Here is a 114,263-nt window from a genome sequence, read left to right on the forward strand (position 1 = left end):
AACGCCCATGTGGGGTGCGTCACGTCCCCCCAGGGTCTGGAGAAAAAGTAGTTCCCGAGGTTGAGATGCCCCTAGGGGGTCCTCCGCGAGCGGGAGCCGGGTCTCGGGGTCGGCCCGTCACGGCCTGTTACCTCGGGTATCCACAGGCGGTGCACATGTCTTGACGCCGCCACGTCCTGTTGTCACATTCATCAGTGTCAAGTTACGGCGACGGATCACGCTCAGGGACGGGACGGTTGGCCATGCCCGCAGCAGTGAACGGACGGCAAGTCTCCGCTGACCTGCGGGGATTCAGAGAAGTGCAGCAGCTCAGCTACGCGTGCGCGGAGGCGGTGGCCGCGCAGCTCAGGCCGGGCGTGACGGAGCGCGAGGCGGCCGGAATGCAGCGCGAGTGGCTGCGGGAGCGCGGGGTGCGGGACTGGTTCCATCTGCCCTTCGCCTGGTTCGGGGACCGCACGGCGTTCACGGGATTCAAGGTCCCGCTCCAGTTCTTCCCGACGAACCGGAAACTGGAGCCTGGCATGCCCTTCATCCTGGACATGGCACCTATACACAAGGGCTATACGGCCGACATCGGTTATTCGGGCTGCCTCGGCCTCAACCCCGTCCACGACCGGCTGCTGTCCGATCTCGAGGCGCACCGCGAGCTGATACTGCGCCAGGTGCGCGAGCGCCGCCCGCTCCGCGCGATATACGAGGCGGTGGAGCGCCTGATGGTCAGGCAGGGCTTCGCCAACAGGCACCGCGCGTATCCCTTCGGCGTCATCGCGCACAAGGTGGACCGCGTCAGTGACCGCCGCTGGTCACCGACCCTGTTCGGCTTCGGCACCAACTCCCTGAAGGGCCTGGCCAAGGACGCGCTGCACGGGCACAGGGACGGCTGGTCCCCGCTGTGGTCGCCGTACAGGTTCTCCGACCACCCGCCGCAGCCGGGCCTGTGGGCCGTCGAACCGCACCTCGGATTCCGGGGCACGGGCGCCAAGTTCGAGGAGATCCTCGTCGTCACCGACTCCCGGGACCCGGAGGAGAGCGCGTTCTGGCTCGACGACGACCTGCCGCACGTCCGCCGCTGGAGGGAGGAGGCGAGGGCCGCGTGAAGGGGACGGACGGCGAGGGCCGAGGCGGGCCCGGCCGAGGACGCCAAGAACAAGATCACAAGGACGGGCATCGAACCCAGTACGGACACGGGCAGGACCACGGCCACGGAGAGAGCAGGGACCAGATGAGAAGCGGAGACAGCGGCGACAGGGGCAGGATCGCCCTCGCCGCGGCGCGCGAGCGCCGGGTGCGCACACGCGAGGGCGTCGAGCTGTGCGTGGCCGAGCTGGGCGATGCCACGCAGCCGACCATCGTCCTCGTGCACGGCTTCCCGGACAGCAAGGAGGTCTGGTCCGAGGTGGCGGCGCGCCTGGCGGACCGCTTCCATGTCGTGCTCTATGACGTGCGCGGCCACGGCTGTTCGACCGCGCCCAAGCCGCTGCGCGGAGGCTTCACGCTGGAGAAGCTGACCGACGATTTCCTGGCCGTGGCGGACGCGGTCTCCCCCGGCCGGCCCGTCCATCTGGTCGGTCACGACTGGGGCTCCGTGCAGGGCTGGGAGTTCGCCACGGTCAAGCGGACCGAGGGCCGCCTGGCCTCCTTCACCTCGATGTCAGGGCCCTCGCTCGACCACTTCGGGCACTGGATCAAGAAGCGCGTCTCCCGCCCCACTCCCCGCCGGATCGCGCAGGCCCTGGGCCAGGGCGTCCGGTCCTGGTACGTGTACGCGCTGCACACCCCCGTGCTGCCCGAACTGGCCTGGAAGGGCCCTCTCGCCACGCAGTGGCCGAAGATCCTGGAGCGGATGGAGAAGGTCCCGGCCAACGGCTATCCCACCGCCTCGCTGCCCACGGACGCCGCACACGGCGCCTGGCTCTACCGCGACAACGTGCGCTCCCGGCTGCGCCGCCCACGCAACGACTGCTACGCGCACACGCCCGTCCAGCTCATCACCCCGACGGGAGACCTGTTCCTGAGCGAGCGGCTCTACGACGAACTGGAGCTGTGGGCACCGAAGCTGACCCGTCGCACCCTGCCGGCGAAGCACTGGATACCCCGCACCAGGCCCGATCAACTGGCCACCTGGATACGCGACTTCGTGACCAGCAACGAGTCGGGCGTGCCCGTCGTCGAGCACCCGCCGAGCGGGCCGTACGCGGATCGCTTCGCCGGTCAGCTCGTGCTGATCACCGGCGCGGGCAGCGGCATCGGGCGGGCCACCGCGTTCTCCTTCGCCGAAGCGGGCGCGCGCATCGTAGCCGTGGACCTGGACGCGGAGAGCGCGGCGCGCACGGCGGACATGGCACGGCTCATCGGGGCGCCGGAGGCGTGGGCCGAGACGGTGGACGTCAGCGACGAGCAGGGCATGGAGAAGCTGGCGCTCAGGGTCGCCGCCGAGTACGGCACGGTGGACGTGCTGGTCAACAACGCGGGGATAGGCGTCTCCGGATCCTTCCTGGACACCAGCGTGGAGGACTGGAAGAAGACCCTGGACGTCAATCTGTGGGGCGTCATCCACGGCTGCCGTCTCTTCGGCAAGCAGATGGCCGAGCGCGGCCAGGGCGGCCACATCGTCAACACCGCGTCGGCCGCCGCGTTCCAGCCCTCCAAGGCGCTGCCCGCCTACAGCACCTCGAAGGCGGCGGTGCTGATGCTGAGCGAGTGCCTGCGCGCGGAGCTGGCGGGCACGGGGATCGGGGTCTCGGCGATATGTCCGGGCATCGTCAACACCAACATCACCAGGAGCGCGCGCTTCACGGGGGTGGACGAGAAGGAGCAGCGCAAGCGCCAGGAGCGCAGCTCGCGGCTGTACGGGCTGCGGAACTATCCGCCCGAGAAGGTCGCCGAGGCGATCGTGCGCGCGGTCGTCCGCGATCAGGCGGTCATCCCAGTGACCCCCGAGGCCAGGGGCGCACGCCTGCTGTACCGCCTCTTCCCGGGCGCGCTGCGCGCCGTCGCACGCGTCGAGCCGCCCATCTGAGCGCGGGGCGTGCGGGGCACTCGTCCAGCATGGTGCCGTTGAGCGGTGGGCGGCCGGGGCGGTGAGCCGGTCGGCCCATCGCCCGGCCGCCCGGCACCGTGCGGGAGAGGCCCGCGCGAGCCCGCGCAGGCGCGCAGGGGTCAGACAAGGGACGCACAGGGGAGGCGGAAAGCGCCGTCTCCGTGAGGGAGTTGGGGCGAATGGACCAGGCGGAGTACCGGATCGAGGATCTGGCCCACCACAGCGGCGCCACCGTCCGCACCATCCGGGCCTATCAGGACCGGGGCCTGCTCCCCAAACCCGAGCGGCGCGGCCGGGCGAACGTCTACGACGACACCCACCTGGCCCGGCTGCACCAGATAGCGGACCTCCTGGACCGCGGCTACACCCTGGCGTCGATCAAGGAGTTGCTCCAGGCGTGGGACGAGGGGCGGGGGCTGGGCGGTGTCCTCGGGCTCGTCGCGGAGGTGGACGGCCCCTGGACCGACGAGACCTCGGGCCGGATCACCCGCACCGAGCTGCACGCGCTGTTCGCGGGCCCCCACGCGGGGGACGGCGGGGAGGAGAGCGAGGCCGGGAACGCGGGGGACGAGGGGGGCGAGGGGAATGAGGAGGCGGTCGCCGAGGCGGTCGCGCTCGGCGTCCTGATCCCCGTGCCGGGGCACCCCGACGAGTTCCAGGTGCCCAGTCCGCAGGAACTGGAGGTCGCCGCCGAGCTGCACACAGCGGGGGTGCCGCTGCTGGCCATCATGGAGCACCTGCGGGAGCTGCGTTCCCAGGTCGAGCACATCGCGGCCCGCTTCCTGGACTTCACCAACGAACACGTCTTCATCCGCTATCTCGGCCACCGCCCCAGCGACGCCGACGCGACCGAGGCGGCGGATCTCGTGCGTCGGCTGCGTCCGCTCGCGCAGCAGACCGTGGACGCCGAACTCGCCCGCGCGATGCGACTGTTGGCCACCCGCAACCTCCGCGACCACCTGCGTACGGCAGCGGCGGCCCCGCCGCCGGGCGGCGAGGCCGAGCTGTCGACGGAGCCGGTACGGCTGCCGGTGGGGGTGCTGGCGGCGGTGCGGTCCCTCGTGGGCACGGAACGGGCGGCGGCCTTCATCGCCGCGGCGGCCGACCGCGAGGTACAGGCCCGCGCCATGGACCGGCTCGCGGCCGACAGAAACCGGGAGGAGTGACCCCGTAGCCACGCCGGGAATCCAGCGTCGGCACCGGCCCGAGACCCGAGCCGAACTGGAGCCCACGCCCGGAGGCCGTGCCGAAGCCCGGGCCCGGAGCCCGCGCCCCGAATCCGCGCAGGGCCCGCGCCCCGTCGCCGGGCCCGGCGACGGGGCGGTCAAGGGAACGCTCACTCCCGCCCATTGACGCGCGGGAGCGGGCACACCAGCGTAAGACCCCCGAAACAGACGGACGCACCCACAGGCCACAGGGGGTCATCATGCGAAGACGCGGCTTTGTCACCGGGATCGGTCTGACCGCGCTCGGCGCGGCCGGACTCGGACTCGGTCCGGCCTCCACCGCGTACGCGCTGCCCGGGCGGCATCGCGGAAGCCACCCCGCAGCGGGGACCGGTGCGCTGCTCCAGGGGGAGTGGCAGCAGGTCGGCGCGCCCGAGGGCACGCCGGCCGCGCTGCTGAACGACGTCGCCGCGTCGGGCCCCGGCTCTGCCTGGGCCGTCGGCGAGGACAACATCCCCGGCGGCCTCCCCCGCGGACGCCCCCTCGCGCTGCGCTGGGACGGCGCGGCCTGGGCGCGTACGGACGTCTCGCACCTGGGCATCGGCGGAGCGCTCGTCGCGGTGGCCGCCGGGCCGGACGGCCGGGCGTGGGCGCTCGCCGACGACGGCGCCGCCACCTCCCCCGTCACCCGCCTCCTCGCCTGGGACGGTTCCCGGGACGGCGGCACCTGGCGCGAGGCCCCCTACCCGGGCAGGGGCGAGGCGGGCACGGCGCTGAACGCGGTGGCGGTCGGGCCCGACGGACGCGTCTGGGTCGCCGGGAGCAAGGGCGGCCGGGCGGGGCTGATGTGCGGGGAGGGTCGACCGTCCGGGGACGGGTCAGCATGGCACTGGGTCAAGCCGGTTCCTGACGAGGCGTCGCCCGTTCCGTACGGGGTGCACATCGCCCCCTCGGGCGACATCTGGATCTCCGGCCCCGTCATCGCACGCTGGGACGGCCGCGACTGGACCGTCCTGCCGCCCGTCCAGGGCATCCGCCTCACCGTCACCGACCTGCTGCCCTCCGCGCCCGACGACGTGTGGGCCACGGGCGCCGCGTTCGGCGTCGGCGGCCCGCCCGACAAGCCCCCGGGCATCGTGCTGCGGCGCTGGAACGGCACCGAGTGGACGTCGTGGACGGACCGCACCCCGTTCACCGTCGGCGCGCTGACCTCGATCTGCGCCGACGCGCGGGGCCGCCCCGCGCTGATCTCGGGCTGGGACTTCTGGGACCAGAGCCGCTCCCACTACCTGCGCTGGGACGCGGCGGCCGAAGCCTGGACCAGCCAGCGCGGCCCGGCGACGCCGGAGATCAAGCCCCTGATGAACAACGTCACCGCCATCCCCGGGACGGACGGCTTCTGGTCGGTCGGCACGACGTCGCGCTACGCGTATCCACCGGCCCAACTGCACATCGAGCGCTACGCGTAGGCGAAGAACAGCCGACGCGTAGGCGGAGGACAGCCGGAGGAAAAAACGGCGTGCCGTGCGCCGTGGCGCGCGGCACGCTGGCCGGATGAACGAGAAACGCGACACGAGGATCTCGAAGTACCTCGCCCGCCATCTGCGCCACGACCCAGCCCGGATCGGCATCCGCCTCGACGAGCACGGCTGGGTGGACATCGACGAGCTGATCGGCGCAGCCGCAGCGCACGGCTTCCGCTTCAGCCGCGCCGAGTTGGCAGAGGTGGTCGCCACGAACGACAAGCGGCGCTACGTGATCGACGCGGACGGCGTCCGTATCCGCGCCCAGCAGGGGCACAGCGTCGAGGTGGACCTCGGGCTGCCGCCCGCCGAGCCGCCGGAGTGGCTCTACCACGGGACCGTCGGCCGGGTCGTGGGCGCGATCCGGGAGGAAGGGCTGCGGGCCATGGCGCGGCACGACGTCCACCTCTCGCCGGACCGCGAGACGGCGGTACGGGTCGGGGCGCGGCGCGGTCGGCCTGTGGTGCTCCCCGTCGCGGCGGGCGCCATGCACCGCGACGGACACGCGTTCCGCGTCACGGGGAACGGGGTCTGGCTGGTGGCCGCCGTGCCACCCGCCTATGTGAGCTTCCCGGGCTGAAACCCGGGCCCCCGCACGAGCCTCGAACCCCGGGCCCCGAACCCCACAGGAAAGAGTCCGCTCACAGGCCCGGCGCGCCCCAGACGGGGAACCAGCGCCCCAGGTCCTTCTCGACGGTCAGGTCATCGGCGAGCAGCCCGCTGGCCTGGATCTCCAGCGCGTTGTCCCGCTTCTCGCCCCCTCCGGGCACGGGCGCGAAGGGGTAGAAGGTGCCGCGCTTGTAGAGGTAGACCAGCGCGAGGGAGCGCCCCGCACCGCCCTCCTCCCTGAACCCGACGAGGGAGCACAGCAGTTGAGGCCCGAAGCCGCCCTCGGCCAGCAGGGTGTTGACCGCGTGCAGGTCGTTGACCAGTGAGGCCATGTCGTCCGGCGTGTGGCGTGCCAGGAGCCAGGTGTAGCCGTAGTCGTCCTGACTGAACTCGACGGGTACACCGCCGCGTTCCGTGTCCGCGTCCAGCAGCGCCCGCACGTCCTGGCGCAGCCGCGCGAACGCGCCGCCCTCCACCGTCGCGAAGCAGACCGAGCCCAGACCCGTCGGGACCAGCCCCGCACCGGCCTGGAGCGTGACGGCGGCCGAGGGGAGGGCGAAGAGCTGGTCGAGATCGGGCCGCACCGGCTTGCTGCGCCCGAGGATCGCGTCCAGAAAACCCACGTCGTCTCCCTGCTTCCCGTGTCCCGGTCCCCCGTTGTCCCTGTCCCCTGTGTCCCTGCCTCCCGTGTCCCCGCCCCCGCGTCCGTGTCATCCGCCGAGCTGGGTCGATATGCGCCGCAACTGGTCGAGCCGCTTCTCCAGCGGCGGGTGCGAGGACAGCAGCGCGGCCATGCTCTGGCCGGAGATGGCGGGGGCGAAGTAGAAGGCGTTGAACGCCTCCGCCTGCCGCAGGTCCTTCGTCGGGATGCGTGACATATCGCCGCTGATCTTGGTGAGTGCCGAGGCCAGGGCCGAGGGCCGCCCGGTGAGCAGCGCGCCCGCGCGGTCGGCCGACAACTCGCGATAGCGCGAGAGCAGCCGCGTCAGCAGAAAGCTGACGACATAGACCAGGGCGCTGACCAGCGGGATCAGCAGCACCAGCGGCGTGTTGTTGTTCTGCCGCCCGGCGGCGCGCCCCAAGCCGCCCCACAGCGCGATACGCGTGACCATCCCGGCGAGCACGCCCAGGAAGGAGGCGATGGTCATGACGGCCACGTCCCTGTGCGCGACGTGGGACAGCTCGTGCGACAGCACCCCCTCCAGCTCCTCGGGCTCCAGGCGCCGCAACAGGCCCGTCGTCGCGCAGACCAGGGAGTTGCGCTGGTTGCGGCCCGTCGCGAAGGCGTTCGGCACGTCCGTTTCCGCGATGGCCACCTTGGGCTTGGGCATGTCGGCCAGCGCGCACAGCCTGTCCACCGCGCCGTGCAGCTCGGGCGCCTGCTCGGGCGTGACCTCGCGGGCGCCCATGCTGAAGGCCGCGATGCGGTCGCTGAACCAGAACTGGGCCACGAACAGCCCGCCCGCGATCAGCACGACCAGGGGCCACGCCTTGCCGAGCAGCGCGATCAGCACGCCGACGAAGACGACGTACAGCAGCCCGATCAGGAACATCGTGACGACCATGCGGCTCGTGAGCCCACGGTCCGGCGCATAGCGCGTACGTCCTGCGGCCATGCTGCGTCCTCCTTGTCCTGCTCGTCCTGCTCGTCCTGCTCGCCGTGCTGAGCAGGGGCGGGCTGTTCGTGCTCGCCGCCCCGGCCCCTCGATTGTCCCTCTTCCTCCCTCAACGCGGCATAAGCACCCTGACCAGCCCTGACCAGGCCCGGCAGGCCCGGCCAGCCCCGGCCAGGAGCCGCCCAGGAGCCGCCCAGGCCCCCGCTCACCCCTGGTGGAACTCCGTGGCGATCTTCTCGAAGACCGCCGGGTCGGCCGCGAACTGCGAGTCCGGGATCGGCCAGTGCAGCACGATCTCGTCGAAGCCCAGCTCGGCGTGCCTGCCAGCGAAGTCGGCGAACGCGTCGACCGACTCCAGGTGACGGTCAGGCGTGAACCCCGTGAGCAGCACGCGGTCCACCTCGGACGCGTCCCTGCCCTCCTGCGCGCAGGCGGCGTCCAGCCGCTCCGCCTGCCGCGCGAGCGCCGCGCGCGACGCCTCGGGCGTGCCGCCCTCGACGTTCGTCGCGGAGTCGCCCGTGGTCACCCACGCCTGCCCGTAGCGCGCCGCCAGCCGCATCCCGCGCGGGCCCGTCGCCGCGACGGCGAAGGGGAGCCGGGGCCGCTGCACACAGCCGGGGATGTTGCGGACCTCGTGCGCGGAGTAGTACGTGCCCTCGTACGAGGTGACGTCCTGCGTCAGGAGCTGATCCAGAAGCGGTACGAATTCGCCAAAGTGGTCAGCGCGCTCGCGCGCCGTCCACGGGTGCTGGCCGAGCGCCGTCGCGTCGAAGCCGGAGCCGCCCGCGCCGATGCCCAGCGTGACCCGGCCGCCGGAGATGTCGTCCAGGGAGATCAGCTCCTTGGCGAGGGTGACCGGGTGCCGGAAATTGGGCGAGGTGACGAGGGTGCCGAGCCGTACGCGCTCGGTGGCCGCCGCAGCAGCCGTGAGGGTGGGGACGGCACCGAACCAGGGGCCGTCGCGGAAGGTCCGCCACGAGAGGTGGTCGTAGGTGTACGCGGTGTGGAAGCCGAGGTCCTCGGCGCGGCGCCACGTGTCGCGGCCCCCCTCGGACCAGCGGTGGATCGGCAGGATGACGGTACTGAGACGCATGGCGCCGACCCTATGCGAGCCGTTCCCCGGGACGCGCTGTCCGACGGCGCGGGCCCGCCCTCCCGCCGCACCGTCCGGCCGCCCTACCGTCCTGCCGCCCGACCGGCTTGGCGTGGCCGATTCGCACGGCTGAGCGCTCATCCGGGCGCCCCTTCGCACGCCTGTTCAGGCATATGCGGGAAGATGGTCATCGTGACCGCGACCGAGCCGCCCGCATCCCGCTCCCGCTCCCGCCGCCGACCCCGACTGATCGCGACGGACCTCGACGGAACCCTCCTGCACGACGACAAGTCCGTGTCCGACCGTACGGTCGCGGCCCTCGCCGCCGCCGAGGTCGCGGGCATCGAGGTCTTCTTCGTCACCGGGCGCCCCGCGCGCTGGATGGGGGTCGTCAGCGAACACGTACACGGCCACGGCCTCGCCATCTGCGCCAACGGCGCCGCGGTCGTCGACCTGCACCGCGGGCGGCGCGTCGTCAGGGTGCGGGAGCTGCCGCGACGGGACGCGCTGGAGGTCGTCCGCGCGCTGCGCGAGGCGGCGCCCGGGGTGTCGTTCGCCGTCGAGCGGACCGGCGGCATCCACTACGAGGCGGCCTACCCGCCCTTCTACCTCGACCCCGGAGCCGTCGTCGCACCGGCCGAGAAGCTGCTCTCGGACGACCTTGACGACATGGATGAGTCGGCCGACTTCGCCGCGCAGCCCGTGCTGAAGCTGCTCGCGCACCACCCCGAGATGGACCCCGACGCCTTCCTGCGGCTGGGGCGCGAGGTCGCGGGAACGCACGCGGAGTTCACCCGCTCCAGCCCGTCGGCCCTGCTGGAGATCAGCGGCCCGGGAGTCAGCAAGGCCAGCACGCTGGCCCGCTGCTGCGACGAGCGGGGCATCAGCGCCGACGAGGTCGTCGCCTTCGGCGACATGCCGAACGACCTGGAGATGCTGGGCTGGGCGGGCACCTCGTACGCGATGGCCAACGCGCACCCCGCCGTCCTCGCGTCCACCACGCACCGGACGTCCTCCAACGAGGACGACGGCGTCGCGGAGGTCGTCGAACGCCTCCTCGCCTCCTGACCGCCCCTCCCACCTCCACACACACCGCAGCACGCCACCGTCACAGCGGCGCCCCCCACACCACCGTCGTCCCCGCGCCCCCGGGGCCGATGCCGGGGCCCCAGCTCGCCGTGCCGCCGAGGTTCTCCGCGCGACGGGCCAGGTTCCGCATCCCGCTGCGGCGCCCGGCGTCCGGGGCACCGACGCCCACCCCGTCGTCGGCGACGGTGAGCAGCACCCCGTCCGACCCGTCGGGCAGGGCCGCCGTGACGTCGACGGTGACCTCGATACGGGAGGCGCGGGCGTGCCGGAACGCGTTCGACAGCGCTTCACGCAACGCCGCCACCAGCTCCTTCGTGGCCGCCTCCGGCAGCCGCACGTCCACCGGCCCTACGAAGGTCACCGAGGGGCGGAAGCCCAGCGGGACGGCGGCGAGGCCGGTCTCGCGCAGCACGCGCGTGCGCGGGCCCGCGACGGCCTCGTCCGGCTGCTGCTGGAGCGCGTAGATCGCGGTACGGATCTCCGCGATGGTCGCGTCCAGCTCGTCCACGGCCCGCCCGATCCCCTCGCTCACCTCCGGCTCCGGACCCGGCAGCGGCTCAGGTGCCGACCCCGACCCCGACCCCGGTTCCGATCCCGGTTCCGATCCCGGTTCCGATCCCGGTTCCGATCCCGTGCCCGGCAGCGGCTCCCGCGCCCTGCGCTGGGTGCTCTGGAGCATCAGGCCGGTCGCGAAGAGCCGCTGGATGACGAGGTCGTGCAGATCGCGCGCGATGCGGTCCCGGTCCTCGTACACCGCGAGCCGTTCGCGGTCGCGCTGCGCGTCCGCCAGGACCAGCGCCAGCGCGGCCTGCGCCGCGAACTGCGCGGCCAGCGTCTTCTCCACCTCCGTGAACGGCTCCCCGCCCCGCTCCCTCGGCAGGGCGAGCGTGCCGATGACCCGGCCGCCGCTCGTCAGCGGAAGCATCATGCTCGGCCCGAAGCGCTGGGACACGTGCGTCACCATGCGGGGGTCGGTGGCCGCGTCGTCGATGTAGACGGGCTCGCCGCCGCGCAACTGCTCCAGCACGGCGCTGCCGGGCGGGACGACGGTGCCGATCAGTCCCCTCGCGTCGTCGGCCGAGACGGCGACGATCTCCAGCCCACCCCCGCCCCCGCCCTCCCCGTGTCCGTTCTCCCCTGACGTGGGGAGCAGCACGATTCCGGCGGCCGAGTCCGCCAGCCAGCGGGCCTCCTCCGCGACGACGGCGAGCGCGTTGTCCACGTCGCCCGCGAGGAGGGAGGTGGTGAGGGCCGCGCTGCCGTCGATCCAGCGCTCGCGCTGACGGGCCGCCTCGTGGAGGCGCGCGTTGCCGATGGCGATGCCCGCCTGGGTGGCGAGGATCTTGATGAGGAGCACGTCGTTGTCGGTGAAGTCCCCGCCGCCGCGCTTCTCGGTGAGGTAGAGGTTGCCGAAGACCTCGCCGCCGACCCTGACGGGGAGCCCGAGGAAGCTGCGCATGGGCGGGTGCCCAGGCGGGAAACCGCAGGCGCGCGGGTCCGCGTTCAGATCGTGCAGCCGCAGCGGCTCCTCCTGCCCGAGCACGACGGCGAGCAGCCCGTGCTTGCCGTCGGGGAAGCGGCTGATCCGGGCGATCTGCTCGTCCGTCATGCCGCAGGTCACGAAGTCCTGGAGCCCGTCGCGGTGCTCGGCGAGCACACCGAGCGCCGCGTAACGGCAGTCGGCGACGCGCGCCGCCGTCTCCACGATCCGATCGAAGGTGCTGTGCAGCTCGGGCCCCGTGCCGATGGTGACCATCGCCTCCAGCAGCCGGGGCAGCCGCGCTGCCGAGTCCCCTGACAGTGCCTCCAGGTCGGTCGTCGCGAGCACGGCCGCCTGGTTGGCGGCCTCGGTCGCCGCAGGGCTGACGGGGCTGACGGGGCGGCCCGGTGAGGTCGGGGACATGGCGTCGAGCGTAATAAGTCACGCTTGACGGGGAAAGCGGGGAAAAGCAGAGAAAGTCCGTTTCCCCGCCCCGCCCCCCGTGTCGCGTCTATACGGGCACGGCGGCCCACGCGGAACCGTTCCCGGCCCCGGCCCCGGTCTCGGACCCGGCTCCCAGCAGCCCGTCCGTCGCCGCCTCCCGCTCCAGCATCCGGCGGAACGGCCCGTCGCCCCCGGCCAGCTCCGCGTACGGACCGCGCTCGACGGTACGGCCGCCGTCCAGCACGATCACCTCGTCCACCGCCTCCAGGCCGTGCAGCCGGTGCGTGATCAGCACCGTCGTACGGCCCTCGGTCACCGCGAGCAGATCGGCGGTGAGCGCGTCGGCCGTGGGCAGGTCCAGATGTTCGGCGGGCTCGTCCAGCACGAGTACGGGGAAGTCGGCCAGCAGCGCGCGGGCCAGCGCGAGCCGCTGCCGCTGGCCGCCGGAGAGCCGGGCGCCGTGCTCGCCGACGAGCGTGTCGAGCCCGTCGGGCAGCGTCGCCACCCAGCCGTCGAGCCGCGCCCGCGCGAGGGCGCCGCGCAGGTCGGCGTCGCTCGCGTCCGTACGGGCGAGCCTGAGGTTCTCGCGCAGAGTGCTGTCGAAGAGGTGCGCGTCCTGGGCGCACAGCCCGACGTGCCGGCGCACCTCGTCCGAGGGCAGCGCGGCGGCGGGGACCCCGGCCAGCGTGTACGAGCCGCTCTCCGGCTCCACGAAGCGCAGCAGCGCCTGCGCGAGCGTCGTCTTGCCCGAACCCGAGACCCCGACGACGGCAACGCGCCGCCCGGCGACCAGATCCAGATCGAACCCCTCCAGCGCCGGCCGCCCCTCCTGCCCGGGGTGACGCACACTCAGCGCCCTGACGCCGAGGGGGAACGGAGAGGCGGGCGCCGCGCTCGCCTCTCCGGCCCCCCGCCCGGGACCGGACTGACCCGCCGGGCCGCACTGCCCCGCCGCGTCGGGCTCGCGCACGGGGTCGGGCCCCCGCACACCCTCGGGCTCCCGCCCGGAGCCGAGCTCGCCTGCCGGGACGGGCTCGCGCCCGGGCTCGGGCACCCGCCTAGGACCGGGCTGGCCCACAGGCCCGGACGCCCGCCCGGGAAGGAACTCGTCCACGGCATCGGGGTGACCCACGGGGTCGGACGTGCCCACAGGTCCGGGCTCCCGCCCGGGAGCGGGCTGACCCAATAGGTCGGGCTCCCGCACGGGCTCGGCCACCCGCCCGGAGGCGGACCCCCGCACAGCGGCTGGCTCACCCACCGGGCCGGACTGCCCCGCCGCGTCGGGCTCGCGCACCGGCACGGGCTCGCGCACCGGCTCGGGGGCGTCCAAGACCTCGAAAACGCGCTCGGCCGAGCGCTTCGTACGCTGCCGGAACTGCACCGCCAGCGGCAGGCCGTTGACCGCCTCGAACGCCGCGAGCGGGGTGAGTACGACCACCGCGAGGCAGACCCCCGCGAGCCGCCCGTCGAAGACGGCCTGCGCGCCCGCCCAGGCGGCTGCCGTGACGGTCAGCCCGGCCGCGAGCGTGGTGAGGCCAGCGGCCAGCGCGGTCGCGGCGGCGGACCGCGTCGCGACCCGGGTCAGTGCCGCGTCGGCCTCCCGCACCTCGCGGGTACGGGACGGGAGCGCCCCCGCGACGGTCAGTTCGCCGGTCCCGGTCAGCAGGTCGACGGTCCGCGTCGACAGCTCGCCGCGCGCGGGCGCGAGCCTGCGCTCCGTACGCCGGGAGACGGCGCCGGTCAGCGCGGGCACGGCGAGCCCGGCGACGAGCAGCCCCGCCGCGAGTGCGGCACCGGCCTCGGGCAGCAGCCAGGCGGTGAAGCCGACGGCGCCCGCGCTGACGGTCACCGCGACGGCGGCGGGCAGCAGCCAGCGCAGGAAGGAGTCCTGGAGCGCGTCCACGTCGCCGACGAGCCGGGACAGGAGGTCGCCACGTCGCGTGCGGCGCAGTCCGGCGGGCGCGAGCCGTTCCAGGCGGCGGTAGACGGCGACGCGGAGGTCGGCGAGGACGCGCAGCACGGCGTCGTGGGAGACGAGGCGTTCGGCGTACCGGAAGACGGCGCGGCCGATGCCGAAGGCACGGGTCGCGGTGACGGCGACCATCAGATACAGCACCGGCGGCTGCTCGGAGGCCCGCGAGATCAGCCAGCCCGAGGTCGCCATGAGCCCGACGGCGCTGCCGAGCGCGAGGGCCCCGAGCAGCAGGGCGAGCGCGAAGCGGGCCCGCAGGGGCCGCGCGAACCGTCGCACCCGCGCGAGGGCACGGCCCTGAGCGGCACCGCCCGTCGCCACCTCGCCCCTGTCTCCGGGGCCGTGCGCGGCCTCCCCCTCCGGGACCCGTACCGGAACCGGAACCTGCGCCGGAACCGGAGCCGCCCCGCCCGCCTCACCGGAACCGCCAGAACCGCCGGAACCGGTCACGGGCGTGTCCCCGTGCGCCACCGCGGCCACCCAGCGGGGTTCGGGGCCTGGGCGTGGCACGGCCGCACCGGCCTCGGGCGGCGCGCCCAGCCGTACGACGCGGTCGGCGACGGCGAGCAACGCGGGCCGGTGCGCGACCAGCAGCACCGTCCGGTGCTCCGCGAGCCGCCGCACCGCGTCGACGACCGCCGCCTCGGTCTCGCCGTCGAGCGCGGCCGTCGGCTCGTCCAGCAGGAGCAGGGGCCGGTCGGCGAGGAACGCGCGGGCCAGCGCGACCCGTTGACGCTGCCCCGCGGACAGGCCACTGCCGCCCTCGCCGAGCACCGTGCCGGGGTCCAGTTCCGGGGCTGACGCGTCGCGCAGGGCGCGGCGTACCTCCTCGTCGCCCGCGTCCGGGCTGGCCAGCCGCACGTTGTCGGCGACCGTGCCGGCGAAGAGGTGCGGATGCTGGGGCACCCACGCGATCTGCTCGTGCCAGGTGGCCAGGTCCACCCCGGCCAGGTCCGTACCGTCGCCATCGCCGTCGCCATCCCCGTCACCGTCACCGTCACCGCCGAAGAGGACCCGTCCGGAGGCGAGCGGCGTGAAGCCCAGCAGGGCCATGAGCAGGGTGGACTTGCCCGCGCCGGAGGGCCCGACGAGCGCGACGGTCTCACCGGGCGCGAGCCGCAGGCTGGTCTCGGGCAGCGCGTCGTGCGTGCGCCCCTCGTACCGCACTCGCACCCGGTCCAGCGCGATGTCACGGGAGCGCACGTCGGGCGCGGGCACCCCACCGCGCGCCGGGGCCTCGGTCTCCAGGACGGCGAAGACCTCCTCGGCGGCCGAGAGCCCCTCGGCCGCCGCGTGGTACTGGGCGCCGACCTGACGCAGCGGCAGATACGCCTCCGGCGCGAGGATGAGGACGACGAGCCCGGTGTAGAGGTCGAGTTCGCCGTGCACGAGGCGCATGCCGATGGTGACGGCGACGAGCGCGACGGAGATCGTCGCGAGGAGTTCCAGCGCGAACGACGACAGGAACGCGATCCGCAGGGTGCGCAGCGTCGCGCGCCGGTAGTCGTCGGTGATGGCACGAATGTTCTCGGCCTGTGCCTTGGCCCGCCCGAAGACCTTGAGCGTGGGGAGCCCGGCGACGACGTCGAGGAAGTGCCCCGACAGCCGCGCGAGCAGCCGCCACTGGCGGTCCATGCGGGACTGGGTCGCCCAGCCGATCAGGATCATGAAGAGCGGGATCAGGGGGAGCGTGACCACGATGATGGCCGCGGAGATCCAGTCCTCGGTGACGACGCGGGCCAGCACGGCGACGGGGACGACGACGGCCAGCCCGAGCTGCGGCAGATAGCGGGCGAAGTAGTCGTCGAGCGCGTCGATGCCGCGCGTGGCGAGCGCGGTGAGTTCGCCGGTCCGCTTGCCGGAGAGCCAGTTGGGGCCCAGACGCGCTGCGTGCGCGAGGAGGCGGTTGCGCAGCTCGGACTTGACCGCGGCGCTGCACCGGTGCGCGGCCAGCTCCGTCAGCCAGGAGACCAGCGCGCGCCCGGCGGAGACGGCGGCCAGGAGAAGCAGGGGGTCGCGGAGATCGGCCGCCGAGGCGGCCTCCTGATAGGCGCCGACGACGATCTCCGCGATCAGCATGGCCTGCCCGATCACCAGGCACGCGCCCGCCAGCCCGAGCACGACGGACGCGACGAGGAAGACACGGGTGGCACGTGCGTGCCGGAGCAGACGCGGGTCCACGGGTTTCATGCTGCGGCCCCCAAAGCCTCGGGTCTCGGGTACTGCGGGGTGGGTCGGGGTGGACCGGGCCGTCGATTCGCACCGACGCCCCGCCCCGCCCCGGTGTCCTCAGTGCGTACCGGCGATGTGCTGCGTGCCGATCCGCTTGCGGAAGACCCAGTACGTCCAGCCCTGGTAGAGCAGGACGACGGGCGTGGCGATGCCCGCGCACCAGGTCATGATCTTCAGCGTGTACGGGGTCGACGAGGCGTTCGTCACCGTCAGGCTCCAGTCGGGGTTCAGCGACGACGGCATGACGTCGGGGAACAGCGACAGGAACAGCATCGCCACGGAAGCGGCGATGGTGACCCCCGAGAAGGCGAACGACCACCCCTCGCGCCCCACGAGGTTCGCCCCCAGCGCCGCCACCAGCGCGGCGACGGCCACGACCAGCGCCACCAGGCTCTTGCCGTCCCCGGTGTGCGCCTGCGTCCAGACGAGGAAGACGACGGCCAGCACCGCCGTGACCAGCCCCAGCCGGGTGGCGAGCCGCCGCGCCCGGGTACGGATGTCGCCCACCGTCTTCAGCGCCGTGAACACGGTGCCGTGGAAGGTGAAGAGGGTGAGCGTGACCAGCCCGCCGAGCAGTGCGTAGGGGTTGAGCAGGTCGAAGAGGGTGCCCGCGTACTCCATGTCCGCGTCGATCTTCACGCCGCGCACGATGTTGCCGAAGGCGACGCCCCACATGAAGGCGGGCAGCACGGAGGTGATGAAGATGGCCCACTCCCACCGGGTCTGCCAGCTGTCCTCGGGCCGCTTGGCGCGGTACTCGAAGGCGACACCCCGGATGATGAGGCAGACCAGGATCAGCAGCAGGGGCAGGTAGAAGCCCGAGAAGAGGGTGGCGTACCACTCGGGGAAGGCGGCGAAGGTGGCGCCGCCCGCGGAGAGGAGCCAGACCTCGTTGCCGTCCCAGACGGGGCCGATGGTGTTGATCAGCACCCGCCGTTCGGCGCGGTCACGGGCCAGCAGCCGGGTGAGGACGCCGACTCCGAAGTCGAAGCCCTCCAGGAAGAAATAGCCGGTCCACAGGACGGCGATGAGCACGAACCAGACGTCGTGGAGTTCCATTGCGCGCTCCCGGGCTCAGTACGAGAAGGCCATCGGCCGGTCGGCGTCGTCACGGTCGTGACCGCCGATCCGGGTGGGCGGGTTGAGGTCGTCCTCCGTCAGCTCGGGCGGTCCCGCCTTGACGTACTTCGCCAGCAGCTTGACCTCGATGACGGCGAGGGCCGCGTACAGCGCCGTGTAGACGATCATCGACGTGAGCACCTCGCCCTGCGAAACGCTCGGCGAGACGGCCGAGGAGGTGGGCAGCACGCCGTAGACGACCCACGGCTGACGGCCCATCTCGGTGAAGATCCAGCCCCAGGAGTTGGCGATGAGCGGGAAGGCGATGGTCCACAGGGCCAGCCGCCAGTACCACTTCGTCAGCCAGGGGCTCAGCTCCCGGTTCTTGGTGAGGGCGAGCCGTGGCACCTCGTCGGCGGTGGTGCGCAGGCGCTCGGCGAGCCACAGCTTCCTGCGCGTCAGATAGAGCCCGGCCGCACCGACCGCGACGGACGCCATGCCGAAGCCGATCATCCACCGGAATCCCCAGTAGGCGACGGGGATGTTGGGCCGGTAGTCGTCGAGCCCGATGGTGTCCTTGTACTTCTCCTTGAGCATCGCGTTGGTGTCGTTGATGCCGGGGACTTCCTCGGTGAAGTTGTCGTGCGCGAGGAAGGACAGCACGCCGGGGATCTCGATGGCGACCTTGTTGTGCCCGGCCGCGACGTCCCCGTAGGAGAAGACGGAGAACGGCGCGGGCCCCTGGGTCTCCCACAAAGCCTCGGCCGCTGCCATCTTCATGGGCTGCTGCTCGTACATGATCTTGCCGAGCCGGTCGCCGCTGACGACGGTCAGCAGCCCGCCGGCGACGAGCGTGACCAGGCCGACCCGCAGCGAGGTGCGCATCACCCTGACGTGCTTCTTGCGCATCAGGTGGAAGGCCGAGATGCCCAGCAGGAAGGCGCCGCCCACTATGGCCGCCGCCGTCATGGTGTGGAAGAACTGCGCGAGCGCGGTGTTCTGGAACAGCACCCGCGCGAAGTCGGTCAGCTCGGCGCGCCCCGACTCCTCGTTGATCCGGTAGCCGACGGGGTGCTGCATCCAGGAGTTCGCCGCCAGGATGAAGTAGGCGGAGAGGACGGTGCCGATGGCGACCATCCAGATGCAGGCGAGGTGGATCCTCTTCGGCAGCTTGTCCCAGCCGAAGATCCACAGGCCGATGAAGGTCGACTCGAAGAAGAACGCGATGAGGGCTTCGAAGGCGAGCGGGGCTCCGAAGACGTCACCGACGAAGCGCGAGTAGTCGGACCAGTTCATCCCGAACTGGAACTCCTGGAGGATGCCGGTGACGACACCCATGGCGATGTTGATCAGGAAGAGCTTTCCCCAGAACTTCGTCGCTCGAAGGTACTTCTCGTCGCTCGTGCGCACCCACGCGGTCTGGAAGCCCGCGACGAGTGACGAGAGCGAGATCGTCAGGGGGACGAACAGGAAGTGGTAGACGGTCGTGATGCCGAACTGCCAGCGCGCCAGGGTCTCCGGCGCCAGAGCAAGGTCCACGGGCTCTCTCCTTAGGTCGCGCCCTCCGCACAGTCACAGCCACAGTCACTTTGCCGGTTTTGTGCAGCATTGACGGGACCGCAAGACACGGTCGTGAATGCGTTCACATTCACAAGCAATCCTACGACCGGTCTTTTCGGACATGCGACCGGCCCCCCACTCAGGTGAGGGGCCGGTGTGGCGCCGGGCCGGGAAGGGCTCGGGAACGGCTCGTGAGCAGCGGTTCCGGTCGGCCGATCGCTCAGCCAGGCTCAGCGGGCAGCGCGTCCCGCCGTCACAGCTCGTTCTTGCGGAAGGCCGCTGCCGTCTGGAGGAAGATGTCGTTCGCCTCGGTCTCGCCGACCGAGACCCGCACGCCCTCACCCGTGAACGGCCTGACCGTCACCCCGGCCTCCTCGCACGCGGCGGCGAAGCCGTCCGTGCGCTCCCCCAGCCGCAGCCAGACGAAGTTCGCGTGCGACACGGGCACCGTCCAGCCCTGGGCCTCCAGCTCGCGCGTCACCCTCGTACGCTCGCCGACCAGCGCCTCCACCCGCTCCAGCAGCGCGTCCTCACTGCGCAGCGAGGCGACGGCCGCCTCCTGCGCGAGCTGGCTGACGCCGAAGGGCACGGCCGTCTTGCGCAGCGCGGCGGCCACGGGCTCGTGCGCCACGGCGAAGCCGACGCGCAGCCCGGCGAGCCCGTACGCCTTGGAGAAGGTCCGCAGCACGCACACGTTCGGCCGGTCGCGGTACAGCTCGATGCCGTCCACGACGCGCTCGTCGCGCACGAACTCGCGGTACGCCTCGTCCAGCACCACCAGCACATCGCCGGGCACCCGGTCCAGGAAGCGCTCCAGGTCCTCGCGGGGGATGGCGACGCCGGTGGGGTTGTTGGGGTTGCAGACGAAGATGAGGCGGGTGCGCTCGGTGACGGCGTCGGCCATCGCGTCGAGATCGTGCTCCTCGCCCTCCGTGAGCGGCACCGTGACGGGCGTCGCGCCGGAGATGCGGGTGATGATCGGGTACGCCTCGAAGGAGCGCCAGGCGTAGATCACCTCGTCCCCCGGGCCCGCCGTCACCTGGAGCAGTTGCTGCGCGACGCCGACCGAACCCGTGCCCGTCGCCAGATGCTCGGGCGGGACGCCGAAGCGCTCGGCGAGCGCGGCCATGAGCGTGGAACAGGCCATGTCGGGATAGCGGTTGAAGGACGCGGCGGCCCCCGTCACCGACTCCAGCACGCCGGGGAGCGGTGGATAGGGGTTCTCGTTGGACGAGAGCTTGTAGGAGACGGGGCCGTCCGCCGCGGCCGGCCTTCCCGGCTTGTACGTCGGGATACCGTCGAGTGCGCCGCGCAGCCTCGGGGTCTTCTCGCTCTCGCTCACCGCTGATCCTCCTTGACCGTCCCGTGGACTCCCATAGTGCTCACCCTATGAGGAGGCCGGAAAGGGGCGCGCAAAAGGGGACGAGAGCCCTCCGTGCGCCCTGCGCGCTGGTGGCGGGAGCCGTGGCGCGCATCCCCCGTGAAGGTGAGTTGAGACCTCTTCGCAATATCGCCGATTCAGCGGGCTCACGGGCCAAAATCCCGAGTGTTCAAGGTCACACGGCCCTTTGCCGCCAACGATTCCCAGGATTTTCCGGGGAAACGTTCTTGCAGAAACGTACCTTCTGCACCTCACTCGTACCTCCCCTCGTGCCGCGTACTGCGGGCCTACGATCGGGTCGCCATGACAGCAGCAGAGAAGCATCAGGTGGGCCGCGCTTCGGCCCCCCGGGGGGCGCGTGGCGGGAGCCGGCTGAACGGGCGGGCGGGTATCCGCGACGTCGCCGCAGCGGCCGGTGTCTCGATCACCACTGTCTCCGACGCGCTCAACGGCAAGGGCCGCCTGCCCGATGCCACCCGCCGCCACGTCCGCGAGGTCGCCGAGCGCCTCGGGTACCGGCCCTCGGCCGCCGCCCGGACGCTCCGCACGGGCAAGTCGGGTCTCATCGGGCTGACGGTCACCACGTACGGCGAAGAACCGTTCACCTTCACGGAATTCGCGTACTTCGCGGAGATGGCGCGGGCCGCCACCTCCGCCGCGCTCGCGCGTGGGTACGCGCTGGTCATCCTCCCCGCCACCTCCCGGCACGACGTGTGGTCCAACGTCGCGCTCGACGGCACCGTCGTCATCGATCCCTCGGACGAGGACGCCGTCGTCTCGGAGCTGGTGCGCTCCGGCATCCCCGTCGTCTCCGACGGCCGCCCCAGCGGCTCCCTGCCCGTCACCGCCTGGGTCGACAACGACCACGAAGAGGCCGTCATGGGCCTGCTCGACCACCTCGCCGAGTCCGGTGCCCGGCGCATCGGGCTGCTGACCGGCACCAGCACGGACACCTACACCCGGCTGTCGACCACCGCCTACCTCGACTGGTGCGCACGCGTCGGCCAGGACCCCGTCTACGAGTCGTATCCCGCGCACGACCCCTGCGCGGGCGCCATCGCGGCCGACCGCCTGCTCGCCCGTCCCGACCGCCCCGACGCCGTCTACGGCCTCTTCGACCCCAACGGCACGGACCTCCTCGCCGCGGCGCGCCGCTACGGCCTGCGCGTCCCCGAGGACCTGCTCCTCGTCTGTTGCAGCGAGTCCAACGTCTACGCCACCACCGAGCCGCCGATCACCACCCTCTCCCTCAAGCCGGGCCGCATCGGCAACACCGTCATCCAACTGCTCATCGACGCCATCGAGGGCATCGACACGGGCCGCCCCGTGGAGCAGGTCATGCCGACCGACCTCATCGTCCGCACCTCCTCGCAGCGCCGTCCACCGCGCGCCACCATCAGTGCGCCCCGCACCCCCTCGGCCGACTGACCTCGGCGAGCCGACGGAAAACACCCCGGCCGACGGGCAGCGCGGCCACGCGCGGCGGCGCGGCGCACTTCCGTACCCTCAGAAATCAGGCGAAATTCCCGGTCCGCCGGGGCCGCGTGTCAATTGGCACCCCCCAGGTGCGTCACAAGGCACGACCGGCATTCCTATGATGGGCGAACGACACCGGACCCACCTCCCGACCTGTGGGACCTCCCCGCCGAAGGACAGGTGTGGAGTGTGCCCAAGAGAGGCAGGGGAAGGTTCGGCGGTGCACGGCGGCGCGCGATGGTGGAGGGGTCGATGACTCAGGGGGCCGGTCAGGGACCCGATGTATGGCACGGCGGTGCGGCGAGGGGCGCGGGGCATCTTCAGCCCATGCGGCCCGTGCGGCTCACGCCCGAAGACGTGTCGGAGCCCGTACCCGTATCTTCCGTACCGGCGCAGGTGCCGGACCAGGTACCGGCCCAGGAACAGGTCCAGGCGGTACCGGTGGTGCCAGCGGTACCGGCGGTACCCGCCCAGGAGCGGGTGCCAGCACCGGCACAGGTACCGGCACCAGTACCGGTACCGGCCCGGACTCCGGCGCAGGCGGCGCCGGTCGGGCCGCCCGTGACCTGGGCCGCTTCCGTGCCTCCCACGCCTCCCACGCCTCCCGGAGCGCAGGCGACGTCACCGTCCGACACTCCCGCGGCGCCCGAGCCCGAGGGCGAACCCTCGCAGGAGTACACGCCGACGCAGCGCGATCTGCCGGTCATCGGCGGCACGGCCGCCACGCCCGAGCCCACGCTCGTCGACGTCCCGTCCCCCGTCGCCACCACGCACGAGGGCGATGGCCCGCTGTACGTCGTGGGCGACGTGCACGGCTATCTCGACCAGTTGCGGACCGAGCTGCGCGAGGCCGGGATCATCGACGCCGAGGACCACTGGATCGCGGGCGACACGCGCATCTGGTTCCTCGGGGACTTCACCGACCGAGGCCCCGACGGCATCGGCGTCATCGATCTGGTGATGCAGCTCTCCGCCGAGGCAGCGGCGGCCGGCGGCTACTGCAAGGCGCTCATGGGCAACCACGAGCTGCTGCTCATCGGCGCCAAGCGCTTCGGCGACACCCCCGTCAACTCCGGTGCGGGCACCGCCTCGTTCCAGGCTGCCTGGCTCCTCAACGGCGGCCAGCGCACGGACATGGAGCGCCTCCAGGACCACCACATCCAGTGGATGTCCCGGCTCGACGCCATGGCGCTGGCCGACGGCCATCTGCTCGTGCACTCGGACGCCACCTGCTACCTCGAGTACGGCGACACCATCGAGGCCGTCAACGACGCCGTCACCCAGGCGCTCCAGCGCAACGACGCGGACGAGACCTGGGACCTGTTCCGCAAGTTCACCAAGCGCTTCGCCTTCCGCGACGAGGAGTCGGGGGTGCCCGCCGTGCGCGAGTTCCTCGGCGCATTCGGCGGCAAGCGGGTGGTGCACGGGCACAGTCCGATCCCGTACCTCCTGGGCGAGGTCGGCGGCGAGGCCGGGGACGACGAGGAGGCGCCGCCCCATGTCACCGGTCCGCACGTCTACGCGGACGGCATGGCCGTGGCCATGGACGGCGGTGTGACGATGGCCGGAAAACTGCTTGTCACTCAACTTCCCCTGGCTGAATAGCCTGTTCGGGGGCAGGAGTAGCTCGGAAGTGACGTGCGGGGCACGAAGCCGTACGGGACAGCGCGGGGGGCCAATTTAGGGAAACCACCTGTCACGGAGTGCCGGAAGCCCTTTACCATCGGTTCTGCCATGACGGGTTCCTGACGCCCGTCGCGGCCGCCCCGCCCGTCGACCGGCCAGCAACGGCCCTACGGAGCATCGGGGGATGCACATGAACAGCGCTCCGCATCTGCGGCTAGAGGACCGGCCCGAGTTCGAGCGGGCCCTCGACGAGGCACTGCGTCACGCCCACCGGCGTCCTGACACGGCGGCGATCGGCCAGCGTCTCAACGCCGAGCAGTTGCGCACGATGGCACTCAGCGCGGCCACGGCGATCGCCGCCTGCGCCGCCGTCGAGTACGAGCACTTCGTCCGCCTGCGCGAGGAGATGCGCCACCTGGCGAACCTGCCCGCCTCAGCGGCCCCGCAGCAGCGCGGCGCGGCCAAGTCCGACGGCGGCTCCGCCGAGGGCGGCCCCGGGCGCGCGGGCGAGGCGGAGGGCGGCGTCGGGCTCGCGGGTGCCGTGGGCGAGGGGCTGGTCGAGACGGCGGGGGCCGGGCTCGCCGCGATGCTCTCCGTGCTGGCGCCCGTCCTCGCGGGAACGGCGGCGCTGATCTTCCTGCTGCTCGGCTATCTCCTCCACATGGTCACGCCCGAGCCCGCCGTCGCCGAGCCGATGCGCGACATCGGCCTGGTCTTCGCCGTCCTGGCGGCGGCGGGGGCCGTCGTGGCGATGACGGCGCTGTGGCTCACCGCGCTGCGCAACGGGTCGAGTTCGATCAGGGCGAAGGAGGAGGCCGCGGGCCCTGGGGCCGCACTCGCCGACGAAGTGGACCGCGCGCGGGGCCTGTGGCGGGAGGCGCTGCTGGAGCGCGGCATCCTGCCCTTCCTGCGGGAAGCGCTGGCGGACCCGCAGGGCTCCAGGCAGGCGCCCGCGGCGTACGTACGGGACGATCTCGCCACCGGGCAGTCCGGGCAGTCCGGGTCACAGGAACCGGGACCGCAGCAGCGCACGCCGCGGCTCGGCTACTCGCACCCGGACTTCTCCAGCCGCACGTCCTCGGAGGCCAAGAGCGGCGAGAAGAGCGTCAGGCCCCGCTACACCAGCCCGGACTTCTCCAGCCCCGACTACGGCGGCCCCGACCACCAGCCCGACTGAGCACGGCTCGGGGCCGGGGGGCTTGGCGAGGCGGCCAGGGTAAGGCCGTCACCCCTCGCCCGTCGACGGGGTCACCCGGCAGCCGCGTCCAGCGCGCGCCGTACGTCGGCGACGAGGTCGGCCGCGTCCTCCACGCCCACCGACATCCGGATGAAGCCCTCCGGCACCGCGTCCCCGCCCCAGCGACCGCGCCGCTCGGCTGTGGTGCGGACGCCGCCGAAGCTGGTGGCGTCGTCGACGAGGCGCAGCCCGGCGAGGAAGCGCTCGGCGAAGTCCTTGTCGGGCAGCGTGAAGGAGACCACGCAGCCGAAGCGGTGCATCTGCCGCGCCGCCTGCTCGTGCGCGGGGTCGCCCGGCAGCCCGGGGTGGCGGACCCCGGTCACCTCGGGGCGCGCGCCCAGCGCCTCGGCGACGGCGAGCGCGTTGCCCGCCTGGCGCCGGGTGCGCACGTCCAGGGTGGCCAGCGAACGGTGCGCGAGCCACGCCTCCATCGGGCCCGGGATGGCGCCGACGATCTTGCGCCAGTGCCGTACGGAGGCGGCCAGCTCCGGGTCGCGGCAGGTCACATAGCCCAGCAGCACGTCGCCGTGCCCGGTGAGCGCCTTGGTGCCGCTGGCCACCGAGAAGTCGGCGCCGAGGGCGAGGGGGCGCTGGCCGAGCGGGGTGGCGAGGGTGTTGTCGACGGCGACGAGGGCGCCGCGCTCGTGTGCCGCCTCGGCCAGCCGCCGGATGTCGCAGACGTCGAGGCCCGGGTTGGAGGGGGACTCGATCCACAGCAGGGAGGCGCCGTCGAGCCGCTCCAGCTGCGCGTCGGCCGCGGTGGGCGCGGTGCGCACCTCGACGCCGAAGCCCTCCAGGCGCTCGCGCAGTGGGATCAGCAGGTTGTAGCCGTCGTCGGGCAGCACCACGGCCGAGCCGGGACGGGACTGCGAGAGGAGGACGGCGGAGATGGCGGCCATGCCGGAGGCGAAGGCCACGGTCTCGACGCGGTCGTCGCCGGGCGACTCCAGCTCGCCGATGGCGCGCTCCAGGCCCGTCCAGGTGGGGTTGCTGTCCCTGCCGTAGGCGTACGGGGCACCGGCCGGGTCGCCCGGCAGGTGGTAGTGCGCGGCGAAGACCGGGCCGGGGAGGGGCGGCGCGTAGGGCTCCTCCTCGGGGAGGCCAGCGCGCACGACGCGGGTGGCGTCGCCGTCGCTGTCGGCGGGGCCTGTGCCGGTGCTGGCGAACTCCTCGCGGGGGCTGCTCTCGGCGCTTGGGTGTTCGGGAGTGCTCATGTGCGGATGCTCTCTGCTTCGCGGTCCCGCGTCCTGCGGACCGTCGGCGGTCAGCCCAGTGCCGCCCGCGCCGCCGCACCGCACTGTGCGCCGTAGCCGGAGCCGAAGAGGACGGCGTGCACCAGAAGGTGCTGCAACTGGTGGAGGGGTACGCGCTCGACCCGCCCAGGAACAGGCCGGATCTCCTCGTACGCGGCGAGGATACGGGAGAGCTGCGGGCAGCCGAACAGCTGGAGGAGGGCCAGGTCGGTCTCCGGGTGGCCGCCCTGGGCCGAGGGGTCGATGAGGCGGGCGCGGCCGTCCCCTTCCCCGGAGGGCGCGGAGAGGGCTGAGGGGGCCGTCCAGTGGACGTTGCCCGACCACAGGTCGCCGTGGATGACGGCGGGCGGCTGCGGCGGGCCCGCGACCTCGTCGATCCGCTCGCACAGCCGCTCCACGTCACGCGCATCGCCGGGGCCGATGCCGCCGTTGTCGACGGCGCGCCGCAGGAAGGGCAGCAGCCGGTACTCGGCGTGGAAGGCGGGCCAGTCGGCCGGGTCCGTCACGGCGTCGGCGGGGCCGGGGGAGTCCAGGGGGAGCGAGCCGAGGTAGGCGGGGCGTCCCGGGGTGCCGTACGCGTCGGCCGGCGTGCCGTGCAGCGCGGCGAGGTCGCGGCCCAGGCGCTCGGCGGCCTCCGGGGTGGGCGCGCCGGGCTCGGCCCACTCCAGCACCAGCACCTCGTCGTCGTACCCCAGCACGGCGGGCACCGCGACCGCGCCCGTACCGGCGAGGAGGGCCAGCCCGCGCGCCTCGGCCTCGAAGAAGGCGGGGGGTGCGCCGGGGAGGGTCTTCGCGAAGACGGAGAGGGCGGGGGTTTCGCGGTCGCTGCCACGGTCGCCGTCGCCGCCGCCATCGCCGTCCTCGCGGGCGAAGGTGAGGTGATACGCGTCACAGATGTCGCCGCCGCCGACCGGAGTGCCCCGGAGCGCACGCAGCCCGGACCCGGCCCCGGAGACGCCGTTTCCGGCCACTCCGCTTCCGGCTCCGGTTCCGGTTCCGCTCCCGGCTCCGGAGGGGGCACCGTCCAGCAACCCCGCGACGCGCGCGTACAGCCGCTCGGGCACGCCGCTCACCCCGCGCCCCGCAGCTCCTCGCGCTCCTCCATGGCGGCGGCCACCTCGGCGACCAGCCCCGGAACGGCCGCCTCCACCAGGTGCAGGCACTCGTCGAAGCCCGTGGTGCCGCCGTAGTACGGGTCGGGGACGTCCAGCCCGTAGCCGTCGTGCTCCGACGCTTCCGGGTCGTAGGAGCGCAGCAGCCTGACCTTCGCCGCGGCCTCGCGCGTGGGCGCCATGAACCGCAGCTCGCGGTCGTGGCCCTCGTCCAGCGCGATGACCAGATCGTGTTCCGCGAAGTCCGCGGGACCGAACTGGCGGGCCGTGTGGTCCAGCTCGTACCCCGCGGCGCCGAGCGCGGCGGACGTACGGGGGTCGGCGGGGTCTCCGACGTGCCAGCTTCCGGTGCCCGCGCTGCTGGTCGTGACGAGATCGTCGAGACCGGCCTCCTCGACGCGGGCACGGAAGACGGCCTCGGCCATGGGCGAGCGGCAGATGTTGCCGGTGCAGACGAAACAGACGCTGTACATGCTCTCCATCCTCGGCGAGGGGTGCGGGGTGCGGGGTGCGGGGTGCGGGGTGCGGGGTGCGGGTGGCCTTGCTCCCGGCGCGTGCGGTCAGTCCTTGTCGGGCAGGGCCATGTTCAGCGCCCAGGACACGATGGAGATGATCAGGCCGCCGAGCACGGCGGTCCAGAAGCCCTCGACGTGGAAGCTGAGGTCCAGCTTGTCGGAGAGCCAGGACGTCAGCAGCAGCATCAGGGCGTTGATGACCAGCGTGAACAGGCCGAGGGTGAGGATCAGCAGCGGCAGGGACAGCAGCTTCACGAGTGGCTTGACCACGACGTTCACCAGGCCGAAGACCAGCGCCACCAGGACCAGGGTGAGCGCCTTCTGACCGGTGCCGCCGCCGGTGAGCGTGATGTCGGCGACGAGCCAGATGGCGACGGCGAGGGCCGCTGCGTTGGCGAGCGTCTTGATGAGGAAGTTCGTCATACTGTGATCGTCGCAGGAAAAGCGGTACGGGACACAAGTCGAGGGACGAGGGGTGGGCCAGGCGTGAAGGCGTTCCGGCTGGAGGAGCTGGAGGCGGAGCGTGCCGCCAATGACGGCGCTTACCTGCAATTTCTGCGTGAGCGGCACATGTCGGTCGGCCTCTACGCGCTCGACAGGGGCAGCGCCGATCCGCAGCAGCCGCACAAGCAGGACGAGGTCTACTTCGTCGTCAGCGGGCGCGGATCGCTGACGGTCGGGACGGAGACGACGCACGTGGCGCGCGGCAGCGTGGTCTATGTGCCCGCCGGTGTGCCCCACAAGTTCCACCACATCTCCGAGGACCTGCGGGTCATGGTGGTCTTCTCCCCGCCCGAGGGCTGAGCGGCGCGTCCCCGGGGCTGAGCGGCGCGTGCCGACGGCTGAGGGACGCGGTCGAGCTGGCGTCAGGGTCGCGTCGGGGTCAGGGTCAGGGGAGGACCGGGGACGGAGCCTCTCCCGGTCCGACCTGCGGCGACCTAGCCTGGAAGGCAGAAGGTGACAGACGTCGCGGGCGGCCGGTCGCGATCCGACGGACACAGACGGAGACAGGGGTAACAGCGCATGGATGCCAAGGGACTGCTCACGGGGCTGCCGTGGTGGGTGAAGTGGGTGGCGATACCGGTGATCGCCATTGTCGTGTTCGGCGGGCTGATAGCGAGCCTCGTCGGCTTCCTCGTCGGGCTGCTGTTCAAGGTGCTGCTCTTCGTCGCCCTCGTCGGCGGCGTCATCTACCTGGTGCGCCGGTTCACTTCGGCTTCCTCCTCTTCCCGCGGCGACTGGTGACGCGGGAGCCCGCGCGGCCGGGCGCGGGTGCGGAAGCGGGCCCAGATGCGGGTGTGGACGCGGGCCCGCCAGCAGCTGGGCCAGGTGCCGAGGACGCGGCGGGCGCCGAGGGCGTCGCGCGGTGCCGGTCGGCCGAGACGACGAGCGCGGCGAGCAGCGTCGTCACGGGCACGGAGGCCACCAGGCCGATCGAGCCCACGAGCGTACGGACGATCTCCTCCGAGACGACCTCGCTGGTCGCGACCATGGAGACGCTGCTGCGCGCGATGGAGAAGAGCAGCAGCAGCGGCAGCGCGGCACCCGCGTAGGCCAGGACGAGGGTGTTGACCACCGAGGCGATGTGGTCGCGTCCGATGCGCATCGCGGCGCCGTAGATCTTGCGCCAGCTCGCCTCCGGATCGGCCTCCTTCAGCTCCCAGACGGCCGAGGTCTGGGTGACGGTCACATCGTCCAGCACGCCCAGCGAGCCGATGAGCACCCCGGCGAGCAGCAGGCCCTGGATCTCGATGTCCGGATAGAGCCCGTGCACCAGGCTCGTCTGGTCGTCGGTGTTCCCCGACAGATGGGCCCAGCCGATGAAGACCGAGCCGAGCACCCCGATCAGCAGCAGCGAGACGAGCGTGCCGAGCACGGCGACGGACGTGCGCGCGGAGAGTCCGTGGCACATGTAGAGCGTCGCGAGCATGATGGCGCTGCCGCCGATCACCGCCACCAGCAGCGGGTTCGAGCCCTGGAGGATCGCGGGGAGGATGAAGAGGGTGAGCACGGCGAAGCTGACGACGAGACCCGCGAGCGCCAGCAGTCCGCGCAGCCGCCCCACGACCACGACGGCGAGCGCGAAGATCCCGGCCAGCACGGTCACGGGGACGCCGCGTGCGACGTCGGTGACGCTGTACTGGAGGGAGCGGGGCGCCTTCTCCGCGTAGGCGACCACCACTTCCTGGCCCGCGGACAGCTTGCGCGTCGAGTCCGGGGTGACGACCTCGGTGTACGTGTGGCCCTTGTCCTTGCCCCCGGTGACCTCGATCGTCGCCTTCTGGCACGCGGCGCTGGCCTGTCCGCCGCTGCCGCCCCCGCTCGCGCCGCCCGCCCCGGCCCCGCCCTGCGCGCCGCCCGAGGCGGAGTCGCCCTGCTGCGCGGGCTGCTGCGCGTTGACGTCCTTGCAGTCGACCTGGGCCACCTCGGTCACCTTGGCCGGGAACGTGGGCCGGTCGAAGCCGACGCCGCTGTGCCCGTGCCCGGGGGTGCCGCCGGGCCACAGCACGACGAGCCCGACGACGATGGCCGCCGCGAAGGGGATCAGCACCGCGCCGATCACCTTGCGCAGATGCCGCGACACGGGCGCTGCGGGCCCGTGAGCGTGGGCGTGACTGTGCCCGTGCCCGTGGCCGTGCCCATCGGTGTGCGCGTGGCCGGGTCCGGGGCTCTGGGAGTGGGGCTCTGGTGTCGGGGTCACCGCCAGATCATCGCAAGAACGTCCGGGTCCCCTGTTCAAGGCCGCACGTGTGCCGTTAGCGTGGAGTCGCCTTTGCACACATCGCGGGAGCTCCGAGCACGGGGCTGAGAGGGCGCTGACCTGCGTAGTCGCATCCGACAGCGGATGCGGACCTACCGCAGAAGGCTGCGTCGACCGCCGAACCTGTTACCGGGTAATGCCGGCGTAGGGAGTGGGTCTCATGACCACGCAGGACGCACGCACGCCTGCCACCACTGAGGAGCGGACGGGGCGGACGCTGTCCGCCGGGTCCGCCGAGGCCGACGGGGGCGCGGAGCAGCAGCCGCGCCGGATCGGCTGGCACAAGGGTTACGTGGACGGATCGCGCCCGGACATCCGGGTACCGGTCCGGCGCGTGCACCTCACCAACGGCCACGACGTGACGCTCTACGACACGTCGGGGCCGTACACCGACCCCCAGATCGACACCGACGTCCGCCGCGGACTGGCCCCGCTGCGGCAGAACTGGATCATCGAGCGGGGCGACACCGAGGAGTACACGGGCCGTGAACTGCGGCCCGAGGACGACGGGCTCAAGCACACCTCGCCGCGCGGCGGGCTGCGCAACCTCGACGCGGTCTTCCCTGGCCGCCCCCGCCAGCCCCGGCGCGGCCGGGAGGGCGCGGGCCCCGAGGGGAAGCGGGCCTCGGTCTCCCAACTGGCGTACGCCAAGCGGGGCGAGATCACGCCGGAGATGGAGTACGTCGCCGTACGCGAGAAGTGCTCGCCCGGCTTCGTGCGCGACGAGATCGCGGCGGGCCGCGCCGTCCTCCCGGCCAACGTCAACCACCCGGAGATCGAGCCGATGATCATCGGCAAGAACTTCCTGGTGAAGGTGAACGCCAACATCGGCAACTCCGCCGTCACGTCCTCCATCGAGGAGGAGGTCGAGAAGATGACGTGGGCGACCCGCTGGGGCGCCGACACGGTCATGGACCTCTCGACGGGCCGCAACATCCACACCACGCGCGAGTGGGTGCTGCGCAACTCCCCCGTCCCCATCGGCACCGTCCCCCTCTACCAGGCGCTGGAGAAGGTCGACGGCAAGGCCGAGGAGCTGAGCTGGGAGGTCTACAAGGACACCGTCATCGAGCAGTGCGAGCAGGGCGTCGACTACATGACGGTCCACGCGGGCGTGCTGCTGCGCTATGTGCCGCTGACGGCCCGCCGCAAGACCGGGATCGTCTCGCGGGGCGGCTCGATCATGGCCGCCTGGTGCCTGGCGCACCATCAGGAGAGCTTCCTCTACACGCACTTCGCGGAGCTGTGCGACATCCTGCGCACGTACGACGTCACCTTCTCGCTCGGTGACGGGCTGCGCCCCGGCTCGATCGCCGACGCCAACGACGAGGCGCAGATGGCCGAGCTGGACACCCTCGGCGAGCTGAACCGCGTCGCCAAGGCACACGACGTGCAGACCATGATCGAGGGCCCGGGGCATGTCCCGATGCACAAGATCAAGGAGAACGTGGACCGCCAGCAGGAGGTCTGCGAGGAGGCCCCCTTCTACACCCTGGGCCCCCTCACCACGGACATCGCGCCCGCCTACGACCACATCACCTCGGGCATCGGCGCCGCGATGATCGGCTGGTGGGGTACGGCGATGCTCTGCTACGTCACGCCGAAGGAGCACCTCGGGCTGCCGGACCGCGACGACGTGAAGACCGGCGTCATCACGTACAAGATCGCGGCCCATGCCGCCGACCTGGCCAAGGGCCACCCCGGGGCGCAGGACTGGGACGACGCGCTCTCGGACGCACGGTTCGAGTTCCGCTGGGAGGACCAGTTCAACCTGGCCCTCGACCCGGACACGGCCCGCTCCTTCCACGACGCGACACTCCCGGCCGAGCCCGCGAAGACGGCGCACTTCTGCTCGATGTGCGGGCCGAAGTTCTGTTCGATGAAGATCAGCCGCAGCATTACCGAGCAGTTCGGCTCGGACCAGGACGGCACGCTCAGCGAGGAGGAGGTCAGGGCGGGCATGCTCGCGAAGTCGGAGGAGTTCGCGGCGGCGGGCAACAAGGTCTATCTGCCGATGGCCGACTGACGCGTCACGACGGGAACGGGCACGGAAGTCGATTGGTGCTTTTATCAGACCATTGACGCCATCTCGGGGAAATCTCATAAAAGCCCCGTGGCTTGTGGGAAATACACCTCCGACAACGGGCACATTGTCCGTGCTCCATTTCCCGTCGGAAGGCTTTCCCCATGCGTTCTGTCGCTCGCCCCATCATCGTCGGTGTCGCCGTTCTGGGTCTCGCCGGTTTCGGCGCGGTCTCCGCTCACGCCGGTGAGGGCCCGCCGCACCACGGCCACGGCAGCTACCACAAGACGGTCAACAAGAAGAACACGGAGATCGAGGACAACGACCGGGTCATCAGCAAGTCCATCCTCTTCGGCGGCATGGACCTGGACTGATCCGGCGCGATCCGCCACCTTCGGTCCTGGGCCGCCCGCCACGGCGGCGGCCCGGCGACCGGCCAGGGCACCAAAGGCCCCACCCGTTCGCGGGTGGGGCCTTGGCGTGCGCGGGTGCCCCCCACACGCGCGGGCGGTTCGAGGCTCCCCCCTCATGCCTCGAACCGCCGGGCGGTTCAACGCGCGAAGAACCGCGCGTACAAGGCTAGTTGACCCAGCGTCAGTGTCCAATCACAGTATCGACACAGACCTATCGGAATACTTATCGTTGCTGCACTGTCAGTGACCGAAGTGAGGGTCATCCCTACCGGGTGGCCGCCCGGAGGCGCTATGGATCTGGCCCTGCTGCGCACGTTCCTCGCGGTGCACAGGGCCGGGTCGTTCACCCGCGCCGCCGCTCTGCTGGGCCTTTCGCAGCCCGCCGTGACCGGACAGATCAGGAGCCTGGAGCGGCAGTTGGGCAGGCCGCTGTTCCTGCGGCAGGCGCGCGGGGTGACGCCGACCACCGTGGGGGAGGAGCTGGCGCACAAGGTCGCGCCGCACCTCGACGCGCTGCTGGAGATCACCGAGAGCGGGCTCGACGAGGACTCAGCGAAGCGGACGCTGCATCTGACGGGCCCGCCCGAGTTCACCTCCCTGCGCGCGCTGCCGGCGCTCGCCCCGCTGGTCGAGCACGGCCTGACGCTGCGCATCGCGTTCGGCCCGGCCGAGGAGAGCCTCGACGGGCTCGCCGCCGGGCACCACGACATCGCCATCAGCACCCACCGCCCGCGCGGCGAACTGCTCACGGCCACGCCGCTGTGCGACGAGGAGCACGTGCTCGTCGCCGCGCCCCGCTGGGCGGCCCGGCTGGGCGGTCCCGCCGTCGTACGCGCGAAGGGCGCGCGGTCGCTGGAGCGGGTGCCCGTCATCTCCGTGCACGAGAGCATGCCGCTGCTGACGCGCTACTGGAGCACCGTCTTCGACACCCCGCCCACCGCGTCGGGCGCGGTGATCGCGCCGGATCTGCGCGCGGTGCTCCAGTGCGTGACGGCGGGCGCGGGGATGGCGGTGCTGCCACGCTATCTGTGCACGGACGCGCTCGACGCGGGCGAGGTCGTGGCGCTGCACGATCCGCCGGTGCCGCCGCTGCGCACGTACTTCCTGTCCGTACGGGTCGGGACTCTGGCACATCCGCACATCGCCCGCGCCCACGAATGGCTGCTGCGCGCGGCAGGTGACTGGTGACCGGGCCCGGTGGGGAGCCGTGACATGGGGCGGGGCGTGGGCGTGGGGCGGTCTCGTCGCGACGGAGAGCGCGCGGGCGCGTAGCCGCACGTCCGCGCGGCGCGGGGGCCGGGTTTGATCCTCCGCCGGACGGGCGAAACCTCATCCATGGCCCAAGAGCGTCCCGTGGTCAAGCGCACCGCACGCGCCATCCTCCTCGATGGTGACGAGAGCCGTGCGGGCCGCATACCGTCCCCCGACTCCCCGCTCCGCTCCCCCGGCGCCGAGGCCGCGCCCCCTCCCGATCTGATCCTCATCAAACGGACCAAGCCTGGCCGCGAGCCGTACTGGATCACTCCGGGCGGCGGCGTCGAGCCGGACGTGGACGCCACCGTCGTCGAAGCGCTGCACCGCGAGGTGGACGAGGAACTGGGCGCGAAGGTCACCGATGTGGTGCCCGCCTTCGTCGACACCGTCCACCACTCAGCGCACCACGCGGCGCACGGCGTGAAGGTGCAGCACTTCTTCGTGTGCCGTCTCGCCTCGATGGACCTCTCGCGTCGGCACGGGCCCGAGGTCGAGGAGCCGTGCGGGGAGTACGAGATCGTGCGGGTCCCGTTCACGCGCGAGGGCATCGCCTCGGTCGAGGTGGTGCCGCCTTCGCTGCGCGACTATCTCGACGCCAACATCGAGGGCGTCAAGGCCCTCCTCGCGCCCGACCTGGGCTGACGGCCGGACACCCGCACCTGGTGGGCGGGTCGGCCGTCAGCCGAACCAGCCCTGGAACGGTGTCGTCCGTTCCGCCTCCGCCGCCCTGCGCTGTGCCTCCGCCAGCGCGCGCTGCGCTTCCTGCCGCCACGCCTCGGGGTCGGTGGGCGGGGACGCGGGTGCGGCTGCGGGTGCGGCTGCGGGTGCGGACGCCGGGGTGGGGCGGGGCGGGGACGCCGGCCTCGGCAGCGTCAGCGGAAGCGTCTCGGGGGCCGACGTGAGCTGGGGCTGCTGCGACCCGGACGGTGCCGGTGCAGGTTGCTCGGGCCGCAGTGGGGGAGGCGTCCGCTGCTGCGCCTGGACCAGGTCCGGAGGCGGGCTCTGCGGCAGGCCGCCGCTGACGGTCCCGTTCACGGGCTGCGGCTCGGGAGGCGCGGGTGCGGGCTCGGGATCGGTCGCTGGCGCTGGTGCCGTCGGCGCGCTCCTGCGGTGCTTCCGCTCGCCGCCGTTCCGGCCGCCGCGCGCGGCCCCGAAGAAGTCGCCGCCCTTGCGCTTGTAGTCGTCGGTGCCCCAGTCGCGCGCCGTGCGCTTCGGCGCCTTCTGGAGGTGCGGGATGTGCTTGGCGCAGTGGATGTACGCCTCCTCCACCTCGACCCTCACCCACAGTTGCGCCCGCCGCCCGGGGACCGGGTCGGAGGGGAGGTCCGGGTGCCAGGCGCGTATCTCGGCGTCCTCCACCAGCTCGGCACGGCCGTTGATGTGCAGTCCGATGCGGGCCTGTACGAAATCGATCAGCATGATGCCCAGGTGCGGGTTCTCCTGGATGTTGCCGAGGCTGGCGTGCACGCCGTTGCCCCGGTACTCGGGAAAGACGAGGGTGCGCTCGTCCAGTACGCGCAGGAAACCCGCCGGGCCCGCGCGGAAGCTGCTGTCGCATTCGCCGTTGCGGTCCGAGGTGGCGAGGAAGAACATCTCCTGGCGCTGTGTGAACTCCCGCATCCGCGCGTTCAGATGGTCCAGCACCTGGTCGTCGTAGAAGCGCGCGGCCCGCTCGGCCGTGCCCAGCCGCTCCTGGAGCGCGTGCTCGCCGTCGCTGCCAGGGCGTCGGACCGCGTCACGGGCGTACGCACCGGGGCCGGGGGCGTCGTGGCCCCTCGCCTCCTGCGCGCCCTGCGGCGCGTCACGCACGTCGTCCGCACCCGTGTGGGCGCGCTCCGGGCCGTACTCGTGCCCCGCGTCCCGACCCGCGTCATGCACAGGCTCGTGCCCGGCCTCGTGCCCCGGCTCGTGCCCGGCTGCCTCAGCGTCTGCCACGCCGCTTCCTTCCCCGCTCGCGCTCGTCCTCGTACCGTCCAGTGCCCGTGCGTCTGTGCCCGTGCCCGTGCCCGTGCCCGTGCCCGCCTAGTCTGCGGTGGCGACGAGTTCGTCGAGGGAATCGTGCCGGATCCGGTGGGTGGGGATACCGGCCCCCACCAGAGCGTCCACACCGCTGCGGATCATTCCTGGCGGCCCGGACAGATAGCCGTCGTAGGAGCCCCAAGGCCCGTACTGCCGCACCGCGTCGGGGAGCTGGCCCGCCAGCGAGCGCGCCGAGGAGGGTCCGGCGCGGCCGTCGGAGATGACGGGGCGCACCGACAGCCATCTGTGCTGTTTCTCCAGGCGGATCATGGTGTCCAGGTCGTAGAGGTCGTAGTCGCTGCGCGCGCCGTAGAAGACCTCCACGGGCCGCGCCCTGCCGTGCTGCGCCACGTCCTCGATCAGCGCCTTGATGGGCGCGATGCCCGTGCCGCCGCCGAGGCACAGGAGGCCGCTGTCGCTGGCGTGGTCCACCGTCATCGTGCCGCCGGGCGGCCCGAGCCTGATCACGTCGCCGGGCCGCGCCCTGTGCACCAGCGCACTGGAGACCCAGCCCGCGGGGACGGCCTTGACGTGGAAGGTGAGCAGCCCGTCGGCGCGTGGCGAGGAGGCGAAGGAGTAGTGCCGCCACACGCGTGGCCACCAGGGCGTCTCGACGCTCGTGTACTGCCCGGCGAGGAAGGGGTACGGCTGGTCGGGCCGCACGGTGAGCACCGCGATCTGCGGGGTGCGCTGCTCGTGCGAGACGACCTCGGCGTTCCACCAGGCGGGCGCGCGGTGTTCGTCGTCGGCCGCCGCGTCGATCATCACCTGCGAGATGGTGGTGTACGCGCGCACCCACGCGCCCTCGGTCTCGTCGTCCCACGTGCGCGTCGCGTACTGGGAGAGGGCGCCGAGCAGGCACTCGCCGACCGCCGGGTAGTGCTCGGCGCGCGTCCCGTACTTCCGGTGCCCCCGGCCGAGGTGGGAGAGGTACTCGGTGAGCGTGTCGATGTCGTCGACCAGCTTCACGGCCGTCAGCAGCGCCCTGAAGAGGCGGTCGCGCTGGGTGTCCATGGACGCGGGGAAGAGGTCGCGCAACTGGGGGTGCTGGACGAAGAGGAGGGCGTAGAAGTACGCGGTGACCGCGTCCGCCGAGGGCTCGATCTCGTCCATCGTGCGGCGGATGAGGAGCGCGTCGCGCGAGGGCTCGCGCACGTCGGCGTTCGTCGCGGCGTTCGTGGCGGAGGCTGCCGGGCCGTCCGTCGACGAGGCCGCGCGGGGGAGCGGCACCGACGGCTGTGCGGGCGGGGGCGCCTGGCCCGGACGCTGGGCCTCCGTGGCATCGCGCGCGGGTGCGGGTGCGGGTGCGGGCGCGGACGCGGACGCGGAGCCGGACGCCTGCGCGGGTACGGGGGTGGACTCGAGCGCCTGCGCCGGGGCGTGCGCGGCGGCCTGGGCGCGCGGCGCCCGGCCTTCGGCGGCGCGGGAGTGCTCGGGCGACGCCTGGCCGCGGGACTGCTCGGGCACGCGGCGCGCGGGCGGTTCGGGCGCGTGCGGGCCGGTCGCCGAGGCGGGCGCGCCGGTCGGCAGGGGCACGTCGGCCGAGGCGGACGCCGGGCCCGGCGTACCCGTACCCGTACCGGCCCCCTGCTCCGGTCCCGGCGCCCTGCGGGCACGCTCGGCACCGGAGCCGACGGGACGTATCGCGCTCACAGGCCGGCTCGGTATCTCCCCGCCGTCGCGCTCGCGTTCACGTTCGCGCTCACCCGCGCCCGTGCCCCCCTCCCCCTCGGTCTCGCCCTTGGCCTTCGCCGGGGTGAACCATCCCCAGTCGCCGCTTTCACCGCTGCCGCTGTCATCGGCGGACGCCCCGTTACCGGCTGACGTGGTGGTCATGGTCTGCCTCGCCTCGAACATCTTCCGGACAGTCTGCACACTTCCGCAATCGGAACGTGTCGGTAATTCGACCCCCTGTGACACTGCGACATCGGCCGTGGATTCCGTAACCGCCCGATGCGGAGTCGACCATACCGTTATGGCTTCACTGCACAAGTCCCGTCCACGGTTCCAGCGAATTCCGTGATTCGGGCCACTAAGCGGAGAATTACCGCCCGTAACAGACGAGTCCGTATGCCTCCCGAAGATCACGACCGCTGTACTTGTGCGAGGCGATACCGCTGACATGCCGGTCCGCATTGACGGCCACAGAGACCGGCACGGCCGCGAACAGCTCGGCGTCCGAGAGCGAATCGCCGTAAGCCACGCAGTCCGACCTCCGCACCCCGAATTTCGCGCAGAGTTCGTCCGCGATCTTGACCTTGGCGGCGGGCGACAGAATCCCGGCGGGGTCCAGCGGTTCGCGGAACGGAACCTCCGGCCACCGGGAACCATAAGCCGCGTCCGCACCCCACGCCAGCAGCCTGCTGACAAAGAAATCCGGCGACAGCGAGATGACCGCACAACGCTCCCCGCGCGCCCGGATATCCCGCCACACTTCGCGGATGCCACCGAGCCACGGCGCCCCCTCGAACGCGGCGGAGACATGCGCGTCCGTCAACTCGTCCCACAGGTCGCGGGCGCGGGCAGCGAAGCCGGGCGGGGTCAGCTCCCCCGCCGCGAAGTCCCGTTCCAGCTCCCGGATCTCGCGCTCCAGGCCGAGCTGTCTGGCGATCTCCACGGAGGCGGCGGAGCCGTGGATCAGCGTTCCGTCGAGGTCGAAGAGATGCAGCCGGGTCGATCGCGTCATGGGGCTGATGGTAGAGGCGTGCGGGGCGTGCTCTCACCCGTCTTCTTGCAGAGGCGTACAGAGACGTACAGAGGTGTACTCGGGTGTACTCGCCCCCGAGTACGCGCGGATACTCCCGCCGTCAGACGCGCGCCCGTGCACGTGTCAGCAGGGTGGAAAGCATGAAACCTCTCTCGCGGCCCGTACGCAGAGCCGCCCTCGTCGTCCACGTCGTCGTCTCCGTCGCCTGGCCCGGCATCTCGCTGTGCCTGCTCGCGCTCGGCGTCGCCGGTGCGCTGTCCCCGCCGTCGTCCGACGAGGCCGCGGCGGCCTACGGCTCCATGCGCGTCTTCGCCGACTGGCTGCTGGCGCCCATCGCGCTGACGTCGCTGCTGTCCGGGCTCGTGCTGTCGCTGGGGACGCCGTGGGGGCTGGCGCGGTACCGGTGGGTGTACGCGAAGTTCTGGCTCACGCTCGCCGCGACCCTGATGACGCTCCTCGCGTTCCGTCCCGCCGTCCAGGACGCCGCCGCGCTCAGCGCCGAGGGCGGCACGGTCAGGGCCGCCGGGATGATCGCGCCGCCCGTCGTGTCGCTGACCCTGTACGTCTTCCTGACCGCGATCTCGGTGCTCAAGCCCTGGGGCCCGACCCGCAGGGGCCGCCGCCTGCGCGAGGCGGCACGCGGGGCACGCGCCGCACGCGGGGCGGGCGGGGCCCGTACGGCACGCGGAGCCCGTACGGCACACGTCGCACGGGAACGGGAGGACGGCCGGGCGGTGACGCGCGAGAAAGCAGGCGCGGAAGATCGCGCGTATGACCGAAATTCGGTGGAAGCGGACCCCGCTCATCAGACAGCCTGACCCCGTGACCACGTCGTCTTCCCCCACCTCAGCAGCCGCGCTCACGGGGCTCCCCGTCCGCAGGCTCTCCGTCGCCGATCTCGCCGCGTGTGCCGACCTCGCCGAGGACAGGGGCTGGGCGCGGGAGGAGCACAAGTGGCGGCTGCTGCTCACGGCCGGGCAGGGGTACGGCGTGGACGCGCCCCCCGGTGATCAGGGCTGCGGCCTCATCGGCGTCTACGTCCTCACCTCGTACGGGAACGAGTTCACCTGCGTCAGCATGGTCCTGGTCGCCGAGCGCCACGCACGGCGCGGGCTCGGGCGCAGGCTGATGGAGCACGCGCTCGCGGAGTCCGGCGGCCTGCCGTGCTTCCTTTCGGCCACCGTGTACGGCCGCCCCCTCTACGAGCAGTTGGGCTTCACGGCCGTCGGCAGCATCGTCACCCTGCGGGGCCACTTCTCCGGCTTCCCCGGCTTCCCCGGCTTCTCCGGCGCTGACGACTCGGCCGAAGAGCCCGCCTCCGTCGTCCCCGTGCGCCGCGCCACGGCCGCCGACCTCCCGTCGATCATCGCGCTCGACGCGCCCGCCTTCGGCACGGACCGCACCGAACTGCTCGCCCGCCTCCCCGCCTTCGCCGACCGCCTCGTCGTCGCCGAGACCGCGCACGGCACGCTCACCGGCTTCGCCGCCGCCTGGCCCAACACGCACGAGACGGTGCTGGGCCCCGTCGTCGCCGAGGACCTCCCCACCGCGCAGGCCCTCATCGCCGATCTCGGCACCCACGCGCCGGGCCGCATCCGCTTCGACGTCGACTCCCGCCACCCCGAACTCGACGTGTGGCTCCGCGCCCACGGCCTCTCCGGCGACTTCACCTGCACCCTCATGATCCACTCGGCCCCCGACCTCCCCGGCGACATCACCCGCCGCTTCGCGCCCTACTCCGTAGCCCTGGGCTGAAGCGCGCGACCCGCTGAGGGACGCGCCACCACGAGCCCGGCCACACACCCTGCGCGGCCGACACGCTCCGCCACCCCGACGGCGCGGAACCGACGCGGAGCGACCACGATCCGCGCAACCCCGTCACGGCAGCGGTCGCCCCCCGCCAGCCCACGCCCTGGAGCCGGTCTGCTCACGCGGGCGCGGTCCCGACGGCGCCAGTACGGCGACCGGCCCCGTACAAGGGGTCGGACAGCACCCGGAGCGGCACCCACCGCACTCCCCCGTAGCAAGCCAAGGCCACACCAGCCGAACCCGGCCCGCAGCCGGGCACGGCGGCGAACCGCACCAGCGACGCACCGCGTCGCACCCACCTCCGCAGGCCCCGTGTGGGCCCGGAGCACGGGGCGTAGGCTGCCGATCATGAGCACTGCGCCTTCGTCACCGTCGTCACCCTCGCGCGCCGCGCCGGACGCGGACTCCGCGCCGCCGCTCACCATGCGCCGCGCGACTCCCGAGGACCTCCCGGCCATCGTCGGCATGCTCGCCGACGACCACTTGGGCGCCGAGCGCGAGTCCCCCGACGAACCGGCCGTGTACCGCGCCGCCTTCGACCGGCTGGACAAGGACCCCAACCAGCACCTGGTGGTCGCGGAACGCGACGGCGCCACGGTCGGCACGCTCCAGCTCACCGTCATCCCCGGCCTGTCGCGGCGCGGTTCGACGCGCGCGCTGATCGAGGCCGTACGCGTGCACACGGACGCGCGCGGCGACGGCCTCGGCACCCGGCTCATCGAGTGGGCCATCGAGGAGTCGCGCCGTCAGGGCTGCGTCCTGGTCCAGCTCACGTCCGACGCCACCCGCGTCGACGCGCACCGCTTCTACGAGCGGCTGGGTTTCGAAGCCTCGCACCTGGGCTTCAAGATGATGCTCTGAGCACGCACGCACCACGGCTCCGCTCCGTACGTCACGTCACGCCACGTCACGCCACGTCAGCCCGATGAGGACCACGCCCCATGGACAGCACACTCGCGGTCGTACTCGCCATCGCCGTCGTCGGCCTCGGACTCGTCCTCGGTGGCGTGGAGAGCCAGCGGCGCCGCGCCGACCGCCGCATCGCCCGCACCGAGCGCAGGCTCGACCAGGCGCTGAACCACCTGGGCATCGACGACCCCGACCCGCGCCTCCAGGAGGTGCGCGAACTGGCGCTGAGCGGCAAGAAGATCAAGGCGATCAAGCGCTACCGCGAGGTGACCGGCGCGGATCTGGTCGAGGCCAAGGAAGCGGTCGAGCGCATGCCCGGCGTCCCCCGCTGACTCTCCGCTGACCCTAGGTCAGGGCGCTGGGCGCGAGAGCCCGCGCCCTCAGCCCTGCTCAGCCTCGTCCGCCTCGTGCGGCAGCAGCGGGAACAGGCGGCTGATGAGGGCCACGGGTCGGGCGTCCTCTGGCCGGGCCAGGGGGCGGTGTTCGCGGTCCTGGTAGGGGGCGAGCGCCCGTCGTACGGCGTCCGCGACCCGCCCCATCTCCTCGGGCGTCAGATAGGCGACGGCGCTGAACGCCTCGTCGCGACGCCATTCCGGCGGCGCCTCCGCACGCTGCGCGAGCCAGCGCTGCCAGCTCTCGTCCTCCAGTCCCCGCGCCAGATCACCGAGCCCGTCGCCGCCCCCGCCCTCGTTCTCGCCCGCACCGCCCGCACCGGCCGCGGCACGGCCGTCCCGCCGCCGCAGCCGCCAGGGCCGCGCGCGGCCCCCGTTGTGCGGGGCTTCCTCGATGTACCCGTGCCGCGCGAGCTGCCGCAGGTGGAACGAGCAGAGCCCGGAGCTGTATCCCAGCCGCCCCGCTGCCTCGGTCGCCGTGACGGCGCCGACCTCCGCGAGCAGGTCCAGCAGCGCGGTGCGGGCCTCGTGCTCGGGCAGCGCACCGTCGGCAGCGGCCTCGGGAGAGAGGGAGAGGTCGTCTTCAGTCACTTTGCAAAGTCTGCTACTTTGCAAAGCCCTTGGCAAGCCGCCGAGGCGCATGAGGCGTACGAGACATGTACGGAAGGGGAGCCAGCCATGTCCGCTCGTCGAGAGCAACCGCGTCCCGCCGACCGCCGGGTCCGCGTACAGGGCCGTCCCGTCGACGCGTACCCCGCGCTGCCCCCGGAGGCGGAGCACGGTTCGGTGCGTCGGATCACGGAGGTGGGCGAGGAGGTACTGAGCCGCCCGTGCCGGGAGGTGACCGCGTTCGGGACCCCGGAGCTGTCGGCGCTGATCGACGACATGTTCCTGACGATGCACGTGGCCGACGGCGCCGGGCTCGCCGCCAACCAAGTGGACGCCGGCCTGCGGCTGTTCGTCTACGACTGCCCGGACGACGACGGGATCCGGCACGTCGGCCACCTCGTCAACCCCGTGCTGGACCCGCCGGAGCCGGGCAGCCGCCGCCTCGTCGAGGAGTTCGAGGGCTGCCTGTCCGTGCCCGGCGCGGCCATGACGGTGCCGCGCACGGACCGCACCGTCGTGCGCGGCCTCGACAAGGACGGCGACCCCCTCGTCATCGAGGGGACGGGGTACTTCGCGCGGTGCCTGCAACACGAGGTCGATCACCTCCTCGGCCACACCTACCTCGACCGGCTCTCCAAGCGGGACCGCAAGGACGCGCTGCGGCAGATGACGGACCGCCGTGACGACGTCTTCGCGCGACGCGCGACCAAGGCGACGGCCCTGGGCCACTGACCCCGGTCCCGGTGCCGGGAGGGCTCCGCTCCGGCCGCTCCGGAATACCCGGCTCCGCGCGGGGGTTCAAGACCGCGCGAGCGAAGACCGAGCGAAGACCAGGTGAGAGATGAAGTCCGTCGTCCGGACAACGGCCGGTGACCCCGACGTCCTGCGGCTCGTCGAGCGGCCCGTCCCCGAGCCGGGCCCCGGCGAGGTACGGGTCCGTGTGCACGTCTCGGGCGTCAACCCCACCGACTGGCGCACCCGCAGGCGTCCACTGGCGCCGGGCATCGACGAGCAGGTGCCCCACCAGGACGGCGCCGGGGTCATCGACGCCGTCGGCCCGCAGGTGGACCCGGCGCGGGTCGGGCAGCGGGTGTGGATCTGGGAGGCCGCGTGGGAGCGGCCGTGGGGCACGGCGCAGCAGTACACGCTCGTCCCCGACGCGCACGCCGTCGCCCTCCCCGAGCACGCCCCGTTCGCGCTCGGCGCGGCCCTGGGCATCCCGGCGCTGACGGCGCACCGCGCGCTGACCGTCCAGGACGGCGGCCCCGGACGGCTCGCGCCCGGCAGCCTCGACGGCGCGACGGTGCTGGTGGCGGGCGGTGCCGGGGCTGTCGGCAACGCGGCCGTCCAGCTCGCGCGCTGGGCCGGGGCACGCGTCGTCACCACCGTCAGCGGGCCAGCCAAGGCGGCGCTGGCGCACGCGGCCGGTGCGCACCACGTCGTCGACTACCGCGCTCAGGACGCGGCCACGGAGATCCTGGCCTTCGCGCCCGGAGGCGTCGACATCGTCGTGGAGGTCGCGCCGGGCGCCAACTCCGCGCTCGACCTCGCGGTGACCGCGCGAGGCGCCGTGGTGGCCTACTACGCGGGCGGCGAGGACGAGCACCTGTCCGTCCCGGTGCTCGCCACGCTGTCGGCGAACCTGCGCTGGCAGAGCGTCTTCGTCTACACCGTGCCGGACGCGGCGAAGCGGCAGGCGGTCGCCGATGTCGCGGCGGCCGTGGCAGCGGGCGCGCTGCGCGTCGGCGAGGAGGCCGGGCTGCCGCTGCACCGGTTCCCGCTGGAGCGCGCCGTCGAAGCGCACACCGCGCTGGAACAGGGCGTCGTCGGCAAGATCCTGCTCGACGTGCCCTGATGTGACGTCGGCTGCGGCGGGCCCGGCCCGGAACGGCCTGGGACGGCCTGGAACGAACCGTCGTCCGGACCGGGCCGGCCCCGCACAGGCCGCCGGTCAGCCGAGCAGTTCGGCGAACATGCCGGGCTCGTAGGAGCCTCCCCGCTGGTGCACGATCACGGCGAGCCGGTTGGCCGCGTTGATCATGGCGACCAGGCAGACGAGCGCGGCGGTCTGGTCGTCGTCGTAGTGCTTGCGCACCTGGGCCCAGGTCTCGTCGGACACGCCCTGGTGCGCGTCGGCGATCCTGGTGCCCTCCTCGGCGAGCGCCAGCGCGGCCCGCTCGGCCTCCGTGAACACCGTCGCCTCGCGCCAGGCGGCGACCAGGTGGAGCCGCACCGGGCTCTCCCCGGCGGCCGTGGCGTCCTTGGTGTGCGCGTCGATGCACCAGCCGCAGCCGTTGATCTGGCTGGCGCGCAGCGCCATCAGCTCCTGCGTGGACTTCGGCAGCGTCGACTGCTGGATCGGCATGCCGGCGTTGGCGAACCGCTTGCTGAACTTCTTGCCGAGCTCGTTCTCGAACATGTTGAACCGGGCGTCCATGGCGTCGTCCTCACTCGTGGTCTCCTACGGGACGAACACGAGATGCCGCGCCGCCGCCCCCTGTGACGGGTCGACCGTGTGACGTGCGCCACCGCCCAGGAGTGTCACAACGGCACGGGCACCGGCGTCTTGTGCGCGGGACAGCGCGCGTGACAACGCGCGTGACAGCGCCGGGAGCGAGCGGACAGGGGCAGCCGATGAGGAACGCACACGGGGAGCACGGGGAGCGCGAGGAGCACGGGCAGCACGCGGAGCGCACAGAGACCGGCGGACGCGCCGACCCCGCCACCGAGACGTTCGTCGCCCACCGCAACCTGCTCTTCACCGTCGCCTACGAGATGCTCGGCTCCGCCGCCGACGCGGAGGACGTCCTCCAGGAGACCTGGCTGCGGTGGGTCGGCGTCGATCTCGGAACGGTGCGGGACCGGCGCGCGTATCTGGTCCGGATCACCACGCGCCAGGCGCTGAGCCGCCTCCGCGCCCTCGGCCGCCGCAAGGAGTCCTACGTCGGCCCCTGGCTCCCCGAGCCGCTGCTCACCGCGCCCGACGTGGCCGAGGACGTCGAGCTGGCCGACAGCGTCTCGATGGCCATGCTCCTGGTGCTGGAGACGCTCGCCCCGACCGAGCGCGCCGTGTTCGTGCTGCGCGAGGTGTTCGACGTGGGCTACGACGAGATCGCCGAGGCCGTCGACAAGAGCCAGGACGCCGTCCGCCAGATCGCCCACCGGGCGCGGGCACACGTCGCGGCACGCCGCCCGCGCGGAACCGTCTCTCCGGCCGAGGCGAAGCACGCGCTCGACGCGTTCCAGCGGGCGACCGAGACCGGCGACCTCCAGGGCCTGCTCGACATCCTCGCGCCGGAGGTCGTCTTCCTCGGCGACGGCGGCGGCATCAAGCAGGCGCTCCCGCGCCCCGTCGTGGGGGCCGACAAGGTGGCCCGTCTGCTGGCCAACGGGCTGAGCAGGCTCTCCGTCCTGGGCTCGCTGCGCCCGGCCCAGGTCAACGGCTATCCGGCGCTGACCCTCCACGTCGACGGCGCGCTCGACACCGTCGTGGCGCTGCGCATCGACGACGGCCTCGTCACCGGCCTCTACGCCGTGCGCAACCCCGAGAAGCTCTCCCACATGCGACGCGCGACCACCCTGCGCCGCGCGGCCCCCTGACCCCCTGAGTCAGGGGCGCCCTTGAGTCAGGGGCGCCGGATCACGGCATGAGGGGGAGCTTTCCGACGATCTTGTCGACGCGGTTACGGGGGCCGACGATGCTGATCGCGCAGTAGTCCAGGTCCTCCGTCCGGCTCTTGCCCACCTCGTCGGCGAAGTCGTTGTAGACGCGGGTGCTCTGGGCCGCGACGGGCACGTCGGCGACGAAGGTGTCGGCGCGGGAGGCCGCCTTGGCGCGGAGGGTACGCAGGGTGGCGGCGTCGGCGGTGAGCACCGAGCAGCCCGTCCAGGGCAGCCCCGGGTGCACGGCCCCCTCCGCGTCGGCCACCCCGTGGCCCAGCAGCCCCGAGACCGCGGCGACCGTGGGCGCCGCGGCGCAGACGGCGGCGTTGGCCGCGCGCCCGGACGGCAGCGCGGCGTCGACGACCACGACCCACTTCAGCCGCATCTGCCGGGTGGAGAGGCCGAAGTCCATCTCCTCGGGCGCGAAGCCCACCGACGTCACGCCGGACGCGCCGGACGCGCTCTCCACGGACTCCACCGACTCGACAGACATGCGCTCGCTCCCACTGGTCATTCTTTCGTGCGTTCCTGGCCGCCGAGGCTAGGCAGGAGTCCGGCCCCGCGCACCAGCGACCGCACATCATTCGGCGTACAGTGGGTTCCGTGGAACTTGATGCGCTGGACCTGGCCCTGCTGCGGGAGCTTCAGAACGATGCACGGCAGACCAACCGCGACCTCGCCGCCAAGACCGGGGTCTCGCCCTCCACCTCGCTGGAGCGGGTGCGGCTGCTCCGCGAGCGCGGCGTGATCACCGGCTACCACGCGGCCCTGGACCTCGACGCGGCGGGCCGCCCCCTCCAGGCCCTCATCTCGGTGCGCATCCGGCCCCCGGCCCGCGCCGTCATCGAGGGCTTCCGGGAGTGGGCCGCGCGGCTGCCCGAGGTGATCGGCCTGTTCGTCACCTCGGGCAGCCACGACTTCCTCCTCCACATCGCCGTACCGGACGTGGACGGCGTGTACGCCTTCGTCATCGACCGGCTCACCGAACGCCGCGAAGTCGCCGACGTACAGACCACGATGGTCTACGAGCACGTCCAGTCCCGCCGCATCGAGCCGACGGGCCCCGCACGCGCCCGCACCCACACCCGCTCACGCGCCGGGAACACCTCGGAAGCCGGATGAGTTGCGAGCCAGTGCGCTGAGCCATGGAGACCAGCCCAGAATCAGCCCAGAATCAGCCCAGGAACAGCCCAGGAACAGCCCAGGAAAGGAAGAACGTGCCCACCACGTCACTGCGGATTCCCACCCCGGACGGCCAGGCCGACGCCTTCGCCGCCTACCCCGAAGGGGGCGAGCGGCACCCGGGCGTGCTGCTGTACCCGGACGCCTTCGGCGTGCGGCCCGTGCTGGAGAGGATGGCCGGTGAGCTGGCCGGGCACGGGTACTACGTGCTCGTGCCCAACCTCTACTACCGGCACGGCCCGGCACCGGTGATCGAACTTCCCGAGCACATCGGTGAAGAGGCGCGGCCCGAGGTCTTCGCCCGGCTGATGCCCCTGATCGAGGCGCACACCGCCGAGCGCGTTCTGCGCGACGCCGACGCCTACCTCGACTTCCTCACCGCCAGGGCCGAGGTCTCGGACGGGCCCGTAGGCGTGACGGGCTACTGCCTGGGCGCGGCGCTGGCGCTGCGCACCGCCACGGCCCACCCCGGCAAGGTGGCCGCCGTCGCCGGATTCCACCCCGGCCTCCTGGTCACCGACGCGCCCGACAGCCCGCACCGCGCCGCCCACCGGCTCACCGCCGAGGTCCACCTCGGCCTCGCCGAGGGCGATCTGACGCCCGAGGCCCTCGCGGAGCTGCGCAAGGAACTGGACGCCGCGGGCGTCGGCTACACGACGGAGGTCTACCCCGGCACCGTCCACGGCTTCACCATGTCGGACACCGACGCCTTCGACGCCTCCGGACTCCAGCACCACTGGGACCGCCTGCTCCCCCTCCTCGCCCGCACCCTGGGCAACGGCTGAGGGCGGCCGGGCCCGCCCGCCCTCACGCCGCTCTCACGCCCGCCCTCACGCCCGCCGTCCGCCGTCGACGGACATCGCGATCCCGGTGACGTAGGAGGCGCGTCCGAGCAGAGCCAGACCGCCGCTGCCGCGGCCTCGTCCGGCGTGGCCATCCGGCCGAGCGGAGTGCTCGCCTCCTGCGCCGCGATCATGTCGGTACCGGCCGCGACCCGCTCGAAGCCGGGTGTGCGGGTCGGGCCCGGGCAGACGGCGTTGACGCGGATGCCCCGCGGCGCGTAGTCCACGGCGGCCGTCTTGGTGAGGCCGACGATGCCGTGCTTGGCGGCGACGTAGGCGGGCGCTGTCGGGATCGCGTACAGGCCGCCGTTGGACGCGATGTTGACGATCGCGCCGCCGTCCTTGAGCAGGGGAAGCTCGTACTTCATGCACAGGAAGGTCCCGGCCAGGTTGACGTGGACCACGCGCGCGAACTCGTCCAGGGGCATCTGGTCGAGCCGCCGGTTGTGCGAGGCCAGACCGGCGCTGTTGACGGCGAAGTCGAGTCCGCCGTACGCCGTGCTGGTGCGCTCGACGGCCGCCCGCACGGAGTCCTCGTCGGCGATGTCGGCGGTGAGGGCCAGCGCTTCCCCGCCGTACGCGCTGATCAGCTCGACGGTCTCGGCAGCGGTGCCGCCGTCGATGTCGAGCACGGCGACGGCGGCGCCGCCGCGGGCGAGCCCCAGCGCCGCCGCGCGGCCGATCCCGCTGCCGCCACCGGTGACCAGCCCCGCCTTCCGGGAGACGTCACTCGTGTCCGGGGAAACGCCGCCCGCGTTCGGGGAAACGCCGTCCGCGTTCCGGGGGACGCCGCTCATGCCAGCGGTTCGTGGTTGGCCCAGGCGACCTTGTACGGGTGCCGCGACTGCCAGCGCTCGATGACCTCGTGCAGCCCTGGCGCGGCGAACGCCTTCGTCAGCGCGTCGGTGTCGGCCACGTCGACCCGCACGATCGCGGTCGCTATCAGCGCCGGAACGGCCTCCTCGCCGGGGACGGGAAGGTGGCGCCGGGCCTCGAAGGACCGGACGAGGCCGGTGTCGAGCATGGTCTGTTCGATGTCCGCGAGGTATTGGCCGAGCGTGGCGTCCGGCAGCGGCTGGTCAAAGGAAACGATCATTGTGTGCTGGATCATGTGGCAATTCTTGAGCGCGCACCCCGTCGGCGTCCAAGACCCGTTCGTTCTCCGGCGATAACCTACAGGCATGGCCGAACTGGAGACCCGCGAGCTGGAATACTTCCTCGGCGTCGCCGAAGAACTGCACTTCGGCCGGGCGGCGGCCCGGCTCTCGATCGCCCAGCCCGCGCTGTCGAAGGCGATCCGGCGGATCGAGACCCGGCTCGGCGTGCCCCTGTTCATCCGCTCCAGCAGACACGTCGAACTGACCCCGGCGGGGGAGGCGTTGCGGGAACACGGGCGGCACGCGCTCAACGCGGTCGGCGCCGCCGTCCAGAGCGCCCGTCGCGCCGCTGACCCCCGGGGCCATCTGCGGCTCGTCCTCAAGCCCGGCGGCGACGCGGGCCTGCTGTCCCCGATCCTGGCCGAGTACGCGCACGAGCCCGAAGCGCGCCGGGTGGACATCCTCTTCAGCGGCCCCGCCGACCGCACGGACTTCCTGCTCGGCGGCCGGGCCGACGTCGGCCTGCTCTACGTGCCGTTCGACGCCCTCGAAGGGCTGGCCCACGAGACGCTGCACGCCGAGGACCGCGTGGTCATCGTCCCGTCCGGGCACCGGCTGGCCGGGCGCGCTTCGGTGCGCCAGGCAGACCTGGAGGGCGAGACGCTGCCGCGCTGGAAGGGGGTGCCCGGGGTCCCCGGGGACCCCGGGGGCGACGGCGACGGGCCCGAGGTCGCCGACGTCGTCCAGCTCCTCCACATGATCAGGGTGAGCCGGATGGTCGGGGTGCTCCCGCGTTCGCTGGTCGAGCCGGTCCCGCCGGGGCTGGTCCGCGTCCCGGTGGCCGACGCGCAGCGCAGCCGCCTCGTGCTGGCCTGGAACGAGCAGGACCGTCGCCCGATGGTCGCGTCCTTCGTGGCCGCCGCGCTCAGGTCACGGGCGACGGCCCGGAACGACTGAGGCGCGCGCGGTCAGCGGCCGGCGTCCAACAGCCGGTTGTGAGCCGTGGGTTGTGAGTGGGCGGCCGTCAACCCGTCGGCCACGCGCGGTCGTCGACGGTAAGAAACGGCTCGCCGACCACGGCCGTCGGCGTCGCGCCGGTGAACTCCACGACGTCCCTGTGCAGATGGGACTGGTCGCAGTAGCCGCCGTCCGCCGCGACGCGGGCCGCGCCGTCGCCCGCGAGCATGCGGTGCACCGCGCGGTCGAAGCGGACCAGCCTCGCGGCACGCTTGGGCGGCATGCCGATGTGGGAGTGGAACCGGGACCACAGGCGCTTGCGGCTCCAGCCGAGTTCGGCCGCCAGCCGCTCGACCCGTACGAGGCCGCCGCTGGCGACGATCCGGCGCCAGGCCCAGGCCACCTCCGGGTCCACCTGCGACCGCGCCTCGCCTCGGCGCGCGAGCAGCGCGAGGGCGAACGCGAAGCGGTCCTCCCACGACGGCAGCTCGCTCAGCCGCTCGCGGATCCTCGACGCCTCCCGGCCCCACAGGTCGTCCAGGGACACCATGCCTCCGGAACCGGAACCGGAACGGGAGCCAGAACCGGAACCGGCCAGCTCGGCCGGAGGGACGCCCAGAACCGCGCCTGCGAGCACGGGTGACAGCCGCACCTGCACGCACTCGATGTCCGCGCCCCACGCCCGCACCCCGCCTCCGGAACCGCATCCGGGCGCGGCGACGAGGCTTCCCCTGTGACTCCGCCCGGCGCCGTCGTCGACGGTGTACGCGCCGGCGCCGAATTCCAGAATCAGCATCACGGCCGGATGCGGAACCACCCGCAGGCCGCCGACCATTGTCCCCGGGACCCGGAACCCCGCCATGTCCAAGCCGGTTCCCCGGCCGAGCCCTCGCGGACGAGCGACGTCCCACCCGGCGGACCCGGCGATATCGGTACGTTCACGCGTAGTGACCCCCATCGTCGAATGCTACGCGGGCGCCCGTCGAGGGAACATTCGTCCAAGCGTCAGGCGCGCGGCGGACGCGACAGTGAGCCCATGACCACACGCGGCACGACCCCGCAGACAAGCCCCGACTCCACCGAGGTGTCGACGCTCCGTCTGGAGAACGGCGACCTCCACGTCCGCCAGGACGGCCCCCGCGACGCCCCCGCGCTCCTGCTCCTCCACGGCTCCGCCACCTCAAGCCGCTCCTGGGACGCGCTGGTCCCGCTGCTGACGACGGCCCATCGCGTCATCCGCTTCGACCTGCCGGGGCACGGCCGCTCGCCCGAACCCGCCGACGGCGACTACGCGACCCCCACCCTGGCACGCACCCTCGCCGCGGCGCTGGACCGGCTCCGCGTCCCGCACGTGACCGCCGTCGGGCACTCCAGCGGCGGCTACGCCGCCACCGCCCTCGCCGAGCGACGCCCCGGCCTGGTGACGGCGCTCGGGCTCATCAACACCGGGCCACGCTTGGACGCCTTCATCGCACCGGAATCCCTCGCGCTCGACCCCGAGCGGTGGCCGCCGTCCGACGAGCAGATCCGCCGCTTCGCGGGCCCCGCGTTCCGTGAGGGTTACCGCGTGCCGCAGGAACTCGTCGACGAGCTGCGCGGCATGTCCTACCGCGCGATCGGCGCGGCGATGCAGGCGTACACCGCGTATCTGGAACAGCGGGCGCTCCCGAGCCGGCTGACGGACCTCGGCAAGCCGCTGCATGTGATCTTCGGCGACCAGGACCGCAGATGGCGGCCCTCGTCGGCGGCCGACTACCGCGTCGTCCCGGGCGCGACGGTCGAGTGGCTGCCCGGTGCGGGGCACACGCCCATCCTGGAGGAGCCGCAGCGGACCGCCGCACTCCTGCTGGCCTTCACCGGGGGCCGCCCCGGCCCGGCGCCCACGTCCGGGACCACCTGACGCTCGCCCGCGCGCCCGCCTGCCCGTGCCCGTCTGCCTGGGTGTGCCGCACCCAGGCAGTACGCGTCCTGGTTGCGGGGCCCTGACCTGCGCAGACTCGAAGCGCAAGGCATCGCATCGAGCCCGCGAGGACACGGGCGGAGACAGGGACAGGGAACAGAACCATGAGTCAGCAAGATGGCGTGCGCGGCGCGACGGCCCTCGTCACCGGCGCCGCACGCGGCGTCGGCCGGGCGACCGTCGCGTGGCTGCACGAGCACGGGGCCCGAGTGGTGGCCGAGGACATCAGGGCCGAGGTGGAGCGGCTGGCAGCCGAGTTCCCCGGAGTGGCCACCGTGACCGGGGACGTCGCACGCGAGGAGACCGCCGTACGCGCGGTCGGAACGGCACTGGAGCGCTTCGGCAGGCTCGACATCCTCGTCAACAACGCGGGCCGGACGCTGAACAAGCCGCTCACCGAGACCACAGCGGAGGACTGGGACGACGTCCTGGCCGTCAACGCCCGGGGCCCGTTTCTGCACGCCCGCGAGGCGTTCCGCGCCATGCGCGAGCAGGGCGGCGGCGGCACGATCGTCAACGTCGGCTCCTACACGTGCACGGTCGCGCTGCCCGAAGGGTCGGCCTACACCGCCTCGAAGGGCGCCCTGGCCCAGCTCACGAAGGTCATCGCCCTCGAAGGCGGGCCCCACGGCATCCGGGCCAACACCGTGGCACCCGGCGTGATCGAGACGGACCTGCTCGACAACATCCGCGAGGACAGCCGCGCCTACCTGCGCTCCTTCGGCGACGCACACCCCCTGGGGCGGGTGGCCCAGCCCGAGGAGATCGCCGAGGTCATCGGCTTCCTCGCCTCCGCCCGCTCCAGCTTCATGACGGGCGCCGTCGTCGCGGCGGACGGCGGCTTCACCGCCGCCTGAGCCACCACGCACCACACACCAAGCACCAAGCACCAAGCACCAAGCACCAAGCACGACTGAACGAAATGGACCCCTCATGAGCAGCCGTCTGCACAACAAGGTCGCACTGATCACCGGAGCGACCGGCGGCATCGGATCGGCGACCGCCGAACTCTTCGCGCGCGAAGGCGCGCACCTCGTCGTCACCGACACGGCCCCGCAGCCGCTCGCGGAACTGGAGACCCGCATCGGGCGCGGGCGGCACGGCGGCGAGGTGGTCACCGCCGTGCACGACGTGGCGTCGGCCCAGGCGTGGGACGACGTGCTCACGACCGTGCGCGAGCGCTTCGGCCGCCTCGACGTCCTCGTCAACGTCGCGGGCGTCGTGGACTGGAGCGGCGTCGAGGCCACCGACGAGCTGACCTGGAACCGCGTCATCGACGTGAACCAGAAGGGCACCTGGCTCGGCATGAGGGCGGCCATGCCGCTGCTGCGCGCGAGCGGCCGCGGATCGGTGATCAACACATCCTCGGTCATGGGGCTCATCGGCGGCGGAGGCGCCGCCGCGTACACGGCGTCCAAGGGCGCGGTGCGTCTCCTGTCGAAGACCGCGGCGGTCGAGTACGCGCGCGACAACGTGCGGGTCAACTCCGTACACCCCGGAGTGATCGCCACACCGATGATCCAGGACATCCTCGACGAGGAAGGCGACCAGCAGCCGGACATCGTGCGCACCCCCATGGCCCGCGCGGGCCGGGCCGACGAGATCGCACCGGCGATGCTCTTCCTCGCGAGCGACGAGTCCTCCTTCGTCACCGGCTCCGAAATCGTCGTCGACGGCGGCCTCACCGCGCACTGACACACCGGTACGCCCGCGCCCAGCCGGCGCCCGCCGACGAGCTGTTCCGCCGACGGTGAAGTCCGGCCCGCGCAGGCCCGTCGCTCACTACTGTCCAGCTCATGACGACGACGGTCACCACACGCACGGTCGCATACCCGGCCGACGACCTCACGATGACCGGCCACCTCGCGCTCCCGGCCGGTGCCGGGCGACGGCCCGCGGTCCTGATCGGACCCGAGGGGGTGGGGCTCAGCGATGTCGAGCGACGCCGGGCCGAGGCGCTGGCCGAACTGGGCTACGTGGCGCTGGCCTTCGACCTCCACGGCGGGCGCTGTCTGGAAGACCCGGAGGAAATGCTGGCCCGTTGCATGCCGCTGCTCGGCGACCCCGGCCGGATGCGGGACATCGGCCACGCGGCGCTCGACGTACTGCGCGCCGAACCCCGCACCGACCCCGACCGGATCGCCGCCATCGGCTACGGCACCGGGGGCGCGGTCGCGCTGGAACTCGGGCGCGCCGGCGTCGGTCTGCGCGCGATCGCCACCGTCAACGGGCTGATCACGGGCCGACCGGGCGAGGCGGCACACATCCGCTGCCCGGTATGGGCCGGAGTCGGCTCGGAGGACCCGATCATGCCGCCCGCGCAACGGGACGCGTTCACCGCCGAGATGCAGGCCGCGGGCGTCGACTGGCGCCTCGTCGTCTACGGCGGAGCGCTGCACGCCTTCCACCACCCGACGGTCGGCCACACGGTGCGTCCCGGCGTCGGCTACCACCCACGGCACGCGCGGCGGGCCTGGCACGACATCGTCGACCTGCTCGCCGAGTGCCTGTGCCCGCCCGCGACGGAGTGAGCGGGCGCGACGGACTCGCGCGCACGGTGCGCCTGCGGGTTCTCACGGCCGAGGCCGACGCCGACGACTGGCCGTTGTGGCGGGACGTTCGTCTCGCCGCGCTGGCCGAGGCTCCGCTCTCCTTCAAGTCCCGGATCGAGGACTGGCACCGGGGTGGGGAGGAGCGGTGGCGTGCGCGTCTGGCCATGGCCGGGGCCCACAACATCGTCGCGCTGCTGCGCGGGCAGGCCGTGGGAATGGCCAGCGGGCTTCCCGTGGACGGCGACACCGGCGAGCTGAGATCCGTCTGGGTCAGCCCCGAGGCCAGGGGCCGGGGCGTCGGAGACCTCCTGGTCGCGGGGGTCGAGGCGTGGGCCCGGTCTTCGGGCGCCACCACGTTGAGACTGGCGGTGCTGCCGGGCAACGAGCCCGCGATGACGCTGTACCGACGCCACGGTTTCGGCTTCTCCCCCGAACTCGGGGACCTCTTGTCCGACGACGGGGCCAGGGAACGGGTGATGGTGAAGACCCTCCGCTGACCGTCGGGACGGTGCGCGCCCCGCCGGTGCGTCCGACGGGGTGCGGGCCGCGGGTTGTGCCACGGGTTCTCACAGCAGCGCTGTGACGAGTTCGTCCAAGCCGCTGGCCCGCAGGTCGAAGTCGTCGGAGCTCGTCGGCGGATCTCCGCCCGGCCGTCGGACGTAGGCGGTCCGCATGCCCTCGGCCTGAGCCGCGCGGAGGTCCCAGGCGTGCGCGGCCACCATGAGCACGCGTTCCGGGGGACATCCGGCTGTCTCGACAGCGAACCGGTAGACGGCCGGATCCGGCTTGTAGGCCAGGACGGTCTCGGCGGACAGGGCCTGGTGCCAGCGCAGCCCTGCATGTGCGCTGAGCCGCAGCAGCGCAGTACGGCCGGCGTTGGACAGCCCGAGCACGGGGAACCGCCGCGCGAGCCGTTCGAGTCCGGCGACGGAGTCGTTCCAGGGCGACAGCCGCTGGCCTGCCGTGGCCAGCCGGGCGACGATCGCGGAGTCGGCGACTCCGGCGTGGTCGGCCACCAGCCGGGCGGCTTCTCCATCGAGGATCTCGGTGCCGGCGTACGGGCGGTGGCCGCGTCCGATGCGCCGCTGCTCCAGTTCGACATGCCGCTGCCACAAGGCGAGCAGCCCGTCGGCAGAGGCATAGCCGGACGTGTCGTCGGACGCGGGCACCGCCTCGCGAATCGCCGCTCGGAGCCCGCCGGGCTCGTCGACCAGTGTGCCGAGGACGTCGAAGACGACGACGTCGATGTCCATGTCCGTGCCGATGCCGCGGATCTCGGCCATGCGTGCTCCCGCCCATCCATCCGTCACCATCTTGACCGGTGACGACCTTGTCATCGGCCTCGTCACCGGTCAAGATGGTGACGTGGATTTCGCGTTCGTGAGCGGCAACCCGGCCCTCGACCTGGCAGGCACCGTGGGGTCCCGTCGGCACGAGCCCCTGGACCTCCTGGCCTCGCCCGCGGACCTGGAGCGGTGGATCGCCGCGTGTGACGAGCTTCCCGACGGTGTCACCGCCGATTCCACGGGATTCGCGTCCGCGCTGTCACTGCGCGAAGCGATCTACCAACTCGCCCTCGACCGCGTCCTCGGCCGCCCCTTCGAACCGGCCGGCCTCAAGACCGTCAACGACATGGCGGCCGGACCGGTGCCCACGATCAGGCTCAGCGACGCGGGACTGCACATGTCGGGAGACCTCCACGCGGCACTCTCCCAAGCGGCCAGAAGCGGCATCACCGTGCTCGCCGATCCCCACGCCTGCCTCAAGGAGTGCGGCCGCCCCGGCTGTACCCGCATCTACCTCGACCGCTCACGCGGCACCCGGCGCACCTGGTGCGGAATGGACGAGTGCGGCAACCGCGTCAAGGCCGCGGCGTATCGCGCCCGCAGACGAGCCTCAGCCACTCCCGAGGGACGCGGACCCACGAGAACCGCCTGACACCACCTCAAGGCGCGCCCGCAGATGCTGGTCCACCAAGCGCTCGAAGGCGCGGGCCGCCGCGCTCAAGGTGCGGTTGCCCGGCGTGGCCAGGGAGATCGGCCAGTCGAGGTCCGCACCGGTGACGGGCAGCGCGACGAGGCCGTCGTCGGACCCGGTACTGCCCCGGGGCAGCAGGGCGATGCCCAGGCCGTGGCGGACGAAGTCGGCGCCGGTCCCGATGGCGGTGATCTCGATGGCGACATGGCGTGGCAGCCCGGCCGCGGCGAACGCGCGATCCGTCACCGCGCGGTTGCCGTAGCCGGAGGGGAAGTCGACGAACGCCTCACCGGCCAGCTCCCCGAGCGCCACCCGGCTCTGGGCCGCGAGCCGATGCCCCGCGGGAACGACGAGGTCCAACGGCGCCCCGGCCAGCTCCTCGTACGCACCCTGGTGATGAGCGTGGCCGCCGTGATGCGCACGCTCATGGACGGGACGACCGGCGTGCCGATGCGCCCCTTCGCACCGGGGGAGCCGCTGTACGGTCCCGCGATCGGCGAGGTCGTGTCCGCTCCCGGCACCGGTTTCGCCCCCGGCGACCTCGTACAACACGACCTGGGCTGGCGGGAGTCCGCCCTGCTGGACGCCTCCGCCGCACAGCGCCTCGACCCCGGTCTGCTGCCCGAGCCGGGCGCCTACCTCTCCCAGGGCCCCACGGCCTGGGCGGGCGTCACCCGCGGAGTCGGGGTACGCCCGGGGGACACGGTCTTCGTCAGCGGCGCCGCGGGCGGCGTGGGGTCCCTCGCCGGGCAGGCCGCCCGGCTCCGCGGGGCCCGGCGGGTCATCGGCAGCACCGGCTCGCAGCGCAAGGCGGACATCCTGCGCGAGGAACTCGGCTACGACGCCGTCGTCCTCCGCGGCGCGGGACCTGTAGAGGAGCAGTTGCGCGCCGCGGCTCCGGAGGGCATCGACGCGGTGATCGACAACGTCGGCGGAGAGCAGCTCCAGGCGTCCATCGCCGTCGCCAACCGGGGCGCCCGCATCGCCCTCGTCGGGGCGCTGGGCGCCCAGCTCGCCGACTCGGGCTCCGGTTCCGGCTCGGGCCCAGGCGCCGGTTCCGGCTCAGGCTCCGGTTCCGGTTCCGGCTTCCCGGCGACGGCCATCGACACCTTCGCCCTGCTGACCAGGGGCATCACCGTGCGCGGCACCGTCCTCCACGCGGACCACCTCGAACTGGTCCCCGAGTGGTACCGCCAGTTCGGCGCCGGGCTGCGCGCCGGCACGCTGACGTTCCCGCACTCCAGGCTGCACGGCCTCGACAACGCCCCCAGGGCCCTGCGCGAACTGGTCGGAGGCGACCACGTGGGAGCGGTCCTGGTGGAGCTGTGAGGTCCCGCTCCCCGGAAGGTCCAGGTCCCGGCACAGGCGCAGGCGCAGAGGTACAGGCGCGGGCGCAGGCGCTCAGCGGGCGAAGTGGCGAGCGATGCGCAGCGAGCCGAAGTCGACGGTGGCACCCGCGAGCCGGGCACGGACGAGTACGCCGCCGGTCCGGACGGCGATCATGGCCAGGACCATGAGGACGAAGGCGGTGCCGTAGGTGGCGGCCGGAACCTGGTGCTGGACCGAGAACGTCGCGAGGGCGTGGGTGAACCAGTGGGTGGAGCCGTAGGCGAAGCCCAGGCGCAGGGCCATCGCGGCCGTCCACAGTGCGGCGTAGGGCCAGCCCGCGACGGTGACCAGGCGGGAGTCGGCCGGGTCGCGGCGGACCTGGATCAGGGCGATCGAGGCCAGTCCGAACAGCACCCCGACCGCGAGCCCGGCCGCCTCGATCAAGTGGGCCGTGCTCCCGGACGGAATCTCCTTGAGGTACTTGAATCCGACGCCGGCGACGATCCCCACGGGCAGCAGCAACCGCCTGGCGTCCGGACGCCGCGTGCCGAGCTGGGTGGCGAGTATCGCGATGAACAGGCCGGTGTAGAGCAGGTAGTCGCTGAGGCTCACGGTGTCTCTCCAGTGGGGGGTTCGGGCTCGCCGCTTACATCTCTGAGGATGTATCTCTAGAGATTGATCTGTCAAGATGCATATATTGGAGATGCATCAGCAGAGATGTAGCTTGGGGGGATGGAGATGAGCGACCTGTATCAGCTCGGCCGACGCCTGGCCGAGATCGCCCTCGACGACATGGGCGCCGACGCACCCGAACTCGCCCCCGGCGAATTCCTGGTCCTCCAGGACCTCTTCCTGAACGGCCGCAGCGCCGTGGGCGACATCGCCAAGCGCTCCGGCCTGGCCCAAAGCCGCGTCTCCACCAGCGTGCGGGCCCTGGTAGGACGCGGCTGGGCCACCACCGCGGCCGACCCCTCCGACGGACGCAAAACACTGGTCGACGTCACCGAGACCATCCGTGCCGCCGGCCAGCAGCGCCGGGCCGGACGCGCCGACAAGGCCCTGACCAACGCCCTGGCCGGGGCGGACGACAAGGAGCGGGCCGATCTCGTCGCCGCGCTCGAACGCCTCCACCAACTCCTCGTCGCCGGCCGCACACAGCGCCGGTTCCCGGACACGGTCACCCCCTGAACCGCCCGGTATCCCTTGAGGACCGCATGCGAGCACAGATCACGCACCGACGAGTTTCCCGCGCCGCGCCGGTCCGTACGCGTAAGACCGACCCGACTCACGGAAGGCTGACGCCATGCGGAAACTGATCTACGGCATGAACGTGTCCCTGGACGGATACATCGCCGCGCCCGGCGACGACATCGGCTGGAGCGTGCCGAGCGACGAGCTGTTCCAGTTCTGGTCCGACCAGTTGCAGGCGACCGATCTGTCGCTGTACGGGAGCAAGCTGTGGCGGACGATGAGCTCCTACTGGCCGACCGGCGACCAGCAGCCCGACGCCACCCAGGCCGAGACCGAGTTCGCGCGCCGCTGGCGGAACATGTCGAAGGTGGTGTTCTCCTCGACGGTCGACAAGGTCGACTGGAACACCCGCCTGGTCACCGGCGACGCGGTCACCGAGATCACCCGGCTCAAGGCCGAGGACGGCGGCCCGATGGACATCGCCGGCGCGACGCTCGCCGGGGCGGCCATGCGCGCCGGGCTGATCGACGAGTACGTACTGGCCACCGCACCGGTCCTGGTGGGCGGCGGCACCCCGTTCTTCACCGCACTGGACAACTGGGTGAACCTGAACCTGGTGGAGACCCGGACGCTTCCCTGCGGCGTGATCCTGACCAGGTACGAGACGAGCCGCTGAGCACCCGCCACACGTGCTCCACACGCGTAGGTCCTCAGCTCCGCTGTCAGGTGCCGGCGCTCAGCGCGGGCTGCGACGGCTCCGGTAGGCCACGACGCTGGCCCGGTGTGCGCAGGTCCGGGTGCAGTACTGCTTCGAGCCGTTGCGCGAGAGGTCCACAAAAGTGGCCCGGCAGGTCGGCCCGGCGCATACGCCGAGACGAGCGGGACCGAGCGTGGCGATCACGGAGGCCAGTGCGCTGAGCGTGGTCGCGGCAAGGCGCGCCGAGCAGCGGTCGGTGCCGGAGGTCACCTCGGTCCACCAGCGGTCGTTCTCGTGGCGCAGTACCGGGGTGGCGCGACTGCGACGCAGACCGTCGTTGATCAGAGCCGCAGCTTCGACCGCGTCCGCGTTCGCCCGTTCGAGCACCTCGCGCACCGTCTCGCGCAGCGCGCGGACTTCCGCCAGGTCGGCGCGGGTGAGATGCCGCGGACCGGTCCCTCGGCTCGCGGCCGAACTCGGAGGCTCAGCCGCGGGATGGTCGTCAAGGAAGTCCCGGAGCTGCTCGACGGTCTCGAGCGCGTCCTCTCCCTTGATCGGCCTCAAGGTGTTGGCCAGGTCGACGGCCATCTGGATCACCAATGGGCTGTGATACGCATCCCGCATTTGACGTGTCTCCTCACTGCTCCATAATGTGACACTCAAAGGAGCTTTAGCGTGTCACACGATACCCGGCAGGGAACGACGCCGCAGACGATCCCGTCTGGAGGGGCCCCGGCACCGGAGCGAACCGGCGCCCCCGACGGGCGTCGGCTGGGGCTGACCTTGGGGATGCTGGTGCTGCCGATGTACGTGGCGCTGGGCGCGCCGTCGGTGGCCCTGCCGGCCATCACCCGCGCACTCGCGGTGCCGTTCGGGGCCACCGCATGGATTCTCGCCGCGTGGTCGCTGACCTCCGCACTCGCGATGCCCGTCGCGGGTCGGCTGCTGGTCCGCTGGAGCCCCTTCCAGGTCCTCGTCGCCGGGGTCGTGACGCTCGCCGCGGGCTCCGCGCTCGCCGGAGCCGGGCCGACGCTGTCCGTCGTGATCGTCGGCCGACTGATCGGCGGCGCCGGGGCTGGCGCGACCGTGATCGCCGTCTTTGCCGCGGCCACCGCCCTTCCCGGGCGGCAACGGATCCGCGCCCTGGGAATCATCGCGGCCGCCAGCGCGACGGCGTCGGGGTGCGGGACGCTGTTGGGCGGCGCTGTGACCGCATGGCTCGGGTGGCGTGCGGTGCTCGCGATCCCGGTCCTCGCGCTGCCCCTCCTGCTGGCCGCATTGCCGAGCAGGCGCGCGCTGACGCGGAGCGGTAGCGGTAGCGGTAGCGGTAGCGGTAGCGGCGAGCGGAACGGCTCGGCCGGGCGACTCGATATCGTCGGCGCGGCCGTGCTGTCGGTACTCGCCGGCTCCTTGATCACATTGCTACAGGCACACTCGGTCGGCCTGCCCGCTCCGGTCACGCTCGTCGTGGCTGCCGCCGGGGCGCTCGCCGCCGTGGGACTGTGGTGGCGCCTGCGAAGCACGCCCGACGGGTTCGTGCCTCGGCGGGTGATCGCATCCCGCGGCTTCCTGGCGGCCGGGCTCATCGGCGGGACCGTCTTCGCCGGCTACTACGGGGTGCTGTTCCGCGCCCCGTCCCTGATCGAGCAGGCCACGGGCGGTGGCCCCCTGGAAGCCGGCGTGCTCCTGGTCCCGGCCGCCGCCTGCTCGGTGCTGGCCGGGCGGCTGGTCGGCACCTTGACCCACCGGTTCACCGGCTGGCAGGTGTCGGCCGGGCTTGCGGCACTCACCGTCGTCGGCGTGCTCGTGGTCGCGGTCTTCAATGGGCCGGTCCCCGTCGTCGTCGGCACGGCATCGACCGTGTGCGGGTTCGCCGGCGCCCAAGCCGTACTGGTGAGCCTCGCGCCGAACCTGGTCGCCGCGGACGACCGCGACACCGCAGTGGGCCTGCTCAACTTCATGAACGCCCTGGGTGGCGGGATCGGTCCGGCCGCTGTCGCGGGCCTGTCCGGCATCGTGCCGGCGCCGGTGGCCCTCGCCGTGCTCGCGGCACTCCCCCTGGCCGGACTCGTCCTCAGCCTGACCCGGCGCCCTGCCGCCGGCCGCAGTGCCCAACCCGACGCCACGCGTGGGAGCCCGCGATGACGGTCCGCCCGCATCCGATCCGATAACGCCCTGACCAGTAAGGAGCCTTGCCATGTCCGCCGAGCCGTTCGAGGTCAGCATCACCGAAGCCGAGATCGCGGACCTGCGTGAACGATTGCGACGGACACGGTGGCCCGAGCGCGAGCCTGTGGACGACTGGTCACAGGGTCTGCCGCTGGCGTATGCGCGGGAGCTGTGCCGCAGCTGGGCCGAGGACTACGACTTCGGGTTCGCCGAGCGGCTGAACGCGTTCCCGCAGTACCGCGACACGATCGACGGGCTGGGCATCCACTTCCTGCACGTCCGCTCGCCGGAGCCGGACGCGTTCCCGCTCGTGCTCACGCACGGGTGGCCGGGTTCGGTGCTCGAGTTCCTGGAGGTCCTCGGCCCGCTCACCGACCCGCGCGCGCACGGCGGTGACCCGGCCGACGCGTTCCACGTGGTCGCGCCGTCGTTGCCCGGGTACGGCTGGAGCGACAAGCCGTCGACGACCGGATGGGGCATCACTCTCACCGCGCGCGCCTGGGACACGTTGATGGTCTCGCTGGGTTACGAACGGTACGGCGCGCAGGGCGGTGACTGGGGTTCGGCGGTGTCCGCGGCGCTGGGCGAGGTGGCACCCGAGCGGGTCGCCGGCGTGCACCTGAACCTGGGATCCGTGGCGGCGGGCACGTTCGACGACCCGACGCCCGCTGAGCTGGCGAATCTCGAGGCCGAGAAGGAGATGCGGCGCACCGGCCGGGGGTACTCGGCGATCCAGGCGACCCGGCCGCAGACGCTCGGCTACGGCCTCACCGACTCCCCGGCGGGGCAGGCCGCCTGGATCGCCGAGAAGTTCTGGGCGTGGACGGACAACGACGGCCATCCCGAGGACGCGTTGTCGCGGCAGACGATCCTCGACGAGATCTCGGTCTATTGGTTCACCGCGTCGGCCACGTCGTCGGCGCGCCTGTACTGGGAGAGCTTCGCCAACTTCCGGGACAAGGTGACCGCGCCGTCCGGGCTGTCGGTCTACCCGCGCGACATCACCCGCCCGTCGAGGCGGGAGGCCGAGCTGCGGTTCACCGACCTGCGCTGGTTCGAGGAGCTGCCGCATGGTGGCCACTTCGCCGCGCTGGAGCAGCCGGAGTCGCTGGTCAAGCAGGTGCGCGGGTTCTTCCGCCTGTTCCGCTGACTGTCCGTGCCCCCCCCCCTGGGTTACCGGCACATCACGTGGTGGGGCGGTGCAACGGTCCGACACGAAACCTGAGAACCTACAGCGGCCCCGTCACGTCTGGGCCATGTCCACAAAGCGGGAGTAGTGGCCCTGGAAGGCGACCGTGATCGTGGCCGTCGGGCCGTTGCGGTGCTTGGCCACGATCAGGTCCGCCTCGCCCGCACGGGGCGACTCCTTCTCGTACGCGTCCTCACGGTGCAGCAGGATCACCATGTCGGCGTCCTGCTCGATGGAATTGTGGATGTGGATGCCGTTCGCGACGAAGTTGTGCGTGCCGAGGACGGTCGCGTCGTAGACCTCCTGCTCGCCCAGGCTCTCGATGGCGACGACCTTGTCCCAGTAGACGTCGCTCGTCGCCAGAAGCTCCAGCTCCTGGTTCTCCAGAAGTTCCGCGACCCGGCCGAGACGGCCCCGGCTCGGTGACCCCTTGTAGAGAGCCGCACCGCAGTACCGCGTACCGAGACCGGCCTGGAAAGCCCGTGTGGTCACCGGCTTCTCGCGCATCAGCTCCCGCACCGCGCCCCACACGTCCTTCGGCACCGTGTCGACGTTGGTGTTCGCCACCACGTCGCGCAGCCGCTCCTCGGCGGCGATCACATGCCGGGCGCGATCGCCGTGCACCCCGACCTCGGACAGGAAGCGCCGCTGGTCCTCCACGCCGGACACGTCCACCGTCCACTGGGGCCTGCCCGCCGTGTTGCCCACGCGCCGGACGCGGGCCCGGATGTCCACCCGCAGCATCAACTGCTGGAGATCCCGGGCGAGCCGCTCACTCGTCGTCGCGTAATACACCCGCACCGCACCGGACTTGGCAACGGTCACCGAGCCGTCCGTCGCCCACAAGTGCCGCAGGAACAGCCGTACCTGATCGTCGGGCAGGCCCTGCACCCGCTCCGGCAGGAACTTCTCGTGCGCGCGCTTCCCGTACAGCCCCATGCCGTCCAGCCATTCCGCGACGGGATTCCGGCGGCCGTGGGTGAGGTGATGAGGCGCGGGCAGACAGACGTGCCACCACGTCTCCTGCTGGCTCCGCCTCGGCGTGATACCGAAGTGGGCCGCGGCCTCCTCCACCGCGCGAAGATTGGCCTCGTCGTTGCTGGTGTAGCGCACAGGCTGACGCGGGGCCACACAGCCGTCGCCCAGCATGTGCGCCAGCATGACGACTTCCGCTTCCGGGAGGCGCACGGTCTCGGTGGGAGCATCCGTACGGCGCGGCACCGCGACCCGCGAGCCTTCGGCCAGCTCCCCCAACGGGGTCCAGCCGTCATACGTCAGGAACGGGTGATTGGCCGTCGCCTCGATTTCCCGGCCCGAGGCCAACCGCAGCCGGAAGACCTCCTTCCGACCGCTGGGAAAGACGTGTGTCATGGTCCTTTTGACCATCCGGAGCCGCTCGTCCAGGGACCAGACCGGGATATCGCGCTCGCCGCTCTCCAGCAGCTCACCCATCGTCACCTCGGCACCGGTGTCCGCGCGCAGGACACGCGTACCCGCCGTGACACAACCCGATTCACGCAGGTCGGAGACCATCGGCTTCTTGTCGGTGCGCTGCTCGGGCCCACGGTTGAGCTGTGAGAGCGCGATCACCGGAACCTCCAGCTCCTTCGCGAGCAGCTTGAGGTTACGGGACATCTCCGAGACCTCCTGCTGACGGCTCTCGGGGCGCCGGGAGCCGCCCGTCTGCATGAGCTGGAGATAGTCGATGACGATGAGCTGGAGATCGTTGCGCTGCTTCAGACGGCGGCACTTGGCGCGGATCTCCATCATCGACAGGTTCGGCGAGTCGTCGATGTAGAGCGGCGAGTCCGTGACCCCGGGCATCTGCCGCGCCAGCCGCGTCCAGTCCTCGTCCGTCATCGACCCGGACCGCATGTGGTGCAGCGCCACCCGCGCCTCCGCCGAGAGCAGCCGCATGGCGATCTCGTTGCGGCCCATCTCCAGGGAGAAGATGACGCTGGGCATGTTGTGCTTGATGGAGCAGGCACGGGCAAAATCCAGGGCAAGCGTGCTGTTGTGGGTCGGGATCATCGACCGCGTGGCCAGGTACAGGTGGCCCGGGTTGTCGACCTGGACACAGCGGACGGGCACGCTCGGCAGTGGCCGCACGTCCGTGATGAAGCGGGAGCCGGTGCGCGGGTGGTTGTCCCGGCCGTGCTCCTTGTGAGCGAGGCGCTTGCGCTCCAGGTGGAAGACCTCGTCGGACGTGGTGAAGGTGACCGCGTACAGCGCGGAGGTCTCCTCTGACCTCCCCTTCACCTGCCGCGTGGACCAGCCGCAGCGGTAGCCGAGGCTGACGAGAAGTTCCCGGAAGTCCTCGGCCAGCCGTCGGCTGGTCACGGCGAAGCTGACGTACCCCGACCGGTCGGCGGTACCGTCCGTGTCCATCAGCCCGGCGAGCAGGGCGCGGCGCTGGGCGAGGGAGCCGCGCAGATACTCCTGCGGGATGTGCTTGTCCCCCAGCACGCCCATGGTGCGAAGGGTCGCCTGGAGGCTTCCATTCCGCCGCAGGCACGCCTGGCAGCGCGGCGGGGAGACCGTGACCCAGCACTTCTCTCCGCAGTCGGCGCAGGGCCGCTCGGCAGGCTTCGTGGGCCGTTCCGCGAAGCGGATGCCGTAGCTCGCCGACGTGCCCACCTGGCGTGTGGTGAAGCCGTCCGCCTCGATCCGCATGAGGATCTCGGGGTCGACGGTGGTGATGCGAGCGGCGTCGCTGTGGCCGTCCCCGAGCCATGCGCCGAGCGTGTACGGCGGTACGGGAAGCTCCCGCTCCGGAAGTTCCAGGGGGGCCGCGTTGTGCACCGAGTGGTTCAGCCGACGGTCCGCCGTGGCGCAGCGCAGAGTCTCGGCGATCTCCCGCGTGGTCTTCACCGAGGGGAAGGCGGTCTGCCCCCGGCGCCGCCCGCTGGCGGCCTCCTGGGCCGAGCGGCGCGAGGCACGCGTGTCCGTGAGCCACTGGTGCTCCGCGTCGGCGATGACGGTCGTGCCGTCATCGAACGTCACCTCGTAGCAGGGGCGGTCTCGCAGCACGTCCGTGGCCGCGGTGATCCGGGTCGGCTTTCCGTCGGCGTCGAGCAGCAGATCGCCGACCCGCACCTCGCCCATGGTGGTCCACCCGGTGGGGGTGGGCAGCGGAGTGTCCAGGGCGAGGGCCTTCCCCATGGCGGGTCGGGCCGCGATGACGATCATCTGGCCCGGGTGGAGGCCGTTCGTGAGGGAGTCCAGGTCCGTGAAGCCCGTCGGGACGCCCGTCATCTGGCCGCTGCGCGAGCCGATCGCCTCGATCTCGTCGAGCGCGCCCTCCATGATGTCGCCCAGCGGAAGATAGTCCTCCGAGGTGCGCTGCTCGGTGACGGCGTAGATCTCGGCCTGGGCGGAGTTGACGATGTCGTCGACGTCGCCGTCGGCCGCGTACCCCATCTGTGTGATCCGCGTGCCCGCCTCGACCAGGCGGCGCAGGACGGCGCGCTCGTGGACGATCTCGGCGTAGTACTCCGCGTTGGCCGCCGTGGGGACCGTCTGGACGAGGGAGTGGACGTATCCGGGGCCGCCGACGCGGCCGATCTCGCCGCGCTTGGTCAGCTCGGCCGTGACCGTGATCGGGTCGGCGGGCTCGCCCTTGGCGTAGAGGTCGAGGATCGCCTGGTAGACGGTCTCGTGCGCGGGGCGGTAGAAGTCGTGGCCCTTGAGGACCTCGACGACGTCGGCGATGGCGTCCTTGGACAGCAGCATGCCGCCGAGCACGGACTGCTCGGCCTCCAGGTCCTGCGGGGGCACGCGTTCGAAGCCGCTGGGGCCGCCGGGGCCGTCCATGCCGCGGTCGTGGCGGTCGGACTGGCCGCCGCCGCGCCGCTGCCGGGCCGACGGGAAACGCTCGCCGGGCCCCTGGCCTCCGCCACCGCCGCCCGGTCCTGGTCCCGGCCCCGGAGCGAGGTCGGCGTCGAGATCGGCCATCCAGGGGTCCTCGACGTGTTCGGGCTGCTGAGTCACCCGGCCACCTCCTCCTGTCCGGCGATCGCGCACGCCCGGACCTCGCCGCAGTGCCCCTCTTTCTTACGGCACGCCTCTGACAATGGAGCGCCCGACTCCGCTTACGGCGCGTCGAGTCCGCGGTGAAGAAGAGGGGAACGTGGGGTGGGCGCTGCACTACGGTAGGGCCGTGGCTGACGTCAGCCAATCTGGTTATCCACAGGGTGGTGTGGACGAGTGACCTCTTCCTGTGGAGAAGCTGGCCAAAGCTGTGCATGAGGCGGGGGACAGCGCTGTGGAGAAGTCTGCGCCCCCTCCGAAAAGCCGTCTCTGACCTGCGAAGACGGCATCCACCCCCTGTGCGGGAAAAAAACTTCGCGACTCGGGCCGAACTCTTCCCCCGATCACCGCGCACGGCCTCCGGCGACCCTTCATGCCCACATCACCGTAATAGACAGTGATGCCTTGCGACTATTACCTGTGGATGCTTGGATCGGAACCCATGAACGACCACTCCGTGACCCGGCGCGCCCGACGCGCGCACCGCGACCGGCCGCCCCGCGCCGGGCGCCCGTCGGCCCGGCGCCACGACCGCGAGATCATCGCGCTCGCCCTCCCCGCCTTCGGCGCGCTCGTCGCGGAGCCGCTCTTCCTCATGGCCGACAGCGCGATCGTCGGCCACCTCGGCACCCCCCAGCTGGCCGGGCTCGGCGTCGCGGCGGCGCTGCTCCAGACCGGCGTCAACATCTTCGTCTTCCTCGCCTACGCCACGACGGCCGCCGTCGCCCGCCGCGTCGGCGCCGACGACCTGCCCGCCGCCATCCGCCAGGGCATGGACGGCATCTGGCTCGCGCTGCTGCTCGGCGCCGCCGTCATCGCCGTCGTGCTGCCCACGGCACCCGCGCTCATCGGCCTCTTCGGCGCCTCGGACACCGCAACCCCGTACGCCGTCACCTATCTGCGGATCAGCTCCCTCGGCATCCCGGCCATGCTCGTCGTGCTCGCCGCGACGGGCGTGCTGCGCGGGCTCCAGGACACCAGGACCCCGCTGTACGTGGCCATCGGCGGCTTCGCGGCGAACGGCGTCCTCAACGTCGCCCTCGTCTACGGCCTGGGCCTGGGCATCGCCGGTTCCGCCTGGGGGACGGTCATCGCGCAGTGCGCCATGGCCGCCGTCTACCTCGTCGTGGTCGTGCGCGGCGCCCGCAGGCACGGCGCCTCGCTGCGCCCCGACGCCGCCGGAATCCGCGCCTGCGCCCAGGCGGGCGCGCCGCTGCTGATCCGTACGCTCTCGCTGCGCGCCGTCCTCATGATCGCCACGGCGGTCGCGGCCAGGCTCGGCGACGCCTCGATCGCCGCGCACCAGGTCACGCTCACGTTGTGGTCGCTGCTGGCCTTCGCGCTGGACGCCATCGCCATCGCGGGCCAGGCCATCATCGGACGCTACCTCGGCGCCGGGGACGCGGAGGGCGCGCGGGCCGCCTGCCGCCGCATGGTCGAGTGGGGGATCGCCTCGGGCGTGGTGCTGGGCGCGCTGGTGGCGCTGGCACGGCCGCTGTTCATGCCCCTGTTCACCTCGGACGACGCCGTGATCGCGCAGCTCACGACGGTGCTGCTGGTGGTCGCGGTGACCCAGCCCGTCGCGGGGGTCGTCTTCGTCCTGGACGGGGTGCTGATGGGCGCGGGTGACGGCCCCTATCTCGCCTGGGCGATGCTGGCGACGCTGGCCGTCTTCGCACCGGTCGCGCTGCTGGTCCCGGCGTTGGGCGGGGGCCTGACGGCGCTGTGGTGGACGGTGGCCGGGCTGATGATGACGGTGCGCATGATCACCCTGTGGCTGCGGGCGCGCTCGGGGCGCTGGGTGGTCACGGGAGCGGTGCGGGCCTGACGGGACCGACGGGGCTGACGGGGCTCACAGGGCGGACGGGGCACGGGCCCACGTCGCGTACGCGCCAGCGCCGCACCACCGTCGTACCGCCCCCGCACACGCCAAGGGCCGCACCCTTCGAAAAGGGTGCGGCCCTCACGTGCGTACCGTCGGCCGGGGCCGTCGGTGCCGGTCGGCGTGCGTCGGGGCTGGTCAGCCCGCGACGACCTCGACGTCCAGCTTCGCGGCCACGTCGGCGTGCAGCCGGACCGAGACCTGGTGCGCGCCCAGGGTCTTGATCGGGGTGCCCACCTCGATGCGGCGCTTGTCGACCTCGGGGCCGCCCGCTTCCTTGATCGCCGAAGCGACGTCGGCGGGGGTGACCGAGCCGAACAGGCGGCCCTGGTCGCCGGCGCGGACCTTCAGGCGCACGTTGACGCCCTCCAGCCGGCCCTTGACCTCGTTGGCCTGCTCGATCGTCGCGATCTCGCGGATCTTGCGAGCGCGGCGGATCTGCTCGACGTCCTTCTCGCCACCCTTGGTCCAGCGGATGGCGACGCCACGCGGGATCAGGTAGTTGCGAGCGTAGCCGTCACGGACCTCGACGACGTCGCCCGCGGCACCGAGGCCGGAGACCTCGTGGGTAAGGATGATCTTCATTGGTCAGTCACCCTTCCCTTTATCGGGCGGTCGAGGTGTAGGGCAGCAGCGCCATCTCACGGCTGTTCTTCACGGCCGTGGCGACGTCACGCTGGTGCTGGGTGCAGTTGCCGGTGACCCGGCGGGCACGGATCTTGCCGCGGTCGGAAATGAACTTCCGCAGCAGGTTCGTGTCCTTGTAGTCGACGTAGGAGATCTTCTCCTTGCAGAACACGCAAACCTTCTTCTTAGGCTTGCGAGCAGGCGGCTTCGCCATGTCTCTCTCCAGTGAGTTTCAAGAAGTGTGTAGCTGTCGAGCGCTGCCCCGAAGCCCGTGGAACGGACTAGAAGGGCGGCTCGTCCGAGTAGCCGCCGCCGGAGCCGCCGCCCCAGCCGCCACCGCCGCCACCCTGGTTGCCGCCGGCCGGGGCGCCCGTGGCCCACGGGTCACCCGCGGGAGCGCCGCCGCCCTGCTGGCCGCCGCCGGGGCCCCCGCCCCAGCCGCCGCCACCCTGGCCGCCACCGCCGCCGAAGCCGCCGCCCTGACCGCCCCGGCCGCTGGTCTTGGTGACCTTGGCCGTGGCGTTGCGGAGGCTGGCGCCGACCTCGTCGACGTCCAGCTCGTAGACCGTGCGCTTGATGCCCTCACGGTCCTCGTACGACCGCTGCTTGAGGCGGCCCTGCACGAGGACGCGCGTCCCCTTGGTGAGGGACTCGGCGACGTTCTCCGCCGCCTGCCGCCAGACCGAGCAGGTCAGGAACAGGCTCTCGCCGTCCTTCCACTCGTTGGTCTGCCGGTCGAAGGTGCGCGGAGTGGACGCGACACGGAACTTCGCGACCGCCGCACCGGAGGGGGTGAAGCGCAGCTCGGGGTCGTCGACCAGATTGCCGACGACCGTGATGACGGTCTCGCCTGCCATGGGGAACCTCTCGGCGGGGTGCTGCTGGCTGCTAGTGGCTTCTGTGGCTTGCTGCTACTCGGTCCCTGGTACCGCTGAGCTGCGAAAAGCCTGCTCAGTGGGTGGAGGGACGGAGGACCTTGGTCCGCAGAACCGACTCGTTCAGGTTCATCTGGCGGTCGAGCTCCTTGACGACCTCAGGCGCGGCCTGGAGGTCGATGACCGAGTAGATGCCCTCGGGCTTCTTCTTGATCTCGTACGAGAGCCGACGACGGCCCCAGGTGTCGACCTTCTCGACCTTGCCTTCGCCCTCACGGACGACGGAAAGGAAGTTCTCGATCAGCGGGGAGACTGCGCGCTCCTCGAGATCGGGGTCGAGGATCACCATCACCTCGTAGTGACGCATGTGGAACCCACCTCCTCTGGACTCAGCGGCCACGGTCGTTCCGTGGCAGGAGGGTCGTGATGCGTACCGCACCGCGCGGACGTCCCGGGGGGACACGGCAGTGCAGACCGACCAGAGTACCCGGCCCCCGGCTTCCGGTTGAAATCCTGGTCCGAGTAGGCGCAATCTGGACTTCTCGGGTGTGACCGGGGTTACTCTTCGCCCCGTCCGCTCCGGGGGCCCCGGGGGCCCGCCCCGGGAGCGACCGCTGGAGGTCCGCATGGCGCAGGCAGTACGGCGTAACCCTCTCTCCGCTCTCCTCAACTCCGACGGCAAGGCCCACCCGGTCGAGAACACCTTCGCCGCCGCGACGCTCGTGCTGGGCCTGGTGGCCTTCGTCACGGCGATGTGGCACGGGCTGAACGTGATCAGCGCGTGGACGGGGCTGGCCGGGATCATCACCGGCGCTTGGGGCCAGTTCATCTCGGCGACGACTTCGGAGCGCTTCGTGCTGATCATCGGGCTCGGCGCCGCCGCGGTGGGTTTCTATCTCGGCATGGCGCACGGCGGGCTCTTCGGCTGAGGCGCCGGAGCGGGGCCCACGGGCCGGGCTGACGCCGGGCCGACGCCTGGGCGACGGGCCGGGCTCAGCGGCGCGCGGTCCGGGCCGTGTGCGTGCGGCCCGAACGGGACGGTGTGGGGCACAGTAGGCTTCCCGGCGAGCCTCCCCCAGAGCTTCGGCTGGGGGTGCCCGACACAGTACGCCGGAGGAGCGTCCCGCAATGAGCCTGACCCTGAGGACCATCAGCCGTGAACAGCATCTGGCGTACATCCAGAGCCTGCCGTCGGCCAGCCACTGTCAGGTGCCCGCATGGGCGGATGTGAAGAGCGAATGGCGCTCGGAGAACCTGGGCTGGTTCGACGACAGAACGGGTGAGCTGGTCGGCGCCGGACTCGTGCTGTACCGCCAGTTGCCCAAGGTCAAGCGCTATCTGGCGTACCTCCCGGAGGGGCCGGTCATCAACTGGTTCTCGCCGAACCTGGAGGAGTGGCTGAAGCCGATGCTGGCGCATCTGAAGCACCAGGGCGCCTTCTCGGTGAAGATGGGCCCGCCCGTGGTGATCCGGCGCTGGGACGCCGCCGCGATCAAGAAGGGCATCCAGGACCCCGAGGTCACGCGGCTGCGGGACGTCGAGGCGACGCACATCGAGCCCCGCGCCTTCGAGGTGTCGGACAAGCTGCGCCGCATGGGCTGGCAGCAGGGCGAGGACGGCGGCGCGGGCTTCGGCGACGTGCAGCCGCGCTACGTCTTCCAGGTCCCGCTGGAGAACCGCTCGCTGGACGAGGTCCACAAGGGCTTCAACCAGCTGTGGCGCCGCAACATCAAGAAGGCCGACAAGGCGGGCGTGCGGGTCGTGCAGGGCGGGCTCGACGATCTGGACGACTGGCAGCGGCTGTACGAGATCACCGCCGAGCGCGACAAGTTCCGGCCGCGTCCGAAGGCGTACTTCGAGCGCATGTGGAAGGTCCTCAACTCCGAGGACCCGAACCGGATGCGGCTGTACTTCGCCGAGCACGAGGGCGAGCGGATCGCGGCGGCCACGATGCTGATCGTGGGCGGTCACGTCTGGTACTCCTACGGTGCCTCCGCGAACCACAAGCGCGAGGTGCGTCCGTCGAACGCGATGCAGTGGCGCATGCTCCAGGACGCCTACGCGCTGGGCGCGAGCGTCTACGACCTGCGCGGCATCAGCGACTCGCTGGACGAGACCGACCATCTCTTCGGCCTGATCCAGTTCAAGGTCGGGACCGGCGGGCAGGCGGCCGAGTACCTCGGTGAGTGGGACTTCCCCCTGAACAAGCTGCTGCACAAGGCGCTCGACATCTACATGTCGCGGCGCTGAGGCCCGGCCTCCGCGCCGCCTCGTCCCAGGGCCCGCCCCTCACATCCCGAACAGAAAGGTTCCGTACCGGCCATGGCGCTCACCCTCTACGTCGACACCGATCGCTGGCGGGCGCACCAGCAGTCTGTGATCCAGCGGTTCCCGGGGATCGTCCCGGTCTGCAAGGGCAACGGCTACGGGTTCGGCCACGAGCGGCTCGCCGACGAGGCCACCCGCTTCGGCTCGGACGTCCTCGCGGTCGGTACGACCTACGAGGCGGCCCGTACGAAGGACTTCTTCAGCGGTGACCTGCTGGTGCTCACCCCGTTCCGCAAGGACGAGGAACCGGTGCCGCTGCCCGACCGCGCTATCCGTTCGGTGTCCTCCGTGGAGGGCGTCGGGCTGATGCGCGGGGCGCGGGTCGTCATCGAGGTGATGAGCAGCATGAAGCGGCACGGCGTCACGGAGGCCGACCTGCCGAAGCTGCACGCCGCGATCGACGAGGTGCGGCTGGAGGGTTTCGCGATCCATCTGCCGCTGGACCGCGCGGACGGCTCGGACGCGGTGGACGAGGTCATCGGCTGGATGGACCGGCTGCGCGCGGCGCGGCTGCCGCTGGACACGATGTTCGTGAGCCATCTGAAGCCGGACGAGTTCGCGCGGCTCCAGCAGCAGTTCCCGCAGACCAACTTCCGGGCGCGCATCGGCACCCGGCTGTGGCTGGGGGACCACGACTCGACGGAGTACCGGGGCGCGATCCTGGACGTGACGCGGGTCGCCAAGGGCGACAGGTTCGGCTACCGCCAGCAGAAGGTGGCCGGTGACGGCTGGCTCGTGGTGGTCGCGGGCGGGACGTCGCACGGGGTGGGCCTGGAGGCGCCGAAGGCGCTGCACGGGATGACCTCGCGGGCCAAGGGCGTGGCGCGGGCCGGTCTCGCGACGGTCAACCGGAACCTGTCGCCGTTCGTCTGGGCGGGCAAGCAGCGCTGGTTCGCCGAGCCGCCGCACATGCAGGTGTCGATCCTGTTCATCCCGGACGACGCGCCGGAGCCGAAGGTGGGCGAGGAGCTGCCCGCGATCCTGCGGCACACGACGACGATGACGGACCGCACGGTGGACCGCTGACGCGACCGCGTACGGCAGTACGCAGTACGGCACTGCGCGTGACGTCACGCGCGCATACGGAAGGACCCCCGCGAGGCTCACGGGGGTCCTTCCGTATGCGGCCCGTCGGGCCGTGTGACCGTGCGGCCGTATGACCGTGCGGCCGTGGGTCAGCGGTCGACCTTGCCGTCGATGAAGAGCTGCACCTGCTCGCGCGCCTCGTCGTCGTAGAACTGCACGGGCGGGGACTTCATGAAGTACGAGGAGGCCGAGAGGATCGGGCCGCCGATGCCGCGGTCCTTGGCGATCTTCGCGGCGCGCAGCGCGTCGATGATGACGCCGGCGGAGTTGGGGGAGTCCCAGACCTCCAGCTTGTACTCCAGGTTGAGCGGCACATCGCCGAAGGCGCGGCCCTCAAGGCGGACGTAGGCCCACTTGCGGTCGTCGAGCCAGGCGACGAAGTCCGAGGGGCCGATGTGGACGTTGTCCTCGCCCAGGTCGCGGTCGCGGATCTGGGAGGTGACGGCCTGCGTCTTGGAGATCTTCTTGGACTCCAGGCGCTCGCGCTCCAGCATGTTCTTGAAGTCCATGTTGCCGCCCACGTTGAGCTGCATGGTGCGGTCCAGGACGACGCCGCGGTCCTCGAAGAGCTTGGCCATGACGCGGTGCGTGATGGTGGCGCCCACCTGGGACTTGATGTCGTCGCCGACGATCGGGACGCCCGCCTCGGTGAACTTGTCGGCCCACTCCTTGGTGCCCGCGATGAACACGGGGAGGGCGTTGACGAAGCCGACGCCCGCGTCGATGGCGCACTGGGCGTAGAACTCGACCGCTTCCTGGGAGCCCACCGGGAGGTAGCAGACCAGCACGTCGACCTGCGCGTCCTTGAGCGCCTTGACGACGTCCACGGGCGCCGCGTCGGACTCCTCGATGGTCTGGCGGTAGTACTTGCCCAGGCCGTCGTAGGTGTGGCCGCGCTGGACCTGGACACCGGTCGGCGGCACGTCGCAGATCTTGATGGTGTTGTTCTCGCTGGCGCCGATGGCCTCGGCGACGTCGAGGCCGACCTTCTTGCCGTCGACGTCGAACGCGGCGACGAACTCGATGTCGCGCACGTGGTAGTCGCCGAACTGGACGTGCATGAGACCCGGGACCTTGCTGTCCGGGTCGGCGTCCTTGTAGTACTCGACGCCCTGCACCAGCGAGGCGGCGCAGTTGCCCACGCCTGCGATGGCTACGCGAACCGAACCCATTCCGGTTGCTCCCTGTGTGTTCTCGATGGGGTCCCGCTCGTCTGCGGGGCCTCTCAGGTGGTGTCGTCGGACGGATCCGGCGGGGTCGTACCCGGGTGCCGGGGCCCACCGCCCGTGTCTTCTGACTGGCGCTCGTCCGGCGCGTCCGCGCGCTGGTCGCGCCCTGCCCGCTCGCTCTCGATCAGCTCGTTGAGCCAGCGGACCTCGCGCTCCACGGACTCCATGCCGTGGCGCTGCAATTCGAGGGTGTAGTCGTCCAGGCGCTCGCGCGTACGGGCGAGGGAGGCGCGCATCTTCGCGAGCCGCTCCTCAAGGCGGCTGCGACGGCCTTCCAGTACGCGCATGCGTACGTCGCGCGAGGTCTGTCCGAAGAACGCGAAGCGGACGCCGAAGTGCTCGTCCTCCCAGGCGTCAGGACCTGTCTGGGAGAGGAGTTCCTCGAAGTGCTCCTTGCCTTCGGCCGTCAGCCGGTAAACGATCTTCGCCCGGCGTCCGGCGAGCGTCGCCGCGCGGGGGTCTTCCTGCGGGGGCGCGGGCTCCTCGATCAACCACCCCTGCTGAACCAGCGTCTTGAGGCAGGGATAGAGCGAGCCGTAGCTGAAGGCGCGGAAGACGCCCAGCGAGGTGTTGAGCCGTTTACGCAGCTCATAGCCGTGCATCGGCGACTCGCGCAGCAGCCCGAGGACGGCGAATTCGAGGATGCCGGAGCGTCTGCTCATGGTCCGCCTTCACCTCCGTAGCCACTGCCGTGTCCCCGTCCATCGTCGATGTATCGGGGTTTTATGTCGCGCTGATGTATCGGCTCGATACATCACGACGATAGGACGGGGGCGTGCGAACGACAAGGGGGAGCGTGGTGAGGGGACACACATCACTGATTCACCGCAGGCAACTTGAGTCAATTGAGGTGAATGTGGGTTAAGAAGGGTTTTGGAGCTGCGTAGTCTGTCCGCTGTGCAGACCACCACTGGGAACCGTGCGACGCGTGTGAGCGTCCTCGTCCTGGGTGCAGTGCGGTCGGTTCCGGGAACGTGGAGCGGCCGTACTCGGGGGGACCAGACGTCAACTGCCACCTTCAGGCGCGAGCGCCTGCCCGAGGAGTAGCTGTTCCACATGAGCGAGCACCGTCGAAAGCCGCCGCAGGGGCGCGGCCGACGCGCAGCGCAGCCGCCGTCATCCGGCCGCCGTGCCGCGTCGCCGCGAGGCGACACGGACTCCCCCGCCTCGTACGGCAGCCGCGCTGAAGCGCGCAAAGCGGCACAGCGCGGGGGCGGTCGCCGTCGCGCCGCGAACGCGAGCGCCGCGTCGGCCGCCGGGGCCGGAGCCGGAGCCGCCGCGGGAGGACGCGCCGCGGCCAGGGGAGGGCGCGGCCGAGGCCGTGGGGAGCCGCCCAAGAAGCGGTTCATCGACTACCCCCGTTCGGACAAGTACGGCGCCCGGCGCTGGGTCCCCTCCTGGAAACAGGTGCTGGGCTCCTGCCTGGCCTTCATAGGGCTGATCGTGGGCCTCTCCGGCATCGCCCTCGCCCTTGTGCAGGTGCCGGACCCGAACAAGGCGACCCAGCAGCAGAAGAACGTCTACTACTGGGCCGACGGCAGCCAGATGGTCGTCGCGGGCGGCGGTGAGCAGAACCGGCAGATCGTGCCGCTCTCCCAGATCCCCGAGTCCATGCAGAACGCCGTCATCTCCGCGGAGAACGAGACGTTCTACGAGGACAGCGGCGTCGACCCCATGGGCATCGCGCGCGCCGTGTTCAAGATGGCCACAGGTGGCGAGACGCAGTCCGGTTCGACGATCACCCAGCAGTACGTGAAGAACACGTACCTGGACCAGTCGCAGACCCTGACGCGCAAGGCCAAGGAGCTGTTCATCTCCATCAAGGTGGGGTGGTCGGAGGACAAGCCCGACATCCTCGCCGGGTACCTCAACACCGCGTACTACGGGCGCGGCGCGTACGGCATCCAGGCGGCGGCGCAGGCGTACTACCGCAAGGACTCCAAGGACCTGACGGCCAGCGAGTCCGCCTTCCTCTCCGCGACGGTCAACGGACCGAACCTCTACGACCCGGCGGGCGGCATCGGTTCGGCGGCCACGCCGGCGAAGAACACCAAGCGGGCCGAGGCGCGCTGGAAGTGGACGCTGGACCGCGAGGTGGCGACCGGCGCGCTGAGCAAGGCGGACCGGGCCAAGATCACCGAGTTCCCGATGCCCAAGCAGCCGAAGAAGTCGATGGAGCTGAAGGGGCAGACGGGTTACCTCGTCGACCTCGCCAACAACTACATCACCAACAACCCTGAGAGCGGCATCACCGACCGCCAGCTCAAGCAGGGCGGCTACAAGATCCACACGACGTTCGACAAGAAGCAGACGTCCCAGATGGAAAAGGCCGTCGCGAAGGTCAAGAAGGAGAACATCGACCCGGAGAAGCGCGACGTCGACAAGTACGTGCAGTTCGGCGGCGCTTCGGTGAAGCCTGGCGACGGTGCCATCACCGCGATCTACGGCGGCGAGGACGCGACCACGCACTTCACCAACAACGCCGACTACACCGGTGTCCAGGTGGGTTCGACCTTCAAGCCCTTCGTGCTGGCCGCAGCCATGCGCGACGGCGTGCGCGACCCCTCGGGCCCGGAGACGCAGCCCGCCAGCATGCGCACCCCGGTCTCGCCGAAGAGTGTCTACAACGGCAACAACAAGGTGAAGCTGCTCAACTACAACGGCACCACCTGGCGCGACAAGGACGGCGGCGAGTGGCTCCAGCGCAACGACGGTGACGAGAACAAGGGCCGCGTCAGTCTGCGCACCGCGATGCAGTTCTCCGTCAACACGCCCTACATCCAGCTGGGCATGGACGTCGGCATCGACAAGGTGAAGCAGGCGTCGCTCGACGCGGGCCTCAACGAGGACAGCCTCGCGCGCACCACCCCCACCTTCTCGCTGGGCACCTCGGCGCCGAGCGCGATCCGGATGGCGGGCGCGTACGGCACCTTCGCGAAGAGCGGTATCCAGGCCGAGCCCTACTCCGTGAACAAGGTGGAGCAGGACGGCGTCGTCAAGTGGAAGCACGAGAAGAAGACCGAGAGCGCCTTCGACTCCGCTGTCGCCGACAACGTCACCGACGTGCTGGAGACCGTGGTCAAGGACGGCACCGGCTCAAAGGCCAAGGCCCTGGGCCGTCCGGCGGCGGGCAAGACGGGTACGACGGACGACAACAAGTCGGCCTGGTTCACCGGCTACACGCCGCAGATGTCGACGGCGATCGGCATGTGGCGGGTCAACGACAAGGCCAAGGTCCAGAAGTTCAAGAAGATGTACGGCGTGGGCGGCGAGGACTCGATCCACGGTGCGTCCTTCCCCGCCGACATCTGGACGCTCTACATGAAGGACGCCCTCAAGGGCCAGCCGGTCAAGGACTTCCCGACGCCCGCGCCGATCGGCGAGAAGGTCTACGGCGACGGCGCCAGCCCGAGCCCGACCCCGACCCCGACCGAGACGGAAGAGGAGGAGGAGCCCTCCAAGTCCCCGACTCCGACCGAGTCGGAGACGTCCCCCTCCGGGTCGCCCGACCCCAGCGAGAGCTGCAAGTACCCCTGGGACTGCCAGGACGAGGGCCAGACCAGCGGCAACGAGGGCACCGACCAGGGCACTGATCAGGGCACCGACCAAGGCTCCGATCAGGGCAGCACGGCCGGTGACAGCGGCGGTGACACCGGCGATACCGGCGACACCGACGGCAACAGCATCTTCGGCCAGAACGGCAGCGCCCGCAGGGAGGAGTAGCCGCGAGCACCAGCGGCACGCGGTCCCCGAACGGGCCGCACGGGCGGACTTCCGCCCGTGCGGCCCGTTTCCCGTGTGCGGCCCGTCGCCCGAGTGAGTGCGGGACCGGTGCCTCCGCGGGCGCTCAGCATGATGCGGCAGGATGTGCCCCATGACGAGCGCGCACCCCACGGACAAGGACACCGCTCCCGTACGCCCCACAGAGCAGGACGAGACCGCCGCCGCGGCCAGTGAGCTGATCGGCGGGCCCGTGGGCCGTCGCGCGCTCACCGGGGCCGGCTGGTGGACGCCGGTACGGGTCGTCGCCCTCGTGGCGCTGGGCATGTACGCGCTGGGCATGGTGCAGAAGCTGCCCTGCTACAGCGGGAGTTGGTTCTCCGGGCAGACGAGCCAGTACGTACACGCGTGCTACTCGGACATCCCGCACCTCTTCGTGGGACGTGGCTTCGCCGACGGGCTGATCCCCTACTTCGACCACATCCCCGAGAGCGTCTCGGGCGGCATGGACTACCTCGAATACCCCGTGCTCACAGGGTTGTTCATGCAGATCGCCGCCTGGCTGACGCCCGGTGGCGGCGACCTCCAGCACCAGGAGCAGCTCTACTGGCTGGTCAACGCCGGGATGCTGATGGTGTGCACCGCGGTGCTCGCCGTCTGCGTCGCCCGTACGCACAGGCGCCGCCCCTGGGACGGTCTCCTCGTCGCCCTCGCGCCCGCCTTCGCGCTCACGGCGACCGTCAACTGGGACCTGCTCGCCGTCGCCCTCACCGCCGCCGCGATGCTGATGTGGGCGCGCGAACGCCCCCTGGCCGCCGGGGTGCTGATCGGGCTCGCCACAGCGGCCAAGCTCTACCCGGTGCTACTGCTCGGCCCCCTGCTGGTGCTGTGCCTGCGCGCGGGCCGCTGGCGCGAGTTCGCGCGTGCGCTGGGCGGGGCCTTCGGGGCTTGGGCGTGCGTCAACCTGCCGGTGATGGTGCTGGCGCCTGAGGGCTGGTCGAAGTTCTACTCCTTCAGCCAGGAGCGCCCCGTGGACTTCGGCTCCATCTGGCTGATCATCTCCCAGCGCACCGGCAACCCCCTGGACGACGCCAACGCCTACGCGATGATCCTGATGGTCCTCGGCTGCGCCGGGATCGCCGCGCTCGCGCTCGCCGCGCCGCGCCGCCCGCGCTTCGCACAGCTCGCCTTCCTCGTCATCGCCCTCTTCATCCTGACCAACAAGGTCTACTCGCCGCAGTACGTGCTGTGGCTGATCCCCCTCGCGGCGCTCGCGCGTCCCCGGTGGCGCGACTTCCTCATCTGGCAGGCGTGCGAGGTCATGTACTTCATCGGCATCTGGATGTACCTCGCCTACACCGGCAGCGGTGACAAGCACCAGGGCCTGCCCACCGAGGGCTACCAGCTCGTGATCCTCGTCCACCTGCTCGGCACCCTCTATCTGTGCGCCGTGATCGTGCGCGACGCGCTGCTGCCCGAGCGGGACGTGGTGCGCAGGGACGGCTCGGACGACCCCGGGGGCGGCGCCCTGGACCGGGCACCCGACGTGTTCGCACTGGGCCGGAGCGCCGAGCACGCGGGCACGGCCCACTTCGAGGGCAAGGGCACCTACGTCCGCTGGGGAACCCCGGCACGCTGAGACCGGGCTCCCGCCACCACGCCGCCACCGGTCCCATGGCGATGTTTCACGTGAAACACGCGCCCTGTGTGGGGCGGCGCCGCGTGTGTGAAGCTGGGGCCATGAGCGCCGTCGGTGATCTCCGCACACTGCTGCACTTCCCCGGCTTCCGACGACTGCTCGCGGTGCGGCTCCTCTCCCAACTGGCCGACGGCGTCTATCAGGTCGCGCTCGCCGCCTACGTCGTCTTCTCGCCGGAGAAGGAGACCTCACCTGCCGCCATCGCCTCGGCCATGGCGGTGCTGCTCCTCCCGTACTCCCTGCTCGGCCCCTTCGCGGGCGTCCTCCTGGACCGCTGGCGACGGCGGCAGGTGCTGCTGTACGGGAATCTGCTGCGCGCGCTGCTCGCCGTGTGGACGGTCGCGTTGATGCTGGGCCCCGTGCCGGAGTGGCTGTTCTACCTCTCCGCGCTCGCGGTCACGGCCGTGAACCGCTTCGTCCTCGCCGGGCTCTCGGCCGCGCTTCCTCGCGTCGTGGACGAGGAGCGGCTGGTGATGGCCAACTCCCTCGCGCCGACGGCGGGCACGCTCGCCGTGACAGCGGGCGCCGGGGTCGCCTTCGTCGTACGCCTCGTCACGCCGGGCGCGGGCAAGGAGGCCGACGCGTCCGTCGTCCTCGTGGGCGCGCTGCTGTATCTGCTGGCCGGGCTCGCCTCGCTCCGTATGGCCCGGGACCTGCTGGGTCCGGGCCCGGGGCAGGAGCGGCCCCGGCTGGCCCAGGCACTCTCCAGTACCGCGCGGGGCCTGATCGCGGGGCTGCGCCACCTCACCGAGCGGCGCACCGCGGCGCTGGCGCTCGGCGCGATGACGGTGATGCGGTTCTGCTACGGGGCGCTGACGGTCATGGTGCTGATGCTGTGCCGGTACTCGTGGACCGACGGGGCCGCGGGGCTCGACGGGATCGACGGCATCGACGAGGTGGGTGGCATCGACGAGGCGGGATCCGGAGCCGGAGCGGGCGCCGGGGAGACGGCCGCCGCCGACGGGCTGAAGCTGCTCGGGCTCGCCGTGGGGGTCTCCGGGTTCGGCTTCTTCATGGCCGCCGTCCTCACGCCCTGGGCCGTCGGGCGCGTGAGCCGGTTCGGGTGGCTGGCGCTGTGCGCGGCCATAGCCGCCGTGCTGGAGCCAGCGCTGGCGCTGCCCTTCGAACCGGTTCCGATGCTGGTGGCCGCCTTCGTGCTCGGCCTCGTCACCCAGGGCGCGAAGATCACGACGGACACGACCGTCCAGTCCTCCGTGGACGACGCCTACCGGGGCCGGGTCTTCTCCCTCTACGACATGCTCTTCAACGTCGCCTTCGTCGGAGCGGCGGGCGTCGCCGCGCTGATGCTGCCGCCGCACGGCCGCTCACCGGCGCTCGTGCTGACGGTGGCGGTGCTGTACGCGGCGGTCGCCGTCGCGATGTTTCACGTGAAACGGAGCGGAGTCGGGGCCCAGAAGCCAGGCCCCGCCACAGGACCGGCCAGGGCCCGTTAGAGGCCGCCGGGACCCGTCAGAAGCTGTCCTCGCGTCCGGCCCACCACTCCTTGAGCGCGGCCACCGCCTCGTCCCGCTCCATCGGCCCGTTCTCCAGACGCAGCTCCAGCAGGTGCTTGTACGCCTGCCCCACCTCGGGCCCCGGCGAAATGCCCAGCACCCGCATGATGTCGTTCCCGTCCAGGTCCGGGCGGATCGCGTCCAGTTCCTCCTGCTCCTGGAGACGCGCGATGCGCTCCTCCAGGCCGTCGTACGCGCGGGAGAGCGCACTGGCCTTCTTCTTGTTGCGCGTCGTGCAGTCGGACCGGGTCAGCTTGTGCAGCCGCGACAGCAGGGGCCCGGCGTCCCGCACGTACCGCCGCACGGCCGAGTCCGTCCACTCGCCCGTGCCGTAGCCGTGGAAGCGCAGGTGCAGCTCCACCAGCCGGGAGACGTCCTTCACCAGCTCGTTGCTGTACTTGAGCGCGGTCATCCGCTTCTTGGTCATCTTCGCGCCGACCACCTCGTGGTGGTGGAACGAGACCCTGCCGTCCTTCTCGAAGCGGCGCGTGCGCGGCTTGCCGATGTCGTGGAGGATCGCCGCGAGCCGCAGCGTCAGGTCGGGCCCGTCCTCCTCCAGGTCCATGGCCTGCTCCAGCACCGTCAGCGAGTGCTCGTAGACGTCCTTGTGCCGGTGGTGCTCGTCGCGCTCCAGGCGCAGCGCGGGAATTTCCGGAATCACGCGCTCCGCAAGCCCTGTGTCCACGAGCAGCCGCAGGCCCTTGCGCGGATCGGGGGAGAGCAGGAGCTTGTTGAACTCGTCACGCACGCGCTCGGCCGAGACGATCCCGATGCGGTCCGCCATGGCCGTCATCGCGGCGACGACGTCGTCCGCCACCTCGAAGCCGAGCTGCGCGGCGAAGCGCGCCGCGCGCATCATCCGCAGCGGGTCGTCCGAGAAGGACGCCTCCGGCGCTCCCGGCGTCCGCAGCTCCCTGCGCGCCAGGTCCTCCAGGCCGCCGTGCGGATCGATGAACGTCTTGGCGGGCAGCGCGACGGCCATCGCGTTCACCGTGAAGTCGCGCCGGACCAGGTCCTCCTCGATGGAGTCCCCGTAGGACACCTCGGGCTTGCGCGAGGTCCGGTCGTACGCCTCGGAGCGGTAGGTGGTCACCTCGATCTGGAAGCTCTGCGCGGCGCCACCCTCAGCCCCCTCAGCCCCCTCGTGCGCGTCCTTGCGGAGGCCGACCGTCCCGAAGGCGATGCCCACCTCCCAGACCGCGTCCGCCCACGGGCGCACGAGCCGCAGCACGTCCTCGGGCCGGGCGTCGGTCGTGAAGTCCAGGTCGTTGCCGAGCCGCCCCAGCAGCGCGTCCCGCACCGAGCCCCCGACCAGGGCCAGCGTGAACCCGGCCGCCTCGAAGCGGCGGGCGAGATCGTCGGCCACGGGGGACACCCGCAGCAGCTCGCTCACCGCCCGGTGCTGGACCTCACTGAGCTGCTCCTGGGCGGCGGGAACTGGCTGTGTCAACTGGCTGTCTTCCTTGGCGTTCGGCACGACAGAACAGGGTACGTTGCCGCCTCCCGCGCGCTCGTACGACGGCCCTCGCGCGAGCGTGTGCGGCGGCACTCACGGGAGATGGCAGCATGTGGACCGAGCCGCGGCACTTCCACTGGTGAGGCATCGTTACCATCAGGGACTCAGAACCACCGGCACCCCACCTTCTTCCAGAGCTTCCAGACCTTCCAGAGCTATCCACGACGACACGACGGGACGGACGAGCGCGTGGCCGAGGCGGCTGAGATTCAGGGCATCCCGACCGCTCCCCTCCGCCGGTGGCTGCGGCGCACCACGATCGCCCTCCTCGCCACCGCGCCCGTGCTGGGCGCCCTGGCGCCCCTCCCGGGCTCGGCGCCCGCCGCACACGCGGCCACACACGCCGCGGCGCCCGCGACGCGCTCTGCGGACACCGAGGGCAGCGGTTCCCGCACGGCGGACCTGTCCGTGAACACCCTCACGCCCAGCACTCCGGAGAAGGGCGACACCCTCACCGTCACCGGCACCGTCACCAACGACAGCAAGACGGCCATCACGGACGGCAGCGTCGCCCTGCGTATCGGCCCCAGCCTCGGCAGCCGGGGCGCCATCGGCCAGGCGGCCGAGCGTGAGAGCTATCTCTCCGGCGCCGACGGCAGCGAGATCGGCGGCAAGCGCGCGGAGAAGGTGGGCACCCTCCAGCCCGGAATCAGCCGCTCCTTCACGCTCAAGGTGCCCGTCAGCCAGCTCAAGCTGAGCCGCGACGGCGTCTATCAGGTGGGCGTCTCGCTGACGGGCAGGACCAGCAAGCGGCCCTACGACCAGCTCCTGGGCATCACCCGCAGCTTCCTCCCCTGGCAGGAGTCGGCGTCCCGCGAGAAGACGCGGATGACGTATCTGTGGCCGCTCGTCTCCACCCCCCACCTCACGGCGCGCACGGAGTCCGACGAGCAGCAGACCCCCGTCTTCCGGGACGACAAGCTCGCCCGCGACCTCGCGCCGGGCGGCAGGCTCCAGCAGATGGTGGCGCTGGGCAAGGACCTCCCGGTCACCTGGGTCATCGACCCCGATCTGCTCGCCACCGTCGACGCGATGACGAAGCGCTACCGCGTCCAGGACGAGGACGGCGGCACCGTGGCGGGGAAGGGCCAGGAGTACGCGAAGCAGTGGCTCATGGACCTCCAGGACGCCGTGAAGGGCGAGGAGGTGGCGGCCCTCCCGTTCGGCGATCCCGACCTCGCCTCCCTCGCCCACCGCGGCAAGAGCGTCCCCGGAGCGCTCAGCAACCTCGGCCCGGCGACGGAGCTGGCCACGGACACCGTCGAGACGATCCTGCACACCCGGCCCCGCACGGACTTCGCCTGGCCGGTGGACGGCGCGGTGGACTCCTCCATCGTCGACGTGGCCACCTCGGCGGGCGCGCACAACGTCATCGCGCGCGGCGACAGCATCCGCGACACGGCCCTCTCTTACGCTCCCACGGCCGCCCGGCCCATCGGGGGCGGCAACACCGCTCTCGTCGCCGACACGGGCCTCTCCAAGGCGTTCGCGGGGGACATGTCGCGCGCCGGTGCCTCCTCGAAGGCCGTGCAACGGTTCCTGGCCGAGACGCTGGCGATCACCGCGCAGGCGCCCACGAAGCAGCGCAGCATCGTCGTCGCACCGCAGCGGATGCCCACCGCGTCCCAGGCACAGGCCATGGCGACGGCGCTCAGCTCGCTGGACCAGAGCGGGCTGTGGACCGAGGGCCAGGACCTGTCGGACGCGGCGAAGGCCAAGCCCGACCCGAACGCCAACACCCGTGTCCCCGGCTCCGGTTCGTACCCCTCGGCGCTGCGCAAGCAGGAGCTGCCGACGGAGGCGTACGAGCGGGTGCAGCAGACCGAGGCCACCCTGGAGGACTTCAAGCAGGTCCTGACCCGCGGCGACCGCGTCGTCACCCCCTTCGGCACCGCCATAGACCGCGCGGTCTCCACCTCCTGGCGCGGCGACGCCAAGGGCGGCACCGAGTACCGCGAGTCGGTGCAGTCCTATCTGATCGGGCTGACGAAGAAGGTCCACCTCATCCAGAAGTCCCCGATCACCCTCTCGGGCCGCAGCGCGACGATCCCCGTCACGGTGCAGAACAACCTGGTGCAGGAGGTCGACGGGCTGGAGCTGCGCCTGAAGTCCAGCCGCCGCATCGGCCTGGACGTCGGCCAGAGCCAGCCGGTGAAGGTGGACGGCGGCCACAGCCAGTCCGTGAAGTTCACGACGTCGGCGAAGGCCAACGGCCGTTCGTTCGTCGAGGCCCAGCTCTACACCAAGGACGGCAAGCCCTACGGCAAGCCCATGCGGTTCCGGGTGAACGTCACCTCCATCACCTCGGCCGTCCTGCTCGTCATCGCGGGCGGCGTGCTGCTGGTGGTGCTGGCCGGGATCCGGATGTACACGCAGCGCAAGCGCAGGGTCGGCCCGCCCGTCGACCCGGACGCGCCGCTGGAGCCCGCCGACTCTGACTCTGACGGCGCCGGTTCCGGTTCCGACGGCTCCGGTACGGACCCCGGCGGCTCCGGTTCCGACGGTCCCGGTCCTGACGGCTCCGGCGGTACCGGGGGCAGCGGCGGGACCGGCCCCGGCGCTCCGGACGGCAGGGGCGACGGCCAGGGCGCGAGCGACGAGCAGCGCGAGGACGAAGGTGCGCGCGAGGACGAGGACCGGCGCCCCGAGCAGGACAAAGAGCGCGCGAGTCACGGCTCGGACAGGGGCGACACCGGCCCGGAAAGCGGCGCCCGGTCGGCCGCGGGTGAGAAAGTGAACCGTTGAGCGAGCTGGGCGAGCAGGGGCAGGGGTAGAGGAAGCGATGAATGCGCCGTACGACGGTGACCGGGGCCGGACCCCGGGTGACGGCTCTCAGCCACCGGAGGACCCGTACGCACGGGACGCGTATCCGCGCGACGCGTACGAGGGCCGCGACGACCCGTCCGCCGTCGAGCTGACCGGCGTCGACGGCCTGCTCGGCGGCGCGCCCGGCGAGGGCGACGGGAGCGGGGACGGCCGTGGCGGTCATGACGGCCAGGTGCCGCAGCCGCCCCAGTCCCCTCCGTCGCCCCAGAACGACGCCTTCGCGCACCTCTTCCGCGACCAGGGCCAGGAGCCGCACTCCGCCCAGCACGCGCAGGGCGCGCCCCCGCCCGCGCGGCAGCACACCCCGGGTCCCCAGCAGCCTCCGCAGCCGCAGGCCCCCTCGCAGGCCCAGGCACCGTCGCAGCCACGGCCGCCCCACCAGCCGCAGCACCCGGACCAGGCAGGGCACCCCGGCCAGCAGCCGCAGCCCGCCTACGCCCAGCAGCAGGCCCCGCAGGCGCAGGGAACGCAGCAGTCCCAGCAGACGCAGGCCCTCCCGCACACACAGCAGACACAGCACGCACAGCAGCCGTTCGCGCCCCAGCAGTCGCACCAGCCGCCGCCGCAGGGCCCGTACGAGCCGTCGCGGCAGCCCCAGCAACCCCACCAGCCGCAGCAGCCCCCGTACGCCGCCTCACCCCCGCCGCCCCGGCCCGAGGCAGCCCCGCCCATGGGCCCGCCCGCGGGTGCGGCGGCGCCCGGAGCCGAACCCGCCGGACAGCCCGTAGGACAGCCGGGCGGCGGCCCTGCGGGGCCTGCGGGGCCCGCAGGCCCCGACGCGGCCCCGGCCGCTCCGCCCTCGTCCGACGGGGGCGGAGGAGGCGGTGGAGGCGGCGGCCTCCTGAAGTCCAGCGCCATAATGGCCGCGGGCACGATGGTGTCCCGCCTGACCGGCTTCGTACGGTCGGCGATGATCGTCGCCGCGCTCGGCGCAGCCGTCCTCGGTGACACCTACCAGCTCGCCATCACCGTGCCGACCATGATCTACGTGCTCACGGTCGGCGGCGGCCTCAACTCGGTCTTCGTCCCGCAGCTCGTGCGCGCCATGAAGGACGACGAGGACGGTGGCGAGGCGTACGCGAACCGGCTGCTGACCCTCGTGGCCGTGCTCCTCGGCGTCCTCACCGTGCTGGCCGTCCTCGCGGCGCCACTGCTGGTCAAGCTGATGTCGGTCAAGATCGCCGACAACCCGCAGGCGAACGAGGTCGCGGTCTCCTTCGTCCGCTACTGCCTGCCCACGATCTTCTTCATGGGCATCCACGTGGTGATGGGCCAGATCCTCAACGCGCGCGGGCGCTTCGGCGCCATGATGTGGACGCCGGTCCTCAACAACATCGTGATCATGTCGACGATCGGCATGTTCCTCTGGGTCTACGGCACCGCCGCCACCTCCCAGATGACCGTCGACTCCATCCCGCCCGAGGCCGTGCGCCTGCTGGGCGTCGGCACCCTGCTCGGGCTCGTCGTGCAGGCCCTCGCGATGGTCCCGTACCTGCGGGCCGCGGGCTTCAAGGTCCGGCCGCGCTTCGACTGGCGCGGGCACGGCCTCGGCAAGGCGGCCAAGCTCGCCAAGTGGACGATCCTCTTCGTCCTCGCCAACCAGGCCGGCGTCCTCGTCGTCTCCCAGCTCTCCACCTGGGCGGGCGAGACCGCCTCCCAGGACGGCCACTCCGGAGCGGGCTACATCGCCTACTCCCAGGCCCAGCTCATCTGGAACATGCCGCAGGCGATCATCACCGTCTCGGTGATGGCGGCCCTGCTCCCCCGCCTCTCCCGCGCCGCCGACGACGGCGACACCGGCGCCGTCCGCGACGACATCTCGCACGGCCTGCGCAACTCCGCCGTCGCCATCGTGCCCATCGCCTTCGGCTTCATCGCCCTCGGCATCCCGATGTGCACCATGATCTACGGCTCCTCCGGCCTCGACGCCGCCCGTTCCATGGGCTACACGCTGATGGCCTTCGGCATCGGGCTCATCCCCTTCTCCGTGCAGTACGTGGTCCTGCGCGCCTTCTACGCGTACGAGGACACCCGCACCCCCTTCTTCAACACGGTCATCGTCGCCGCCGTGAACGCCGTCGCGTCCGCCGCGTGCTTCCTCGTGCTGCCCGCGCGCTGGGCCGTCGTCGGCATGGCGGCCTCCTACGGCCTCGCCTACGTCATCGGGGTCGGGGTCGCCTGGCGCAGGCTGCGCAGGCGTCTGGGCGGGGATCTGGACGGCTCGCGCGTGCTGCGTACGTACATCCGCCTGGCGGGCGCCAGCGTCCCGGCGACCCTCGTCGCGGGCGCCGTGGTCTACGGAATCACCCAGGGCCTGGGCAGCGGCGTGCTCGGCTCGGTGACCTCCGTGCTCGCGGGAGGGATCGCATTGGGCGTCGTCTTCGTCCTAGCGGCGAAGCGGATGCGCATCGAGGAGATGACGGCGATGGTCGGTATGGTGCGCGCCCGGCTCGGACGGTAGTACGGAGCACCGGGTACAACCATCGACGGCCACCGTGTGTCGTGCATAGCGGCGGACTGTGGGCACAATTGTTTCCGGCTGTTTCGAAGAGTGGCTGCAACGAATGGGGAGGCAGGAACGACGGTGGCGGAACGGAGCACGGCTGCCGTCGACGTGGCCGAGACGAGCGGCGAGGATACGCCGCCGACCGCCCAAGGGGCCGGGGTCACGACCGACGGAGCGACGGACAGGCACAGCGGCGGCACCACGACCGCCGCTGATGCCCAGCACACCGGCACCAGCGGCACGGCCACCTCGGAGAGAGACGGCGACGAGGCATCCCCCGAGAGCGAGGACACAAAAGCGGACACCACCTCCGACACCACAGCCGAGGAAGCGCCCGACTCCCCCGACGAGGCCAACGGCACAGCCGTGCAGGACCCGTCCCCCGACGCGAAACCGGACGCCGAGGCGGAAGCGCCCGAGGACAAGTCCAAGTCCAAGGCCAAGGACGAAAACAGCGGCGACAAGGCCAAGGGCACCGTCACGAGCCCTGCCAAGAGCACCGCCAAGAGCACCGCCAAGGACAAGTCCAAGGCCCAGGCCAAGACCGCGTCCTCCGACGGCAACAAGTCCGACGGCAGCAAGAAGGCCACTAAGGCCGCTGCCGAGCGCGCCGAGGCCACCTCCCCGACGCCCGAACCACCGGAGCTGCACAGCGGCCACAAGCTGGCCCGGCGCTACCGTCTGGAGGAGTGCGTCACCCGTCTGGACGGCTTCAGCAGCTGGCGTGCCGTCGACGAGAAGCTGCGCCGCGCCGTGGGTGTCCACCTCCTCCCCGCAGGGCACCCGCGCGCCCGCCGCGTCCTGTCAGCGGCCCGTTCCGCCGCCCTCCTGGGCGACCCGCGCTTCGTGCAGGTCCTGGACGCGGTCGAGGAGAGCGAACTCGTCTACGTGGTCCACGAGTGGCTGCCCGACGCCACCCCGCTGAGCGAGCTGCTCGCCGCGGGCCCGCTGGAGCCCCACGACGCCTACCAGCTCGTCAGCCAGCTCTCCCAGGCCCTCGCCGCCGCGCACCGTGAGGGGCTGGCCCATCTGCGGCTGACCCCGGCCACCGTGCTGCGCACCGGCACCGGCCAGTACCGCGTACGGGGGCTCGCCGTGAACGCGGCGCTGCGCGGCATCACCAGCGAGACCCCGCAACGCGCTGACACCGAGGCGATCGGTGCCCTCCTGTACGCGGCGCTCACCCAGCGCTGGCCGTACGAGGAGGACGCGTACGGCCTCACCGGCGTCGGCACCCTCGCCAAGGGCACCCTCGTCGCACCCGACCAGGTGCGCGCCGGGGTGCACCGCGGCCTCTCCCAGCTCGCCATGCGCGCGCTCGTCAACGAGGGCGCCACCGCGTCCAGCCAGGAGCAGCCCTGCGCGACGCCGGAGGAACTGGCCAAGGCGGTCACCACGCTGCCGCGCATCCGCCCGCCGGAGCCCTCCTTCACCACGCCACCGCCCTACCAGCGCACCACCTACCAGCAGGGTGCCTACGGCGCGGGCGGCCCCGGCGCCACCAAGCCTCCGGGCGGCGCCGTACGCGCCGGTGCGGCGGAGCCCCCGGCCGCGCTTCCCGGGCGCACCGGGAAGGTGCTCAAGTGGGGTGTGTCCGCGCTGCTGATCGCGGCGCTGGGGCTGGGCAGCTGGCAGATCGCCGATGCTCTCCTCAAGGGCGATCCGCCCCCTTCGGACAAGCCCTCCCCGGTCCAGGCGCACGAGAAGGCCCCCACGGGCAAGTCCGTCAAGATCGTGGGCGCGAAGGACTTCGACCCGGAGAGCAGCGACGGGCAGGAGAACCCCGAGGACGTCGAGGACGCCATCGACGGCAAGCAGGAGACGTACTGGCTCACGAGCAAGTACTACGGACGGCCCAACTTCGGGAACCTCAAGTCCGGCGTCGGCCTCATCCTCGACCTCGGCAAGCTCCAGCAGGTCAGCTCGGTCAAGGTCGATTTCATGGGCAAGACCTCGGCCGACTTCCTCGCGGCCCCCAAGGAGACCACGGGGATGCCCACGTCCCTCGGCGCGTTCAGCAAGGTCGCCAGCGGCTCGGGGGAGCACCTCACCCTCAAGGCCAAGAAGCCGATCAAGACGCAGTACGTACTGGTCTGGCTCACGAAGCTCCCGCTTTCGGACGACGGCAACTACCGTGGCCGGGTCACGGAGATCGAGGTGCTGAGCTAGGGGCCCAGGGCCAGGGGCGACGGCACCGGTACCCCTGTGGCATCTGACGCTGACGCTGACACCGACGGAGGCGCGATGAGAGAAGGGGTCCGGCGGTGAGCGGTGACCGCGGCGACGAGGCGATACGCCGCCGCGAGGAACAGTCCGAAGCGACCGCCCCGGACGGCACCGAGCACGGCGAGTACGGCGAACACGGCGAACACAGCACCGAGGACGACGCACGCGCCACCCCCGAGGGCGGCGGCGGTTCACAGCCTCCGGGGGAGCCAGGGAGGCCGGGGAGCCAGGGGCGCGGCACGGCCGCCACGGAGCGCGCGGACGACCGCGAACTCCTCGCCCGCCACGTCGACGGCGATCCCGACGCCTTCGGCGAGATCGTCCGCAGACACCGTGACCGCCTCTGGGCGGTAGCGCTGCGCACCCTCGGGGACCGCGAGGAGGCGGCGGACGCCGTGCAGGACGCCCTCGTCTCCGCGTACCGCGCGGCGCACACCTTCCGCGGCCAGTCGGCCGTCACGACATGGCTGCACCGCATCACCGTCAACGCCTGTCTGGACCGCGCGCGCAAGGCGGCCTCCCGCCGCACCGCGCTCACCGACGACACGGAGCGCCTGGAACAGCTCCTGGAACCGCACGAGTCGGCCGCGGTGCCCGCCGAGCGCCAGGACCTCCACAGAGAGCTGATCGCCGCGCTGTCCGAGCTTCCGGCCGAGCAGCGCGCGGCGCTCGTCCTCGTGGACATGCAGGGGTATCCGGTCGCGGAAGCGGCCCAGGTCCTCGACGTCGCCGTGGGCACCGTCAAGAGCCGCTGCGCCAGAGGCCGCGCCCGGCTCCTTCCCCTGCTCACCCACCTACGCCCGAACGGGCCCGAGGGGGATAACTCGCCGCCCGGCGGGGGAAGGAACCGGACCCAGGGGACATCCGTCCCACCGCCGAGAGGCATCGCAGGATCGCCCGGAGCCGTGAAGGGAGGTGGAGGACAGACATGACATCCGCTCCTTTCGCGTCCGGCGCTTCCGGTACCGACGAACACCCGGAAGTCGCCGAGATCTCCGCGCTCACCGAGGGGCTGCTCCCCCCTGACCGCTCGACCCACGTACAGGCTCACCTCGTGGACTGCGAGCTGTGCGCGGACGTACAGGCGTCGCTCCACGAGATCCGCGACGTGCTCGGCACCCTGCCGGGCCCGGTGCGGATGCCCGCCGACGTGGCGGGCCGGATCGACGCGGCCCTCGCGGCCGAGGCGCTGCTCGACTCGACGCCGCCGTCGCCGAACAGCGCTGTTTCACGTGAAACAGGAACAGAGACCAGGGCCGAGCCGGACGCCCCCGTCTCCGTTTCACGTGAAACATCGGATGCGACGGATGCATCGCATGCGCGTGAAACGGCGGACCGCCACCCCGTAAGCGCCTCCACCGGTCACTCCGCCGACCGCCCCGCAGGGCACTCCGGCGGCTCGACAGGACCGGGGCGCCGCGACGGCTCCCGCGGACCCCAGCGGCGCCGCCGCTGGCGCACCACCCTCGTCGCCGCTGTGGGCGTCGTCGGCGTGCTCGGGATCGGCGGGCTGGTCGTCCAGTCGCTCGACTCGTCAGGCCAGGGTGCCTCCACCGCGTCCAATGAGGGCAGCACGGACGCGAGGACCACGGCCGGTGCCGAGGACCAGGCGCTGAAGCAGCACGTGCAGACCCTGCTCGCGGAGAAGAGCCCGGCCGCCGAGTCAGCACCGGAGATCGACACCAAGCAGAGCCCCGCCACCCCGGACACCGGCGACAGCCCGATGACGGGCACCTCGGTCACCGTCCCCTCCTGTGTGCGCGAGGGCATCGCCCGCGTACGGGACACGGACGCGTCGACGTCCGAGACCCCGCTCGCCGTCGACGAGGACGCCCGCTACAAGAAGGCCACCGGCTATCTCGTCGTCCTCCCCCACGCGGGTGGCGACGCTCGCAAGGTGGACGCGTATCTCGTGGACGCCTCGTGCGTCAGCGGCGAGGCGACGGGACCCGGCGAGGTCCTGGTCCAGCGGACCTACCCGAAGAGCTGAACCCGCACCGCCCCCGCCCGACCGGCAGACCGCTGCCGTCGTGGCGCGGAGCGGGAATGTCTGCCCCTTAGGATCCGTTGGGTGGGGTGAACGCTTCATGCAGAAGCCCCCGGAACGCAGTCGGCAGACAAGGAAGGCTCCCGTGAGCGACGTCCGTAACGTGATCATCATCGGTTCGGGGCCTGCGGGCTACACCGCCGCGCTCTACACCGCCCGCGCGTCGCTGAAGCCGCTGGTCTTCGAGGGCTCCGTCACCGCTGGTGGCGCGCTCATGAACACCACCGAGGTGGAGAACTACCCGGGCTTCCAGGACGGCATCATGGGCCCGGAGCTGATGGACCAGATGCGCGCCCAGGCCGAGCGCTTCGGCGCCGAGCTGATCCCCGACGACGTGACAGGCGTCGATCTCTCCGGCCCGATCAAGACCGTAACGGACGGCGCGGGGAACGTGCACCGCGCCAAGACCGTGATCGTCTCCACCGGCTCCCAGCACCGCAAGCTCGGCCTGCCCCGCGAGGACGAACTCTCCGGGCGTGGCGTCTCCTACTGCGCCACGTGTGACGGCTTCTTCTTCCGCGAGCAGGACATCGCCGTCATCGGCGGCGGCGACACCGCCATGGAAGAGGCCACCTTCCTCTCGCGGTTCGCCAAGTCCGTGACGATCGTGCACCGCCGTGACACCCTGCGCGCCTCCAAGGCGATGCAGGAGCGCGCCTTCGCCGACCCGAAGATCTCCTTCGCGTGGAACAGCGAGGTCGCCGAGATCCACGAGAAGGACACCAAGCTCTCGGGGCTGACCCTCCGCGACACCGAGACCGGTGAGACCCGCGAACTTCCCGTCACGGGCCTGTTCGTCGCCATCGGCCACGACCCCCGCGTGGAGCTGTTCACGGGCGTGCTCGACTTCGACGAGGAGGGCTACGTCAAGGTGGACGCCCCCTCCACCCGCACGAACGTCCCGGGCGTCTTCGCCGCCGGCGACGTCGTCGACCACACCTACCGTCAGGCCATCACCGCCGCGGGCACCGGCTGCTCCGCCGCCCTCGACGCCGAGCGCTATCTCGCCGCCCTCATCGACGGCGAGAAGACGCCCGAGCCCGAGAAGGCCGAGGAAGCCGCCGAAGAAGCCGCGGCAGCGGTCTGAGCCAGCGCCACACTTTCGCCTACGCCCTCGCACGCATCACACAGGAAAAAGAGGAGAGCCACCATGGCCGGTGACACCGTGACCGCGACCGACGCCGACTTCGAGGAGGTCGTGCTCAAGAGCGACAAGCCCGTCCTCGTCGACTTCTGGGCGGCCTGGTGCGGCCCGTGCCGTCAGATCGCCCCGTCCCTCGAGGCCATCGCCTCGGAGCACAGCGACAAGCTGACCGTCGTGAAGCTCAACATCGACGAGAACCCGGCTGTCGCCGCCAAGTACGGCATCATGTCGATCCCGACGATGAACGTCTACCAGGGCGGCGAGGTCGTCAAGACCATCGTCGGCGCCAAGCCGAAGGCCGCCATCGAGAAGGACCTGTCCGAGTTCATCGGCTGACGCCTTCCTCGTTTCACGTGAAACGGGCCCACTCTCTCCGGAGAGCGGGCCCGTTCGCGTAGCAGCGCCGAACGTGATCTCACAGGGGCCGCAGCGCGGGCTCCTTCTGGACCGCTCCGAGCAGTTGGTCCAGCGCCCGCTCGACGTCCTCGCGCCACGAGACCGTCGAGCGCAGCTCCAGCCGCAGCCGGGGGTAGGCGTGGTGCGGGCGGACGGTCTTGAAGCCCACCGCGAGAAGATGCTCTGCCGGGAGCACACACGCGGGCTCCTTCCAGCGCGCGTCCCCGAACGCCTCGATCGCCTTGAAGCCGCGCCGCAGCACATCCTTGGCCACCGTCTGCACCATGACCCGGCCCAGCCCCTGCCCCTGGAAGGACGGCTTCAGCCAGGCGGTCATGAGCTGCACCGCGTCCGGCGAGACGGGGCTCGTGGGGAAGGCGAAGGAGCGGGGCACATAGGCCGGGGGCGCGTAGAGGACGTAGCCGACAGGCTCCTCGTCCACATAGACGACGCGTCCGCAGGAGCCCCACTCCAGCAGCACCGCCGAGATCCAGGCTTCCTTCTCCAGCTCGGGCTGCCCCGTCTTCGCCGCCGCCTCACCGCTGACCGGGTCCAGCTCCCAGAACACACAAGCGCGACAGCGCTTCGGAAGGTCCGGAAGGTTGTCCAGCGTAAGCGGAACGAGCTGTCGCCCCATGGATCCATCGTATCCATGGGGCGACAGCTCTAAAGGTTCTTCGTATGCCTTCTTGTCCCTCCGGCCCTCTTCGGGCGCTCCGGGCGCTCCGGGCCTTACGGCTCCTCGGTGCCCTCGGAGTCCTCCTCCTCAGCCTCTTCCGAGAGCTTCTTCTCCAGCACCCGGCCCTCGCCCGGCGCGAGCTGGCCGAGGATGCGCTCCAGATCGTCTATCGAGGCGAACTCGACGACGATCTTGCCCTTCTTCTGCCCCAGGTCCACCTTCACCCGGGTCTCGAAGCGGTCCGAGAGCCGCCCGGCGAGATGGTCCAGCGCGGGGGAGACCCGCTTGCCCGCGCGCGGCCCCTTGGGCTTCGCGGTGCTCGACGGCTTGGAGCCCATCATCGTGACGATCTCCTCGACCGCCCGCACCGAGAGCCCCTCGGCCACGATCCGGTGAGCCAGCTTGTCCTGCTGCTCACCGTCGTCCACCGACAGCAGCGCCCGCGCGTGCCCCGCCGAGAGCACGCCGGCGGCCACCCGGCGCTGGACCGACGGCGAGAGCCGCAACAGCCGCAGCGTGTTGGAGACCTGGGGACGCGAGCGTCCGATGCGGTCCGCGAGCTGGTCGTGGGTGCAGTTGAAGTCCTTCAGGAGCTGGTCGTAGGCCGCGGCCTCCTCCAGCGGGTTGAGCTGCGCCCTGTGCAGGTTCTCCAGGAGCGCGTCCAGGAGGAGCTTCTCGTCGTCGGTGTCCCTGACGATCGCGGGAATGCGCTCCAGGCCCGCCTCACGGCAGGCCCGCCAGCGGCGCTCGCCCATGATCAGCTCGTAGCGCTCCGGCGCCAGCTGCCGTACGACGACGGGCTGGAGCAGGCCGACCTCCTTGATGGAGGTGACCAGCTCCGCGAGCGCGTCCTCGTCGAAGACCTCGCGCGGCTGCCGGGGGTTCGGCGTGATCGCCTCGAGCGGCACCTCGGCGAAGTGCGCGCCCGCTGCCGTCGCCTCATCCCCGTGGGTCACCGCGTCATCCGGCTCGGAAGGCTGCTGTGTTTCACGTGGAACGTCGTCCCTGCTGCCGCTGTCGGGAAGAGAGGTGACCTTCGCCGCCGCCACCCCGCGTTCCGGCGTCAGCACCGGAACCGAGGTGGGGGAGGTGGCACCGTTCGCCCCCACCGTCGGGGCCTCTTGCTGGCCGCCCCCGTCACCGGCCTTGGGCGCTGCGGGCCCGGGCGCTGCTGGGATCAGCGCGCCGAGCCCACGGCCCAACCCCCTACGTCGATCACTCACTGGGTACCCTCCGCCACGCTGCTGTGCTGATGTTGCTGTAGTGCCTGCGGCGACTGCTCAAGCTGCTGCCCGTTGGGGTCCCGCAGTGCGATCTCGCGGGCCGCCTCCAGGTAGGAGAGCGAACCGCTCGAACCTGGATCGTAGGTCAGGACCGTCTGCCCGTAGCTGGGAGCCTCGGAGATACGGACCGACCGAGGGATGTTGGTCCGCAGCACCTCCTTGCCGAAGTGGCTGCGCACCTCCTCCGCGACCTGGGACGCCAGCCTGGTGCGGCCGTCGTACATGGTGAGGATGATCGTCGAGACATGGAGATCGGGGTTGAGATGCCCCTTCACCAGATCGACGTTCCTCAGCAACTGCCCGAGCCCCTCCAGCGCGTAGTACTCGCACTGGATCGGGATGACCACCTCGGCGCCGGCGACCAGCGCGTTGACGGTCAGCAGCCCCAGGGAGGGCGGGCAGTCGATGAGGATGTAGTCCAGCGGCTGCTCGTACGCCTCGATCGCACGCTGGAGACGGCTCTCCCGCGCCACCAGGGACACCAGCTCGATCTCCGCACCGGCGAGATCGATCGTGGCGGGGGCGCAGAAGAGACCCTCCACATCCGGCACCGGCTGGACGCAGTCGGAGAGCGGCTTGCTCTCGACCAGAACGTCGTAGATCGACGGCACCTCGGCGTGGTGGTCGATCCCCAGTGCCGTCGACGCATTGCCCTGGGGGTCGAGGTCGACGACCAGGACCCGGGCACCGTGCAGGGCCAGCGAGGCGGCGAGGTTGACCGTGGTGGTGGTCTTCCCGACGCCGCCCTTCTGGTTGGCGACGATCATCACCCGTGTCCGCTCCGGCCGGGGGAGACCCTCACCTGCACGATTCATCGCCTCGACCGCCTGCTGGGCAGCGCGGCCGATCGGCGTGTCGTCCATCGGGGGCGGTGTTTCACGTGAAACATCCACCGATTCTGAACGGGGACCGGGGACCGGATCGGCCATCGGTCCCGCGATGTTGGCGTCGGACCGCAAGGGTTCACTCTCCTCGACATCAGGCTCGCTATGCACAGAGCCTGCCATGCTTTCGGTGTCGCGAACCAGCGAGCCCCGCTCTGTTGTGGATGAATCCACCCCAGAACGGGGCTCATGCGGCGGCTTCCTGTCGCGCGACCCTGCGGCGGCGCGACCGCGGCTGATGATTCCTTGCAGAAGTGAGCGGTGTTTCACGTGAAACACGATGCACGCGCACACGCCACGCTCTGCTGCGACACTCCGCTTCGCGTAGTTTTAAGCGCTTTTATGGAGTAAGCGTCTCCCGGGGCAGAGGGCGGGACGGCTCATGCCGCCCGCCACTCGCCACTCGACTCAACGGCGGCGTCGACCGCCACGGGCCGCCCGGCCCGACCGCGCTGTCTTCTGCGCCTTGGCCCGCTTGGCCGCGAAGCGCACCCCTCCGGGGCTCTCCCCGACCTCGGCCCGTACGACCGTCGAGAGCGGGTCCACGACCCCCTCGCCGACCTGGACGACCGACGTCTCCACGACCCCGAGCTTGTGCAGCGCGGCACGCGCGCCCTTCAGCTCCTCCTCGGCCGTGTCGCCCTTGATCGCCAGCATCTCCCCGTAAGGACGCAGCAGCGGCACGCCCCAACCCGCCAGCCGGTCCAGCGGCGCCACAGCGCGCGCCGTGACCACGTGGACCGGGGGCAGCGTCCCCAGGACCTCCTCGGCCCTGCCCCGCACCACGGTGACGTGGTCCAGGCCCAGCAGCTCCACGACCTCCTGGAGGAAGGTCGTACGCCGCAGCAGGGGCTCCAGAAGCGTGATCTTGAGGTCCTCGCGTACGAGTGCCAGGGGAATCCCCGGCAGCCCAGCACCCGACCCGACATCGCAGACCGCCACCGACTCCGGGACGACCTCCGAGAGCACCGCGCAGTTCAGCAGGTGCCGCTCCCACAGCCGCGGCACCTCGCGCGGGCCGATCAGCCCGCGCCGTACGCCCGCGTCGGCGAGCAGCTCGCCGAAGCGCACCGCCTCCGGCAGGCGGTCACCGAAGACCTTCCGCGCCGCCTCGGGCGCGGGCGGAAGCTCCGCTGATTCCCCTGGCTGCTCCGTCACGGCAGCACGACCACGCAGCGCTGCGGCTCCTCGCCCTCGGACTCGCTGCGCAGGCCCGCGGCCTTGATCGCGTCGTGGACGACCTTGCGCTCGAAGGGCGTCATCGGCTTGAGCTTCACCGGCTCGCCGCTGCCCTTGGCCTCCTCGGCCGCCTTGGCGCCCAGCTCGGCCAGCTCCTCGCGCTTACGGGCCCGGAAGCCCGCGATGTCGAGCATCAGACGGCTGCGGTCGCCGGTCTCGCGGTGCACGGCGAGCCGCGTCAGCTCCTGGAGCGCCTCCAGGACCTCGCCGTCCCGGCCCACCAGCTTCTGGAGGTCACGCGTCGCGTCGTCGCTGATGATCGATACGGCGGCGCGGTCGGCCTCGACATCCATGTCGATGTCGCCGTCCAGGTCGGCGATGTCGAGGAGCCCCTCCAGGTAGTCGGCAGCGATCTCGCCCTCCTGCTCGAGGCGGGTGAGCGTGTCGGTGCCCTCATCAGGGGCCACCTCTGCCGACGGCGTGGGAACAGTCGTGTCCGTCACGGCATGGACTCCTTCTTGCTACTTCTTCGACGGGTGCTTGGGACGCTGCGGGCCGCCCTTGCGCTGCTGCCCGGACTTCTTCTGGCCGGACTTCTGCCCGGACTTCTGGCCCGACTTCTGCGAGGGCTTCTTGCCCTGCTGACCGCTCCCCTGGCCGGAGGAGGTGCCGCCGCCGGAGGCCGACGAGTCGTCGTCGCTCTTGTCCAGGGACGTCTTCGCCACGCTGTCCTGGGGCTCAGCGGTACGGTCCGCCGCCGTACCGCCCGCGGCGGTGCCGGTCTGACGCTGCGACTTCGTCTGGCGCTTCGGCTGCTGGCGCTTGGCACGGGCCGCCTCGACGGCCTCGCGCGCCTCGACCTCCTTGGGGTCCTCCTTGATCTTGCCCGCCGCGATCAGCTTCTCCTGACGCTGCTTGTAGGCGAGGGAGCCCGGGGTCGGGTTGCGCTTGATCACGTACATCTGCTGCCCGAGGGTCCACACGTTGGTGGTCAGCCAGTAGACGAGGACACCGACGGGGAAGTTGATGCCGAAGACGGCGAACATGATGGGGAAGACGTACATCAGCATCTTCTGCTGCTGCATGAACGGCGTCTTCACCGTGAGGTCGACGTTCTTCGTCATGAGCTGGCGCTGCGTGTAGAACTGCGAGGCCGACATCAGGACGATCATGATGATCGTGATGACGCGGATGTCGGTCAGCGAGGCGTGCAGCTCGGCGGCCTTGTCCGCGCTGTCCATGAACTTCGCGGCGATCGGGGCGCCGAAGATCTGCGCGTTACGCGCGCTGTCCACCTGGTCGGCGGTGAGCACGCCGACCGGGCTGTTGCGCGAGATGTGGTTGAGCACCTGGAAGAGGGCGATGAAGAAGGGCGACTGCGCGAGGATCGGCAGGCAGCTGGAGAGCGGGTTGGTGCCCGTCTCCTTGTACAGCTTCATCATCTCTTCGGACTGACGCTGCTTGTCGCTCTTGTAGCGCTCCTGGATCGCCTTCATCTTCGGCTGGAGCGCCTGCATGTTCCGCGTCGACTTGATCTGCTTGACGAAGAGCGGGATCAGGCAGATCCGGATCAGCACGACCAGGAAGAAGATGGACAGACCCCAGGCCCAGCCCCCGTCCTCGTCGAAGACCAGGCTGAACAGCGAGTGGAACTGGACGATGATCCAGGACACAGCGTAATAAAGAGGACTCAGGATCGTGTCCACGAATCAGGCTCCTTGGGCGTTGGACTGGGTCCGGTGCTGCTGCCAGCGGGAGCGGATCCGCTGGTGCCATACCGGGTGCTTCCGGGCGGGGACATGGTCGACGCCACCTGGCGACCAGGGATTGCAGCGCAGGATGCGCCAGGCCGTCAGTGCCGTCCCTTTCACGGCGCCGTGCTGGTGGATGGCCGTGTAGCCGTAATGCGAGCACGACGGGTAGTACCGGCACACCGGCCCGAGCATCGGACTGATGGTCCACTGGTACAGCTTGATCAACCACAGCAGCGGGTACTTCATCGCGAAGGCCCTCCAAGCAGCCGCTGCAACGCGGTGTCCAGGTCGCGGGCCAGTTCATCATGGCCCGCCGCGCCCGCACCGGGCAGCGCCCTTACGACCACCAGGCTACCTGCGGGCAGGAGAGCCAGTCGGTCACGCATCAGATGACGCAGCCGCCGCTTCACGAGATTGCGGACGACCGCGTTGCCTATGGCCTTGCTCACGACAAAACCCGCACGGGCCGGGGGATCGTCTCCCCCCGCCGCGTGCGGGTCCCTGTCGCTTTGGCCGCGGAGGTGGACGACGAGGAGCGGGCGACCGGCCCTGCGCCCTCGGCGTACCGCGGCTGCGAAGTCCTCGCGCCGCCTCAGCCGGTTCTCGGTAGGCAGCACGTCATGGACCTGTGGTCAGGCTTCAGGCCGACAGACGGGCGCGACCCTTGCTGCGGCGGTTCGCCACGATGGCGCGGCCGGCGCGGGTCCGCATGCGCAGCCGGAAGCCGTGGGTCTTCGCGCGGCGGCGGTTGTTCGGCTGGAAGGTGCGCTTGCTCACTCGGGGGCTCCAGGAATGCTTCGTGTCACGTGATCGCCACGCGACAGGCTTGTGGGGCGTCGACAGGCTGTCACCGTGCGCCCACGAGTAGCTCGCAACGCCCGAGTGTGAACCGCTTCGTGATCCTCGAAGACTCGAAGAAGAGAGACTCGGGAATCTTTGCCCATCGGAGGCAGGCGGCAGCAGCCGTCGACAACTCGACCTGGTTACGGTACGCGCGGCTACGCCATCCGGTCAAACCGGAGCCGCCCGGGGTCACCCGCTACTGCACTCGTGCACAGCCTGTGGACAACGACTTGAATGGTGCACGTCGGCCTGACTACCGTGGCTGAACTTCCCATCCCTCCCGACCGTCCCGAGAACCACACATTCGTGGGATCTGGTCGACTTCAGCGAAGATCCCCCCACCAAGCGAGTGAGAGAGCGTGCCCGTGGCTGACCTACCTGCCGATCTTGCCGCAGTGTGGCCGCGCGTGCTGGAACAGCTCCTCTCGGAGGGCCAGGGGGTAGAGGCGAAGGACCAGCGCTGGCTCCAGGACTGCCAGCCCCTGGTGCTGGTCTCCGGGACGGCGCTGCTCGGCGTGCCCAACGAATACGCGAAGGGCGTCCTGGAAGGGCGTCTCTCGCCCATGATCAGCGAGGCGCTCAGCCGCGAGTGCCAGCAGCCCATCCGGCTGGCGATCACCGTCACGGGCCCGGCCCCCGAGCCCGGCCCCGCGCCCCCCGCGCCCACCCCTTCCGTACCGCAGCAGCACACCCCTGGCCCCCGCGACGGCGGATACGAGGGAGGAGGGGGAGGGGGATACGACGGCGGGTACGACGGCTACGAGAACCGCGACATCCCCGCGGCTCGCCCCGCCTACCCCGACTACCCGCAGGCACCCCAGCCCCAGGGGCCCCCTCCGCAGCACACTCCGCACACCCAGCAGGGCAACTGGCAGCAGCACCCGCGCGACGCCTGGCCCCCGCAGCACCAGCCGCACCGGCAGCAGCACCAGGGCCAGTACGACCAGGGGCAGTACGAGCAGCACCAGCAACAGCAGTACGAGCAGCAGTACGAGAGGCCACAGCCCTCCTACGACACGTACGAAGCGCAGCAGGGCCGTTCCCAGCAGCACGCCCCGCAGCATCAGCAGCACCAGGCCCAGCACCAGCAGCCTCAGCACCAGCAGCGCCAGGTGCCGCCGCAGGGCCAGCCGCCCGCGCCCCGCTACGACGGCCCCTCCCAGCTCCCCGCGCCGAGCGGAGCGCCGGGACCCCTCGCCGCGCAGCCCGCGCCCGCGACGGGTCCCGGCGAGCCCACCGCACGGCTGAACCCGAAGTACCTCTTCGACACCTTCGTCATCGGCGCCTCCAACCGCTTCGCGCACGCCGCGGCCGTCGCCGTCGCGGAGGCGCCCGCCAAGGCGTACAACCCGCTGTTCATCTACGGCGAGTCGGGGCTCGGCAAGACGCACCTGCTGCACGCCATCGGGCACTACGCGCGCAGCCTCTACCCGGGGACGCGGGTGCGCTACGTCAGCTCGGAGGAGTTCACCAACGAGTTCATCAACTCCATCCGCGACGGCAAGGCGGACACCTTCCGCAAGCGCTACCGCGACATGGACATCCTGCTCGTCGACGACGTCCAGTTCCTGGCGGACAAGGAGTCGACGCAGGAGGAGTTCTTCCACACCTTCAACACGCTCCACAACGCGAACAAGCAGATCGTGCTCTCCAGCGACCGGCCGCCCAAGGCGCTGGTGACGCTGGAGGACCGGCTGCGGAACCGGTTCGAGTGGGGCCTCATCACCGACGTCCAGCCGCCGGAGCTGGAGACGCGCATCGCGATCCTCCGTAAGAAGGCGGTGCAGGAACAGCTCAACGCACCGCCCGAGGTCCTGGAGTTCATCGCCTCGCGCATCTCGCGCAACATCCGCGAGCTGGAGGGCGCGCTCATCCGCGTCACGGCCTTCGCGTCGCTGAACCGGCAGCCGGTCGATCTCGGCCTGACGGAGATCGTGCTCAAGGACCTGATCCCCGGCGGCGAGGACGCCACCCCGGAGATCACGGCCACCGACATCATGGCGGCCACGGCCGACTACTTCGGGCTGACGGTGGACGACCTGTGCGGCTCCTCGCGCAGCCGCGTCCTGGTGACCGCGCGGCAGATCGCCATGTATCTGTGCCGCGAGCTGACGGACCTCTCGCTGCCGAAGATCGGCGGCCAGTTCGGCGGCCGGGACCACACGACGGTGATGCACGCGGACCGCAAGATCCGCGCCCTCATGGCCGAGCGCCGCTCCATCTACAACCAGGTCACCGAGCTGACCAACCGCATCAAGAACGGCTGACCGCACCGGACATCACGTCGCTGCCCCTCGCTGCCCCGAACGCGGGCGGCCCGGGGCAGCGAGGCAGCGGACGCCGGTCAGTGGTGACGCTTCGCGGGCGCCGCCGGGCCCCCGTACCGGGGAGCGCCGACGCCGTACGCGGGCCGCTCGTGGCTGCCTTGCCCGTGACCTCCGGACCGCCCCTGGCCTCCGGTGCCGTGCCCCGGCCCCGGCCGGCCCGGCGGGGCGTAAGGGGCGCGGGCCGACGCCGTGGCCTCCCGGTGCCCTCCGGGCATGAACGACATCGCCTGCGCGATATCGAACCTGTCGTCGCGCGCTCCCGGCCGCGAGCCGGAATCCTGTCGCTCTCGCCCTCGCCCGAGCAGCCCCTCGAACTGCCGCCGGACCGCCTCGTCCTGGTCCGCGCTTTCCTGAGCGCGTCGCTCCCGTTCCCGGCGGCCGTACGGCACTTCGTGCGCGCGGGCACCGGCCCGCGAGTGCTCCACCGGCGCCACCGACGACGCCTGGGCCAGGGCCGCGCGCTGGTAGTTCTCCGCGTGCGCGGCGTGCTCGGCGGCGGTCACCCACGCCTCGGGCCGCTGTGCCCTGCGCCGGGCCCTTCGCTCTTCCCTGAGCCTTTCCCTTTCATGATCCATATCTGGATGGGACGCGCTCACGCCGCCGGAAGTTCACGGCCAACGGCTCACGGCGCCTTCGCTGTTCGAATCCACAGGCTCTGGAGCCCGAGGTCCACAGATCCTCGCCGAAACGGGCGTCCACACCCTGGGGAACCCGTAAGTTGTCCCAGCGGCGTCCACAACCGGACCACTCGGCAAGCTGTTTGCCGAGGTCAGGTGCCTGTGTACTTGTGCGCAACCGTTGTCCACAGGCTGTGGAACGAAAACCGGGCCGCGAACCGGGCTCCGACTTGTCCACCGCCCGCCCACAGGCTGGGGCTTCTTGTCCCCAGCTTCTGCAAGCTTCTCCACAGCGCTGTCCACTGTTCGGCAACACAACGCGCCCACTCACTGATCCGAGTGAAAGCGGTCACACTGAGGGCCTGGATTGGGCTGTGGGAAAGGTGGGTAAAACTGTGGGCGCCGCTGTGGGGAAGTCCGGTCCGCCTGTGCATCGGGTGTGGGTAACTTTCCGGCGTCCACAGGACCCCCCGTTCCCTCCACCGCTCCGCCCACAGGGCCGGTGGACAAAATTCCGGGTCTGACCTGCGGAAACGCGGTTATCCACGGTTTCCACAACCCCTACTACTACGACCACAGAGTTAGACAGGGAACTTCGCTTCGAAGTGGGGGCTGTGCACAACTCGGGCCGACGGCTTCCTACCCCGTCGGCAACGACTTGACCCACACCCGCACCGACTGTCAGCGACGTGCGTCAGACTGGTCCCCGGCAACGAGCCGACGACGACAGGCCAGCAGGGCGAGCAGCCAGCAACAGCAGGAGGCGGCTGAAGGTGAAGATCCGGGTAGAGCGCGATGTTCTCGCGGAGGCGGTGGCCTGGGCGGCGAAAAGCCTTCCCGCCCGTCCGCCGGTGCCCGTCCTCGCGGGCCTTCTGCTCAAGGCGGAGGAGGGCTCGCTGAGCCTCTCCGGCTTCGACTACGAGGTATCGGCCCGCGTCTCGGTGGACGCCGAGGTGGACGAGGAGGGCACGGTTCTCGTGTCCGGGCGGCTGCTGGCGGACATCTGCCGTGCGCTGCCCAACCGGCCGGTGGAGATCTCCACCGACGGTGTGCGGGTGACCGTGGTCTGCGGTTCCTCGCGATTCACACTCCACACACTCCCTGTGGAGGAGTACCCGGCGCTGCCGGAGATGCCCAACGCGACGGGCACGGTCCCCGGCGAGGTCTTCGCCTCGGCCGTCTCGCAGGTGGCCATCGCGGCGGGCCGTGACGACACGCTGCCGGTGCTCACCGGTGTGCGGATCGAGATCGAGGGCGACACGGTCACCCTGGCCTCCACCGACCGCTACCGCTTCGCGGTCCGCGAGTTCCTGTGGAAGCCGGAGACGCCGGACGCGTCCGCGGTCGCGCTGGTCCCGGCGAAGACGCTGCTGGACACGGCGAAGTCCCTCAGCGGCGGCGAGAGCGTCTCGCTGGCGCTGTCCGGGTCCGGCTCGGGCGAGGGCCTGATCGGCTTCGAGGGCGCGGGCCGGAGGACGACGACGCGGCTCCTGGAGGGCGACCTCCCGAAGTACCGCACGCTGTTCCCCACCGAGTTCAACTCGGTCGCGGTGATCGAGACCGCGCCGTTCGTCGAGGCCGTCAAGCGCGTGGCCCTGGTGGCGGAGCGCAACACCCCGGTCCGGCTGAGCTTCGAGCAGGGCGTGCTCACCCTGGAGGCCGGTTCCAGCGACGACGCACAGGCTGTGGAGCGCGTCGACGCCGATCTGGAGGGCGACGACATCTCGATCGCCTTCAACCCCGGCTTCCTCCTGGAGGGCCTCAGCGCGATCGACTCCCCTGTGGCGCAGCTCTCCTTCACGACGTCGACGAAGCCCGCGCTGCTGAGCGGCAAGCCCGCGAAGGACGCGGAGGCGGACGACGCGTACAAGTACCTGATCATGCCGGTGCGGCTGTCCGGCTGAGCCGGGCGTGAGAGGCGGACCACGGCGCTCCGGCTGGGAGCGCGAGGGTCGTCCCTCGCAAGGTCGCAGCATGCCGGTGCGGCTGTCCGGCTGAGCTGCGGTTCCGTCGGGTCGGGCGGGCCCTTCCTGGCCCCGACGGGCCTCGGATGAGCGGTGGGAGCCCACAGGTGTGCACGCACCTGTGGGCGTAGGCTCGGGCTCAGGTACGAATCGTGAAAGAAGGGGCACTGATGGAGCTCGGTCTCGTCGGTCTCGGCAAGATGGGCGGCAACATGCGCGAGCGCATCCGCCGCGGAGGCCACACGGTCATCGGCTATGACCGGAACCCGGACATTGCCGATGTCCACAGCCTCGGAGAGCTGGTGGACAAGCTCAAGGGGCCGCGTGTGGTCTGGGTCATGGTCCCGGCGGGTGACGCCACCCAGTCCACGGTCGACGAGCTGGCCGAGCTGCTCTCCCCCGGCGACATCGTCGTGGACGGCGGCAACTCGCGCTGGACGGACGACGAGAAGCACGCGAAGGAGCTGGCCGAGAAGGGCATCGGCTTCGTCGACTGCGGCGTCTCCGGCGGCGTCTGGGGCCTGGAGAACGGCTACGCGCTGATGTACGGCGGCGACGCCGAGCACGTCGCCAAGGTCCAGCCGGTCTTCGACGCACTCAAGCCCGAGGGCGAGTTCGGCTCCGTCCACGCGGGCAAGGTCGGCGCAGGGCACTTCGCGAAGATGGTCCACAACGGCATCGAGTACGCGATGATGCAGGCGTACGCCGAGGGCTGGGAGCTGCTGGAGGCGGCGGACTCGGTCACCGACGTGCGGGAGGTGTTCCGCTCCTGGCAGGAGGGGACCGTCATCCGCTCCTGGCTGCTCGATCTCGCCGTCAACGCGCTCGACGGCGACGAGCACCTCACCCAGCTCCGCGGCTACGCGGCGGACTCGGGCGAGGGCCGCTGGACGGTGGAGGCGGCGATCGACAACGCGGTGCCGCTGCCCGCGATCACCGCGTCGCTCTTCGCGCGCTTCTCCTCGCGGCAGGACGACTCGCCGCAGATGAAGATGATCGCCGCACTGCGCAACCAGTTCGGCGGCCACGCGGTCGAGAACACGAAGTAAGCGCGCAGCACTGGCGCGCGGCACACGCGCACAACGGGGCAGGAGGCCGGAGCGGACCGTGCACGTAACGCATCTTTCGCTGGCCGACTTCCGCTCGTACGCCCGGGCCGAGGTTCCCCTCGACCCGGGCGTCACCGCGTTCGTCGGCCCGAACGGCCAGGGCAAGACCAACCTCGTCGAGGCTGTCGGCTATCTCGCGTCGCTCGGCAGCCACCGGGTGTCCTCGGACGCGCCGCTGGTGCGGATGGGCGCCGAGCGGGCCGTCGTACGGGCGCAGGTGCGGCAGGGCGAGCGGCAGCAGCTGGTCGAGCTGGAGCTGAACCCCGGGCGCGCGAACCGGGCCAGGATCAACCGGTCCTCGCAGGTCAAGCCGCGTGACGTGCTGGGGATAGTGCGCACCGTGCTGTTCGCGCCCGAGGACCTGGCGCTGGTGAAGGGCGATCCGGGGGAACGCCGCAAGTTCCTCGACGAGCTGATCACCGCGCGCTCGCCCCGGATGGCCGGGGTCCGCTCGGACTACGAGCGGGTGCTCAAGCAGCGCAACACCCTGCTGAAGTCGGCCGCGATGGCGCGCCGGCACGGCGGCAAGGGCATGGACCTCTCGACGCTCGACGTGTGGGACCAGCATCTGGCACGCGTCGGTGCTGAGCTGCTGGCGCGGCGCCTGGAGCTGATCGGCACGCTCCAGCCGCTCGCTGACAAGGCGTACGAGCAGCTCGCGCCCGGCGGCGGGCCCGTCGCGCTGGAGTACAAGGGCGCGGTCACGGGCAGCGCGCCCGAGGAACTGTACGGCGGGCTGCTGGAGGCGCTGGCCGAGGCCCGTAAGCAGGAGATCGAGCGCGGCGTGACCCTCGTGGGCCCGCACCGCGACGATCTGGTGCTGAAGCTGGGCCAGCTTCCCGCGAAGGGGTACGCGTCGCACGGCGAGTCCTGGTCGTACGCGCTCTCGCTGCGCCTGGCCTCGTACGACCTGCTCAAGAGCGAGGGCAACGAGCCGGTGCTGGTCCTGGACGACGTGTTCGCCGAGCTGGACGTGAAGCGCAGGGCGCGGCTGGCCGAGCTGGTGGCGCCGGGCGAGCAGGTGCTGGTGACGGCTGCCGTGGAGGAGGACGTGCCCGGCGTGCTGGAGGGGGCCAGGTTCGCGGTGTCGGAGGGCGAGGTCGCGCGCGTATGACGCCCAGGAGCGGAAGCGGCGACGGCGGCGGTCCTGGTGGCGGACCCGGGGAGAATCCTTCCGCCACGGGCTCGGGCTCGGGCCCGGGCACCGGGTCCGGCCCAGGACCGGACGACGGCTCCGGCGGCCCCGAGCAGAAGCCCACCCCCGAGCCGACGGGCGTCGATCTGGCACGCGTGGCGCTCCGCGCCGCCAAGGAGCAGGCCCGCGAGCGCGGGGCCGCCGCGCAGCAGAAGAAGCAGGTGCGCCGCGGCGCGGGACCGCGCTCCGGAGCCCGCAGGGACGGGCGCGACCCGATGTCGCTGGGCGCGGCCGTGCACCGGCTGATCACCGAGCGCGGCTGGGAGGCCCCGGCCGCCGTGGGCGGCGTGATGGGCCGCTGGCCGCAGCTCGTGGGCGCCGAGGTGGCGCAGCACTGCGAGCCGCAGCGGTACGACGAGGAGGAGCGCGCCCTCACTGTGCGCTGCGACTCGACGGCCTGGGCGACGCAGTTGCGGCTGCTGGCGCCGAGGCTCGTGGCCCGGCTGAACGAGGATCTCGGTCAGGGCACCGTAAAAGTGATCAAGGTACGGGGGCCCGAGGCGCCGCACACGCGCTACGGCCCGTTGCGCGCTCCTGGCAGCAAGGGCCCCGGCGATACGTACGGGTGACGTACGGGTGAGCTGTTGACCTGCGGGGCGAGGGCAGATTTCCGTGACCGCGCTCACCGTAATGGAACGTTGACAGGCCGAAGCTCTGAGCGCCCTTGTGAGCCTCTTAGCCCCCCGGTCCGCATATGGGGAGTCGGCGGACGCCAGTTCAGGGCGGCACATGCGGACTCAGGTACCGGCAAACCCCCATTCACGTTGCCGCCCCCGGTACACTGGAAGCGAACCCGCCTTGTTGCGGAACATGTCGAACGACGCAGCCGCTCCGTCCTGCCCAGGAGACGGCCTGTGCTGTGCCAGAAAGGGCGCTTCGTGGCCGATTCCGGCAACCTCAGCGAGAACGAGAAGAACCCCTCCGATATCGGCGACTCCCCGGCGCCCGTGCCCGTGGCCGAGCCCGAGGCGCCGTCGTACGACGCCAGCGCGATCACGGTCCTGGAGGGCCTTGAGGCGGTGCGCAAGCGGCCCGGCATGTACATCGGGTCCACCGGCGAGCGCGGTCTCCACCACCTGGTGTACGAGGTCGTGGACAACTCCGTCGACGAGGCGCTGGCGGGGCACGCCGACACCATCGACGTGACGCTGCTCGCCGACGGCGCCGTGCGCGTCGTCGACAACGGGCGCGGCATCCCCGTGGGCATCGTGCCCTCGGAGAACAAGCCGGCCGTCGAGGTCGTCATGACGGTGCTGCACGCGGGCGGCAAGTTCGGCGGCGGCGGGTACGCGGTCTCCGGCGGTCTGCACGGCGTGGGCGTCTCCGTCGTCAACGCGCTGTCCCAGAAGGTCGCCGTCGAGGTCAGGACCGACGGCTACCGCTGGACGCAGGACTACAAGCTGGGCGCGCCGACGGCTCCGCTCCAGAAGAACGAGGCCACGGACGAGACCGGGACCTCGGTCACGTTCTGGGCCGACGGTGAGATCTTCGAGACCACCGACTACTCCTTCGAGACGCTGGCCCGCCGCTTCCAGGAGATGGCGTTCCTGAACAAGGGACTCACCATCACGCTGACGGACGAGCGTCCGGAGCACGTGGACGAGGAGGGCAAGCAGCTCTCCGTCCGGTACCACTACGAGGGCGGCATCTCCGACTTCGTGAAGTACCTCAACTCGCGCAAGGGCGAGCTGGTCCACCCCACGGTGATCGACTTCGAGGCCGAGGACAAGGAGAGGATGCTCTCCGTCGAGGTCGCGATGCAGTGGAACAGCCAGTACAGCGAGGGGGTGTACTCCTTCGCGAACACGATCCACACGCACGAGGGCGGCACCCACGAGGAAGGCTTCCGCGCGGCGCTGACGGGTCTGATCAACCGCTACGCGCGCGACAAGAAGCTGCTGCGCGAGAAGGACGACAACCTCACGGGCGAGGACATCCGCGAGGGCCTGACGGCGATCATCTCGGTCAAGCTCGGCGAGCCCCAGTTCGAGGGCCAGACGAAGACGAAGCTGGGCAACACCGAGGCGAAGACCTTCGTCCAGAAGATCACCCACGAGTACTTCACGGACTGGCTGGACCGGAACCCCAACGAGGCGGCGGACATCATCCGCAAGGGGATCCAGGCGGCCACGGCGCGGGTCGCCGCCCGTAAGGCGCGGGACCTGACCCGTCGCAAGGGCCTGCTGGAGACGGCGTCGCTGCCGGGCAAGCTGAGCGACTGCCAGTCCAACGACCCCGCCAGGTGCGAGATCTTCATCGTCGAGGGTGACTCGGCGGGCGGCTCGGCCAAGTCAGGCCGCGACCCCGAGTACCAGGCGATCCTCCCGATCCGCGGCAAGATCCTGAACGTGGAGAAGGCGCGGATCGACAAGGTCCTCCAGAACACGGAGGTCCAGGCGCTGATCTCGGCCTTCGGCACGGGCATCCACGAGGACTTCGACATCAGCAAGCTCCGCTACCAGAAGATCATTCTGATGGCGGACGCCGATGTCGACGGCCAGCACATCAACACCCTGCTGCTGACGCTCCTCTTCCGCTTCATGCGTCCCCTGGTCGAGGCGGGGCACGTGTTCCTGTCGCAGCCGCCGCTCTACAAGGTCAAGTGGGGCCGCGAGGAGCACCAGTACGCGTACTCGGACCGCGAGCGCGACAGCCTGATCGCGCTGGGGCGCGAGCAGGGCAAGCGGATCAGGGACGACTCGATCCAGCGCTTCAAGGGTCTCGGTGAGATGAACGCGGAGGAGCTGCGCATCACCACGATGGACCAGGAGCACCGGGTCCTGAAGCAGGTGACGCTGGACGACGCGGCGGCCGCCGACGACCTGTTCTCCATCCTCATGGGCGAGGACGTGGAGGCGCGGCGCTCGTTCATCCAGCGCAACGCCAAGGACGTCCGCTTCCTCGACATCTGAGCACGTCGGCCCACTCGGACAGGTGCCGCACACACAGAAGGACTTGAGCTAAGCAATGGCCGACGAGACCCCCCCCACTCCCGAGACCCCCGAAGCTCCCGAGGTGCCCGAGGTTCCGGAAGCGCCCGAGGGCGACCCCGCTCCCGTGGAGCTGGAAGGCGCCGCCGCCCGCGTGGAGCCGGTGAGCCTTGAGACCGAGATGCAGCGGTCGTACCTCGACTACGCGATGAGCGTGATCGTCTCGCGTGCGCTGCCCGACATCCGCGACGGCCTGAAGCCGGTGCACCGCCGGGTGCTGTACGCGATGTACGACGGCGGGTACCGCCCCGAGAAGGGCTTCTACAAGTGCGCCCGCGTCGTCGGCGACGTCATGGGTACGTACCACCCGCACGGCGACTCCTCGATCTACGACGCGCTGGTCCGCCTGGCGCAGCACTGGTCGATGCGGATGCCGCTGGTCGACTCCAACGGCAACTTCGGCTCGCCGGGCAACGACCCGGCCGCCGCCATGCGGTACACCGAGTGCAAGATGGCGCCGCTGGCCATGGAGATGCTCCGGGACATCGACGAGGACACCGTCGACTTCCAGGACAACTACGACGGCCGCAACCAGGAGCCGACGGTCCTCCCGGCGCGCTTCCCGAACCTGCTGATCAACGGCAGCGCGGGCATCGCGGTCGGCATGGCCACCAACATCCCCCCGCACAACCTGCGCGAGGTCGCCGCCGGCGCCCAGTGGTACCTGGAGCACCCGGACGCGAGCAACGAGGAGCTGCTGGAAGCGCTCATCGAGCGCATCAAGGGCCCCGACTTCCCGACCGGCGCGCTGATCGTGGGCCGCCGGGGCATCGAGGAGGCGTACCGCACGGGCCGCGGCTCCATCACCATGCGCGCCGTGGTCGAGGTCGAGGAGATCCAGGGCCGCCAGTGCCTGGTCGTCACCGAGCTGCCGTACCAGGTCAACCCCGACAACCTCGCGCTGAAGATCGCCGAGCTGGTCAAGGACGGCCGGGTCGGCGGCATCGCTGACGTGCGGGACGAGACCTCGTCGCGTACGGGGCAGCGCCTGGTGGTCGTGCTGAAGCGGGACGCGGTCGCCAAGGTCGTCCTCAACAACCTCTACAAGCACACCGACCTCCAGACGAACTTCGGCGCCAACATGCTGGCCCTGGTGGAGGGCGTACCGCGGACCCTGTCCCTGGACGCGTTCATCCGGCACTGGGTGAACCACCAGATCGACGTCATCGTCCGCCGCACGCAGTACCGGCTGCGCAAGGCCGAGGAGCGGGCGCACATCCTGCGCGGCCTGCTCAAGGCGCTCGACGCGATCGACGAGGTCATCGCGCTGATCCGGCGCAGCGACACGGTGGACGTCGCGCGCGGCGGCCTGATGGAACTGCTCGCGATCGACGAGATCCAGGCGAACGCGATCCTGGAGATGCAGCTCCGCCGCCTGGCGGCACTGGAGCGGCAGAAGATCACCGCCGAGCACGACGAGCTCCAGAAGAAGATCAACGAGTACAACGCGATCCTCGCCTCCCCCGCCCGTCAGCGGGAGATCATCGGCGAGGAGCTGACGGCGCTGGTCGAGAAGTTCGGCGACGACCGCCGCACCCAGCTCATCCCCTTCGAGGGCGACATGTCCATCGAGGACCTGATCGCCGAGGAGGACATCGTCGTCACCATCTCGCGTGGCGGCTATGTGAAGCGGACGAAGACCGAGGACTACCGGGCGCAGAAGCGCGGCGGGAAGGGGGTGCGGGGCACGAAGCTGAAGGAGGACGACATCGTCGACCACTTCTTCGTCTCCACCACGCACCACTGGCTGCTGTTCTTCACCAACAAGGGCCGGGTCTACCGCGCGAAGGCGTACGAGCTGCCGGACGCGGGCAGGGACGCGCGCGGCCAGCACGTCGCGAACCTGCTGGCCTTCCAGCCGGACGAGCAGATCGCGCAGATCCTCGCCATCCGCGACTACGAGGCGGTGCCCTATCTGGTGCTCGCCACCAAGTCGGGCCTGGTGAAGAAGACCCCGCTCAAGGACTACGACTCGCCGCGCTCCGGCGGCGTCATCGCGATCAACCTCCGTCAGATGGACGACGGCCGCGACGACGAGCTGATCGGCGCCGAGCTGGTCTCCCCGGAGGACGATCTGCTGCTGGTCAGCAGGAAGGCGCAGTCGATCCGGTTCACCGCGACGGATGATTCGCTGCGCCCGATGGGCCGTGCCACCTCGGGTGTGAAGGGCATGAGCTTCCGCGAGGGGGACGAACTCCTCTCGATGAATGTCGTCCGGGCGGGTACTTTCGTCTTCACCGCCACCGATGGCGGTTACGCGAAGCGCACGAACGTGGACGAGTACCGCGTACAGGGTCGCGGCGGCCTCGGTATCAAGGCCGCCAAGATCGTCGAGGACCGCGGTTCACTGGTCGGCGCGCTGGTGGTGGAGGAGAGCGACGAGATCCTCGCCATCACGCTCAGCGGTGGAGTGATCCGTACGCGGGTCAGCGAGGTCCGGGAGACCGGTCGTGACACCATGGGCGTTCAACTGATCAACCTGGGCAAGAAGGACGCGGTCGTCGGCATCGCACGTAACGCCGAGGCCGGTCGTGAGGCCGAGGAAGTGGAAGCGGCTGTGGAGCCCGGCGAGGAGCCCCCGGCCCCGTCGAACGACGAGGAGTAA

General features: G+C 71.4%; 99 protein-coding genes and 3 pseudogenes (1 of these 102 running past the window's edge). 57 read left to right on the top strand and 45 right to left on the bottom strand.

Features of this window, described 5'->3' with window-relative positions; all coding sequences use genetic code 11:
• Positions 1–9, bottom strand: partial view of an ABC transporter ATP-binding protein gene (locus ACYVOO_RS01000; RefSeq protein ID WP_461013761.1) — the start only. The gene continues 1,134 nt to the left of window position 1, outside the view; the window shows 9 of its 1,143 coding nt (coding positions 1–9); it begins with the start codon at positions 7–9; the stop codon falls past the left edge of the window.
• A 233-nt stretch (positions 10–242) separates the two neighbouring features.
• On the opposite strand from ACYVOO_RS01000, the gene ACYVOO_RS01005 reads away from it, so the two are divergent.
• The 5 genes from ACYVOO_RS01005 (at position 243) to ACYVOO_RS01025 (ending at position 6,309) form a co-directional block, all read left to right on the top strand.
• Positions 243–1,097, top strand: coding sequence for a M24 family metallopeptidase (locus ACYVOO_RS01005; RefSeq protein ID WP_453344334.1), 855 nt, complete (start codon positions 243–245; stop codon positions 1,095–1,097).
• A gap of 125 nt (positions 1,098–1,222) precedes the next feature.
• Positions 1,223–3,019 (top strand): SDR family oxidoreductase, encoded by a 1,797-nt coding sequence (locus tag ACYVOO_RS01010; protein WP_461013762.1) that lies wholly within the window; start codon positions 1,223–1,225, stop codon positions 3,017–3,019.
• A 200-nt stretch (positions 3,020–3,219) separates the two neighbouring features.
• Positions 3,220–4,206: a MerR family transcriptional regulator gene (locus ACYVOO_RS01015; protein ID WP_461013763.1), complete on the top strand. Its 987-nt coding sequence runs from the start codon at positions 3,220–3,222 to the stop codon at positions 4,204–4,206.
• 260 nt (positions 4,207–4,466) lie between these two features.
• Complete coding sequence (locus ACYVOO_RS01020) at positions 4,467–5,675, top strand: NHL repeat-containing protein (RefSeq protein ID WP_461013764.1); 1,209 nt, start codon at positions 4,467–4,469, stop codon at positions 5,673–5,675.
• A gap of 85 nt (positions 5,676–5,760) precedes the next feature.
• Positions 5,761–6,309, top strand: coding sequence for an RNA 2'-phosphotransferase (locus tag ACYVOO_RS01025; RefSeq protein ID WP_461013765.1), 549 nt, complete (start codon positions 5,761–5,763; stop codon positions 6,307–6,309).
• A 61-nt stretch (positions 6,310–6,370) separates the two neighbouring features.
• On the opposite strand, the gene pspAB is transcribed toward ACYVOO_RS01025, so the two are convergent.
• The 3 genes from pspAB to ACYVOO_RS01040 form a co-directional block, all read right to left on the bottom strand.
• Positions 6,371–6,961, bottom strand: a complete 591-nt coding sequence (gene pspAB, locus ACYVOO_RS01030; protein ID WP_461013766.1) for a PspA-associated protein PspAB — start codon at positions 6,959–6,961, stop codon at positions 6,371–6,373.
• 87 nt (positions 6,962–7,048) lie between these two features.
• Positions 7,049–7,954, bottom strand: coding sequence for a zinc metalloprotease HtpX (gene htpX, locus ACYVOO_RS01035; RefSeq protein ID WP_461013767.1), 906 nt, complete (start codon positions 7,952–7,954; stop codon positions 7,049–7,051).
• A 205-nt stretch (positions 7,955–8,159) separates the two neighbouring features.
• Positions 8,160–9,047: an LLM class flavin-dependent oxidoreductase gene (locus ACYVOO_RS01040; protein WP_461013768.1), complete on the bottom strand. Its 888-nt coding sequence runs from the start codon at positions 9,045–9,047 to the stop codon at positions 8,160–8,162.
• Positions 9,048–9,230: 183 nt separating this feature from the next.
• On the opposite strand from ACYVOO_RS01040, the gene ACYVOO_RS01045 reads away from it, so the two are divergent.
• Entirely contained in the window at positions 9,231–10,115 is an 885-nt protein-coding gene (locus ACYVOO_RS01045) for a Cof-type HAD-IIB family hydrolase (RefSeq protein WP_461013769.1), read from the top strand.
• A 40-nt stretch (positions 10,116–10,155) separates the two neighbouring features.
• Here ACYVOO_RS01045 and ACYVOO_RS01050 read toward each other — a convergent pair whose 3' ends face one another.
• The 5 genes from ACYVOO_RS01050 to hisC form a co-directional block, all read right to left on the bottom strand.
• Positions 10,156–12,039 carry a sensor histidine kinase gene (locus tag ACYVOO_RS01050; RefSeq protein ID WP_461013770.1) on the bottom strand — a complete coding sequence of 628 codons (1,884 nt, stop codon included), beginning with the start codon at positions 12,037–12,039 and terminating at the stop codon, positions 10,156–10,158.
• An 88-nt stretch (positions 12,040–12,127) separates the two neighbouring features.
• Complete coding sequence (gene cydD / locus ACYVOO_RS01055; RefSeq protein WP_461013771.1) at positions 12,128–16,222, bottom strand: thiol reductant ABC exporter subunit CydD; 4,095 nt, start codon at positions 16,220–16,222, stop codon at positions 12,128–12,130.
• Positions 16,223–16,321: 99 nt separating this feature from the next.
• Positions 16,322–17,323, bottom strand: coding sequence for a cytochrome d ubiquinol oxidase subunit II (cydB, locus tag ACYVOO_RS01060; RefSeq protein ID WP_461013772.1), 1,002 nt, complete (start codon positions 17,321–17,323; stop codon positions 16,322–16,324).
• Between the two features lie 15 nt (positions 17,324–17,338).
• Positions 17,339–18,862, bottom strand: coding sequence for a cytochrome ubiquinol oxidase subunit I (locus ACYVOO_RS01065; protein ID WP_461013773.1), 1,524 nt, complete (start codon positions 18,860–18,862; stop codon positions 17,339–17,341).
• A 274-nt stretch (positions 18,863–19,136) separates the two neighbouring features.
• Positions 19,137–20,225 (bottom strand): histidinol-phosphate transaminase, encoded by a 1,089-nt coding sequence (hisC, locus tag ACYVOO_RS01070; RefSeq protein WP_461013774.1) that lies wholly within the window; start codon positions 20,223–20,225, stop codon positions 19,137–19,139.
• A gap of 342 nt (positions 20,226–20,567) precedes the next feature.
• On the opposite strand from hisC, the gene ACYVOO_RS01075 reads away from it, so the two are divergent.
• From ACYVOO_RS01075 to ACYVOO_RS01085, 3 genes are all read left to right on the top strand, one after another.
• Complete coding sequence (locus ACYVOO_RS01075) at positions 20,568–21,692, top strand: LacI family DNA-binding transcriptional regulator (protein ID WP_461013775.1); 1,125 nt, start codon at positions 20,568–20,570, stop codon at positions 21,690–21,692.
• A gap of 285 nt (positions 21,693–21,977) precedes the next feature.
• Positions 21,978–23,345: a metallophosphoesterase gene (locus tag ACYVOO_RS01080; protein ID WP_461013856.1), complete on the top strand. Its 1,368-nt coding sequence runs from the start codon at positions 21,978–21,980 to the stop codon at positions 23,343–23,345.
• 205 nt (positions 23,346–23,550) lie between these two features.
• Positions 23,551–24,543, top strand: coding sequence for a hypothetical protein (locus ACYVOO_RS01085; RefSeq protein WP_461013776.1), 993 nt, complete (start codon positions 23,551–23,553; stop codon positions 24,541–24,543).
• A gap of 71 nt (positions 24,544–24,614) precedes the next feature.
• Here the strand turns inward: ACYVOO_RS01085 and ACYVOO_RS01090 are convergent, their stop codons facing one another.
• From ACYVOO_RS01090 to ACYVOO_RS01105, 4 genes are all read right to left on the bottom strand, one after another.
• Entirely contained in the window at positions 24,615–25,817 is a 1,203-nt protein-coding gene (locus ACYVOO_RS01090) for a cystathionine gamma-lyase (RefSeq protein ID WP_461013777.1), read from the bottom strand.
• A 50-nt stretch (positions 25,818–25,867) separates the two neighbouring features.
• On the bottom strand, positions 25,868–26,827 hold the full coding sequence (locus ACYVOO_RS01095; protein WP_461013857.1) for a fructosamine kinase family protein: 960 nt from the start codon (positions 26,825–26,827) through the stop codon (positions 25,868–25,870).
• A gap of 98 nt (positions 26,828–26,925) precedes the next feature.
• Positions 26,926–27,441, bottom strand: a complete 516-nt coding sequence (locus ACYVOO_RS01100; RefSeq protein WP_461013778.1) for a low molecular weight protein-tyrosine-phosphatase — start codon at positions 27,439–27,441, stop codon at positions 26,926–26,928.
• Positions 27,442–27,528: 87 nt separating this feature from the next.
• Positions 27,529–27,906: a phage holin family protein gene (locus tag ACYVOO_RS01105; protein ID WP_453344317.1), complete on the bottom strand. Its 378-nt coding sequence runs from the start codon at positions 27,904–27,906 to the stop codon at positions 27,529–27,531.
• A 63-nt stretch (positions 27,907–27,969) separates the two neighbouring features.
• Between ACYVOO_RS01105 and ACYVOO_RS01110 the strand changes: the two genes are divergently transcribed.
• Together ACYVOO_RS01110 and ACYVOO_RS01115 are read left to right on the top strand one after the other, a co-directional pair.
• Entirely contained in the window at positions 27,970–28,287 is a 318-nt protein-coding gene (locus tag ACYVOO_RS01110; protein WP_461013779.1) for a cupin domain-containing protein, read from the top strand.
• Between the two features lie 219 nt (positions 28,288–28,506).
• Positions 28,507–28,728 carry a DUF5326 family protein gene (locus ACYVOO_RS01115; RefSeq protein WP_461013780.1) on the top strand — a complete coding sequence of 74 codons (222 nt, stop codon included), beginning with the start codon at positions 28,507–28,509 and terminating at the stop codon, positions 28,726–28,728.
• Here ACYVOO_RS01115 and ACYVOO_RS01120 read toward each other — a convergent pair.
• Entirely contained in the window at positions 28,691–30,184 is a 1,494-nt protein-coding gene (locus ACYVOO_RS01120) for a YibE/F family protein (RefSeq protein WP_461013781.1), read from the bottom strand. The two genes, ACYVOO_RS01115 and ACYVOO_RS01120, sit on opposite strands and share 38 nt — an antisense overlap.
• Positions 30,185–30,404: 220 nt before the next feature.
• Here ACYVOO_RS01120 and thiC point away from each other — a divergent pair, with 220 nt between their 5' ends.
• The 4 genes from thiC (at position 30,405) to ACYVOO_RS01140 (ending at position 34,576) form a co-directional block, all read left to right on the top strand.
• Positions 30,405–32,270, top strand: coding sequence for a phosphomethylpyrimidine synthase ThiC (gene thiC, locus ACYVOO_RS01125; RefSeq protein ID WP_461013782.1), 1,866 nt, complete (start codon positions 30,405–30,407; stop codon positions 32,268–32,270).
• 161 nt (positions 32,271–32,431) lie between these two features.
• On the top strand, positions 32,432–32,641 hold the full coding sequence (locus tag ACYVOO_RS01130; protein WP_461013783.1) for a hypothetical protein: 210 nt from the start codon (positions 32,432–32,434) through the stop codon (positions 32,639–32,641).
• 330 nt (positions 32,642–32,971) lie between these two features.
• Positions 32,972–33,868, top strand: coding sequence for a LysR family transcriptional regulator (locus ACYVOO_RS01135; protein ID WP_461013784.1), 897 nt, complete (start codon positions 32,972–32,974; stop codon positions 33,866–33,868).
• Positions 33,869–34,015: 147 nt separating this feature from the next.
• On the top strand, positions 34,016–34,576 hold the full coding sequence (locus tag ACYVOO_RS01140; protein WP_453344310.1) for an NUDIX domain-containing protein: 561 nt from the start codon (positions 34,016–34,018) through the stop codon (positions 34,574–34,576).
• Between the two features lie 36 nt (positions 34,577–34,612).
• Here ACYVOO_RS01140 and ACYVOO_RS01145 read toward each other — a convergent pair whose 3' ends face one another.
• The 3 genes from ACYVOO_RS01145 to ACYVOO_RS01155 form a co-directional block, all read right to left on the bottom strand.
• A complete protein-coding gene (locus ACYVOO_RS01145; RefSeq protein ID WP_461013785.1) occupies positions 34,613–35,869 on the bottom strand; it encodes a pyridoxamine 5'-phosphate oxidase family protein in 1,257 nt (418 codons plus the stop codon).
• Positions 35,870–35,956: 87 nt separating this feature from the next.
• A complete protein-coding gene (locus ACYVOO_RS01150) occupies positions 35,957–37,789 on the bottom strand; it encodes a globin domain-containing protein (protein WP_461013786.1) in 1,833 nt (610 codons plus the stop codon).
• Positions 37,790–37,997: 208 nt separating this feature from the next.
• Complete coding sequence (locus ACYVOO_RS01155; RefSeq protein ID WP_461013787.1) at positions 37,998–38,639, bottom strand: HAD family hydrolase; 642 nt, start codon at positions 38,637–38,639, stop codon at positions 37,998–38,000.
• 161 nt (positions 38,640–38,800) lie between these two features.
• Here ACYVOO_RS01155 and ACYVOO_RS01160 point away from each other — a divergent pair, with 161 nt between their 5' ends.
• From ACYVOO_RS01160 to ACYVOO_RS01175, 4 genes are all read left to right on the top strand, one after another.
• Positions 38,801–39,478 (top strand): DUF2269 domain-containing protein, encoded by a 678-nt coding sequence (locus ACYVOO_RS01160; RefSeq protein WP_461013788.1) that lies wholly within the window; start codon positions 38,801–38,803, stop codon positions 39,476–39,478.
• A 4-nt stretch (positions 39,479–39,482) separates the two neighbouring features.
• Positions 39,483–40,415 (top strand): GNAT family N-acetyltransferase, encoded by a 933-nt coding sequence (locus ACYVOO_RS01165; protein ID WP_461013789.1) that lies wholly within the window; start codon positions 39,483–39,485, stop codon positions 40,413–40,415.
• A gap of 477 nt (positions 40,416–40,892) precedes the next feature.
• On the top strand, positions 40,893–41,330 hold the full coding sequence (locus ACYVOO_RS01170; RefSeq protein WP_453344471.1) for a GNAT family N-acetyltransferase: 438 nt from the start codon (positions 40,893–40,895) through the stop codon (positions 41,328–41,330).
• An 80-nt stretch (positions 41,331–41,410) separates the two neighbouring features.
• Entirely contained in the window at positions 41,411–41,710 is a 300-nt protein-coding gene (locus ACYVOO_RS01175; protein ID WP_461013790.1) for a ribosomal protein L7/L12, read from the top strand.
• 48 nt (positions 41,711–41,758) lie between these two features.
• Here the strand turns inward: ACYVOO_RS01175 and ACYVOO_RS01180 are convergent, their stop codons facing one another.
• A complete protein-coding gene (locus ACYVOO_RS01180; protein WP_461013791.1) occupies positions 41,759–42,361 on the bottom strand; it encodes a winged helix-turn-helix domain-containing protein in 603 nt (200 codons plus the stop codon).
• 87 nt (positions 42,362–42,448) lie between these two features.
• On the opposite strand from ACYVOO_RS01180, the gene def reads away from it, so the two are divergent.
• Together def and ACYVOO_RS01190 are read left to right on the top strand one after the other, a co-directional pair.
• Complete coding sequence (gene def, locus ACYVOO_RS01185) at positions 42,449–43,111, top strand: peptide deformylase (protein ID WP_461013792.1); 663 nt, start codon at positions 42,449–42,451, stop codon at positions 43,109–43,111.
• A gap of 109 nt (positions 43,112–43,220) precedes the next feature.
• Complete coding sequence (locus ACYVOO_RS01190) at positions 43,221–44,234, top strand: NADPH:quinone reductase (protein ID WP_461013793.1); 1,014 nt, start codon at positions 43,221–43,223, stop codon at positions 44,232–44,234.
• Positions 44,235–44,330: 96 nt separating this feature from the next.
• Here the strand turns inward: ACYVOO_RS01190 and ACYVOO_RS01195 are convergent, their stop codons facing one another.
• Complete coding sequence (locus ACYVOO_RS01195; protein ID WP_461013794.1) at positions 44,331–44,816, bottom strand: carboxymuconolactone decarboxylase family protein; 486 nt, start codon at positions 44,814–44,816, stop codon at positions 44,331–44,333.
• Positions 44,817–45,013: 197 nt separating this feature from the next.
• Between ACYVOO_RS01195 and ACYVOO_RS01200 the strand changes: the two genes are divergently transcribed.
• A complete protein-coding gene (locus ACYVOO_RS01200; protein ID WP_461013795.1) occupies positions 45,014–45,979 on the top strand; it encodes an RNA polymerase sigma-70 factor in 966 nt (321 codons plus the stop codon).
• A 40-nt stretch (positions 45,980–46,019) separates the two neighbouring features.
• Here ACYVOO_RS01200 and ACYVOO_RS01205 read toward each other — a convergent pair whose 3' ends face one another.
• Positions 46,020–46,535: a DUF2000 domain-containing protein gene (locus ACYVOO_RS01205; RefSeq protein ID WP_461013796.1), complete on the bottom strand. Its 516-nt coding sequence runs from the start codon at positions 46,533–46,535 to the stop codon at positions 46,020–46,022.
• A 110-nt stretch (positions 46,536–46,645) separates the two neighbouring features.
• On the opposite strand from ACYVOO_RS01205, the gene ACYVOO_RS01210 reads away from it, so the two are divergent.
• Positions 46,646–47,164: an Lrp/AsnC family transcriptional regulator gene (locus ACYVOO_RS01210; RefSeq protein ID WP_461013797.1), complete on the top strand. Its 519-nt coding sequence runs from the start codon at positions 46,646–46,648 to the stop codon at positions 47,162–47,164.
• 95 nt (positions 47,165–47,259) lie between these two features.
• Positions 47,260–48,009, top strand: coding sequence for a dienelactone hydrolase family protein (locus tag ACYVOO_RS01215; protein WP_461013798.1), 750 nt, complete (start codon positions 47,260–47,262; stop codon positions 48,007–48,009).
• A 45-nt stretch (positions 48,010–48,054) separates the two neighbouring features.
• Here ACYVOO_RS01215 and ACYVOO_RS01220 read toward each other — a convergent pair.
• A pseudogene (locus tag ACYVOO_RS01220) lies at positions 48,055–48,863 on the bottom strand (SDR family NAD(P)-dependent oxidoreductase).
• Entirely contained in the window at positions 48,860–49,177 is a 318-nt protein-coding gene (locus ACYVOO_RS01225; RefSeq protein WP_461013799.1) for a hypothetical protein, read from the bottom strand. The pseudogene ACYVOO_RS01220 and the gene ACYVOO_RS01225 overlap by 4 nt, the downstream one beginning before the upstream one ends.
• 70 nt (positions 49,178–49,247) lie before the next feature.
• Between ACYVOO_RS01225 and ACYVOO_RS01230 the strand changes: the two genes are divergently transcribed.
• Complete coding sequence (locus ACYVOO_RS01230; protein WP_461013800.1) at positions 49,248–50,120, top strand: LysR family transcriptional regulator; 873 nt, start codon at positions 49,248–49,250, stop codon at positions 50,118–50,120.
• 67 nt (positions 50,121–50,187) lie between these two features.
• On the opposite strand, the gene ACYVOO_RS01235 is transcribed toward ACYVOO_RS01230, so the two are convergent.
• On the bottom strand, positions 50,188–50,982 hold the full coding sequence (locus ACYVOO_RS01235) for a helix-turn-helix domain-containing protein (protein WP_461013801.1): 795 nt from the start codon (positions 50,980–50,982) through the stop codon (positions 50,188–50,190).
• Between the two features lie 174 nt (positions 50,983–51,156).
• Between ACYVOO_RS01235 and ACYVOO_RS01240 the strand changes: the two genes are divergently transcribed.
• From ACYVOO_RS01240 to ACYVOO_RS01260, 5 genes are all read left to right on the top strand, one after another.
• Positions 51,157–52,020 carry an alpha/beta fold hydrolase gene (locus ACYVOO_RS01240; RefSeq protein ID WP_461013802.1) on the top strand — a complete coding sequence of 288 codons (864 nt, stop codon included), beginning with the start codon at positions 51,157–51,159 and terminating at the stop codon, positions 52,018–52,020.
• A gap of 164 nt (positions 52,021–52,184) precedes the next feature.
• Entirely contained in the window at positions 52,185–52,937 is a 753-nt protein-coding gene (locus ACYVOO_RS01245; RefSeq protein ID WP_461013803.1) for an SDR family NAD(P)-dependent oxidoreductase, read from the top strand.
• Positions 52,938–53,013: 76 nt separating this feature from the next.
• On the top strand, positions 53,014–53,775 hold the full coding sequence (locus ACYVOO_RS01250; protein WP_461013804.1) for an SDR family NAD(P)-dependent oxidoreductase: 762 nt from the start codon (positions 53,014–53,016) through the stop codon (positions 53,773–53,775).
• A gap of 101 nt (positions 53,776–53,876) precedes the next feature.
• Positions 53,877–54,611 carry a dienelactone hydrolase family protein gene (locus tag ACYVOO_RS01255; protein WP_461013805.1) on the top strand — a complete coding sequence of 245 codons (735 nt, stop codon included), beginning with the start codon at positions 53,877–53,879 and terminating at the stop codon, positions 54,609–54,611.
• The gene (locus ACYVOO_RS01260; protein WP_461013806.1) at positions 54,584–55,129 is read left to right on the top strand and encodes a GNAT family N-acetyltransferase; all 546 of its coding nucleotides are present in this window, start codon (positions 54,584–54,586) and stop codon (positions 55,127–55,129) included. Before ACYVOO_RS01255 ends, ACYVOO_RS01260 begins: the two co-directional genes overlap by 28 nt.
• 69 nt (positions 55,130–55,198) lie before the next feature.
• Here the strand turns inward: ACYVOO_RS01260 and ACYVOO_RS01265 are convergent, their stop codons facing one another.
• Positions 55,199–55,915, bottom strand: a complete 717-nt coding sequence (locus tag ACYVOO_RS01265; RefSeq protein ID WP_461013807.1) for a haloacid dehalogenase type II — start codon at positions 55,913–55,915, stop codon at positions 55,199–55,201.
• 82 nt (positions 55,916–55,997) lie between these two features.
• On the opposite strand from ACYVOO_RS01265, the gene ACYVOO_RS01270 reads away from it, so the two are divergent.
• Entirely contained in the window at positions 55,998–56,570 is a 573-nt protein-coding gene (locus tag ACYVOO_RS01270) for a CGNR zinc finger domain-containing protein (RefSeq protein WP_461013808.1), read from the top strand.
• Here ACYVOO_RS01270 and ACYVOO_RS01275 read toward each other — a convergent pair.
• Entirely contained in the window at positions 56,529–56,969 is a 441-nt protein-coding gene (locus tag ACYVOO_RS01275) for a LysR substrate-binding domain-containing protein (protein ID WP_461013809.1), read from the bottom strand. The two genes, ACYVOO_RS01270 and ACYVOO_RS01275, sit on opposite strands and share 42 nt — an antisense overlap.
• Here ACYVOO_RS01275 and ACYVOO_RS01280 point away from each other — a divergent pair.
• A complete protein-coding gene (locus ACYVOO_RS01280) occupies positions 56,943–57,938 on the top strand; it encodes an MDR family NADP-dependent oxidoreductase (RefSeq protein ID WP_461013810.1) in 996 nt (331 codons plus the stop codon). The two genes, ACYVOO_RS01275 and ACYVOO_RS01280, sit on opposite strands and share 27 nt — an antisense overlap.
• A gap of 72 nt (positions 57,939–58,010) precedes the next feature.
• Here the strand turns inward: ACYVOO_RS01280 and ACYVOO_RS01285 are convergent, their stop codons facing one another.
• Positions 58,011–58,550 (bottom strand): hypothetical protein, encoded by a 540-nt coding sequence (locus tag ACYVOO_RS01285; RefSeq protein ID WP_461013811.1) that lies wholly within the window; start codon positions 58,548–58,550, stop codon positions 58,011–58,013.
• A 120-nt stretch (positions 58,551–58,670) separates the two neighbouring features.
• On the opposite strand from ACYVOO_RS01285, the gene ACYVOO_RS01290 reads away from it, so the two are divergent.
• Both ACYVOO_RS01290 and ACYVOO_RS01295 read left to right on the top strand, forming a co-directional pair.
• On the top strand, positions 58,671–59,126 hold the full coding sequence (locus ACYVOO_RS01290) for a MarR family winged helix-turn-helix transcriptional regulator (protein ID WP_461013812.1): 456 nt from the start codon (positions 58,671–58,673) through the stop codon (positions 59,124–59,126).
• 115 nt (positions 59,127–59,241) lie between these two features.
• Complete coding sequence (locus ACYVOO_RS01295) at positions 59,242–59,805, top strand: dihydrofolate reductase family protein (RefSeq protein ID WP_461013813.1); 564 nt, start codon at positions 59,242–59,244, stop codon at positions 59,803–59,805.
• Positions 59,806–59,865: 60 nt separating this feature from the next.
• Here the strand turns inward: ACYVOO_RS01295 and ACYVOO_RS01300 are convergent, their stop codons facing one another.
• A complete protein-coding gene (locus ACYVOO_RS01300; protein WP_461013814.1) occupies positions 59,866–60,450 on the bottom strand; it encodes a CGNR zinc finger domain-containing protein in 585 nt (194 codons plus the stop codon).
• A gap of 51 nt (positions 60,451–60,501) precedes the next feature.
• Between ACYVOO_RS01300 and ACYVOO_RS01305 the strand changes: the two genes are divergently transcribed.
• Both ACYVOO_RS01305 and ACYVOO_RS01310 read left to right on the top strand, forming a co-directional pair.
• Complete coding sequence (locus ACYVOO_RS01305) at positions 60,502–61,971, top strand: MFS transporter (RefSeq protein WP_461013815.1); 1,470 nt, start codon at positions 60,502–60,504, stop codon at positions 61,969–61,971.
• 52 nt (positions 61,972–62,023) lie between these two features.
• On the top strand, positions 62,024–63,145 hold the full coding sequence (locus ACYVOO_RS01310; RefSeq protein WP_461013816.1) for an epoxide hydrolase family protein: 1,122 nt from the start codon (positions 62,024–62,026) through the stop codon (positions 63,143–63,145).
• Between the two features lie 93 nt (positions 63,146–63,238).
• On the opposite strand, the gene ACYVOO_RS01315 is transcribed toward ACYVOO_RS01310, so the two are convergent.
• Entirely contained in the window at positions 63,239–67,138 is a 3,900-nt protein-coding gene (locus ACYVOO_RS01315) for a replicative DNA helicase (protein WP_461013858.1), read from the bottom strand.
• Between the two features lie 517 nt (positions 67,139–67,655).
• On the opposite strand from ACYVOO_RS01315, the gene ACYVOO_RS01320 reads away from it, so the two are divergent.
• Positions 67,656–69,041: an MATE family efflux transporter gene (locus ACYVOO_RS01320; RefSeq protein ID WP_461013817.1), complete on the top strand. Its 1,386-nt coding sequence runs from the start codon at positions 67,656–67,658 to the stop codon at positions 69,039–69,041.
• A gap of 192 nt (positions 69,042–69,233) precedes the next feature.
• Here ACYVOO_RS01320 and rplI read toward each other — a convergent pair whose 3' ends face one another.
• The 4 genes from rplI to rpsF all read right to left on the bottom strand — a co-directional run bounded on the left by rplI (position 69,234) and on the right by rpsF (position 70,964).
• On the bottom strand, positions 69,234–69,680 hold the full coding sequence (gene rplI / locus ACYVOO_RS01325; protein WP_453344283.1) for a 50S ribosomal protein L9: 447 nt from the start codon (positions 69,678–69,680) through the stop codon (positions 69,234–69,236).
• Between the two features lie 19 nt (positions 69,681–69,699).
• Positions 69,700–69,936, bottom strand: a complete 237-nt coding sequence (gene rpsR / locus ACYVOO_RS01330) for a 30S ribosomal protein S18 (RefSeq protein WP_003978893.1) — start codon at positions 69,934–69,936, stop codon at positions 69,700–69,702.
• 67 nt (positions 69,937–70,003) lie between these two features.
• On the bottom strand, positions 70,004–70,579 hold the full coding sequence (locus ACYVOO_RS01335) for a single-stranded DNA-binding protein (RefSeq protein ID WP_453344282.1): 576 nt from the start codon (positions 70,577–70,579) through the stop codon (positions 70,004–70,006).
• A 94-nt stretch (positions 70,580–70,673) separates the two neighbouring features.
• Positions 70,674–70,964 carry a 30S ribosomal protein S6 gene (gene rpsF / locus ACYVOO_RS01340; RefSeq protein WP_453344281.1) on the bottom strand — a complete coding sequence of 97 codons (291 nt, stop codon included), beginning with the start codon at positions 70,962–70,964 and terminating at the stop codon, positions 70,674–70,676.
• Between the two features lie 259 nt (positions 70,965–71,223).
• On the opposite strand from rpsF, the gene ACYVOO_RS01345 reads away from it, so the two are divergent.
• The 3 genes from ACYVOO_RS01345 to ACYVOO_RS01355 all read left to right on the top strand — a co-directional run bounded on the left by ACYVOO_RS01345 (position 71,224) and on the right by ACYVOO_RS01355 (position 73,951).
• Complete coding sequence (locus ACYVOO_RS01345) at positions 71,224–71,526, top strand: hypothetical protein (protein WP_453344280.1); 303 nt, start codon at positions 71,224–71,226, stop codon at positions 71,524–71,526.
• Between the two features lie 199 nt (positions 71,527–71,725).
• Positions 71,726–72,847 carry a lipid II:glycine glycyltransferase FemX gene (locus ACYVOO_RS01350; protein WP_453344279.1) on the top strand — a complete coding sequence of 374 codons (1,122 nt, stop codon included), beginning with the start codon at positions 71,726–71,728 and terminating at the stop codon, positions 72,845–72,847.
• A 72-nt stretch (positions 72,848–72,919) separates the two neighbouring features.
• Positions 72,920–73,951 (top strand): alanine racemase, encoded by a 1,032-nt coding sequence (locus ACYVOO_RS01355; RefSeq protein ID WP_453344278.1) that lies wholly within the window; start codon positions 72,920–72,922, stop codon positions 73,949–73,951.
• A gap of 149 nt (positions 73,952–74,100) precedes the next feature.
• On the opposite strand, the gene ACYVOO_RS01360 is transcribed toward ACYVOO_RS01355, so the two are convergent.
• Positions 74,101–75,183, bottom strand: a complete 1,083-nt coding sequence (locus tag ACYVOO_RS01360; RefSeq protein ID WP_461013818.1) for an inositol-3-phosphate synthase — start codon at positions 75,181–75,183, stop codon at positions 74,101–74,103.
• Positions 75,184–75,236: 53 nt separating this feature from the next.
• Complete coding sequence (locus ACYVOO_RS01365; RefSeq protein ID WP_453344276.1) at positions 75,237–75,902, bottom strand: PadR family transcriptional regulator; 666 nt, start codon at positions 75,900–75,902, stop codon at positions 75,237–75,239.
• Positions 75,903–76,296: 394 nt separating this feature from the next.
• On the opposite strand from ACYVOO_RS01365, the gene ACYVOO_RS01370 reads away from it, so the two are divergent.
• From ACYVOO_RS01370 to ACYVOO_RS01380, 3 genes are all read left to right on the top strand, one after another.
• Positions 76,297–78,963, top strand: a complete 2,667-nt coding sequence (locus ACYVOO_RS01370; protein WP_461013819.1) for a transglycosylase domain-containing protein — start codon at positions 76,297–76,299, stop codon at positions 78,961–78,963.
• A 151-nt stretch (positions 78,964–79,114) separates the two neighbouring features.
• Positions 79,115–80,599 carry a glycosyltransferase family 87 protein gene (locus ACYVOO_RS01375; protein WP_461013820.1) on the top strand — a complete coding sequence of 495 codons (1,485 nt, stop codon included), beginning with the start codon at positions 79,115–79,117 and terminating at the stop codon, positions 80,597–80,599.
• A 101-nt stretch (positions 80,600–80,700) separates the two neighbouring features.
• Complete coding sequence (locus ACYVOO_RS01380) at positions 80,701–82,113, top strand: MFS transporter (protein ID WP_461013821.1); 1,413 nt, start codon at positions 80,701–80,703, stop codon at positions 82,111–82,113.
• A gap of 16 nt (positions 82,114–82,129) precedes the next feature.
• Here ACYVOO_RS01380 and ACYVOO_RS01385 read toward each other — a convergent pair whose 3' ends face one another.
• Positions 82,130–83,650, bottom strand: a complete 1,521-nt coding sequence (locus tag ACYVOO_RS01385) for a CCA tRNA nucleotidyltransferase (protein ID WP_461013822.1) — start codon at positions 83,648–83,650, stop codon at positions 82,130–82,132.
• A gap of 228 nt (positions 83,651–83,878) precedes the next feature.
• On the opposite strand from ACYVOO_RS01385, the gene ACYVOO_RS01390 reads away from it, so the two are divergent.
• The 7 genes and pseudogenes from ACYVOO_RS01390 to trxA all read left to right on the top strand — a co-directional run.
• Positions 83,879–86,434, top strand: coding sequence for a DUF6049 family protein (locus ACYVOO_RS01390; protein ID WP_461013823.1), 2,556 nt, complete (start codon positions 83,879–83,881; stop codon positions 86,432–86,434).
• 37 nt (positions 86,435–86,471) lie between these two features.
• Positions 86,472–88,976, top strand: coding sequence for a murein biosynthesis integral membrane protein MurJ (gene murJ, locus ACYVOO_RS01395; protein WP_461013824.1), 2,505 nt, complete (start codon positions 86,472–86,474; stop codon positions 88,974–88,976).
• Between the two features lie 123 nt (positions 88,977–89,099).
• Positions 89,100–91,190 carry a hypothetical protein gene (locus ACYVOO_RS01400; protein ID WP_461013825.1) on the top strand — a complete coding sequence of 697 codons (2,091 nt, stop codon included), beginning with the start codon at positions 89,100–89,102 and terminating at the stop codon, positions 91,188–91,190.
• 314 nt (positions 91,191–91,504) lie between these two features.
• Positions 91,505–92,179, top strand: a pseudogene (sigM, locus tag ACYVOO_RS01405) (RNA polymerase sigma factor SigM); the annotation flags it as partial.
• A complete protein-coding gene (locus tag ACYVOO_RS01410) occupies positions 92,176–93,237 on the top strand; it encodes an anti-sigma factor (protein WP_461013826.1) in 1,062 nt (353 codons plus the stop codon). The pseudogene sigM and the gene ACYVOO_RS01410, both read left to right, overlap by 4 nt.
• A gap of 142 nt (positions 93,238–93,379) precedes the next feature.
• Entirely contained in the window at positions 93,380–94,381 is a 1,002-nt protein-coding gene (trxB, locus tag ACYVOO_RS01415) for a thioredoxin-disulfide reductase (protein WP_453344267.1), read from the top strand.
• Between the two features lie 42 nt (positions 94,382–94,423).
• Positions 94,424–94,774: pseudogene (trxA, locus tag ACYVOO_RS01420) on the top strand (thioredoxin); the annotation flags it as partial.
• A 79-nt stretch (positions 94,775–94,853) separates the two neighbouring features.
• Here the strand turns inward: trxA and ACYVOO_RS01425 are convergent.
• The 9 genes from ACYVOO_RS01425 to rpmH all read right to left on the bottom strand — a co-directional run bounded on the left by ACYVOO_RS01425 (position 94,854) and on the right by rpmH (position 101,390).
• Entirely contained in the window at positions 94,854–95,471 is a 618-nt protein-coding gene (locus tag ACYVOO_RS01425; protein ID WP_461013827.1) for a GNAT family N-acetyltransferase, read from the bottom strand.
• 95 nt (positions 95,472–95,566) lie between these two features.
• The gene (locus ACYVOO_RS01430; protein ID WP_461013828.1) at positions 95,567–96,736 is read right to left on the bottom strand and encodes a ParB/RepB/Spo0J family partition protein; all 1,170 of its coding nucleotides are present in this window, start codon (positions 96,734–96,736) and stop codon (positions 95,567–95,569) included.
• Positions 96,733–97,803 (bottom strand): ParA family protein, encoded by a 1,071-nt coding sequence (locus ACYVOO_RS01435; RefSeq protein ID WP_453344264.1) that lies wholly within the window; start codon positions 97,801–97,803, stop codon positions 96,733–96,735. Before ACYVOO_RS01435 ends, ACYVOO_RS01430 begins: the two co-directional genes overlap by 4 nt.
• A gap of 285 nt (positions 97,804–98,088) precedes the next feature.
• On the bottom strand, positions 98,089–98,838 hold the full coding sequence (rsmG, locus tag ACYVOO_RS01440) for a 16S rRNA (guanine(527)-N(7))-methyltransferase RsmG (protein ID WP_453344263.1): 750 nt from the start codon (positions 98,836–98,838) through the stop codon (positions 98,089–98,091).
• Positions 98,835–99,362: a Jag family protein gene (locus ACYVOO_RS01445; protein ID WP_453344262.1), complete on the bottom strand. Its 528-nt coding sequence runs from the start codon at positions 99,360–99,362 to the stop codon at positions 98,835–98,837. The genes rsmG and ACYVOO_RS01445 overlap by 4 nt, the downstream gene beginning before the upstream one ends.
• Positions 99,363–99,380: 18 nt before the next feature.
• Entirely contained in the window at positions 99,381–100,565 is a 1,185-nt protein-coding gene (gene yidC / locus ACYVOO_RS01450) for a membrane protein insertase YidC (RefSeq protein ID WP_461013829.1), read from the bottom strand.
• Positions 100,566–100,568: 3 nt separating this feature from the next.
• Positions 100,569–100,859 carry a membrane protein insertion efficiency factor YidD gene (gene yidD / locus ACYVOO_RS01455; RefSeq protein WP_453344260.1) on the bottom strand — a complete coding sequence of 97 codons (291 nt, stop codon included), beginning with the start codon at positions 100,857–100,859 and terminating at the stop codon, positions 100,569–100,571.
• Positions 100,856–101,230 carry a ribonuclease P protein component gene (gene rnpA / locus ACYVOO_RS01460; RefSeq protein WP_453344259.1) on the bottom strand — a complete coding sequence of 125 codons (375 nt, stop codon included), beginning with the start codon at positions 101,228–101,230 and terminating at the stop codon, positions 100,856–100,858. The genes yidD and rnpA overlap by 4 nt, the downstream gene beginning before the upstream one ends.
• A 22-nt stretch (positions 101,231–101,252) precedes the next feature.
• The gene (gene rpmH, locus ACYVOO_RS01465; protein ID WP_016906158.1) at positions 101,253–101,390 is read right to left on the bottom strand and encodes a 50S ribosomal protein L34; all 138 of its coding nucleotides are present in this window, start codon (positions 101,388–101,390) and stop codon (positions 101,253–101,255) included.
• Positions 101,391–101,821: 431 nt separating this feature from the next.
• On the opposite strand from rpmH, the gene dnaA reads away from it, so the two are divergent.
• Positions 101,822–103,723: a chromosomal replication initiator protein DnaA gene (dnaA, locus tag ACYVOO_RS01470; protein WP_461013830.1), complete on the top strand. Its 1,902-nt coding sequence runs from the start codon at positions 101,822–101,824 to the stop codon at positions 103,721–103,723.
• 77 nt (positions 103,724–103,800) lie between these two features.
• Here the strand turns inward: dnaA and ACYVOO_RS01475 are convergent, their stop codons facing one another.
• The gene (locus ACYVOO_RS01475) at positions 103,801–104,358 is read right to left on the bottom strand and encodes a hypothetical protein (RefSeq protein WP_461013831.1); all 558 of its coding nucleotides are present in this window, start codon (positions 104,356–104,358) and stop codon (positions 103,801–103,803) included.
• A gap of 815 nt (positions 104,359–105,173) precedes the next feature.
• On the opposite strand from ACYVOO_RS01475, the gene dnaN reads away from it, so the two are divergent.
• The 6 genes from dnaN to gyrA all read left to right on the top strand — a co-directional run bounded on the left by dnaN (position 105,174) and on the right by gyrA (position 114,263).
• Positions 105,174–106,304 carry a DNA polymerase III subunit beta gene (gene dnaN, locus ACYVOO_RS01480; protein WP_461013832.1) on the top strand — a complete coding sequence of 377 codons (1,131 nt, stop codon included), beginning with the start codon at positions 105,174–105,176 and terminating at the stop codon, positions 106,302–106,304.
• A gap of 230 nt (positions 106,305–106,534) precedes the next feature.
• A complete protein-coding gene (gene gnd, locus ACYVOO_RS01485) occupies positions 106,535–107,413 on the top strand; it encodes a phosphogluconate dehydrogenase (NAD(+)-dependent, decarboxylating) (RefSeq protein ID WP_453344255.1) in 879 nt (292 codons plus the stop codon).
• Between the two features lie 58 nt (positions 107,414–107,471).
• Positions 107,472–108,587 carry a DNA replication/repair protein RecF gene (recF, locus tag ACYVOO_RS01490; RefSeq protein WP_461013833.1) on the top strand — a complete coding sequence of 372 codons (1,116 nt, stop codon included), beginning with the start codon at positions 107,472–107,474 and terminating at the stop codon, positions 108,585–108,587.
• Positions 108,584–109,237: a DciA family protein gene (locus ACYVOO_RS01495; RefSeq protein WP_461013834.1), complete on the top strand. Its 654-nt coding sequence runs from the start codon at positions 108,584–108,586 to the stop codon at positions 109,235–109,237. The genes recF and ACYVOO_RS01495 overlap by 4 nt, the downstream gene beginning before the upstream one ends.
• Before the next feature lie 285 nt (positions 109,238–109,522).
• On the top strand, positions 109,523–111,580 hold the full coding sequence (gene gyrB / locus ACYVOO_RS01500; protein ID WP_461013835.1) for a DNA topoisomerase (ATP-hydrolyzing) subunit B: 2,058 nt from the start codon (positions 109,523–109,525) through the stop codon (positions 111,578–111,580).
• A 55-nt stretch (positions 111,581–111,635) separates the two neighbouring features.
• Complete coding sequence (gene gyrA / locus ACYVOO_RS01505) at positions 111,636–114,263, top strand: DNA gyrase subunit A (protein WP_461013836.1); 2,628 nt, start codon at positions 111,636–111,638, stop codon at positions 114,261–114,263.

The organism is Streptomyces daliensis (genome assembly GCF_054782395.1).

Bases quoted from the DNA above. Each gene is read 5' to 3' on its own strand.
- ACYVOO_RS01005 (WP_453344334.1), top strand. From the start codon at position 243: ATGCCCGCAGCAGTGAACGGACGGCAAGTCTCCGCTGACCTGCGGGGA.
- ACYVOO_RS01010 (WP_461013762.1), top strand. From the start codon at position 1,223: ATGAGAAGCGGAGACAGCGGCGACAGGGGCAGGATCGCCCTCGCCGCG.
- ACYVOO_RS01015 (WP_461013763.1), top strand. From the start codon at position 3,220: ATGGACCAGGCGGAGTACCGGATCGAGGATCTGGCCCACCACAGCGGC.
- ACYVOO_RS01020 (WP_461013764.1), top strand. From the start codon at position 4,467: ATGCGAAGACGCGGCTTTGTCACCGGGATCGGTCTGACCGCGCTCGGC.
- ACYVOO_RS01025 (WP_461013765.1), top strand. From the start codon at position 5,761: ATGAACGAGAAACGCGACACGAGGATCTCGAAGTACCTCGCCCGCCAT.
- htpX (WP_461013767.1), bottom strand. From the start codon at position 7,954: ATGGCCGCAGGACGTACGCGCTATGCGCCGGACCGTGGGCTCACGAGC.
- ACYVOO_RS01040 (WP_461013768.1), bottom strand. From the start codon at position 9,047: ATGCGTCTCAGTACCGTCATCCTGCCGATCCACCGCTGGTCCGAGGGG.
- ACYVOO_RS01045 (WP_461013769.1), top strand. From the start codon at position 9,231: ATGGTCATCGTGACCGCGACCGAGCCGCCCGCATCCCGCTCCCGCTCC.
- ACYVOO_RS01050 (WP_461013770.1), bottom strand. From the start codon at position 12,039: ATGTCCCCGACCTCACCGGGCCGCCCCGTCAGCCCCGTCAGCCCTGCG.
- cydD (WP_461013771.1), bottom strand. From the start codon at position 16,222: ATGAAACCCGTGGACCCGCGTCTGCTCCGGCACGCACGTGCCACCCGT.
- cydB (WP_461013772.1), bottom strand. From the start codon at position 17,323: ATGGAACTCCACGACGTCTGGTTCGTGCTCATCGCCGTCCTGTGGACC.
- ACYVOO_RS01075 (WP_461013775.1), top strand. From the start codon at position 20,568: ATGACAGCAGCAGAGAAGCATCAGGTGGGCCGCGCTTCGGCCCCCCGG.
- ACYVOO_RS01080 (WP_461013856.1), top strand. From the start codon at position 21,978: ATGGTGGAGGGGTCGATGACTCAGGGGGCCGGTCAGGGACCCGATGTA.
- ACYVOO_RS01085 (WP_461013776.1), top strand. From the start codon at position 23,551: ATGCACATGAACAGCGCTCCGCATCTGCGGCTAGAGGACCGGCCCGAG.
- ACYVOO_RS01090 (WP_461013777.1), bottom strand. From the start codon at position 25,817: ATGAGCACTCCCGAACACCCAAGCGCCGAGAGCAGCCCCCGCGAGGAG.
- ACYVOO_RS01100 (WP_461013778.1), bottom strand. From the start codon at position 27,441: ATGTACAGCGTCTGTTTCGTCTGCACCGGCAACATCTGCCGCTCGCCC.
- ACYVOO_RS01105 (WP_453344317.1), bottom strand. From the start codon at position 27,906: ATGACGAACTTCCTCATCAAGACGCTCGCCAACGCAGCGGCCCTCGCC.
- ACYVOO_RS01115 (WP_461013780.1), top strand. From the start codon at position 28,507: ATGGATGCCAAGGGACTGCTCACGGGGCTGCCGTGGTGGGTGAAGTGG.
- thiC (WP_461013782.1), top strand. From the start codon at position 30,405: ATGACCACGCAGGACGCACGCACGCCTGCCACCACTGAGGAGCGGACG.
- ACYVOO_RS01130 (WP_461013783.1), top strand. From the start codon at position 32,432: ATGCGTTCTGTCGCTCGCCCCATCATCGTCGGTGTCGCCGTTCTGGGT.
- ACYVOO_RS01135 (WP_461013784.1), top strand. From the start codon at position 32,972: ATGGATCTGGCCCTGCTGCGCACGTTCCTCGCGGTGCACAGGGCCGGG.
- ACYVOO_RS01140 (WP_453344310.1), top strand. From the start codon at position 34,016: ATGGCCCAAGAGCGTCCCGTGGTCAAGCGCACCGCACGCGCCATCCTC.
- ACYVOO_RS01150 (WP_461013786.1), bottom strand. From the start codon at position 37,789: ATGACCACCACGTCAGCCGGTAACGGGGCGTCCGCCGATGACAGCGGC.
- ACYVOO_RS01155 (WP_461013787.1), bottom strand. From the start codon at position 38,639: ATGACGCGATCGACCCGGCTGCATCTCTTCGACCTCGACGGAACGCTG.
- ACYVOO_RS01160 (WP_461013788.1), top strand. From the start codon at position 38,801: ATGAAACCTCTCTCGCGGCCCGTACGCAGAGCCGCCCTCGTCGTCCAC.
- ACYVOO_RS01170 (WP_453344471.1), top strand. From the start codon at position 40,893: ATGCGCCGCGCGACTCCCGAGGACCTCCCGGCCATCGTCGGCATGCTC.
- ACYVOO_RS01175 (WP_461013790.1), top strand. From the start codon at position 41,411: ATGGACAGCACACTCGCGGTCGTACTCGCCATCGCCGTCGTCGGCCTC.
- def (WP_461013792.1), top strand. From the start codon at position 42,449: ATGTCCGCTCGTCGAGAGCAACCGCGTCCCGCCGACCGCCGGGTCCGC.
- ACYVOO_RS01190 (WP_461013793.1), top strand. From the start codon at position 43,221: ATGAAGTCCGTCGTCCGGACAACGGCCGGTGACCCCGACGTCCTGCGG.
- ACYVOO_RS01195 (WP_461013794.1), bottom strand. From the start codon at position 44,816: ATGGACGCCCGGTTCAACATGTTCGAGAACGAGCTCGGCAAGAAGTTC.
- ACYVOO_RS01200 (WP_461013795.1), top strand. From the start codon at position 45,014: ATGAGGAACGCACACGGGGAGCACGGGGAGCGCGAGGAGCACGGGCAG.
- ACYVOO_RS01205 (WP_461013796.1), bottom strand. From the start codon at position 46,535: ATGTCTGTCGAGTCGGTGGAGTCCGTGGAGAGCGCGTCCGGCGCGTCC.
- ACYVOO_RS01225 (WP_461013799.1), bottom strand. From the start codon at position 49,177: ATGATCCAGCACACAATGATCGTTTCCTTTGACCAGCCGCTGCCGGAC.
- ACYVOO_RS01230 (WP_461013800.1), top strand. From the start codon at position 49,248: ATGGCCGAACTGGAGACCCGCGAGCTGGAATACTTCCTCGGCGTCGCC.
- ACYVOO_RS01235 (WP_461013801.1), bottom strand. From the start codon at position 50,982: ATGGCGGGGTTCCGGGTCCCGGGGACAATGGTCGGCGGCCTGCGGGTG.
- ACYVOO_RS01240 (WP_461013802.1), top strand. From the start codon at position 51,157: ATGACCACACGCGGCACGACCCCGCAGACAAGCCCCGACTCCACCGAG.
- ACYVOO_RS01245 (WP_461013803.1), top strand. From the start codon at position 52,185: ATGAGTCAGCAAGATGGCGTGCGCGGCGCGACGGCCCTCGTCACCGGC.
- ACYVOO_RS01250 (WP_461013804.1), top strand. From the start codon at position 53,014: ATGAGCAGCCGTCTGCACAACAAGGTCGCACTGATCACCGGAGCGACC.
- ACYVOO_RS01255 (WP_461013805.1), top strand. From the start codon at position 53,877: ATGACGACGACGGTCACCACACGCACGGTCGCATACCCGGCCGACGAC.
- ACYVOO_RS01265 (WP_461013807.1), bottom strand. From the start codon at position 55,915: ATGGCCGAGATCCGCGGCATCGGCACGGACATGGACATCGACGTCGTC.
- ACYVOO_RS01280 (WP_461013810.1), top strand. From the start codon at position 56,943: ATGCCCCGCGGGAACGACGAGGTCCAACGGCGCCCCGGCCAGCTCCTC.
- ACYVOO_RS01290 (WP_461013812.1), top strand. From the start codon at position 58,671: ATGGAGATGAGCGACCTGTATCAGCTCGGCCGACGCCTGGCCGAGATC.
- ACYVOO_RS01295 (WP_461013813.1), top strand. From the start codon at position 59,242: ATGCGGAAACTGATCTACGGCATGAACGTGTCCCTGGACGGATACATC.
- ACYVOO_RS01300 (WP_461013814.1), bottom strand. From the start codon at position 60,450: ATGCGGGATGCGTATCACAGCCCATTGGTGATCCAGATGGCCGTCGAC.
- ACYVOO_RS01310 (WP_461013816.1), top strand. From the start codon at position 62,024: ATGTCCGCCGAGCCGTTCGAGGTCAGCATCACCGAAGCCGAGATCGCG.
- ACYVOO_RS01315 (WP_461013858.1), bottom strand. From the start codon at position 67,138: ATGGCCGATCTCGACGCCGACCTCGCTCCGGGGCCGGGACCAGGACCG.
- ACYVOO_RS01320 (WP_461013817.1), top strand. From the start codon at position 67,656: ATGAACGACCACTCCGTGACCCGGCGCGCCCGACGCGCGCACCGCGAC.
- rplI (WP_453344283.1), bottom strand. From the start codon at position 69,680: ATGAAGATCATCCTTACCCACGAGGTCTCCGGCCTCGGTGCCGCGGGC.
- rpsR (WP_003978893.1), bottom strand. From the start codon at position 69,936: ATGGCGAAGCCGCCTGCTCGCAAGCCTAAGAAGAAGGTTTGCGTGTTC.
- ACYVOO_RS01335 (WP_453344282.1), bottom strand. From the start codon at position 70,579: ATGGCAGGCGAGACCGTCATCACGGTCGTCGGCAATCTGGTCGACGAC.
- rpsF (WP_453344281.1), bottom strand. From the start codon at position 70,964: ATGCGTCACTACGAGGTGATGGTGATCCTCGACCCCGATCTCGAGGAG.
- ACYVOO_RS01345 (WP_453344280.1), top strand. From the start codon at position 71,224: ATGGCGCAGGCAGTACGGCGTAACCCTCTCTCCGCTCTCCTCAACTCC.
- ACYVOO_RS01350 (WP_453344279.1), top strand. From the start codon at position 71,726: ATGAGCCTGACCCTGAGGACCATCAGCCGTGAACAGCATCTGGCGTAC.
- ACYVOO_RS01355 (WP_453344278.1), top strand. From the start codon at position 72,920: ATGGCGCTCACCCTCTACGTCGACACCGATCGCTGGCGGGCGCACCAG.
- ACYVOO_RS01360 (WP_461013818.1), bottom strand. From the start codon at position 75,183: ATGGGTTCGGTTCGCGTAGCCATCGCAGGCGTGGGCAACTGCGCCGCC.
- ACYVOO_RS01365 (WP_453344276.1), bottom strand. From the start codon at position 75,902: ATGAGCAGACGCTCCGGCATCCTCGAATTCGCCGTCCTCGGGCTGCTG.
- ACYVOO_RS01370 (WP_461013819.1), top strand. From the start codon at position 76,297: ATGAGCGAGCACCGTCGAAAGCCGCCGCAGGGGCGCGGCCGACGCGCA.
- ACYVOO_RS01375 (WP_461013820.1), top strand. From the start codon at position 79,115: ATGACGAGCGCGCACCCCACGGACAAGGACACCGCTCCCGTACGCCCC.
- ACYVOO_RS01380 (WP_461013821.1), top strand. From the start codon at position 80,701: ATGAGCGCCGTCGGTGATCTCCGCACACTGCTGCACTTCCCCGGCTTC.
- murJ (WP_461013824.1), top strand. From the start codon at position 86,472: ATGAATGCGCCGTACGACGGTGACCGGGGCCGGACCCCGGGTGACGGC.
- ACYVOO_RS01410 (WP_461013826.1), top strand. From the start codon at position 92,176: ATGACATCCGCTCCTTTCGCGTCCGGCGCTTCCGGTACCGACGAACAC.
- ACYVOO_RS01425 (WP_461013827.1), bottom strand. From the start codon at position 95,471: ATGGGGCGACAGCTCGTTCCGCTTACGCTGGACAACCTTCCGGACCTT.
- ACYVOO_RS01435 (WP_453344264.1), bottom strand. From the start codon at position 97,803: ATGGCAGGCTCTGTGCATAGCGAGCCTGATGTCGAGGAGAGTGAACCC.
- yidD (WP_453344260.1), bottom strand. From the start codon at position 100,859: ATGAAGTACCCGCTGCTGTGGTTGATCAAGCTGTACCAGTGGACCATC.
- ACYVOO_RS01475 (WP_461013831.1), bottom strand. From the start codon at position 104,358: ATGGATCATGAAAGGGAAAGGCTCAGGGAAGAGCGAAGGGCCCGGCGC.
- gnd (WP_453344255.1), top strand. From the start codon at position 106,535: ATGGAGCTCGGTCTCGTCGGTCTCGGCAAGATGGGCGGCAACATGCGC.
- ACYVOO_RS01495 (WP_461013834.1), top strand. From the start codon at position 108,584: ATGACGCCCAGGAGCGGAAGCGGCGACGGCGGCGGTCCTGGTGGCGGA.
- gyrA (WP_461013836.1), top strand. From the start codon at position 111,636: ATGGCCGACGAGACCCCCCCCACTCCCGAGACCCCCGAAGCTCCCGAG.